The 115,343-nt window shown below is 40.8% G+C and carries 97 protein-coding genes and 1 pseudogene (2 of these 98 running past the window's edge); 13 read left to right on the forward strand and 85 right to left on the reverse strand.

Going from position 1 to position 115,343, the window contains the following annotated elements; genetic code table 11:
* The 5 genes from uvrA to RYX56_RS07665 all read right to left on the reverse strand — a co-directional run.
* Nucleotides 1–2,527: the 5' portion of an excinuclease ABC subunit UvrA gene (gene uvrA / locus RYX56_RS07645; protein ID WP_317121482.1), read on the reverse strand. It extends 347 nt beyond the left edge of the window; the window shows 2,527 of its 2,874 coding nt (coding positions 1–2,527); it begins with the start codon at nt 2,525–2,527; its stop codon lies off the left edge, out of view.
* 5 nt (nt 2,528–2,532) lie between these two features.
* Nucleotides 2,533–4,509, reverse strand: a complete 1,977-nt coding sequence (gene uvrB, locus RYX56_RS07650) for an excinuclease ABC subunit UvrB (protein ID WP_317121483.1) — start codon at nt 4,507–4,509, stop codon at nt 2,533–2,535.
* A 396-nt stretch (nt 4,510–4,905) separates the two neighbouring features.
* A complete protein-coding gene (locus tag RYX56_RS07655; RefSeq protein ID WP_317121484.1) occupies nt 4,906–5,130 on the reverse strand; it encodes a DUF2198 family protein in 225 nt (74 codons plus the stop codon).
* 34 nt (nt 5,131–5,164) lie between these two features.
* Nucleotides 5,165–6,355 (reverse strand): PDZ domain-containing protein, encoded by a 1,191-nt coding sequence (locus tag RYX56_RS07660; protein WP_317121485.1) that lies wholly within the window; start codon nt 6,353–6,355, stop codon nt 5,165–5,167.
* A gap of 168 nt (nt 6,356–6,523) precedes the next feature.
* Entirely contained in the window at nt 6,524–7,990 is a 1,467-nt protein-coding gene (locus RYX56_RS07665; RefSeq protein WP_317121486.1) for a S41 family peptidase, read from the reverse strand.
* Nucleotides 7,991–8,456: 466 nt separating this feature from the next.
* On the opposite strand from RYX56_RS07665, the gene RYX56_RS07670 reads away from it, so the two are divergent.
* A complete protein-coding gene (locus RYX56_RS07670) occupies nt 8,457–9,980 on the forward strand; it encodes an MFS transporter (RefSeq protein ID WP_317121487.1) in 1,524 nt (507 codons plus the stop codon).
* 120 nt (nt 9,981–10,100) lie between these two features.
* Here RYX56_RS07670 and nasC read toward each other — a convergent pair whose 3' ends face one another.
* From nasC to secA, 9 genes are all read right to left on the reverse strand, one after another.
* Nucleotides 10,101–12,236 (reverse strand): assimilatory nitrate reductase catalytic subunit NasC, encoded by a 2,136-nt coding sequence (nasC, locus tag RYX56_RS07675; RefSeq protein WP_317121488.1) that lies wholly within the window; start codon nt 12,234–12,236, stop codon nt 10,101–10,103.
* A gap of 53 nt (nt 12,237–12,289) precedes the next feature.
* On the reverse strand, nt 12,290–14,647 hold the full coding sequence (nirB, locus tag RYX56_RS07680; protein WP_317121489.1) for a nitrite reductase large subunit NirB: 2,358 nt from the start codon (nt 14,645–14,647) through the stop codon (nt 12,290–12,292).
* Nucleotides 14,648–14,921: 274 nt separating this feature from the next.
* Complete coding sequence (locus tag RYX56_RS07685; protein ID WP_317121490.1) at nt 14,922–16,328, reverse strand: murein hydrolase activator EnvC family protein; 1,407 nt, start codon at nt 16,326–16,328, stop codon at nt 14,922–14,924.
* A 71-nt stretch (nt 16,329–16,399) separates the two neighbouring features.
* Nucleotides 16,400–17,293: a permease-like cell division protein FtsX gene (ftsX, locus tag RYX56_RS07690; protein WP_317121491.1), complete on the reverse strand. Its 894-nt coding sequence runs from the start codon at nt 17,291–17,293 to the stop codon at nt 16,400–16,402.
* Entirely contained in the window at nt 17,283–17,969 is a 687-nt protein-coding gene (ftsE, locus tag RYX56_RS07695) for a cell division ATP-binding protein FtsE (protein ID WP_317121492.1), read from the reverse strand. Before ftsE ends, ftsX begins: the two co-directional genes overlap by 11 nt.
* A gap of 294 nt (nt 17,970–18,263) precedes the next feature.
* The gene (locus RYX56_RS07700; RefSeq protein ID WP_317121493.1) at nt 18,264–18,638 is read right to left on the reverse strand and encodes a c-type cytochrome; all 375 of its coding nucleotides are present in this window, start codon (nt 18,636–18,638) and stop codon (nt 18,264–18,266) included.
* Nucleotides 18,639–18,712: 74 nt separating this feature from the next.
* Nucleotides 18,713–19,585 (reverse strand): YitT family protein, encoded by an 873-nt coding sequence (locus RYX56_RS07705; RefSeq protein ID WP_317121494.1) that lies wholly within the window; start codon nt 19,583–19,585, stop codon nt 18,713–18,715.
* 359 nt (nt 19,586–19,944) lie between these two features.
* A protein-coding gene (gene prfB, locus RYX56_RS07710) for a peptide chain release factor 2 (RefSeq protein ID WP_317121495.1) occupies nt 19,945–21,049 on the reverse strand; the annotation gives its coding sequence in 2 pieces (ribosomal slippage) (nt 19,945–20,976 and nt 20,978–21,049; 1,104 coding nt in all).
* A 108-nt stretch (nt 21,050–21,157) separates the two neighbouring features.
* Complete coding sequence (gene secA, locus RYX56_RS07715) at nt 21,158–23,677, reverse strand: preprotein translocase subunit SecA (protein WP_317121496.1); 2,520 nt, start codon at nt 23,675–23,677, stop codon at nt 21,158–21,160.
* Nucleotides 23,678–23,934: 257 nt separating this feature from the next.
* Between secA and dcuS the strand changes: the two genes are divergently transcribed.
* The 4 genes from dcuS to RYX56_RS07735 all read left to right on the forward strand — a co-directional run bounded on the left by dcuS (nt 23,935) and on the right by RYX56_RS07735 (nt 29,015).
* Nucleotides 23,935–25,566, forward strand: coding sequence for a DcuS/MalK family sensor histidine kinase (gene dcuS, locus RYX56_RS07720; RefSeq protein WP_317121497.1), 1,632 nt, complete (start codon nt 23,935–23,937; stop codon nt 25,564–25,566).
* Nucleotides 25,544–26,272 (forward strand): response regulator, encoded by a 729-nt coding sequence (locus RYX56_RS07725; RefSeq protein ID WP_317121498.1) that lies wholly within the window; start codon nt 25,544–25,546, stop codon nt 26,270–26,272. The genes dcuS and RYX56_RS07725 overlap by 23 nt, the downstream gene beginning before the upstream one ends.
* Before the next feature lie 309 nt (nt 26,273–26,581).
* Nucleotides 26,582–28,243, forward strand: a complete 1,662-nt coding sequence (locus RYX56_RS07730) for an SLC13 family permease (protein ID WP_317121499.1) — start codon at nt 26,582–26,584, stop codon at nt 28,241–28,243.
* Between the two features lie 109 nt (nt 28,244–28,352).
* Nucleotides 28,353–29,015: a glycoside hydrolase domain-containing protein gene (locus RYX56_RS07735; RefSeq protein WP_317121500.1), complete on the forward strand. Its 663-nt coding sequence runs from the start codon at nt 28,353–28,355 to the stop codon at nt 29,013–29,015.
* A gap of 479 nt (nt 29,016–29,494) precedes the next feature.
* Here RYX56_RS07735 and hpf read toward each other — a convergent pair whose 3' ends face one another.
* Both hpf and cspD read right to left on the reverse strand, forming a co-directional pair.
* The gene (gene hpf, locus RYX56_RS07740; protein ID WP_047973919.1) at nt 29,495–30,052 is read right to left on the reverse strand and encodes a ribosome hibernation-promoting factor, HPF/YfiA family; all 558 of its coding nucleotides are present in this window, start codon (nt 30,050–30,052) and stop codon (nt 29,495–29,497) included.
* A gap of 368 nt (nt 30,053–30,420) precedes the next feature.
* Nucleotides 30,421–30,618 (reverse strand): cold-shock protein CspD, encoded by a 198-nt coding sequence (gene cspD / locus RYX56_RS07745; protein WP_034634086.1) that lies wholly within the window; start codon nt 30,616–30,618, stop codon nt 30,421–30,423.
* 366 nt (nt 30,619–30,984) lie between these two features.
* On the opposite strand from cspD, the gene RYX56_RS07750 reads away from it, so the two are divergent.
* Complete coding sequence (locus RYX56_RS07750; RefSeq protein ID WP_317121501.1) at nt 30,985–31,995, forward strand: DUF6612 family protein; 1,011 nt, start codon at nt 30,985–30,987, stop codon at nt 31,993–31,995.
* A 183-nt stretch (nt 31,996–32,178) separates the two neighbouring features.
* Here RYX56_RS07750 and RYX56_RS07755 read toward each other — a convergent pair whose 3' ends face one another.
* The 42 genes and pseudogenes from RYX56_RS07755 to RYX56_RS07955 all read right to left on the reverse strand — a co-directional run bounded on the left by RYX56_RS07755 (nt 32,179) and on the right by RYX56_RS07955 (nt 75,032).
* Nucleotides 32,179–33,237 (reverse strand): Gfo/Idh/MocA family protein, encoded by a 1,059-nt coding sequence (locus RYX56_RS07755; protein ID WP_317121502.1) that lies wholly within the window; start codon nt 33,235–33,237, stop codon nt 32,179–32,181.
* An 83-nt stretch (nt 33,238–33,320) separates the two neighbouring features.
* On the reverse strand, nt 33,321–33,482 hold the full coding sequence (gene sda / locus RYX56_RS26530; RefSeq protein WP_500660203.1) for a sporulation histidine kinase inhibitor Sda: 162 nt from the start codon (nt 33,480–33,482) through the stop codon (nt 33,321–33,323).
* Nucleotides 33,483–33,627: 145 nt separating this feature from the next.
* The gene (locus tag RYX56_RS07760; protein ID WP_317121503.1) at nt 33,628–34,539 is read right to left on the reverse strand and encodes an ROK family protein; all 912 of its coding nucleotides are present in this window, start codon (nt 34,537–34,539) and stop codon (nt 33,628–33,630) included.
* Between the two features lie 114 nt (nt 34,540–34,653).
* Nucleotides 34,654–35,949 carry an alpha-L-fucosidase gene (locus RYX56_RS07765; RefSeq protein WP_317121504.1) on the reverse strand — a complete coding sequence of 432 codons (1,296 nt, stop codon included), beginning with the start codon at nt 35,947–35,949 and terminating at the stop codon, nt 34,654–34,656.
* Between the two features lie 88 nt (nt 35,950–36,037).
* A complete protein-coding gene (locus RYX56_RS07770; protein ID WP_317121505.1) occupies nt 36,038–36,733 on the reverse strand; it encodes a copper homeostasis protein CutC in 696 nt (231 codons plus the stop codon).
* A complete protein-coding gene (locus tag RYX56_RS07775; RefSeq protein WP_317121506.1) occupies nt 36,723–38,111 on the reverse strand; it encodes a leucyl aminopeptidase family protein in 1,389 nt (462 codons plus the stop codon). The genes RYX56_RS07770 and RYX56_RS07775 overlap by 11 nt, the downstream gene beginning before the upstream one ends.
* Nucleotides 38,112–38,302: 191 nt before the next feature.
* On the reverse strand, nt 38,303–39,271 hold the full coding sequence (locus tag RYX56_RS07780; RefSeq protein ID WP_317121507.1) for an ABC transporter ATP-binding protein: 969 nt from the start codon (nt 39,269–39,271) through the stop codon (nt 38,303–38,305).
* Nucleotides 39,253–40,263: an ABC transporter ATP-binding protein gene (locus RYX56_RS07785; RefSeq protein WP_317121508.1), complete on the reverse strand. Its 1,011-nt coding sequence runs from the start codon at nt 40,261–40,263 to the stop codon at nt 39,253–39,255. The genes RYX56_RS07780 and RYX56_RS07785 overlap by 19 nt, the downstream gene beginning before the upstream one ends.
* Before the next feature lie 15 nt (nt 40,264–40,278).
* Nucleotides 40,279–41,166, reverse strand: a complete 888-nt coding sequence (locus RYX56_RS07790) for an ABC transporter permease (RefSeq protein WP_439108476.1) — start codon at nt 41,164–41,166, stop codon at nt 40,279–40,281.
* 33 nt (nt 41,167–41,199) lie between these two features.
* On the reverse strand, nt 41,200–42,123 hold the full coding sequence (locus tag RYX56_RS07795; protein WP_317121510.1) for an ABC transporter permease: 924 nt from the start codon (nt 42,121–42,123) through the stop codon (nt 41,200–41,202).
* Nucleotides 42,124–42,180: 57 nt separating this feature from the next.
* Nucleotides 42,181–43,752, reverse strand: coding sequence for a glutathione ABC transporter substrate-binding protein (locus RYX56_RS07800; RefSeq protein ID WP_439108477.1), 1,572 nt, complete (start codon nt 43,750–43,752; stop codon nt 42,181–42,183).
* Between the two features lie 30 nt (nt 43,753–43,782).
* A complete protein-coding gene (locus RYX56_RS07805; RefSeq protein WP_317121512.1) occupies nt 43,783–44,775 on the reverse strand; it encodes an asparaginase in 993 nt (330 codons plus the stop codon).
* Nucleotides 44,772–45,947 (reverse strand): ROK family transcriptional regulator, encoded by a 1,176-nt coding sequence (locus RYX56_RS07810; RefSeq protein WP_317121513.1) that lies wholly within the window; start codon nt 45,945–45,947, stop codon nt 44,772–44,774. The genes RYX56_RS07805 and RYX56_RS07810 overlap by 4 nt, the downstream gene beginning before the upstream one ends.
* 314 nt (nt 45,948–46,261) lie before the next feature.
* Entirely contained in the window at nt 46,262–47,680 is a 1,419-nt protein-coding gene (locus tag RYX56_RS07815; RefSeq protein ID WP_317121931.1) for an NAD-dependent succinate-semialdehyde dehydrogenase, read from the reverse strand.
* Nucleotides 47,681–47,700: 20 nt separating this feature from the next.
* Nucleotides 47,701–49,083, reverse strand: coding sequence for a hypothetical protein (locus tag RYX56_RS07820; RefSeq protein ID WP_317121514.1), 1,383 nt, complete (start codon nt 49,081–49,083; stop codon nt 47,701–47,703).
* Between the two features lie 19 nt (nt 49,084–49,102).
* The gene (locus RYX56_RS07825) at nt 49,103–50,251 is read right to left on the reverse strand and encodes an iron-containing alcohol dehydrogenase (RefSeq protein ID WP_317121515.1); all 1,149 of its coding nucleotides are present in this window, start codon (nt 50,249–50,251) and stop codon (nt 49,103–49,105) included.
* A 163-nt stretch (nt 50,252–50,414) separates the two neighbouring features.
* Nucleotides 50,415–52,022, reverse strand: a complete 1,608-nt coding sequence (locus RYX56_RS07830) for a sigma-54 interaction domain-containing protein (protein WP_317121516.1) — start codon at nt 52,020–52,022, stop codon at nt 50,415–50,417.
* Nucleotides 52,023–52,149: 127 nt separating this feature from the next.
* The gene (fliT, locus tag RYX56_RS07835) at nt 52,150–52,512 is read right to left on the reverse strand and encodes a flagellar protein FliT (protein WP_317121517.1); all 363 of its coding nucleotides are present in this window, start codon (nt 52,510–52,512) and stop codon (nt 52,150–52,152) included.
* On the reverse strand, nt 52,512–52,910 hold the full coding sequence (gene fliS, locus RYX56_RS07840; RefSeq protein WP_317121518.1) for a flagellar export chaperone FliS: 399 nt from the start codon (nt 52,908–52,910) through the stop codon (nt 52,512–52,514). The genes fliT and fliS overlap by 1 nt, the downstream gene beginning before the upstream one ends.
* An 80-nt stretch (nt 52,911–52,990) precedes the next feature.
* Entirely contained in the window at nt 52,991–53,344 is a 354-nt protein-coding gene (locus tag RYX56_RS07845; protein WP_317121519.1) for a flagellar protein FlaG, read from the reverse strand.
* Nucleotides 53,345–53,471: 127 nt separating this feature from the next.
* Nucleotides 53,472–53,798, reverse strand: a complete 327-nt coding sequence (gene nirD / locus RYX56_RS07850; protein WP_317121520.1) for a nitrite reductase small subunit NirD — start codon at nt 53,796–53,798, stop codon at nt 53,472–53,474.
* An 11-nt stretch (nt 53,799–53,809) separates the two neighbouring features.
* Nucleotides 53,810–56,233: a nitrite reductase large subunit NirB gene (nirB, locus tag RYX56_RS07855; protein ID WP_317121521.1), complete on the reverse strand. Its 2,424-nt coding sequence runs from the start codon at nt 56,231–56,233 to the stop codon at nt 53,810–53,812.
* 32 nt (nt 56,234–56,265) lie between these two features.
* A pseudogene (locus RYX56_RS07860) lies at nt 56,266–57,107 on the reverse strand (formate/nitrite transporter family protein).
* A 42-nt stretch (nt 57,108–57,149) separates the two neighbouring features.
* Nucleotides 57,150–58,637 carry a uroporphyrinogen-III C-methyltransferase gene (cobA, locus tag RYX56_RS07865; protein ID WP_317121522.1) on the reverse strand — a complete coding sequence of 496 codons (1,488 nt, stop codon included), beginning with the start codon at nt 58,635–58,637 and terminating at the stop codon, nt 57,150–57,152.
* Nucleotides 58,638–58,852: 215 nt separating this feature from the next.
* Nucleotides 58,853–60,703, reverse strand: coding sequence for a flagellar filament capping protein FliD (gene fliD, locus RYX56_RS07870; protein ID WP_317121523.1), 1,851 nt, complete (start codon nt 60,701–60,703; stop codon nt 58,853–58,855).
* A 73-nt stretch (nt 60,704–60,776) separates the two neighbouring features.
* Complete coding sequence (locus tag RYX56_RS07875) at nt 60,777–61,019, reverse strand: hypothetical protein (RefSeq protein WP_317121524.1); 243 nt, start codon at nt 61,017–61,019, stop codon at nt 60,777–60,779.
* 42 nt (nt 61,020–61,061) lie between these two features.
* The gene (locus tag RYX56_RS07880) at nt 61,062–61,262 is read right to left on the reverse strand and encodes a YjfB family protein (RefSeq protein WP_317121525.1); all 201 of its coding nucleotides are present in this window, start codon (nt 61,260–61,262) and stop codon (nt 61,062–61,064) included.
* A 231-nt stretch (nt 61,263–61,493) separates the two neighbouring features.
* Nucleotides 61,494–62,465, reverse strand: coding sequence for a flagellin N-terminal helical domain-containing protein (locus tag RYX56_RS07885; RefSeq protein ID WP_317121526.1), 972 nt, complete (start codon nt 62,463–62,465; stop codon nt 61,494–61,496).
* Between the two features lie 212 nt (nt 62,466–62,677).
* On the reverse strand, nt 62,678–63,301 hold the full coding sequence (locus RYX56_RS07890) for a LuxR C-terminal-related transcriptional regulator (protein ID WP_317121527.1): 624 nt from the start codon (nt 63,299–63,301) through the stop codon (nt 62,678–62,680).
* 173 nt (nt 63,302–63,474) lie between these two features.
* The gene (gene csrA, locus RYX56_RS07895; protein WP_317121528.1) at nt 63,475–63,702 is read right to left on the reverse strand and encodes a carbon storage regulator CsrA; all 228 of its coding nucleotides are present in this window, start codon (nt 63,700–63,702) and stop codon (nt 63,475–63,477) included.
* Entirely contained in the window at nt 63,703–64,146 is a 444-nt protein-coding gene (fliW, locus tag RYX56_RS07900) for a flagellar assembly protein FliW (RefSeq protein WP_317121932.1), read from the reverse strand.
* Nucleotides 64,147–64,675: 529 nt separating this feature from the next.
* Nucleotides 64,676–65,257, reverse strand: coding sequence for a DUF6470 family protein (locus RYX56_RS07905; protein WP_317121529.1), 582 nt, complete (start codon nt 65,255–65,257; stop codon nt 64,676–64,678).
* Nucleotides 65,258–65,277: 20 nt separating this feature from the next.
* The gene (gene flgL, locus RYX56_RS07910; protein ID WP_317121530.1) at nt 65,278–66,465 is read right to left on the reverse strand and encodes a flagellar hook-associated protein FlgL; all 1,188 of its coding nucleotides are present in this window, start codon (nt 66,463–66,465) and stop codon (nt 65,278–65,280) included.
* Between the two features lie 11 nt (nt 66,466–66,476).
* Complete coding sequence (gene flgK, locus RYX56_RS07915) at nt 66,477–68,291, reverse strand: flagellar hook-associated protein FlgK (protein ID WP_317121531.1); 1,815 nt, start codon at nt 68,289–68,291, stop codon at nt 66,477–66,479.
* An 18-nt stretch (nt 68,292–68,309) separates the two neighbouring features.
* The gene (locus tag RYX56_RS07920) at nt 68,310–68,807 is read right to left on the reverse strand and encodes a flagellar protein FlgN (protein WP_317121532.1); all 498 of its coding nucleotides are present in this window, start codon (nt 68,805–68,807) and stop codon (nt 68,310–68,312) included.
* A 21-nt stretch (nt 68,808–68,828) separates the two neighbouring features.
* Nucleotides 68,829–69,089, reverse strand: coding sequence for a flagellar biosynthesis anti-sigma factor FlgM (gene flgM / locus RYX56_RS07925; protein WP_317121533.1), 261 nt, complete (start codon nt 69,087–69,089; stop codon nt 68,829–68,831).
* 88 nt (nt 69,090–69,177) lie between these two features.
* Complete coding sequence (locus RYX56_RS07930) at nt 69,178–69,618, reverse strand: TIGR03826 family flagellar region protein (protein WP_317121534.1); 441 nt, start codon at nt 69,616–69,618, stop codon at nt 69,178–69,180.
* A gap of 51 nt (nt 69,619–69,669) precedes the next feature.
* Nucleotides 69,670–70,383, reverse strand: coding sequence for a ComF family protein (locus RYX56_RS07935; protein ID WP_317121535.1), 714 nt, complete (start codon nt 70,381–70,383; stop codon nt 69,670–69,672).
* Nucleotides 70,384–70,385: 2 nt separating this feature from the next.
* Complete coding sequence (locus tag RYX56_RS07940; RefSeq protein ID WP_317121536.1) at nt 70,386–71,732, reverse strand: ATP-dependent helicase ComFA; 1,347 nt, start codon at nt 71,730–71,732, stop codon at nt 70,386–70,388.
* Nucleotides 71,733–71,810: 78 nt separating this feature from the next.
* Complete coding sequence (locus RYX56_RS07945) at nt 71,811–72,665, reverse strand: DegV family protein (RefSeq protein ID WP_317121537.1); 855 nt, start codon at nt 72,663–72,665, stop codon at nt 71,811–71,813.
* Nucleotides 72,666–73,137: 472 nt separating this feature from the next.
* Nucleotides 73,138–73,839 carry a response regulator gene (locus RYX56_RS07950; protein WP_317121538.1) on the reverse strand — a complete coding sequence of 234 codons (702 nt, stop codon included), beginning with the start codon at nt 73,837–73,839 and terminating at the stop codon, nt 73,138–73,140.
* A 68-nt stretch (nt 73,840–73,907) separates the two neighbouring features.
* Nucleotides 73,908–75,032 (reverse strand): sensor histidine kinase, encoded by a 1,125-nt coding sequence (locus RYX56_RS07955; RefSeq protein WP_317121539.1) that lies wholly within the window; start codon nt 75,030–75,032, stop codon nt 73,908–73,910.
* Nucleotides 75,033–75,287: 255 nt separating this feature from the next.
* On the opposite strand from RYX56_RS07955, the gene RYX56_RS07960 reads away from it, so the two are divergent.
* Nucleotides 75,288–75,920: a YigZ family protein gene (locus RYX56_RS07960; protein WP_317121540.1), complete on the forward strand. Its 633-nt coding sequence runs from the start codon at nt 75,288–75,290 to the stop codon at nt 75,918–75,920.
* A 495-nt stretch (nt 75,921–76,415) separates the two neighbouring features.
* Here the strand turns inward: RYX56_RS07960 and pcp are convergent, their stop codons facing one another.
* The 12 genes from pcp to RYX56_RS08020 all read right to left on the reverse strand — a co-directional run bounded on the left by pcp (nt 76,416) and on the right by RYX56_RS08020 (nt 89,771).
* Nucleotides 76,416–77,015, reverse strand: a complete 600-nt coding sequence (gene pcp / locus RYX56_RS07965; protein WP_317121541.1) for a pyroglutamyl-peptidase I — start codon at nt 77,013–77,015, stop codon at nt 76,416–76,418.
* A 58-nt stretch (nt 77,016–77,073) separates the two neighbouring features.
* Nucleotides 77,074–77,526, reverse strand: a complete 453-nt coding sequence (locus tag RYX56_RS07970) for an Lrp/AsnC family transcriptional regulator (protein WP_317121542.1) — start codon at nt 77,524–77,526, stop codon at nt 77,074–77,076.
* 98 nt (nt 77,527–77,624) lie between these two features.
* Nucleotides 77,625–78,563: an oligopeptide ABC transporter permease gene (gene opp4C / locus RYX56_RS07975; protein ID WP_317121543.1), complete on the reverse strand. Its 939-nt coding sequence runs from the start codon at nt 78,561–78,563 to the stop codon at nt 77,625–77,627.
* 14 nt (nt 78,564–78,577) lie between these two features.
* Nucleotides 78,578–79,525: an ABC transporter permease gene (locus RYX56_RS07980; protein ID WP_317121544.1), complete on the reverse strand. Its 948-nt coding sequence runs from the start codon at nt 79,523–79,525 to the stop codon at nt 78,578–78,580.
* 84 nt (nt 79,526–79,609) lie between these two features.
* Complete coding sequence (locus tag RYX56_RS07985) at nt 79,610–81,283, reverse strand: peptide-binding protein (protein WP_317121545.1); 1,674 nt, start codon at nt 81,281–81,283, stop codon at nt 79,610–79,612.
* 149 nt (nt 81,284–81,432) lie between these two features.
* Nucleotides 81,433–82,449, reverse strand: a complete 1,017-nt coding sequence (locus RYX56_RS07990) for an ABC transporter ATP-binding protein (protein WP_317121546.1) — start codon at nt 82,447–82,449, stop codon at nt 81,433–81,435.
* A complete protein-coding gene (locus RYX56_RS07995) occupies nt 82,430–83,437 on the reverse strand; it encodes an ABC transporter ATP-binding protein (protein ID WP_317121547.1) in 1,008 nt (335 codons plus the stop codon). Before RYX56_RS07995 ends, RYX56_RS07990 begins: the two co-directional genes overlap by 20 nt.
* A gap of 657 nt (nt 83,438–84,094) precedes the next feature.
* The gene (locus tag RYX56_RS08000) at nt 84,095–85,009 is read right to left on the reverse strand and encodes an ABC transporter permease (protein ID WP_317121548.1); all 915 of its coding nucleotides are present in this window, start codon (nt 85,007–85,009) and stop codon (nt 84,095–84,097) included.
* A 12-nt stretch (nt 85,010–85,021) separates the two neighbouring features.
* On the reverse strand, nt 85,022–86,023 hold the full coding sequence (locus RYX56_RS08005; protein WP_317121549.1) for an ABC transporter permease: 1,002 nt from the start codon (nt 86,021–86,023) through the stop codon (nt 85,022–85,024).
* 70 nt (nt 86,024–86,093) lie between these two features.
* Nucleotides 86,094–87,764, reverse strand: coding sequence for an ABC transporter substrate-binding protein (locus RYX56_RS08010; RefSeq protein ID WP_317121550.1), 1,671 nt, complete (start codon nt 87,762–87,764; stop codon nt 86,094–86,096).
* Nucleotides 87,765–87,805: 41 nt separating this feature from the next.
* Entirely contained in the window at nt 87,806–88,786 is a 981-nt protein-coding gene (locus RYX56_RS08015) for an ABC transporter ATP-binding protein (RefSeq protein ID WP_317121551.1), read from the reverse strand.
* Complete coding sequence (locus RYX56_RS08020) at nt 88,779–89,771, reverse strand: ABC transporter ATP-binding protein (RefSeq protein WP_317121552.1); 993 nt, start codon at nt 89,769–89,771, stop codon at nt 88,779–88,781. The genes RYX56_RS08015 and RYX56_RS08020 overlap by 8 nt, the downstream gene beginning before the upstream one ends.
* Nucleotides 89,772–90,413: 642 nt before the next feature.
* Here RYX56_RS08020 and RYX56_RS08025 point away from each other — a divergent pair.
* Nucleotides 90,414–91,433: an LCP family glycopolymer transferase gene (locus tag RYX56_RS08025; protein WP_317121553.1), complete on the forward strand. Its 1,020-nt coding sequence runs from the start codon at nt 90,414–90,416 to the stop codon at nt 91,431–91,433.
* A gap of 53 nt (nt 91,434–91,486) precedes the next feature.
* On the opposite strand, the gene RYX56_RS08030 is transcribed toward RYX56_RS08025, so the two are convergent.
* Complete coding sequence (locus RYX56_RS08030; protein ID WP_317121554.1) at nt 91,487–92,545, reverse strand: glycosyltransferase family 4 protein; 1,059 nt, start codon at nt 92,543–92,545, stop codon at nt 91,487–91,489.
* Between the two features lie 358 nt (nt 92,546–92,903).
* On the opposite strand from RYX56_RS08030, the gene RYX56_RS08035 reads away from it, so the two are divergent.
* The gene (locus RYX56_RS08035; RefSeq protein ID WP_317121555.1) at nt 92,904–93,119 is read left to right on the forward strand and encodes a hypothetical protein; all 216 of its coding nucleotides are present in this window, start codon (nt 92,904–92,906) and stop codon (nt 93,117–93,119) included.
* A gap of 14 nt (nt 93,120–93,133) precedes the next feature.
* Nucleotides 93,134–94,489 (forward strand): SpoIID/LytB domain-containing protein, encoded by a 1,356-nt coding sequence (locus RYX56_RS08040; protein ID WP_317121556.1) that lies wholly within the window; start codon nt 93,134–93,136, stop codon nt 94,487–94,489.
* A gap of 50 nt (nt 94,490–94,539) precedes the next feature.
* Here RYX56_RS08040 and RYX56_RS08045 read toward each other — a convergent pair whose 3' ends face one another.
* The 10 genes from RYX56_RS08045 to RYX56_RS08090 all read right to left on the reverse strand — a co-directional run bounded on the left by RYX56_RS08045 (nt 94,540) and on the right by RYX56_RS08090 (nt 105,471).
* Nucleotides 94,540–95,301: an S-layer homology domain-containing protein gene (locus RYX56_RS08045; RefSeq protein ID WP_317121557.1), complete on the reverse strand. Its 762-nt coding sequence runs from the start codon at nt 95,299–95,301 to the stop codon at nt 94,540–94,542.
* 33 nt (nt 95,302–95,334) lie between these two features.
* Entirely contained in the window at nt 95,335–96,636 is a 1,302-nt protein-coding gene (locus RYX56_RS08050) for a UDP-glucose dehydrogenase family protein (RefSeq protein ID WP_317121558.1), read from the reverse strand.
* A 2-nt stretch (nt 96,637–96,638) separates the two neighbouring features.
* Nucleotides 96,639–98,165, reverse strand: coding sequence for a murein biosynthesis integral membrane protein MurJ (murJ, locus tag RYX56_RS08055; protein ID WP_317121559.1), 1,527 nt, complete (start codon nt 98,163–98,165; stop codon nt 96,639–96,641).
* A gap of 32 nt (nt 98,166–98,197) precedes the next feature.
* Nucleotides 98,198–98,683, reverse strand: coding sequence for a PssE/Cps14G family polysaccharide biosynthesis glycosyltransferase (gene pssE, locus RYX56_RS08060; protein WP_047973257.1), 486 nt, complete (start codon nt 98,681–98,683; stop codon nt 98,198–98,200).
* Nucleotides 98,680–99,159, reverse strand: coding sequence for a PssD/Cps14F family polysaccharide biosynthesis glycosyltransferase (pssD, locus tag RYX56_RS08065; protein WP_317121560.1), 480 nt, complete (start codon nt 99,157–99,159; stop codon nt 98,680–98,682). The genes pssE and pssD overlap by 4 nt, the downstream gene beginning before the upstream one ends.
* Nucleotides 99,160–99,163: 4 nt before the next feature.
* Nucleotides 99,164–100,267 (reverse strand): glycosyltransferase, encoded by a 1,104-nt coding sequence (locus tag RYX56_RS08070; RefSeq protein WP_317121561.1) that lies wholly within the window; start codon nt 100,265–100,267, stop codon nt 99,164–99,166.
* Nucleotides 100,264–101,607, reverse strand: coding sequence for an O-antigen ligase family protein (locus tag RYX56_RS08075; RefSeq protein WP_317121562.1), 1,344 nt, complete (start codon nt 101,605–101,607; stop codon nt 100,264–100,266). Before RYX56_RS08075 ends, RYX56_RS08070 begins: the two co-directional genes overlap by 4 nt.
* Nucleotides 101,608–101,629: 22 nt before the next feature.
* Nucleotides 101,630–102,766, reverse strand: coding sequence for a polysaccharide pyruvyl transferase family protein (locus tag RYX56_RS08080; protein WP_317121563.1), 1,137 nt, complete (start codon nt 102,764–102,766; stop codon nt 101,630–101,632).
* A 15-nt stretch (nt 102,767–102,781) separates the two neighbouring features.
* Nucleotides 102,782–103,666, reverse strand: coding sequence for a UTP--glucose-1-phosphate uridylyltransferase GalU (gene galU, locus RYX56_RS08085; protein WP_317121564.1), 885 nt, complete (start codon nt 103,664–103,666; stop codon nt 102,782–102,784).
* A 185-nt stretch (nt 103,667–103,851) separates the two neighbouring features.
* On the reverse strand, nt 103,852–105,471 hold the full coding sequence (locus tag RYX56_RS08090) for an N-acetylmuramoyl-L-alanine amidase (RefSeq protein ID WP_317121565.1): 1,620 nt from the start codon (nt 105,469–105,471) through the stop codon (nt 103,852–103,854).
* Between the two features lie 228 nt (nt 105,472–105,699).
* On the opposite strand from RYX56_RS08090, the gene RYX56_RS08095 reads away from it, so the two are divergent.
* Nucleotides 105,700–106,536 (forward strand): tetratricopeptide repeat protein, encoded by an 837-nt coding sequence (locus RYX56_RS08095; protein ID WP_317121566.1) that lies wholly within the window; start codon nt 105,700–105,702, stop codon nt 106,534–106,536.
* A gap of 69 nt (nt 106,537–106,605) precedes the next feature.
* Here RYX56_RS08095 and RYX56_RS08100 read toward each other — a convergent pair whose 3' ends face one another.
* Together RYX56_RS08100 and RYX56_RS08105 are read right to left on the reverse strand one after the other, a co-directional pair.
* Complete coding sequence (locus RYX56_RS08100) at nt 106,606–108,039, reverse strand: S-layer homology domain-containing protein (protein ID WP_317121567.1); 1,434 nt, start codon at nt 108,037–108,039, stop codon at nt 106,606–106,608.
* 221 nt (nt 108,040–108,260) lie between these two features.
* Nucleotides 108,261–109,106, reverse strand: a complete 846-nt coding sequence (locus RYX56_RS08105; protein ID WP_317121568.1) for a DUF6612 family protein — start codon at nt 109,104–109,106, stop codon at nt 108,261–108,263.
* Between the two features lie 299 nt (nt 109,107–109,405).
* Between RYX56_RS08105 and RYX56_RS08110 the strand changes: the two genes are divergently transcribed.
* Both RYX56_RS08110 and RYX56_RS08115 read left to right on the forward strand, forming a co-directional pair.
* The gene (locus RYX56_RS08110) at nt 109,406–110,416 is read left to right on the forward strand and encodes a C40 family peptidase (protein ID WP_317121569.1); all 1,011 of its coding nucleotides are present in this window, start codon (nt 109,406–109,408) and stop codon (nt 110,414–110,416) included.
* 186 nt (nt 110,417–110,602) lie between these two features.
* A complete protein-coding gene (locus tag RYX56_RS08115; RefSeq protein WP_317121570.1) occupies nt 110,603–112,510 on the forward strand; it encodes a S8 family peptidase in 1,908 nt (635 codons plus the stop codon).
* A 58-nt stretch (nt 112,511–112,568) separates the two neighbouring features.
* On the opposite strand, the gene RYX56_RS08120 is transcribed toward RYX56_RS08115, so the two are convergent.
* Nucleotides 112,569–114,638, reverse strand: coding sequence for a leucine-rich repeat domain-containing protein (locus RYX56_RS08120; RefSeq protein ID WP_317121571.1), 2,070 nt, complete (start codon nt 114,636–114,638; stop codon nt 112,569–112,571).
* 26 nt (nt 114,639–114,664) lie between these two features.
* Nucleotides 114,665–115,343: the end of a CotH kinase family protein gene (locus tag RYX56_RS08125; protein ID WP_317121572.1), read on the reverse strand. The gene runs 2,021 nt beyond the window's last position; the window shows 679 of its 2,700 coding nt (coding positions 2,022–2,700); its start codon lies beyond the right edge, outside the window; its stop codon occupies nt 114,665–114,667.

The following is a 115,343-nucleotide window of genomic DNA, read 5'->3' on the forward strand; positions in this document are numbered from 1 at the left end:
GGAGTTGCGAAGCAAGCTTCACTCGCTGTGCTTCCCCGCCTGATAGTGTTGTAGCGGGCTGACCAAGTCGAATATAGCCTAGACCGACATCGACAAGCGTTTGTACTTTCCGTTTGATCTTTGGAATGTTTGCAAAGAATTCCACACTCTCTTCCACCGTCATCTCAAGTACATCGGAAATCGTCTTCCCTTTGTATTGAATCTCGAGCGTTTCACGGTTATAGCGTTTCCCCTCACACACTTCACAAGGAACATACACATCCGGCAAGAAATGCATCTCGATCTTGATAATTCCGTCACCACGGCACGCCTCACAACGTCCACCTTTTACATTGAAGCTGAAACGTCCTTTTTTATAGCCCCGTACCTTGGCTTCATTCGTCATCGCAAATACATCACGAATATCATCAAATACTCCCGTATAGGTCGCTGGATTCGAGCGCGGAGTACGACCGATTGGCGATTGATCAATATCAATCACTTTATCAATCTCATCAATTCCAGCAATTTCTTTATGCATACCTGGCTTGTCTTTGGCACGATGCAGCTTCTGAGCAAGAGATTTATAAACAATCTCATTAATCAGCGTACTTTTACCGGAACCAGATACACCTGTTACTGCCATAAATAATCCTAATGGGAAAGTAACTGAAACATTTTTTAGGTTATTCTCAGTCGCTTTTTTCACCGTAAAGGAACGGCCATCCGACTCCCTTCTCTCAGATGGGAGTGGAATAAACTTTTGCCCTGAAAGGTATTGCCCCGTGAGAGATTCTTTGTTTTCCATAATCTCTTTTGGAGTTCCTTCAGCAATAATTTCACCACCATGTACGCCAGCCCCTGGCCCAATATCAATAATATAATCAGCAGCCAACATCGTATCTTCATCATGTTCGACCACAATTAAGGTGTTACCAAGATTGCGCATATGCTCAAGCGTCTCAATCAGACGATCATTATCGCGTTGATGGAGACCAATCGAAGGCTCATCTAAAATATAGAGCACACCCATTAACGACGAACCAATTTGAGTAGCAAGACGAATCCGCTGCGCTTCGCCACCAGATAGTGTACCCGCTGCCCGAGATAATGATAAATAATCAAGACCAACATTCATCAAGAAGCCAAGACGGTCATTAATCTCTTTTAAAATAAGACGCGCAATCGCATATTCCTTTTCCGTCAACTCTAGATCCTCAAAAAATAGCTTCGCATCTTTTACAGAAAGAGCAGAGATTTCTCCAATATGTCTATCATTGATCTTCACCGCAAGAGCTTCTTTCTTCAAACGATATCCTTTACAGCTCGGGCAATGCTTATGCGTCATATACCCTTCCATTTGCTCACGGATGTAATCAGAGCTCGTCTCATGATAACGACGCGAAATATTTTTAGCGACGCCTTCAAAGACAATCTCGTTTTCCCTTACTTGCCCGAATTCATTTTCATAACGGAAGTAAATCTTCTCTCGTCCACTCCCATGAAGAATTTTATCAAACAGTGCTTCTGGAATTTGTTCAACTGGCTGATCAAGATCAATTCCATAATGATCACTTACAGAAGCAAGAAGCTGCGGATAATATTGTGAGCTGGTAGGCTCCCAAGCCGCAATCGCATGATCTCGCAATGAACGAGTTCGATCCGGTACGACAAGATCAAGATCCACTTCAAGCTTTGAGCCTAATCCATCACAGCTGGGACACGCACCGTACGGACTATTAAATGAAAACATTCTTGGTTCAAGCTCAGAAATCGAGAATCCACATTCAGGACACGCATGATGTTGACTAAACAACAATTCTTCTTCGCCAATGACATCTACTAAGGCGCGACCATCAGCAAGCTGAAGGGCTGTTTCTAACGAATCGGCTAAACGAGAATGGATCCCCTCTTTAATCACAATTCGGTCAATAACGACTTCAATGCTGTGCTTTTTATTTTTCTCAAGCTCAATTTCATCGGCTACTTCTCTCATTTCTCCATTTACACGAACACGTACATAGCCTTGTTTTTTAATATCTTCAAGCACTTTCGCATGAGTCCCTTTACGTCCAGATACGAGTGGAGCAAGGATCTGCATTTTTGTACGCTCTGGATACTCAAGCAAACGATCGACCATTTGCTGAATCGTTTGCGAGGATATTTCAATGCCATGCTTTGGACAAACAGGTCTTCCTATACGCGCATAAAGAAGACGTAAATAGTCATGAATCTCCGTTACCGTCCCCACAGTAGAACGTGGGTTACGGCTTGTTGTTTTCTGATCAATTGAAATAGCGGGAGAAAGCCCCTCAATTGCATCAACATCAGGTTTATCCATTTGACCTAAAAATTGGCGAGCGTAGGCAGAAAGTGATTCTACATAACGTCTTTGCCCTTCCGCGTAGATGGTATCAAAGGCAAGTGATGACTTCCCTGAACCAGATAAGCCCGTTAATACGACGAGCTTGTCGCGTGGAATGGTCACATCGATGTTTTTTAAGTTATGTGACCGTGCTCCTTTAACGACGATTTCTTCTAATGCCATCCTGTTCACCCTTCCGCTTTTAGCTCTAATAATAAATCACGAAGCTCAGCCGCACGCTCAAAGTTCAATTCGCGAGCCGCATCCTTCATTTCTTTTTCCATTCGCTCAATCATAGCTTCTTTATCTTTCTTGCTTAATTTCGTTTTCGGTAAAGCCGTTGTTTCGCCTTCTTCATCCGTTACAACTGTCGCTTGGATAACATCTGGGATTTTCTTTTGAATCGTTTTAGGTGTTATGCCATGCTTTTTATTGTATTCCTCTTGAATGCTGCGGCGTCTTGTCGTCTCATCTATCGCAACTTGCATGGATTTTGTTACCTTATCAGCATACATAATGACATGACCATTTGAATTACGAGCAGCACGTCCCATTGTTTGAATAAGCGATCGCTCTGAGCGCAAGAAGCCTTCTTTATCGGCATCTAAAATGGTTACAAGTGACACTTCAGGAATATCGAGACCTTCTCGTAATAAGTTAATTCCAATGAGTACATCGAACGTTCCCATCCTCAATTGACGAATAATTTCAATCCGTTCAAGTGTTTTCACTTCTGAATGCAAGTAACGAACTTTAATGCCAAGCTCTTTTAAATAATCCGTTAAATCTTCTGACATTTTCTTCGTCAACGTCGTCACTAATACACGTTCATTTTTCTCGGCTCGATCATTGATCTCGCCAATTAAATCGTCAATTTGTCCTTCAATCGGACGAATATCAATCGTAGGGTCAAGTAAACCTGTCGGACGGATGATTTGTTCCACCATTTCCGGCGTATGTTCAAGCTCATACGGACCAGGCGTCGCTGAAACGTACACCCTTTGACCAATTTTCTCTTCAAACTCCTCAAATTTCAAAGGACGATTATCGAGTGCTGATGGCAAACGGAAGCCGTGATTAACGAGAACTTCTTTTCTAGCCCTGTCACCGTTATACATTCCCCGAACTTGCGGAAGTGTAACATGAGACTCATCGACAATTAATAAAAAGTCCTCCGGGAAGAAATCAATCAGCGTGTACGGGGTTGCACCCGCTCCACGTAATGTAAGATGGCGTGAGTAGTTCTCAATCCCTGAGCAAAAACCCATTTCAGCCATCATCTCTAAGTCATAACGTGTACGCTGCTCAAGACGTTGCGCTTCTAGAAGCTTTCCTTCTTCATGCATGTGTTTCAGCTGTTCCTCAAGCTCTATCTCAATATTAGCAATTGCTTTTTTCAATTTCGCTTCACGGGTAACGAAGTGGGATGCCGGGAAGATCGCGACATGATTGCGTTCACCTTTAATCTCACCGGTTAGCGCATCAACTTCTGTAATACGATCAATTTCGTCACCAAAAAACTCGACACGAATACACTGCTCGTCACGAGATGCCGGGAAAATCTCAACAACATCTCCACGCACTCGGAATGTACCACGTGTGAAATTGACATCATTTCGATCATACTGAATATCGACGAGATTACGAAGAAGACCGTTACGGTCCAATTCCATACCCGTACGAAGGGAGACAACTAAGTCACGGTATTCCTCAGGCGAACCTAAGCCGTAAATACAAGAGACACTGGCAATAATAATGACGTCATTTCTCTCAAATAGAGAACTAGTTGCCGAGTGTCTAAGTTTATCTATTTCTTCATTTATACTTGCATCTTTTTCAATATACGTATCGGAACTAGGGACGTAGGCTTCTGGTTGGTAATAATCATAGTAGCTGACAAAATACTCAACAGCATTATTTGGGAAGAACTCTTTAAACTCACTATAGAGCTGACCTGCAAGAGTTTTATTATGAGCAATAATGAGTGTAGGTTTATTTACTTCTTGTATGACATTCGACATGGTAAACGTCTTACCTGTACCGGTCGCGCCAAGCAATGTCTGATGCTTCTTACCTTCTTTTATCCCTGCTACAATCTCTTTGATAGCAGCGGGTTGATCGCCATCTGGCTTATAAGGCGAGTTAAGTTCAAACGTCTGATCCACCAAAAAACCTCCTAACGAACCTATGATCTCTTTGCTTCTAGTATATCACAATCAGCTAGGCTAAAAGCAAATAATAAGAACGTACGTCCCCATTTTTGTTTGCATATGGGAGGGGGGTGAGGAGGGAAAGGCTGTGCGGGAGAGGTGGTATGTGCGGAATCGGGGTGCTTATGTGCGCTATATTGCGTATATGAGCGCTTTTGGCCTGATATGTGTGAAATGCGCCCTTTTATGTGCGCTATTTTGTCTTTATGTGCGAACGCAACCATCGAGGTCCTTATATGTGCGAACGGCCACCCCACTCGCCGCACCCCTGTCGTCAGCACCAGCGCAGCTACCATCCCGCCACACAACCTTCCTCAAAACAAAAAAGAGTCGATCGCATCGACTCTTTCTCTACATTCCTGGACGTTTGATAAGTACTTTTTTTGCTACCCATATTCCGACTAGAAAAGAGGGAATCGCCAGCAGCAGCAACCACCATGGCTTGTCGTACACGCTCATAACCGAGAGGACGACCATCCACGTCACAACACTTGCTCCAATTAAACTAAAGGTTACTCTTGTTGTGATAACGATTAGTAAAAATGGAGTGATCAACGCTAATAAAATCTCTGACATGCTATTAGTAAGTCTCCTTTACTCGGACTAAAACCTATATAACTGAATCTTGTAATTGATAATCATGCTTAACTAATAATACACCGAGTTGATGATGTTGCCCATCATAGAGGGCACCTTGTGCAAATCGAACTTCCCCTGCATGATCGAGCACATCTAATTTACAAAAAGCAGCTGCATTAAGTTGGAGTGCTTCATAGAAGCTTTTTTCATCTTGAACCGTTTGCCCGTTTACTTTGACAATCGTCTCTCCGACTTCAAGCTTCATCTTCGTAGCAGGACTCCCTGGAATGATCCCTAAAATGACGCATCCTTTTTGCTTTGAATTATAAAAGGCTGGCTGAGATTCATCTCGTGATTTAGCGACCATCCATAATAATTCACGTGAGATAATCGCAATCGACGCCATAAGAACAGCAACAAACGGATACCAATAGCTCACAACAGCGAGCACCGCTAAAAGCAACCCGACTCCCACAACACGCATTCCCATCATCTTAATCGGTGCGCTAGGCAGACTTGAACGTACTTGTTGCTGAAAGCCGATTAATACCGGAAATAAAATCGGTTGAAAGCTTGTTTCTCCTAATGTAAATACAGGCCAAAATTCAAAGCTTGGAATAATGCCTTCCGGTACAAGGAAGAAAACAGGCACAATCCACATCCGTTTTGCCTCTTGGAACCCAACCCATTTTCCTCGTTTACTACGTTCAACACCTGGTGATGTATACACATCGCCATTGCGATAAATGAGAATTCCTTCTCCAATAACTAGTAATGCTAAAATAAGGGCGAATTGATAAAGAGGAAATTCACCAACAGCTGCCACACCTTCTGCTAGATAAGGAATATCACCAACAAAAGGAGCAAATGCAATCGCTAATAGGGCAAGTCCCATCACATAAGCTGGGGACATCCACCTCACATACGTGGTCAGTACCATCAGAATGGTGACCCCGATCATCAAGAACAGCAAAGGAATCGTAATCACAATACCAGCCCCTAATGTGGCGACTGAAATCAATAACCCGACTACAACTGCTGACCAAAACGGAATAACGAAATCAGCGATTCGATCCGTTACTCGTGTATGAAAAGCCACTCGTTCTTTTTGAACGCGGCGATGAGCTATTAAAAAAATAACGAATAAACCTATGTACAAAATGGGATTGGCAAAAAAACTACCAATAGTAAGTCCCAAGCTTTTCAGAATGTCTATTATCATACATCTAACGCCTCCAGAACTCTTTCTCTCTATTCTACCTTATATACACGAAAAAGAGATAACAGATCTGTGAGAAATTATGATTTTTGATAGTTTGTTAGATTTTAAGCGATCGCCATCAAAAAAAGAGACGCAAGAGCATTTCAATGCTTGCGTCTCGCTATCTTCTTATTGTTGTGCTTGTTTGATGATTAACTCAATCGCTGTTTGAAGCTGCTTGTCATTTGATTCTTCGCGAACTTCATCGACAATGATTTGTTGCAGGATACTAGCTGTTTCCTCGTCAATTTCACCTGTCACATTTAATCCTTCAGCTTGCTGGAAGGCACGAACAGCTTCCTCGGTTTGTTCATCAAAATACCCATCTGTACGTCCAGTCTCATACCCCAGTCCTTTAAGCATCGTTTGGGCACTTCTTGTTTGCTCATTCATCATATCAAGCGTTAATGTTTCATTTCCTGTTAATGGTGCAGAGTAGAAGTAGTCCGGCTGCATCACTTCAACCGTTGGCTCTACGCCTTCACCATTAATATCATTTCCAGCTGATGTCAGCCATCTGAATAATGAAAGCTTTAACTCACTTCCATCACCAAGTTGAATCGTTTGTTGAACCGTCCCTTTGCCGAACGTCGTCTCACCGACAACATCATAATCACCTGCTTCAATTAATGCCGCAGACAAGATTTCAGATGCCGAAGCACTCGAGCGATCCGTTAGGCCTACAATCGGATAAGGCTTTCTCTCATCAAGTGAGGACACATAGCGAACTCTCTCGCCTGTACGATCTTGGATTTGAACAATCGGCTCTCCACCAGGAATAATTAATTTCCCGATTTTCTCTACACTATCTAAGTAACCACCCGGATTCCCACGAACATCGATTAACAAGCCATCAATCCCTTGGGACTCTAATTCTTCAAGCCCTTCCTCAAAACGGTCTGCTGTGTCTGAAGAGAAAGAAGTAATATCGAGCAACCCAATCGTTTGGCCGTCACGTTCAATCGTACTGACACGAACCGTCTCAATCGGAATATCATCACGAATAACTGGAATCGTTAAAAATTCATTGGCACCAGCACGTTCGACTGTTAGAGTTACCGTCGTCCCTTTTTCACCACGGATTTTCAACACTGCTTCATAAAGTGATAATCCGTCAGTCGATTCTCCGTCAATTTCAATAATTTTATCGTTTGGTTGAAGGCCAGCATTCTCAGCTGGTGACTCACGGAATGGAGCGACAATTGTGACGGTACCATCCGTCATACTCACTTCAGCACCAATTCCTTCAAAGCTTGATCCAAGTGATTCGACGAATTGATTAGCTGTTTCTTGATCCATGTAAACGGAATAGGGATCATCGAGCGTATCAAGCATTCCTTCAATCGCCCCTTGGATGAGCGTTTCTTCATCTACTTCTTCTACATATTGCTCTTGAATAATCGCCAGTGTTTTGGCAATTTTCTCAAGAGACTCAACGTCTGTTACAACTTCTTCTTGATTAGGTTGATTTTCCGATTCTGAGGTTGAAGCCTGCTCATTGCCATCTAATGCAAATGAACCTGTAAATAAAAACACACTTCCTAATCCGATCGCTACTACAGCGACTAGTATGAGAAGCAATTTCTTGCTATTCATCCCTCACCACTCCCACTCGATTTCAAGCCTCAAGGGCCGATTCATTGTCTCGATGTTCAGCCAAGCCAAGCTTTTCAAAAAATTGTATGGTTGATAAGTGCAACAAAGGGCATTACACGCGCATGTGCAATGCCCTCATCTACACCCATCTTATGCTTAGCTTGTACGTAATATGTCGCGCGAATCTATTACTTCCATTTTAAACAAGGATGTTTCGTAAGTCAAAAGACGGTGGCTCTTAGACTATGAAAGATTGTCAAAACAATCTTGTAGAAACTCACTTTATCGCAAATCTTACTAGACGCCACCCTTAACAGCCCGAGCTCATCAGTACGTATTGTGCGCCCTTATAATGTAGGTCATAAGAAACCATGTAACATTACCTCCCTAGTTTTCAGACAATTACGAATTAATAGTGTATAAAAAAACTGTACCTTAAATTCCGATCTATAGGAGGACATGTTAAATGACTGTAACTGAAATCTTCAAATTTAAGAGTGAGCGAATTAAAGTGCTACATTTTACTTGGTTCGCATTCTTTATTTCTTTTTTTACTTGGTATAATATGGCCCCACTCGCGACAACCATGCTTGAAACAATGGATTGGTTAACTCCGCAACATATTGCTGCTTTAGGGATTTGTAATGTTGCATTAACCATTCCCGCACGCGTAATCATAGGAACCTTATTAGATAAATACGGACCAAGAAAGGTTTATTCGGCTCTACTCATCACGATGTCTTTCCCGGCAATTGTTTTTGCCTTTGGAGATAGTTGGGCACAATTAATGATCGCACGTTTAGTTTTAGGAAGCATCGGGGCTAGTTTTGTGATCGGGATTCGAATGGTAGCAGAGTGGTTCCCACCAAAAAGCATTGGTTTTGCCGAAGGAATTTATGGAGGCTGGGGTAATTTCGGGTCTGCTGTTGCCGCTATGCTCCTCCCTTGGTTTGCCTTAACCTTATTAGGTGGAGATAATGGGTGGAGATATGCTTTAGCGTTTACAGGTGTTAGTTGTTTTGTTTATGGGATTATTTATTACTTTAATGTCAAAGACACACCAGAAGGAAAAGAATTTATTAGACCTAAACGGACCGGAGCACTAGAAGTAAGTAGCTGGGGAGACTTAGCACAATTGATCTTTTGGACGATCCCCCTAGGCGGTGCTTTAGCTCTTAGTGCATGGAGATTAGCCGGCTTAGGCTTTATCACTTCTACTGCCCTTTATCTTGTTTACGCTGTTATTGGCCTCACCCTTGTGTATCAGATCTATATGATTTTAAAAGTGAATATCCCTATTTTGAAAAAAGGGGTGCCCGAGGATGACCAGTATAAGTTTAAGAATGTCGGCGCACTAAACAGCACCTATTTCGCTAACTTTGGGGCTGAGCTTGCGATTGTCTCTATGCTCCCTATGTTTTTTCAATTAACATTCTCACTTTCTGCCTCCCAAGCAGGGCTAATAGCCGCTTCGTTCGCATTTGTAAATCTATTAGCCAGACCATTAGGAGGAGTACTTTCAGATCGTATGGGTAGCAGGCGTAAGGTGATGCTTATCTATATGTTTGGTATCACACTTGGCCTTTTTGGAATGGGCTTTGTCGATTCTAACTGGCCATTACTACTAGCCGTTGCCATCACCGTTTTAACGTCGATGTTTATCCAAGGGGCAGAAGGTGCTACATTTGCCGTTATACCAATGATCAAAAAAAGAGTAACAGGACAAATTGCCGGAATGGCTGGCGCATATGGGAATGTCGGTGCGACGATTTACTTAACACTTTATACATTCGTAACACCACAGCAATTCTTCTTCATTCTTGCTACAGGAGCGCTTATAAGCTTTGTGATTTGTTACTTCACTTTAGAAGAACCTAAAAACTCCTTTAGTGAAGAATACTATATGTCTTCAGATGAGCTGAAAGTTGCTGAAGTTGAGGTTACGACTAACGATGTTGAAGAGAAACCTCTACAAAGAAAGGTTCTATAAACAAACCTTTACATAAAACCCGTTCCCCCAGCTATAGTTGGGAGAGCGGGTTTTATCATGTTCATAGGAAGTAACTTCATAGAAAATAGCCTGTTATCAACTAACAGGCTAACAATGATGTTATTCTACAGGACTTATTTTGACAGCACTCACCTTGAACCCGGGCATTTTGCAGGTTGGATCGAGCTTTTTTGAGATAAGTTGATTAACATTTTGGCTATCAGCCCAGTGGAACGGGACAAATACTGTATCCTTTCGTATCGCCTCAGAACGCTTACTTCTTACAACAATGCTTCCCCGTTCTGATTCTATTTTGACTAAGGTCTGATCTTTGATTTGATATTTTTCTGCTGTTGCTGGGTGGATTTCCATATAGGATTCGAACTCTCTTGCAGCGAGTGTCGAGCTCTTACGTGTTTGTACACCTGTAAGATAGTGAGACATGACCCTCCCTGTTGTTAAATATAATGGAAAGTCCTCGGTTGGTTTTTCTTTTTCTACCTCTGGTTTATTTGAGACAGCTACCATCTTTGCCTTGCCATTAAGATGGGCAAATTGATGTTCAAATAGTCGTGTTGTTCCACGATGATCTTCATCTGGGCACGGCCATAGTATACCTTCCTCTTGCCTTAGACGATCATACGTGATCCCTGAATAATCAGCCAACCCTCCACGAGTTGCCTCTCTTATTTCTTCAAAGATTTCTTCTGGAGAATTAAATGAAAAATATTCTCCTTTTTCAAGGGCTTTAGCCACCTCACAAAGAATTTCCCAGTCATGCTTCGCCTCACCCCATAACGGAAAGCTCGCCTCCCGTAATGTCACTCGCCCTTCGACATTTGTCATCGTACCAGGCGTTTCTAGATAAGAGGTAGCTGGTAGAATCAAATCAGCTAAACGAGCTGTTTCTGAAACAAATAGATCGACTGCTACAAAGAAATCTAATTTTTTTATCGCTTGCTTGACGAATGCTGCACTTGGATTTGAGACAACGGGGTTCGAACACATCAGAAATAACCCTTTTATCTCACCTTCATCCATCTTTTCAATCATTTCAAAAGCAGACACACCCTTATGAGGTAAATCCTCTTCACGAATGCCCCATACATCGGCAATATATCTCCTATGCTCTTGATTTTCGATGGAACGATAGCCTGGCAATTGATCTGATTTTTGCCCGTGTTCTCTTGCTCCTTGACCATTTCCTTGACCTGTTACGGCCCCGAACCCTGAGAACGGCTTGCCAATTTTCCCTGTGGCTAAAAGAATATTTAAGAAATTCCGAACAGCTATAGAACCATCCGTTTGTTGCTCCACTCCCCTTGCTGTAAAGATCATTCCGGATTCTTCTTTGCCAAAAACCGTCGCAGCTTTTACTATTTTTTCACTCGGAACACCTGTCAACTCTGCGATTTCCTCTAAGTCTAATGAGGCTACATACTCATTAACTTCAGAAAAACCATCAACTCTTCTTTCTAAAAAAGATTGATCGATTAATTCTTCCTCGATAATGACCTTTAATATTCCATTTGCTAAAGCTGCATCCATGCCTGGCTTCACTTTCAAATGTAAGTCTGCTAGTTTTGTCGTTGCTGTTTCCCTTGGATCAATCGCTATAATAAAGCAACCATTCTCTTTTGCTCGCTCAAAATAAGGCATAATAGTTGGCTGGCATTCGGCTATATTTGTTCCAGCTAAGATCATACACCTTGTCTGAGGAATTTCTTGAATACTATTGGTAAATCCACGATCCATCCCAAATGTTTGAGTTGCAGCTGATGCAGCTGATGACATGCATAAGCGACCATTGTAATCAATGTACCTCGTTTTAAGCGCCACACGGGCAAACTTTCCTAATAAATAGGCTTCTTCATTTGTAATCGTGGCACTGCCATAAACAGAAAGGGCATCATTACCATGCAAACTTTGGATTTCAGTGAATTTTTCTTTTATGAGTTGTAAAGCTTCATCCCATGAAATCTTTTGAAATTCACCATTCACTTTTAAGAGAGGGTGTTTAATCCGATCACCATGTATCGCATGCTGGTGTGCATGAAGTCCTTTTATACATATTCGCCCTTCAGAGGTGGGATTGTCCTTCGCTATAGTCTGATATCTTTTTCTAGTGACTGTTGATTGCTCAATCAGCTGCATCTTACATTGCATGCTGCAAAAAGGGCATTGGGTATCATAGATCTTTTCAGTTTGAGTTTCTTTTTGCTTCTTACGGAAATAGCGCAATAACATCTCGGTCATGAATACCATCCTTTATCAACAAAGTTAGAGAAAAGCACTCTATACTAACGCTTTTAAATCAGTTCTGCCACAATCTTTTTACGTTGTTTCATTTCCAATTCCAAATTTTCCGATAATTGTTTTCGTAACTCATCATCAAATAAAACCTCTCTTATATGAACTAGGCTCACTCGATCAATCCATTCCCATGAGCGTTCGCCGTACTTAGCCGTTTCACGATAATATTGAATGAAACCAATAACCATTTCGTACAATTTTTTATTTGTATCAGCCACGCACAACAACTGACCTGATCTCACACTGCGACCACTACTGCCCCCCACATACATTTCCCAGCCTTGATCGGTTTGAATGACACCAACATCCTTGGTTGTTGAACCTGCTCCATTATGTAGACAAGCAGATATACCCATTTTCAAACGGTAGGGAGTTACTACATAATCGGTTGTTTTCTCAATTTCCACGGCCAATTGAAGAGCTTGACGTTTATCGCATGTACAAATTGTCTCACCAATGCAAGTCTTTATATTTTGAACCGTATTTCCATATGTGCTGCTTAACGGCAAATCAATTTTTTCCCAAATGGCTTCAAGATCCTTCTGAGCTATTCCCATTAAAGTTAGTCTTTGTTCACTCGTTATGGCTACTTGCGGAATGTTGTATTGCTCGATGGCATCTGCAACTTTACGTAATTCTTCAGCACTCGTTAACCCTCCATACATCTGTGGTGTAATCGAGTAAGATCCATCACTTTGCATCGTCGCATTCATACGTTCATTAATAAATAAGGATGGTTGTTCTTTTTCATATTCAGGGTAGATCATTCCTAAATAGTATTGTATGGCCGAAAGACATGTTGAACATCCACCTTCCGTTAACCAACCAAGCTCGCTCATAACCTCATCTACTGATCTGAGATGACGAATTTGCAGTTCATTAACTAACTCTTCATCTGTTAAGGTTGTACATGAGCATAAGGTTACTTTTTCAATAACCTCATCGAAGTCCTCACTTTGAATGTACGTTAGTAACTCAGTAACAAGCGGCTTACACCCACCACAAGCACTTGAAGCTTTTGTACAGCTCTTAATTTCTTCTACTGTTGTTATATTATTAAGTTGACATGACTCCAAGATTGTACCTTTCGTGACGCCATTGCAATTACAAATGAGCTCTGTATGTTCCATAGAAGATACCTGCCAACTATTGTGATCACTCGTTTGCAATAGCAGCATTTTTTCCTCATCGGTCATTACTTTTTGTTTGGTGATCATATCAACTAAACGATTGCCGACTTTTGCATCCCCGTATAGGACTGCTCCTAGAATTTTGTCATCTTTTAAAACCAGTTTCTTATAAATATTTGCCTGTTCGTCGTAATGAGTAATGGTTTTTGTTGTTTCATCTCCAACGAAATCTCCTACAGAAAATACATCCACTCCCGAAATTTTTAACTGAGTCGATAAAGTAGAACCTTGATAACCTTGCGAATCGATACCACAAATATGCTTCGCTAATTCTCTGCCTTGTTCATATAAAGGCTTAACAAGGCCATAAACATTCCCTCTATGCTCAGCACACTCGCCAACTGCGTAGACATCAGGTACATTTGTTTGGAGGTAATCATTGACGATAATAGCACGATTTGTTTCAATCCTACTTCCCTTCATCAGTTTTATATTTGGCCTTACTCCAACTGCCATGATGATTGCTTCAGCTTTTACTTCTGTTCCGTCTTTAAAACGTAAGCCTTCAACAGAATCCCCACCGATTATTTCAGCTGATGCTTTTTCTAGCAGAAAGTTCACGCCCTGATTCTCAAGCTCCCGCTGTAGCATGATTGAAGCTGTTGGATCCAATTGTCTTTCCATAATATGTTTAGAAAGATGAACAACATCGACTTCCATTCCTAAATGAAGTAGTCCTCTAGCTGCTTCTAAACCTAATAACCCCCCACCAATGACAACTGCTTTTTTATGATGCTTAGACATGTCGATGATCTTCTCGCAATCTTCTATCGTACGAAAATTAATAACTCTTTTTTTATCATTTCCCGGTAGTGGTAAAACAAATGGATGTGAGCCCGTAGCCACAATGGCTTTATCATAAGATACTTCTCTATTTTGATCTGTACGTAGAAGCTTGTTATCTGGATCTATATATGTGACTGTCTCACCTGTATACAATGTAATGTTATTTTTCTCATACCAAGACCGATCATTTATCGTAATATCTTCTACCTTTGTTGACCCTTGTAAAACCGTTGATAAGAGAATTCGATTGTAATTATAATGGGGCTCACTTCCAAAGACTGTTATCTCAAATGCATTAGGCTGATGATTTAAGATTTCTTGAACGCAGTTGATTCCTGCCATCCCGTTTCCAATCACCACTAACCTTTGCTTTCTCATTATTGAAACCCTCCCGATCCTGAATTGCCCTATTTTTATTTAGCTATATTGAAGCAAACCATCTATTCTTCTCGATCATATATAGTTTCATTTTATCGAACATAGGAGGGTAAAATCTTCGTTTATGTCAGATCACTTGACACACTATTATGAAGTAACCGTCTAAACAAACGTTTAATTGAGACCTCTTCCATTTATTACTAGATGTAATGCACACAAAAAAAACACAACTTGTAAGTTTACAAGTTGTGCTTTTGGTATTTAAAGGTCATTCTTAACGTGGAATATATTTCATAGGGTCAACAGAGTTTGATTTCGCTCCGTTCCAGCCACCTTCATGTACTTCAAAGTGTAAATGTGGTCCAAATGAACGGCCAGTGTTACCCATCATACCTAGGCGTTGACCTTTTGACACACTTTGACCTGCACTTACTTCACGGTTCTCTAAGTGTGCATATAATGTAGTGATTTGCTTGCCATTAACCATATGCGAGATTAATACAGTGTTTCCATAACTTGAAGAATAGTAAGACTGAACAACTTGTCCATCTGCTACTGCGACAATTGGAACATCACCTGTACGACCATTTTTACCGATATCAATACCGTGGTGCATACGGCCACCAAATGATGAACGAGGTCCGTAAGTTGAGGTAATGGTACCCGTTGCCGGACGCATAAATCCAGAGTTCGTTACAGCAGGTGCACTATGTTGAGTGTTGCTGCTGGCATTTGAACTTGAATTTGATGAGTTTGAGTTTGAACTAGAGCTAGAATTCGAGCTAGAGCTTGAATCTGAACTTCTAGATGTTGTTTGTTGGGCTGCTGCTGCTTTTTTAGCTGCTTCAGCTGCTGCCGCTTCCTCTTGCTTGCGTTTCTCTTCTTCTTGACGCTTACGTTCTTGCTCTGCTTCGTATTCAGCAAGTTGCTGCTGTAGTGCTGCTTCTTGTTGTTTTAAGATTTCATTTTCATTATCTAAGTTTCCTAGATCCGTATGAAGCTCGCCTTCTTTTTGTTCAAGTTGACCAAGAAGACGGTCTTTTTCTTGACGTTGTTCTTCTAGTTGCGCACTTAGCTCTTCAAGCTCGATTAACTGTTGCTCTAAATTAGCAAGCTCTTCTTCCACTTGCTCTTTCGCATCTTCAAGAGCTAAGTGATCTTCCATATGTGCTTCTAAAATACTGCGGTCTTGTTGAGCAATAACCGTCAATGCACTGATACGATCAAGAAAATCACCAAAATCTTTTGAACCAAGAATCACTTCAAGGTAATCAATCGAACCACCTGATTGGTACATAGAACGAGCGCGATCCTTTAATAACTCATCGCGTTCAGCGATACGCTCTTCTAAAATCACAATCTCCTCTTGCAGTTGTTCAATATGCTCACGAGTCTCTTCAATCTCTGCACGCTTTTCACGTAGCTTTTGATTCGTTTCTGACATCTTTTCATCAATCTCTTGCATTTCAGCATTAACCTCTGCTAATTCACTTTCAATCTCAGCGATCTCTGCTTCTGTTTGGTTTGCTTTTTCTGAGTTTTGTTGTTGTTCACGTTGAACATCAGAGATCTGATTTTTAAGATCACTATTAGCATGAGCTACATCAGATGTACTAGTGAACCCAAATGAACTAAACGTAAGTATTGCAGCTGCTGCGACTAATCCGATTCTTCTCCTCATTCGACCTTGCTCCCCCTCATATGTAAGGTAGCAGCCATCGCTGCTACCATTTCATCTACATTCATATTCTACTAAACTTTTAAGAATTTACGTACTGACATCACGCTTCCCCACACACCAATAAAGGCTCCAATTCCAATTAGGAGCGCAGCAATTTGCCACAAGTATGGGAATGGCGGTAACAACGAAAAGAATAATGTTTCAAACTGTTGTCCAAATCTTGAGTAGAGGTAGGCATATCCAAATCCTAAAGCAAGGATCGGTATTAAGGAACCAACGATTCCAAGTAACATTCCTTCTACAAAAAATGGCCAGCGAATGAATCCATTTGTTGCCCCTACGAGTTTCATAATTTGAATTTCTCGTTTTCTAGCAATAATTGTAATTTTAATCGTGTTGGCAATTAAGAACATTGCCGTAAACATCATCCCAACAATAAGGATAATCCCGATTGTACGAGCTAATTCTGTAAAGGCGAAAAGTCGCTCAACAAATCCTTGTCCATAGTTGACGGATTCGACATACGGTAACTCTTCAACCTCACTTGCTACTGACTCTGTTAATTGAGGACTTGTTGCTCTGACGACGAACGCGTCATTTAATGGATTCTCTTCACGAATCGATTCGAACGCTCCACCTGCATCATTTAAACTATCAATTAACTGATCGAGTCCTTCATCTTTACTTAAAAAGGTCACACCTTCAACATTCTCGGTGGCCTCTATTTCCTCTTTTAGTTCTTCTTGCTGTTCAGGTGTTGCGGTAAGCTCAATATAGGCTCTGATCTCAACGTCATCTTCCACACTATCAGCAAAACTATTAGCATTTAAGATTAAGAGTAAGAAAGCCCCTACAACAAACAACATAACAGTAACGGCACTAATCGATGCAAATGTCATCCAGCCGTTCCGGCCGAGGTTCTTCGTTCCTTCTTTCACATGACGCCCGAGGGTTCTAAATTTCATAACCGTAGTCCCCCCTTGCCTGATCACGTACGACTCGTCCACTTTCAATCGCGATCACTCGTTTTTTGATCGTGTTTACGATGCCTTGGTTATGAGTTGCCATCACTACAGTTGTACCGCGCTGATTAATATCCTCTAAGATATCCATGATCTCCCATGCTGTATCAGGATCAAGATTCCCTGTAGGCTCATCTGCAATCAGCACATCTGGACGGTTGACAATCGCTCGAGCAATCGCTACACGCTGCTGCTCACCACCAGATAACTCATCCGGCAGCGCCCTTGCTTTATTTTTAAGATGAACGATATCAAGAACATCCATTACTTTCCGCTTAATAACAGCCGGATTCTCCTCGATAACTTCTAGGGCGAATGAGACGTTTTCATAGACTGTTAAACTTGAAAGAAGCTTGAAGTCTTGGAAAACAACCCCGATTCTTCGACGTAAAAGAGGAATATGTCTCTCTTTTATTTTCGAAAGATTCGTCTCATCAATAAGAATATCACCTTTTGTTGGACGTTCTTCTCGGTACATCATTTTAATGAATGTAGACTTACCAGCACCACTGGGTCCTACAACATAAACGAATTCACCTTTTTCAATTTTTATATTAATTCCATTAATGGCATGAACATTGTTTGGATACATCTTCCAAACATCTTTCATTTCGATCAACACTATCACTTCCTTGCGTTCAGTCTCTCATGGTGTCTATTAACCTTCATGATTCCTACGAACGCTGCTTTCTTAAGCAACTTAATACGACCTTTTGAAGTCTGTATTTTTTGTAGAATGCTCACCTAATCTGTCGGTTTGCTTACCCATTATACCATTATTTAAAACTTGTGCATGTTCATTTATGTTACATTTTCATTTCAATAGATCGAGTGAATGTAAAAAAACATGAGAAATTGGTCTCGTTTTCACAAAAAAAAGATCTACTCTCATGAGAGAATAGATCTTATCATTTTATTGCTCTGAAAGCCAAGCAGCAAGGTTAGCCGCATCATCATCTTCTAAGTTTTGAGCAGGCATTGAGCCTTGTCCATTATGAATGATGTCTTCAATTTCAGCTGCTGATAGGCCAGTTCCTTCTAGAGCTGGACCAGACATACCTTCAAGATCGCCGCCGTGACATGCGATACAGCTTTGCTCATATGTAGCGCGAGCTGAATCAGCATCGTAATCACCTGCTGTTGCATCCTCATCTGTTGCTCCTTCTTCACTCTCAGGAGCTTCATCCACTGCTGGAGATTCCTCATCAACTGGTGGAGCTGCCTCGTCACCGCCGCCACATGCTGTAAGAGTAACGACTAAACCAAGTGCTAGTAGAAATTTTTTCATGATGTATTCCTCCTTTTCAATTGGATAGTTATGGGGATATTCCCATCTACTTATTATAGCCGATTTATTACCCCTTACGCTCGTTTGAATCCTTCTCCTAGCACCTCAGTTGCGTTCGTAACAATAACAAATGCTTTTGGATCAACGGCTCGGACAATTTGTTTCAATTTTGTGACCTCCTGCTGGTTAACCACACACATTAACACAGGACGTTCAGCATCCGTATAGCCACCCTGTCCACTTAGCTTCGTAACGCCACGATCGACATCTTTTAAGATGCTTTGGCGAACTTCCTCTTGATGATCAGAGATAATAAGAGCTACCTTTGCATATCCTACCCCCATTTGCACTAAATCAATCGTCTTTCCTGTAACAAATAATGCAATTAAGGCATAAAGTGCTAATTCTAGACCAAAAACGACAGCTGACGTCGCGACAATCAGACCATCTATTGCAAACACACAGAGCCCGAGTGACACACCCGAATATTTATTAAAAATTTGTGCCGCTAAATCTGTTCCACCCGTGCTTGCATTTGCACGGAACACAGTCCCAAGACCAAGCCCTACACCGATTCCACCAAATAAAGCCCCAAGGAGTGGATCCTCAATGCCGACCGACCAATCTCTTGAAATGAAAACGATAAATGGTAAAAAGATTGTCCCGACTAACGTTTTCGCTCCATATTTAAAGCCACCAAGTAAAAACAGACCTAAAATAAATAACGGAATATTGAAAGCCCATAGTGTGTAGGCTGGCTCAAAACCGACCGTATAAGTCAAAATCGTACTAATCCCGCTGACGCCACCCGATGCAATTTTATTCGGTAGTAAAAATAAATTAAATGCTAATGCCACGATTGCTGAACCAATTAAAATATACGTATAATCAATCATTCCTTGCATTAAACGGCTGCGTGGCTCACGCCGTCTCTTCGTTTTCCCCATGCTTGTCACACTCACTTTTCTTCATAGTATGTCCTAAATCCTTCGGTAGTATAGCACCACGCCCCCACGCTGTAAATGCGATTGTGCTAATGCGGTAAAGGGCTTGTGCGGTTCTTTCTGGCTCTCCGCTCATATATCGATATGGGCTCTATTCCCCGCCTTATGTGCGAGCTGGGACCTGATATGGGCGCTATTCCTCTTTTATGAGCGCATTCGTCGCTCTTATGTGCGGATTTGGCTTTTTATGTGCGAATGCCCCACATATGAGCGAGTTGAAAGCTGATATGAGCGAAATCCCTGCCCCGCTCCGCACAAGCTCTACACCAAAAAAGACTGTTCCACAGAACAGTCTTCCCAGCTTACATCTTCAACGATGAACGGAGGTAGGCATTGATAAATCCTTCTAAATCTCCGTCCATGACGCCATTTGTGTTCCCAATTTCAAAGTTGGTACGGTGGTCTTTCACGAGACTATATGGGTGGAAGACGTAGGAGCGAATTTGGCTTCCCCAGCCGATATCCTTTTGCTCGCCACGAATCTCATCTAGCTCTTGTTGTTGCTTTTCGATCTCTAATTGATACAATTTAGCCTTTAACATTTTCATTGCTGATTCACGGTTTTTAATCTGTGAACGTTCGTTCTGACATGTTACGACCGTGTTTGTAGGTAAGTGAGTAATTCGGATGGCAGAGTCCGTTGTGTTGATATGCTGCCCGCCCGCACCGCTTGCTCGGTACGTATCAACTTTTAAATCCTCTGTACGAATGTCGATATCAACCGTATCATCAAGCTCCGGCATCACTTCACATGATACGAATGAGGTGTGTCTACGTCCTGATGAGTCAAATGGTGAAATACGAACAAGGCGATGTACTCCTTTTTCTGCTTTTAAATAGCCATAGGCATTATGGCCTTTGATGAGAAGGGTTACGCTCTTCACACCTGCCTCATCGCCTGCTAAATAGTCCATCGTCTCGACTTTAAAGCCGCGTTGTTCAGACCAGCGCGTATACATACGAAGAAGCATCGATGCCCAGTCTTGAGATTCCGTTCCACCAGCACCTGGATGCAACTCAAGAATTGCATTGTTTTTATCATATGGCTCACTTAAAAGAAGCTGGAGTTCGAACTCATTTAAACGCGTAGCTAAATCCTTTACGCCTGCCTCGAGTTCTTTCTCCAAACCCTCGTCAGCTTCTTCTTTTACAAGCTCATAAGAGACTTCAAGGTTCTCATACTCTTCTTCAAGCTCTAAGAAAACGTTGACTTGTTCTTTTAAGGCATTTGATTCGTTAATCACAGTTTGAGCTGATTCTTGATCATTCCAAAAGTCAGGGTCCGTCATAAATTCATCGAGCTCAGCCATACGTTCTTGCTTGGCTTCTAAGTCAAAGAGACCCCCTAAAGTCTTCTAATCGTTTTACCATTGACGCTAGTTCTTGCTTTACTTCTACTAATTCCATCTTCTCACCTCATCTAAATAATACCTTGCCATATTTTGGGTCAAAAAGGCTAAAAGGAGCCCGCAGGTTGCGGGACTCCACCTTGATAAAGCATATGCTAGGAAACGATTATTTTGCAGCCCCGCAGCAGTTTTTATATTTCTTACCACTTCCGCAAATGCACGCATCATTACGTCCGATTACTTCACCTTTACGGATTGGCTTTTTCTTTTTAGGCTCTTGTTTTGATGTATCTTGATGAACCGCTTTTCCTTCTGCCACCTTTTGACGCTCAAGGTTTTGTTGGACTTGCGCTTTCATGATGTACATCGACACTTCTTCTTCAATCGAAGCAATCATCGCTTCAAACATTTCGAATCCTTCAAAACGATATTCACGTAATGGATCATTTTGACCATACGCACGAAGGTGGATACCTTGACGCAGCTGATCCATTTGGTCGATATGGTTCATCCATTTGCGATCAACGGTACGAAGCATAATAACCTTCTCAAACTCACGCATATGTTCAGGAGTGAACTGCTCTTCTTTTTCGTTATAACGAGCAACCACTTTCTCCGTGATTAATTCAACCATTTCTTCAGGGTCTAAGCCTTTAATATTCTTTTCATCAAGCTCGCCTTCTTGCAGAAGGTTCGCATTCATGTAGTTGACAACTGCCATTAGATCCCAATCCTCTGGCACTTCACTCTCTGGTGTATGCAGGCGAACCGTACGATCGATCACATCTTTAATCATTGTCTCAACAATTTTACGTAAGTTGTCAGACTCAAGCACTTCCATACGTTGCTTGTAGATAATCTCACGTTGCTCGCGCATAACATCATCATATTGAAGAATTTGTTTACGAGCATCGAAGTTGTTTCCTTCCACTCGTTTTTGTGCCGTTTCAACAGCACGGGAAACGAGACGGCTCTCGATCGGTTGGTCTTCTTCCATACCAAGACGTTCCATCATCGAACGCATATTATCAGAACCGAAGCGACGCATTAATTCATCTTCCATTGAAAGGTAGAATTGCGATGAACCTGGATCTCCTTGACGACCAGCACGACCGCGTAACTGATTATCAATACGACGACTCTCATGACGCTCCGTACCAAGTACATGTAAGCCACCAAGCTCACGAACACCATCACCTAGCTTGATATCCGTACCACGGCCGGCCATGTTTGTTGCGATCGTTACCGCCCCTTGCTGACCTGCACCTTCAATAATATCAGCCTCACGCTCATGGTTTTTCGCATTTAGTACGTGGTGAGGTACGCGACGTTTGTTTAGTAATTTTGAAACTAGCTCTGATGTCTCAACACTTACTGTACCAACAAGCACTGGTTGTCCTTTTTTATGAAAAGCTTCAATCTCAGTGACAACCGCTTTAAACTTCGCTTCCATTGTCTTATAAATAAGATCAGGTCGATCCTCACGCGCGATTGGTTTATTTGTTGGAATAACCATAACGTCCATTCCGTAAATATTGCGGAATTCTTCTTCTTCCGTTTTTGCTGTACCGGTCATACCAGCAAGCTTTTGGTACATACGGAAGTAGTTCTGGAACGTAATCGAAGCTAGCGTCATGCTCTCACGTTGAATCTGCATGCCTTCTTTTGCTTCAATGGCTTGGTGTAGACCATCGCTATAGCGACGACCTTTCATTAGACGACCTGTAAATTGGTCAACAATGACTACTTCGCCATCTTCTACAACATAATCGCCGTCACGTTGCATCACGACATGTGCTTTTAATGATTGATTTAAATGGTGGTTTAATTGAACATGTTTTTGATCATATAAGTTTTCAATTCCAAAGGCGCGCTCTGCTTTTGAAACGCCTTCCTCTGTTAATTGAACGGCTTTTGTTTTTTCGTCGAACGTGTAATCTTCTTCTGCTTTCAACACACGGATAAACGAGTTTGCTTGTGTATAAAGTTGAGTAGAACGCTCAACAGAACCTGAAATGATTAATGGCGTTCTTGCTTCATCCACCAAGATCGAATCGACCTCATCGACAAGAGCAAAATTCAGTGGACGTTGCACCATCTGCTCTTTGTAAAGAACCATATTATCACGAAGATAATCAAAGCCAAGCTCGTTATTCGTGCTGTATGTAATATCTGCACGATACGCTTCTGCTTTCTCTTCTTTTGTTAACCCTGACTCATTTAAGCCAACGGTTAATCCAAGAAAACGATAAAGCTCACCCATCATTTCACAATCACGACGAGCTAAGTATTCATTGACTGTAACCACATGAACACCTTTGCCAGCTAACGCATTTAAATAAACAGGTAGGGTTCCAACTAATGTTTTACCTTCCCCTGTTTTCATTTCAGATATATTTCCTTGGTGCAAGGCAATACCACCTAATAGCTGCACGCGATAAGGAGTCATCCCTAGAACACGAGTAGACGCCTCTCGTACCGTAGCGAAGGCTTCTGGTAATAAATCATCTAATGTTTCGCCTTTTTCAAGACGCTCTTTATATTCTGCTGTTTTCTTTTGAAGACCGTCATCTGATAGCTTTTTCATATCATCGGCCAACGCATCAATTTGATCTACAATCTTCTCATTTTTCTTTACTTGACGCTGACTTGGATCACCGATAACTTTCTTAAGTAGTCCTAGCATTGAATTCGCCCTCTCTTCATTCAGCTCATACACACTTTTTCTATGAACGTGAAGCATTATCTCACTAATGCTAATTTTAACAGGTTAAATCTACCCTTACAAGGCAATTACCACCGTGCCGCCTAGAAGATGTCGACACCGTCCCACAGTCTTACACTTTTTGCGACATGACAGGTCTGACTTCAAAACTCTTTTCCTATTAAATAGCTGCATTTGGTATAGTAGAAGGAAATAGACACACGAATGAGGAAAGAACTATGGCCAAACCGTTCAATTATGTAAAAAAGAAGAAACCTTATCAATTAAAAACTCTGATTATTCTACTTGTTTCAATTGTTGTGATTATTGCGCTTCTGTTAACGGGTTTACTCGTTGGCTATGACTCTGCTCAACGGACCGAGAGAACGTTAGAAGAAAAAGCGAGAACGATCGCCGCTACGATTGGACAAACACCTGATGTGATCAACGGCCTCCGAAATGGTGACGACAGTGGTTCTGTGCAAGCCTTTACAAAGGAAGTTCAAGCCCTTACCGACGTGCACTATATCGTCGTCATGGATATGAATAGCATTCGGCTCTCTCACCCAAATGAAGCATTAATTGGACAACGTTTTATTGGGGATGATCAAGACCGTGCTTTGGAAGGGGAATCTTACACCTCGGTGGCAGTAGGTACATTAGGAGAATCGATGCGTGCGTTCGTGCCCGTCTATGATGGCGAAGAACAAATCGGAGTCGTATCAACTGGCATTCTAACCAGTCAAATTCGCGCAACGATCTTTGATAGTCAGAAATATATTTTATACGGACTCACCCTTGGCCTCGTTGTCGGCATGATCGGAGCCCTTCTTTTAGCGCAAAAAGTCAAAAATGCCTTAAATGGGCTTGAGCCAAGAGAAATTTCGCAACTGTTAAAAGAACGCGAAGCAATGCTCGCTTCTGTTCGAGAAGGCGTCATTGCGATTGATGATTCAGGAAAAATTGTCGTCGTAAACCGAGCAGCTTTAAGCATGTTTAATCGAGCCGGCCTAAGAGGAGACCCAATCGGGCAACATGTCGCATCCTTTATGCCTAACACACGCTTGCATGATGTACTCGTTCATGAAGAAATGAAGCTCGATCAACCAGAGAAGTTGAATCAAATGGAAATCGTCATCAACCATGTACCAGTCAAAACAGCTGGTAAACTTGTTGGGGCACTCGCAACATTCCGTGATAAAACCGAGCTCACTGTTATGCTCGAGCAATTATCAGGTGCTAAAACCTATGCTGAAACACTGCGTGGGCACACGCATGAGTTTATGAATAAGCTTCATGTCATTTCTGCAATGGTATACACCGAATCGTACGATGAGCTTCAATCCTATATCAACACAATCTCAGACTTTTATCAAAAGGATGTCGGCTGGATCTCAGACTATGTCAAAGACCCGGTGCTTGCAGGCTATCTTTTAAATAAGCTGAGTTTTCTTGAAGAACAAGGAGTTGAGATTGATTTAACAGGCGAGATGCCTTGGCCTTCGATTAAGCAGCCAGAAGTACTGGATTCCTTGATCACCGTCATTGGTAACTCACTCGACAATGCCTATGAAGCGATAAAAGACCAAGACGAACAAGAGCTTCAGATTGATCTCACCTACTCAGATGATAACAACCTAGAGTGGACCGTTATTGATAATGGACCAGGATTAGAAACTGACCACCCAGAAACATGGCTACAAAAAAAGAAATCAACCAAAAGTGGTGACCGTGGCTACGGAATGTATTTAATTCAAGAAGCAATTACCCGCACGCACGGTAAGTTAGAGATTGAATCAGAGAAAGGAGAAGGGATGACCTTTAAGGCAAGGATTCCCTATACCAACCATGATACGAGTACTTATTATTGAAGATGATCCGATGGTTGCGAAATTTAACGCCATCTTCGTTGAACGCATTCCTGAGTTTAAGCTTGTCGGTGTCGCCAGAGGCATCGACGAAGGCTGGACGTATTTAAAAGAAGAACCGATTGATCTGATTTTACTCGACGTCTATATGACGAATGAAAATGGACTCGACCTATTAATGGAGTTAAGACGCGTCAATCATCCCGTTGATGTGATCGTCGTCTCCTCAGCAAACGATCGTGGTTCGATTCAAACCGCCCTCCGCTTTGGAGCAGTTGATTATTTAATTAAGCCGTTTGAATTTGATCGCTTCCAAGATGCACTCTTGCGCTACAAGCAAACTTTTACTGACATGAAAAAAGAATCGATTCAACAAGAGGAAGTCGATCGTTTATTTTTAACGAAAGGAAACTCAAATAAAGACATCCCAAAAGCCGACCTCCCTCTACCAAAAGGGATTACCAAAGAAACCTATCTACGTGTGTTGAAGGAAATCAACAAGCATAATGACTGGTTTTCAACGAATGATTTGGTTGATTCAACCGGAATCTCAAGAGTATCGTTACGTAAATACCTGCAGTACTTAACCGATTCAGATATTTTACTGTTCGACGTTGATTACCAACGGACCGGACGACCTCTTCATCAATATAAACTCACTCACCCGGGGTACGATTACGTCATTGATATTTTAAATGAAGAGAAATAAGCTACCGAGCGTTTTCGGTAGCTTTTTAATGCTCTTTTGACTGAGCGCTCAATTGCTAGATTCAGGCGAACTCAGACGTTTTTCAGGCGAAATAACATTTAATCGGGCGAAATAGGCCATGATTCGGGCGAAACAAAGGATTATTCAGGCAAACACTAACAATATATGGAATCTACTTCTAAAAAGAACCCCTCTTCCGCTTTCTTTAGTTACAAAAGCCTGCATTAAAGTTACTAAAACTATACTATAAGACTCAAATGATTCAGAATATAAAGAAAGAAACCGCTTTCAGAGAGGGAGGCTTATAAGATGAAAACAACAGTGGCTAATGTTTGGAATGGTTTGTGGCACTCACATCGTCAAACGAAAAATCTACTTAATGTCTTTTCTTATCAAAAAGGATCCGCTGCCAAAGCAGCGAAGTCTAGTGCACATAGTGCGAGTCCTACAAACAACTCGACTTCACCACAAGATCAAGAACCTAAACAATCGTATTCAAAATCGCAGTTAATCGGTCTTATTTTAGGACCAGCCTTATTTCTATTAACCATTTTATTTTTCTCACCAGAAGGGCTAAGCTTTGAAGCAAGAGCCGTGCTTGCGATCACATTATGGGTGGCGACCTGGTGGATTACAGAAGCAATTCCTATTCCAGCAACATCGATTCTACCAATTTTCTTGCTACCGATAACCGGAGCACTTGACGGTGGAACAGTTACCTCCGCCTATGGTGACGATATTATCTTCTTGTTCTTAGGAGGTTTCTTCATTGCCACTGCAATGGAAAAATGGAATCTTCACAAACGGATGGCTCTTGCTATTATTGCGTTTATTGGGACAAGCACCCAACGCATTCTTCTCGGCTTCATGATCGCTACAGCCTTTTTATCAATGTGGGTATCAAACACAGCAGCTGTTATGATGATGGTACCGATGGGGCTTGCGATTACAGCTCAAGTTGCCGCAGCACTTAAAGGCAAACCAGAAGAACGTGATTTACCTAAATTTGAAAAAGCTCTTATTTTCGGGGTTGGATATGCCGGAACAATCGGGGGTCTTGGTACATTAATCGGGACACCTCCAAACATCATCTTAGCTGCACAAGCTCAGCAATTATTTGGTGTTGAAATCTCATTTGCAAGATGGATGATGGTCGGGGTTCCAGTCGTTATTCTTTTACTCTTTATTGCATGGATGTATCTTGGACGTATGGCATTTAAGATGAGCATTAAAGGACTTCCAGGGGGCAGAGATTTAATCCAGGGCGAACGCAGTAAGCTTGGAATTATTTCATTCGAAGAAAAAGCAGTTGCTGGAGTATTCTCCTTTGCTGCATTTATGTGGATCACCCGCGATTTCATCTGGGTTGATTTCGTTCCAGAAATACGCGATGGAATGATCGCTGTTTTTGCCGCTGTATTGCTATTCGTTATCCCTACACAGCGTAAATTCGGTTCCCGTATTTTAGAATGGAAAGATTCACGTGATATTCCGTGGGGCGTACTGCTCCTATTTGGTGGTGGTCTGGCGATCGCTGCTGGTTTTAGAGAAACAGGTTTATCTGACTGGATGGGTACACAGCTGACGGTACTTGATGGCTTACACTTAATCGTGATGATTGCCGCTGTAGCTCTATTCGTTCTTTTCTTAACAGAGATTACATCAAACACAGCTACAGCCACAATGATTATCCCAGTTGTAGCGTCATTAGCACTTGCGTTGAACATCCACCCATTTGCTTTAATGATTCCTTGTGCGATGGCGGCTAACTGTGCATTCATGCTTCCAGTTGGTACCCCTCCAAATGCGATCATTTTCGGTACCGGTAAATTGAAAATTGTAGAGATGGTGCGTGTTGGGTTCTTAATTAACCTAATTGCCGCTTTCCTAATTGTTCTTGCCGTGTATTTCATGGTTCCATTATTCTGGGGTATTGACCTTAACGTTGTACCATCAGAATTCAGTTTATAAGATAAATAGGAAATCGTCTTTTATAGGCGGTTTCCTATTTTTTTCGTTTAGACATCCTTCCAACTACACCCATCTTGCATATCGTGGCTATAAAGGAGGAGGTCATTACATGTATCGAAATCGACGCAGTATAAATTGGGGGGTAGATTCGGCCGCAGCTGTCACACAAGAGTTGTATGAGTGCGTAACCTCCTCGTACGGACAGCCGGATTTTTGGGGCCGCTACTTGACCACGATTGAAAATGTGAGTGACGGGCTGACACCGGAAGAAATACGCTATATCCGCGATCAAGGTATGAAAATTATGCCTATCTATAACAATTTCAGTGAAGCAGTCGGTGAACGTGCCGGTGGAGTCGCCGCACGTAATGCCATTTTCCAAGCAAGGCGTCTCGGCATTGGTGAAGGTAGCTTCGTGTTTGCTAATATTGAAAACTTCTTCAACGTCGATGCCGCTTGGATCACAGCCTGGGTAGACACCTTCTATATGAGCCCATACCGCCCCGGCTTCTACGGTGACCCAGTCGAAGGTGGCTTTAATGCAGCGTACTGCGAAGCAGCTGCAGCAAGTGAAAATGTCGGCCAGCAAGCGGTTATATTCAGTGCAGAGCCCAAGCCCGGAACGAGTCCGAAAAACCGCATCCCACGCTACAATCCAGCACGCCCGGATTGCGATGCCAATGTATGGGCGTGGCAATATGGCCGCGACTCGGAAGTATGTCCCATTGATACGGTGCTGATGGAGACGAGACTATATGAGGCGTTGGGGTAGAGCACCATCTTTTGCGAGGTGCTCGTTTATATGCGGAGCGAGGCGTCCAAATGCGGAGCGCACGGAGAGCGGCGTTCGCTCATATATGAGTCTAAATCGCTCATATCTGGTCCGTCCGCTCATAAATCGAGAATAGCGCTCATGTGGGGCGGGATTTCGCTCATATAACAGAGATTGCGCTCATATCAGGCTCTCATTCGCTCATATATCGGAAATTGCGCTCATTTCATATGCGGAGCGCACGGAGCGAGGCGATCGCTCATATATGAGTCTAAATCGCTCATATATGGTCCGTCCGCTCATAAATCGAGAATAGCGCTCATGTGTGGCGCGCTTCCACTCATATAACAGAGATTGCGCTCATATCCGGTCCCCCTTCGCTCATATATCAGAAATTGCGCTCATAACTACTCACCAAGCAGGCCCTACCAACAAACAAAAGGAGCACAGCATCTGCTGCACTCCTTTTAAGCATACTCTTAAGCTTCTGGCTCGATCAGACCGTACTTACCGTCTTTACGACGATAGACTACGCTTGTGTCGCCATTTACTGCATTTGAGAAGACGAAGAAGTTATGGCCTAGCATATCCATTTGCAAAATCGCTTCCTCGGCATCCATAGGTTTCAAGTTGAAGCGCTTTGTACGAACCACTTCAAGCTCGCCATCCTCTGGTTCTGGCTCTTCCTGCTCAAGAGGTTCTAACTCGTTCTTGAACATATATTTTAAGCTTCCTTCTTGTCGGAACTTACGATTTACTTTTGTTTTGTGCTTACGAATTTGTCGTTCAAGCTTTTCAATCACCTTATCAATTGCCGCGTACATATCAGTGTGGGTTTCTTCACCACGTAATAGTAGTTGAGGCATTGGAATGGTAACCTCGATAATGTGTTGGCTATTAAGCACTTGCATTTTTACATTTACATCTGCTACTGGTGTTGTGTCAAAATAGCGCTCTAGCTTACCAACCTTTTTCTCAACATAGTCGCGTAATGCTGGAGTTACTTCGATGTTTTCGCCACGAATATTGTAATTCATAAAGAACTCCTCCTTTTCTATGTACTTAATATTCTATATACCCTTCCGACATTCCTTCTTAAACCTTCAAAAAAATAAATAAATTGTGACAACTTTCTACAAAGTGGGTTTACAAACGATTATTTAATAGGAAGTTAGCGTCTGCCCACTCCCTATCTTATAGCTTCAAATCCCTTATTCTATCTAGAGTATTGCCTACCCCTATCCTTTCCCTTTCACCATGCTTCACTCATTCCAAAACTTCCTTCATTCGACATGGCTATTTTCGACTTTAATGATAAGTTATTTTAAAATAATAAAAACCCATCCCGAAACCGGAATGGGTTGTATCGTTCAGCTAAAGTTCATTTCCTACCCAGGAATGTGAATTAAAGCTTAACTACGTTTGCAGCTTGAGGTCCGCGAGCACCTTCAACAATTTCAAACTCAACGTCTTGACCTTCGTCTAAAGACTTGAATCCATCAGAATTGATGGCTGAGAAGTGTACGAATACGTCGTCTCCATCCTCACGCTCAATGAAACCAAAACCTTTTTCTGCATTAAACCATTTAACTTTTCCTTGCATGTTTTCACATTCCCTTCGTAACTTAATTCAGTGGAATAATTTCCACACTTTTACTATAGCAGCGCGAGATTTAGTTGTCAAACGCTTTCAACTATAAATTTACAGAAAATAAAGTAAATTCATAATCAATAATACTAAAATAGTTGTAAACGCTTGCTTTATTCTATTTACAACTAGGTACAATAGGGTAAAGGTCTCCTATAATCGTGCGTTTGACTATGTCCTTCCTCATACAAATGAGATGAGTAAAAAGAATGAATTTCCACCTCTCTTCCAATTGAGTAAAACTTTCTACTGTTCTCAACTGGTACTCTCTGGTAAAATAAGTAATGACATAGGCGAGCAATTTTAAAAGGGGATGAATCAATGAAGAGAATGAAATGGTTAGGTGCTGGGATTGTAGCTCTTCTGATCATGACTGGTTGTAATGAATCTTCGACAACTGAGGTAGAGGATCAAGAAGTAGAAGCTGCGGATGTTGAGGAAGAAGCGACCACAGAGGAAGTCGTAACAGAAGAAGCCGAAGAAGAGACGGAGCCTATTGATGAAGAGGTAGCCGAAGAAGAAAACTCTGAAGAACTAAGCATTGAAGATATCTTAACGAAGTCGATTGAAGCAATGAACGGTGTGGAAAGCTTCACGACTGAAATGGACGTGGACCAAGAAACAACGCTTGGTGAGGATGAAACATTTACAACTCAAATGAAGATGAAAATGGATGCGACCCAAAATCCACTTGCTTTCTACCAACAAACATCAATGCAAATGCCTGAGCTTGAAGAAGCGACGATGAATGCAGAAGTGTATTTCACTGAAGATGGTGCGTACATGAATGATGGCATGGAAGATGTGTGGTTTAAATATCCTGATGAGTTCACTCAAGATTTACTTGCCTTACAAGAAATGCAAATGAATCCAGAAGAGCAGCTTGAGCTGTTGAAGAGTTATACTGAGAACTTGACGATGACCGAAGAAGGAGATCACTACATCATTACGATTGAAGGTTCAGATCAATCAATCGATCAAATGGCGGATCAACTAAACATGATGCTTGGTGAAGGAATGGCTGATGGTCTAAGTGAATTAACAGCGATGATGGATATTACAAGAATGGATTACATGATCCACATTAATAAAGAGACGTTCTACCAAGAAGCGATCGACATGGCGATGGAGTTTTCAATGGAAGCAGAAGGTGAAACGATCTCAATGGTTCAACAATCAACAGGAACGTTTTCTAACTTTAACGAAATTGATAGTATTGAAGTTCCACAAGAAATCATCGACTCTGCTGAGGAGTTCAGCTTTGACTTTGAAGACTTCGAAGACTTTGATGAAACAGAGTTTGAATTAGAGGAAGAAGAAACGGATGAGTAAGTAACTCAAATAAAGTAATATTCATAACAATAAACAGCACATGTCTTGATCAGCAGGGATCAAGACATGTGCTGTTATTTTAATTTGAAGGATTCTCTATCCAGGGTGAATAACAACCCTCTTCCCCTAAAAGATAAACCTACTTACAAACCTTTTGCACAACATTAGGTTAGGAATCCACTTTTAAAATGTCACCATGCTTTTTTTTTCTGATGCTTCATAAATACCTGTTATCATCTTCATAATTTCAACACCGTCCTCAACAGGGGCAATTGATTCCGTTCCAGTTAAACAACATTCCACAAATGAATCTATTTCATTTTGAAATGCATTGGGGAAATTAAAAGATAAATGATCAATTTGGGGATGTATATTTAATATAGTATCATTTTCTTCACTCACCATTATTAACTCTGGTTCTAATTCAGCTCCACCCTTAGTCCCAAATAATTTCACTTGAATTTCATCCTTTTTAGCATGTAGCGTATAAGAAACATCTACCATTAAAGAAGCGCCATTCTCAAATGCGATAAGAGCATTTGCCATATCTTCAACGCTGTTATTTTCCTTTTCATACTCTGCCGCTTTATAGAAACATAAATTATCTACATTTCCTCGATGTCCAAGCTGATAGTAAGTGTTACCAGTTATAGACTTTACCTTTGGTCGCCCCATTAAATACCAACATAAGTCGATTAGATGAATACCAAGGTCAATTACTGGACCACCACCAGAACGCTCTTTATCCGCAAACCATCCACCTGGATTTCCTATACGGCGTAAACATGAAGCTTTAGCATAATAAACTTGGCCCAATGCTCCACTATCAATAAAAGATTTTAACACTTTAGTATTTGTAGCAAATCTCCTTACAAAACCAACCTGTAACGTTTTATTATACTTCATTGTAGCTTCCTGCACTTTCAACGCTTCTTCAACAGATATTGATAGCGGTTTCTCTACTAGCACGTGTTTACTGCTTTTTAAAGCATTAATAGAAATATCAGCATGAGTATTATTCCAAGTACATATACTTATAGCGTCAACATTAAGATCCTGATAAACTTCTTCCAAGGTTTTATAGATATGAGTTATTCCATATTTTTTTGCTTTTTCTTCTGCCCGTTTTCTTGAAGAACTATAAACGCCATATAAAACAGTATTGGGATTGTTTGCATAAGATTGGAAATGCATATCTGATATTGATCCAGTACCTATCACACATACTCGTAAGCGATTCAAAATAAGATCAGTCCTTCCTACTCCCTATCAACATGCATTGTAATAAGAAAGTACAACTCTTGAGCTTGTTATAATTTGATTAATCAAGTGTGGAGTCTACCCTTAAAATTGTATAAGAAGTTGTCGTCATACTGTTCCCTTTCTTCTATTTCCTCTTTAAGCAAAAATATAAAATATGGATCTAACCCATGGCTTAGAGCTTGATTATGAGCACATACCAGAGTTTCATAATCTAATTCTTGCATTACCTTTAACTCCTCACTTTCCAAATTCCTGATTTTTAGTTTCCAAAAATCTCCATTTAGAGAATCAAAATCCCTTTATACAAGAACCTAGTGCATAAAACGAGAGCCATAAAAATTGGCTATTCAACTAAAATATCAAACAATTTCATATACTTGACCAATGTCTATCTTCAATGAGATTAGTAGCGTTAATCTGATCTAAAACTAACTGGGCAGCTCCAAGCATACCAGCATTGCTTTTAAAGGTTGCCACTTTCACTTCTAGTGGGTTAAGCAGTAATGGTTTCAATTGTTCCCTAAGCTCTTCTATCCAATAATCAGCTGAATCAGAAACGCCACCTCCAAGTACTACAACTTCTATATCCAAAGCAGCTTGCAATGAACTAATACTAACTGCTAAATCAAATGTGTAGGAACGAATAATTTCCTTTGCCTGAGGAATGGAAGCTTTATACTTCATCAGTTCTTCAGGTGAATAAGAAAGACCGGCTTCATGAATACGACGCTGTAATGCTTTTCCTGATATATATTGTTCCTTACATCCTTTTCTCCCACAAGAGCATAAGATTCCACCTGGATACAATATCATATGCCCAAACTCTCCTACCCCTCCATTAGGTCCCGTTAAGATTCGTCCATTTATTATTACACCCCCGCCGACACCCGTGCCTAAAGTTAAAAGTAATGCTCGGCTAAAGTTTTTTGCCACCCCTAATTTCACTTCAGCCAATGCAGCTACATTCGCGTCATTATCAATCTCTACATTTAGATTAACAGCCGCTTCTAACCGGGCCTTTACCTCAGTACCACTCCATCCAGGAAGGTTGTCACTTGCATACAAAACTTTACCGTGTTTGGTGTCAATTAATCCAGCTGTTCCAATACCAATAGCTTCAACATCTTCGTTGGTTGACAACAAATGAATAATCTCTTTTTCCAACGTTTCGTATAAAGGAAATGAAGTTGGGATAGTGTGAGTCGTATAAACCTTACCCTCTCTGTCAACCACTCCCATGTTAATTTTTGTTCCTCCTATATCTATACCAAGTACCTTCACTTTATCACTCCACCTCCTTAGGCAGCACAGTTAGCCAATAGCAACCTCTTTGTGCTAAATAGTTTTCAAGGCTAACCTTCTAAGCTCGGTTGTTGTTTCATTTCGTGAATAAAATTAGTTTTTCAATTTCATTTCAATTACAGGGACTAATAAGTCAGGTTTAATTACAGGTAACTCAAGAACCGTTTCGTCTTTCTCTATAACAGGGACATCGTGATGAAAGATTTCAGATTCCTCGAATACCTTTACAGAAACTTCAGAATGATCGTGAAGGAAGCGTGCATATTCTACTTCTCTCCCAAAGTCTTTTAAATGAACGGTTCTAAAGGGCCACGAGAACAGATGAAGATAAATTGTGTCACCCTTCTGTGTAATTCTGCAATCCTGTGGAGGAGATAATTCACTTGCACCTGCTCCATGTATAGACTGCTTGTGATATTTCATCCATTCTGCTATTTTATCCATTACACTAGATGAGAGTTTATCAAAATCCCCTCTAGCAGTTAGACCGAAATTCATAAGGAAATTACCATCTTTTGCAACAGTATCAATAAGTAGCTTTAGGATCATTTCTGGAGATTTATGATGAAGGTTATTTGGATTATATGTCCATCTTTCATTAAATGTTTGACAAGCTTCCCATATCATCTTGTTTCCACTTGCATCATACAAAGGACTTGTTGGCTGATATTGCTCTGGGGTGTATACTCCTCGATTTAAACCCAGACGGTTATTAAGCAAAATATGGGGTTGGTTCTTTAGAATAAGTGCTTCTAGTTCTTCCCCCAACCAGTCTTCTGCTCCTTTACCTTTGGACCATCCCCAATCTCTATCATCATAAGAAAAGTCAAACCAAAAGTAATCAATCTTCCCGTAACTTGTTACTAGTTCTTCTACTTGATTATGCAAATACTGTTGATAAACAGCCATATTCCTCTTCTCTTGTTTCACCCTTTCCTCATCTCTTTGAGGATGTAATCCATCTATAGTAAAGTGTTCATGGTGCCAGTCAATTAAAGAATGATAAAAACCAATTTTCACATTTTCTTCTCGACAAGCATCGACAAATTCCTTTAGTACATCTTTTTGATGTGGCGAGTTCGTAATCTTGTAATCTGTGTATTTACTATCCCATAGCGCAAAACCTTCATGATGCTTTGTTGTGAGAACGATATATTTCATCCCGCATTCTTTAGCCTTCTTCACAATGCTTCTAGCATCATATAAGTCTGCAGAGAACTGAGATAGATAGTTTTCATAATTCTCTTTAGGGATTTTTTCTTGCGTCATTATCCATTCATCTTTTGCCTTCAAAGAATATAATCCCCAATGAATAAACAGCCCGAACCTATCGTATAAAAACCAAGATGGATCACCATAATTCTCTGGCCAGCTATATACATTATTCATATAATATCCCCCTAACAATTAACCTTGTGTTTTTTCCAATAGCTCACTAATAAATAAAATCTTTTTCTTCTTTATACATTTGAGAATGTTACTTTTCTCTACTTATATTTGTTATTTTATAGAATGTGTTTTTGTCAAACCCTTCTGCAAAAAGTCGATTCTTACGCAAGCCACTGCCGAAATGATATTCTTCTGCGCCAACACAAGCATGAATTTTTTCAAAGTTCTCCCCCGTAAGTCCTGCTCCTGGGATAATTACCGGCCCATTAAGTTCCAGCGATAATTCAACCAACTTTCTTAATCGATCTCTCCCTTTCCAGCAATTACTTTCACCACCAGAGGTTAGTATTCGTTGTATATTCTTCTTATAGGACACTAATATCTTGTACGCTTCTATCTGAGATGCAACATGATCAAAGGCACGATGAAAAGTTATATCCAATTCATCGTAATAATGAATAACCTCGTCTAATAACGACTCATCCACTGTGTAATCTTTATTAAGTGCACCTAGTACAATTCGATTTCCTCCAAGACTGAGTAACTCATAGATATCCTTAGAAATAGTGGCTTTATCAGCCTCTTCATAAAAAAAGTTCCGGCTATGAGGGCGTATCATAACTTGAACTGGAATAGATACACTTCTTACTACTCTTTTCATTGTGCTATAGGCAGGGGTTAAGCCACCTTCTTCTATGCTGGAAACTAATTCAAGCCTGTCAGCTCCCAACTCCTCCGCTTCCATTGCTTCTCTTTCATTTTGAACAATCACTTCAATTAACATCGCTAATCCTTTCACATTGAACTAATTCTGCCAATAATCTTACGCCAAAGCCAGATGCTCCTGCAGTATAGTAACATTCTTCTTTCCATGGACGAACAGTATTTGCCATATCAATGTGAATCCACCGACAATCATCTGAAACAAAGTTCTTAAGAAACATCGCAGCAGTAATCGCTCCTCCATATATGGACGCACTCATATTATTTAAATCAGCTGTATCACTTTTCAATAATGATTGATAATCTTCAACCAATGGCATGGGCCAAACATAATCGCCAGAACGAGCTCCTATTTCTTTTAGTTCCCACAGTCTATCTTCATCATCACAAAAAATCCCAGCTTTTTTCAACCCAAGGGCATGCCCAATACTTCCAGTAAGGGTTGCAATATCAATAATGTATTTTGCTTTAGCAGCTGTGGAATATAAAATGGCATCTGCTAGAATAAGTCTCCCCTCCGCATCTGTGTTTCCTACTTCTACAGTCAATCCGTTCCTGTAAGTAATTACATCAGAAGGGAGGTACGCTTCCTCTCCGGCTACATTTACTACAAGAGGAATGACGGCGAGGAGATTTCCTTTGTAATCAAGATCTGAAAGCAGTTGAATCGCTCCAGTGACTGCTGCAGCTCCGCCCATATCCATTTTCATTTCACCAATATCTCTTCCTGTTTTCACGTTCGTTCCGCCAGAATCAAAGGTGACTCCTTTACCAACTAATGCAATAGGGTCACCCGCTCCATTATTTAACCTTAATATAGCGACATATGGTGATCTACTGCTCCCTTTACCTACTACATGTACGGCGTGAAAACCAGCGTCTTCTAGACCATTTATATCTATTATTTCTACTTCCACCTTTGTATCTTCAAACATCTCTTTTAATCTCTTTACATAGATTTCCGGTGTCAGTTTATTCGCAGGTTCATTGCAAAAATCTCGAGCAGTATTTATCGCACGAGAACGAATAATTGCCATATCATTGCAAGTATCATAACTTTCACCCTTCATTTTGAGCTGCGACATTTGTTTATTTACATTTTTCTGCTTATATTTGTTAAAGTTGTACCCTGCTAAATACCAGCCTTCTAAAAAGCAAGTTACAACTTCCTTTTCGTTCATTTCTTTGGCTAGTTTTAACAAGCTCTGGAAATCCATATTGACTTCTTCTACATTCCATTTGTTTATTTGTCTACGAGTATGGCCGCCTAAATAGCGTATATCTTCCCTTGTAATTCTATCTTTTTTCGTGCCTAAATATAAATATGCTTCATTCTCTTTATGAACAAACAAAGTCTTCCCAAACAAAAAAATGTTTTCATTACGATATGATTTAGGGATTTCTGATAAAGAACCTACCAAAACGATTTGAACATTCACTAGATTAACCCCTTTAAAAGTAAACTTTAAAAACGAGATTCCATTAAAATATAGATTTTATCTAGATAAAAGGTCTTATAAACGGATACATTTAATAAAAAATCTATTTTACGAACTACGAACTGGTCTAAGAAACAAGTAAATCTATTATTTGAAATGTCCGCTTTTCATGGTATTCAACAAAATTCTGCTTAATATAAATGACATGCAACTGAATGTCCTTCACCCAAATTGACAGCTTGTGGCACTTTTTTCTTACAAACATCCATCACTACAGGGCATCTTGTATGAAATTTACAGCCACTAGGGGGGTTAGAAGCGCTTGGTATCTCACCACTAAGAAGAATTTTTTTTCTCTTCAATTTTGGATCCGGTTTAGGAATAGATGATAATAGAGACTTCGTATAAGGGTGCTTAGGGTCGTTAAATGTTTTACTTTTAGGAGCAACTTCTACTAAATTCCCTAAATACATTACACCCACCCGATCACTAATATGCTCAACGACACTTAAATCATGGGAGATAAATAAGTAAGTAAGTTTGTATTCATCCTGTAGATCCTTCATTAAATTTAGAATTTGTGATTGAATAGAAACATCTAAAGCAGATACTGCTTCATCTGCTATGATTAATTCCGGCTGTAAAATAAGTGCACGAGCTATACTAATCCTTTGTCTTTGTCCTCCACTAAACTCATGGGGGAATTTATTTAAGTGGAATTCATCTATTCCGCACTTTCCTAGTAATTCAATTACCCTCTCTAATTTTTCCTTACTAGACATTTTAGGAAAATGAATGGTTAATGGCTCCATGACGATATCTTTTACTCTCATTCTTGGACTTAGAGACGCAAAAGGATCTTGGAAAACCATTTGCATTTTTTGTCTGTATTTCTTCCATTTTTTCTCGGGCAGACCGAGGAGGTTTTTCCCATCAAAAAAAATTTCACCATTGTCAGCTTTTATCAGTCCATTTATTAGTCTCCCTGTTGTAGATTTGCCACATCCGGATTCACCAACTAATCCAAATGTTTCTCCTCTATTAATTGAGAAGGATATGTTGTCTACAGCTCTTACATAGCTTTTGGTTTTAAACCAACCTTTACTAAGAGGAAAATACTTTTGAACATCTTTCACATCAACTAATATCTCTCTTGACATACCGAAACCTCCTCTCCAAAATCCTCTATTTCTGTCTCTAACCAACACCTTGAAGCACGCCTACCCATTGAGAGCAAATCGGGTTCCTTCTCAAGACAAACTTCCATTACTTTTGAACATCTAGGTGCAAACTTACATCCATTTGGCATATCACTTGGATTAGGAACAGTTCCCCGAATGGAATTTAGTTTCTTTTGATTCGATCCAATTTTGGGGATTGATGCTATAAGGCCTTGGGTATATGGGTGCCTTGGGTTTTCAAATAACTCTTCCGTTGTAGCTTCTTCTACAATTCTACCTGCATACATAACGATAACCCGGTCACAAACTTCAGCGACTACTCCTAAATCATGAGTAATTAGTAATATCCCCATTTGAGTTTTCTCTTGAATTTCCTTTAACAAGTTCAAAATTTGAGCTTGTATTGTAACATCTAAAGCAGTGGTAGGCTCATCAGCAATCAGTAAGGAGGGGTTACAGGAAATCTGCATAGCAATCATGACCCTTTGTCGCATTCCACCGGAGAGCTGATGCGGATATTCCTCCATAATATCCTTGGCTCTTGGAATCCCTACTAATTCAAGCATCTTGATCCCGTGAGCTTTAGCCTCTCTCTTTGACATCTTCATATGTAGTGTGATGATTTCCATAAGTTGCTTACCTATTTTTAAAACAGGATTTAAAGAAGTCATTGGTTCCTGAAAGATCATTGCTAATTCCTTGCCCCGGTATTTCCTCATTTTCGATTCTGACTGTGCTAACAAATCAACCCCCTTATAGATAACCTCCCCGCTCATAATTTCTCCTGGAGTATCATGCAAGAGTCTCATAATTGATAGAGATGTTACGCTTTTCCCACTTCCAGACTCACCGACCAGTCCCACGATTTCACCTTCGTGAATCTCAAAATCTATTCCACTGATGATCATCTGAATGTGTTCTTCTTTTCTAAAACCCGTTTTTAAATTTTTTACTTCTAGCATTTTACTCATCCTTGGTCCATCTCCTTAACTTTTGGTTTTAGGGTCCAATACATCCCTCAAGCCATCACCTAAAAGATTAAATGCAAGCACGGTGAGGAAAATAATTAAACCTGGGAAGAAAACTAGATGGAAGGAAGATCCGATATAATCTCTTGACATACTCAACATCGCTCCCCAATCCGGAGAAGAAGGTTCTGCGCCAAGTCCTAGAAAGCTGAGGCTTGCTGCAGATAAAATAGCTGTCCCTACATTCATCGTAAAATAGATGATTATAATTGGAACCGTTTCCGGAAAGATGTGCTTAAATAAGATCCTTCTTTTACTAGCTCCAATAGACTTTGCAGATTCTACAAAAAGCATTTCTTTCACTTCCAGTGTTGCTCCTCTTACAATACGAGCGAATGAAGGGAGACTAAAAAACGCGATGGCTACAACTACATTCCTCAAGCCTGGACCTAAAATTGCTACAATTCCAATTGCCAATATCAAATCAGGAAAAGCAAATAACACATCACAAAATCTCATAATTGCTTTATCCACCCACTTTCCAAAGAAACCACTGACTAGTCCTAGTATGGTTCCAGCGGTAGCCCCGAGCAATACTGCTGAGACACTGACAGATAAGGAAATCTGAGCACCAGCAATGATCCTTGATAAAATATCTCTTCCATATTCATCTGTCCCAAAAAAATGATTAGAAGATGGAGATTCGAGTAGGTTTGAATAATTTGGTTCTGCAGGATCATATGGAGTTAGTAATGGGCCCACTGCTACTAACACGAGCAATAAAATAATGAAATACAAAGAAAGTAACGCCGGTTTCTTTTTTCTGAAAGATTTCCAGAAGTCATACCAACGGCCTCTTGATTTTCTATCAGTAACAACAGGCGTATGAGAAGTTTCCAACGGCATGTTCTTCATAGGTTGTTCACCTCCTATATTTAACTACTCATACCTAATTTTCGGATTGAAGAGACTGTATAAAATATCAACTAGTAAGTTGACTAAAATAAATTGAACGGAGAAAAATAAAATTAATGCTTGAATAACTGGATAATCACGGAAATGTATAGAATCAATTAGCAATCTCCCTAATCCTGGAAAACTAAATACTGTTTCCACGACAACAGACCCGCCAAGTAAAAATCCAAATTGAAGACCTGCCACAGTAATCACAGGGATTAAAGAATTCTTTAGCGCGTGGCTAAAAATAATCGTTCTTCCGCTGAGACCCTTTGCTCTTCCTGTACGAATATAATCTTGCTTTAATGTGTTAACTAATGAGGACCTTGTAAACCTCGCAATCATCGCCATGATACCTGCACCTAATGCAAAAGATGGTAATATGTAACTTTTCCACCCTGCGTCAGCTCCCCCTGTCGGAAAGAGTCCAAGGTGCACAGAAAACAATTGAATACAGACTAATCCAACCCAGAAGTTAGGTAAGGATATCCCTGAAACTGCGGTTAACATCCCTAAACGATCAGGCCATTTATCACGAAATACAGCTGAAACGACTCCTAATAAAATACCGATTATAAGTGCCCAAGTAATGCTTAGAAAAGTAAGTCCTAACGTTGGCATTATCCTATCTGCGATTAAACTACTAACAGGAGCTCCTGATTTAACAGAAAAACCTAAATCACCTGAAAGTAATGAACTTAAATAAGTTAAATATTGCTGCATTAACGGCTGATTTAAACCAAGAATTTCCCTTATTGCCTCAATCTCCTCTAATGTTGCTTCCTTACCAGCAATGAGCCGAGCTGGATCACCGGGAATTAAATGAATAAACATAAAAATAACAAAAGATACAACGAGCAAGAGAGGAATTAAAGCTACGATTCGTTTAATTAGGTATTTCCACATTGTAATCACACCTTTAATTAAAGGGTGAGGCTGATATGCTCAGCCCCCCTCATTTAATTATTTTAAATTAGCATTTGTAATGCTGATTGAACCGTCAGGAAGTACATATACTCCTTCGAGTTCTTTCTTGTGTCCAGATAAAATCGTGTCTGTTCCTAAGAAAATCCAGGGAGCATCTTTATAAACAGTACTTTGAATATTTGCGTAAATTTCTTGTTGTTCATTCTGATCTACTGTACTATTTGCTGCATCAATCCATTCAGACACTTCACTGTTATTATAATAAGCAGTGTTAGCACCGTTTGGCGGGAAGTATTCGCTGTGGAACAAAGAACGAGTGGCTCCATCCGCATCACCAGAAGATGGTGACCAGCTTACATACCACATTTGCAGTTTAGCTTCTTCTGGTGTGTCAGGAGTATATATTTCATCAGAAAGCGTTCCCTCTTCCATTGATTTAATTTCGACATCGATATCAATTTGAGCAAGTTGTTGTTTAATAAATTGCATCCCCGTACTAGTTTCTGAGCTTGTGTTACCCCAAATTTCTGCTTCAAACCCATTTTCATAACCAGCTTCAGCCATTAGTTCATTTGCCTTCTCTAGATCAAAAGCGTATGACTCCTGTTTAGAATAATATTGGGTTTGAGACGACATAGTAGAATCAAGATAATCACCGTATCCATTCTTTACAACTGCTAAAAATGCATCTTTATCAACGGCATAGTTCATTGCTTGACGAACTCTTTCATCGTTATAAGGTTCTTTAAATGTGTTAATAGACACATATCTTGCAATGGTAGAAGGAGTTTCTTCTATAATTACATCTTCACTTCCGTCAAACTCGCTCACGTTGTTTTGAGGTACAGGGTAAACAAAATCTGCTTCACCTGTTTTAAGCATCGCTGCACGAGCCCCATTTTCAGGTACTGGCCTGAATGTCACCTTCTCTATATTAATATCATTTGCTCCCCAGTAATCCATGTACTTAGTTACAGTTAACGAATCTCCTTGATTCCATACATCAAACATAAAACGGCCTGTTCCAACTGGATTTAACGCAAAGTTGCTTTCTGATTCCATGAACGCTTTTGGGCTTGCAATAGGGATCATGGCAAACTTATTCATCATCGCACCAAATGGCTGACTTAATGTGAATTTGATTTCATGCTCACCCAAAACTTCAATAGATTCTAAATATTGAAGATTACGAGCAGCTCTCAGTTCTTCCTCTATTACTCTTTCAAAGTTGGCTTTTACAGCCTCAGCATTAAATGGCTCTCCATCATGGAAAGTAACACCTTCTTTTAATGTAAAAACATATTCAAGCGCATCCTCGCTCACCTCATAATCCTCTGCTAACACTGGAACTACATCCATATTTTCATCAAAACCTACGAGTCCTTCATACATCGACCGAATACCAAAAATAGATACGGTATCTCCTGCATCATGCGGATCCAATGTAATAAAGTTCTGATCAATAGCAATGGTAATATCATTGCTCCTATCAGTTTCCACAACTCCATTTTCCCCCTCATTGTTTTCGTTGGAGACATTCCCTTCTACATTTTCATTTGAGCACCCTGAGGCAATTAGCAATAATACAATAAAGATAAACATAAACATCCCTAATTTTTTCCCCACATAAAATCCCCCTTATAATAAAATCTTTGTTTCTCCAACGATGTCACCGTCATCATTTAAGATATGTTTGGATCTAATTGATAAAAGATTGTCGATCGTTTCTCGATTTTTGTAACCTATTTTTTCTAATAATCTTGCGACGATGAGAGGCCAAAGTAATTCAGTGCCACTAAGTACTTTGATGGCGATACTTATCTTCTCTTCTTTTAATGCTAAGCAATAAACTCCTTGTGCACCCCCTTTAGCTACGATATTGTTATCCTTCAGCAAAGCAGTGCAAATAAAATTATGAGAAGCTACTATCTCTGGGTGTGCATTCATCGTGTTGGTTATATTAACAACTGCATTAGCTGTAGGAGTATCAATTATTAGATTTGGAACAGCAAATTTCAAATAGGAAGTTGCCATATTTTTTAGAGGGACAGCATGGACTGGAATTCCGCAACCATCAACCGCTGTAGCAAGTTTTTCTTTAGGTAATTCTGCAAGCTCAGCTACATATTGAAGGATTTCTTGTTGTAGTGGGTGTGCTATTTTTTCATAGCCTGATAATGGATACCCATTGTCTCTACAGTAAGCAAGAAATCCTAAATGCTTACCAGCACAATTATGTAAAAGCTTTCTCTTTGGCTTGTTTTCGCAAATGTACTTTATCTTTGGTTCCTCATTTAATGGATAGCTGTGTCCACAGACTAGAATTTCCTCTGGAAAGTTAAGTTTTGTAATAAGACTCTGTAAACTTTCTTGTTGATAGAGCTCTCCTCGCTGTGATGCAGTGAACAATGCAGCTTCCTTTTTCGTAAGTTGATAATCTCGGATAACATTAGAACTAAATACCGGTATAGCCTGCAACGGTTTCATCGCCGATCGATACAAGACCAACTGACTGGTATCACCTTGGGAGTAAACGATTCTTTTCTTTTCATCGACAATACATACTAATCCTTGGTGTGTATTCTCTAGAAGCCCTGCCCTAAATTCCTGTACCAATGTAGTATAAGTCATTTACTAAGCTCCCCTATCAGATCAATATCTTTAATAAATTTGTTTTGGACACTTTTTGCAGCTCCCATAACTACTCCTAAACTTCCTGTCTCAGTTATTCGCATTTCAAACGTACCTTTCGCAGTTGGCCAAACCATACTCTTGTACTTATCGAGTATGCGTTCTTTTATTGGATTGTAATTTTCTACAAGACTCCCGGCTAATACAACCACATCTGGATTAAAGGTACACACTATGTTATTTATAGTGACGGCTGTATAAGTAACTGCTTTATTAAGAATATTCTCTGCCCAACTTTCCCCATTTTCAGCTTCATCAACTAACTCTTGAATACTCATGAGTTTCTTTTTTTTCGACGCTTCAGCCAGCAAAAAAGATTCAGCAATGTACGTTTGCAGGCAACCAAAGTTACCACATGGACAATAGACTCCAAAAGGGTCGACAATTGTATGTCCTATTTCCCCAGAAAAATTCGCTTTCCCACGAAAAATTTCTCCTTTATTAATAAGGGCAGAGCCAACGCCACTCCCAAATCCAAGCATTACCATACTATCAATTGTCGGATCAGCAATCTGGCTATACTCTGAAAGCGCTTTTAATTTCAGTTCATTGTCAGCATAAACAGGTAAGTTAACTCTCTCTTGAAGTAAGCTGGATAAGTTTATGTTTTTCCATTCAAGTTGTGCAGATAATTCAACATAACCTAAATCATGAGAAATAACACCCGGCAACCCAATACAAATTCCTGCAATCCGACTTTCTTCTAAAGATTTAACCTCGATAATCTGTTTAATTTCTTCTCCGATGAAATGAATAGTTTTCATTGGATCTCTATTTTCATGTTTGTATGATTTCTGCATTAGGAGTTCTCCTACAAAATTCATTACTCCAATTCGAATAAGCTCCTTATCTATCTCTACACCAAACGAAAAGACGGCATTTTCATTTGGAATAAAGTAGTTCGCTTTCCTCCCAACCCCTCTATTAGTGGTATTGATCTCTTTAATGAGATCCATTTCTAACAGGGAAGCTACAATTCTTGATGCAGAAGTCGGACTCATATCAGTTTGTTTTGCTATATTGGCCCTCGATATCGGACCCTCATTTAAAATCAGGCTTAAAACTAAATGATGATTTTCTTTTTTCAAAAAATCTTGGTTTTTTATTTTCATGACATCACCTTTACTAACACCTTGTTATTAATTATCCATTAAAACACTAATTTTTTTTGATTTTTTAGTGGATTTCTTTTATTTATTAATTATATTCTCCAGTGGTGTTATTAATAATATATTCCATCAAGCAAGCTAAGTCAAACAATTTTTAGAATATTTAATCTAATTAGAGTGGTTTTTTATTTCTCTGTTTGATTCCACAAAAAAGCATAAGCACCTATAGTCATTGTTTCTAGAAACATGAAAAACCCGAATAGAGGACACTTTTGAAAAGTATCCTTTACTCGGGTCGTCGCCTTACTCGCTCCCCATTAAAGCCCTAGAGAAACATACTTAATTTCCAAATAATCGTCTAGGCCGTAATGACCTCCCTCTCGTCCGATGCCACTTTGTTTAAAACCACCAAATGGCGCTTGCGGAGTTGATGGCAGACCGTCATTCAACCCGATGATTCCATACTCAAGCGCTTCAGTCATACGGATGCCACGTGTGATGTTTTCGGTAAACACATAAGCAGCCAGTCCATATATTGAATCATTGGCACGCTTGATGACTTCTTCTTCTGTTTTAAAAGTAGTCACAGGTGCAAGTGGACCAAATGTTTCATCGGTCATGCAGATCATTTCATCGTTCACTTGAGATAAGACCGTTGGCTCCATAAAGAGCTGACCTACGAGATTACCTCCTACCTCGATTTTAGCTCCTTGTTTAACTGCATCTTCAATATGCTTTTGGACCTTTTCAACAGCAGCTTTATCAATAAGAGGCCCGATATCGATCCCTTCTTCTAGTCCATTTCCTATGCGTAGCTCTCTTACTTTAGCCACTAGCTTCTGGATAAATGGCTCGTGAATTGATTCATGAACATAGATTCGATTCGAGCAGACGCATGTTTGACCTGCATTTCGAAACTTCGACCCAATGACTCCTTCGACGGCTTTATCTAGATCCGCATCTTTAAGGACGATCACAGGGGCATGTCCTCCGAGCTCCATCGACACTTTCTTCACCGTGTCTGCTGCTCCTTTTAGTAACGTTTTACCAACCTCCGTTGACCCGGTAAACGTTAGCTTGCGAATTCGATCATCCTCTAACCACACCTTACCGATTGCCCTTGAATTACCCGTCACAAGATTGATGACTCCTTTAGGAATTCCAGCTTCTGAAGCAAGTTCGACCATCTTAATCGCGGTAAGAGGTGTTAAATTAGCCGGCTTTAAAACAACAGTACATCCAGCCGCTAATGCTGGCCCCACTTTTCTTGTAATCATCGCAGCTGGAAAGTTCCATGGCGTGATCGCGGCGACCACTCCGACCGGTTGCTTATGAACAAACAATCGCTTGTTTCGCTGGGTTGCTGGAATCGTTTCACCGTAAATACGCTTGGCCTCCTCTGCATACCAAGCGAAGAATCCATTTGCATAATTCATTTCTCCTAAGGCTTCCTTAAAGGGCTTCCCTTGTTCACGAGTCATCACTTTAGCAATTTCTTCTTTATTTTGATCGATCAAATCATGCCATTTTCTAATCAGCTCCGCACGTTCGTAAGCTGAATAATGTGACCATTCTTGAAACGCGTCAAAAGCTGCATCTGCTGCTTCCCTCGCCTCCGACTCTCCTCCATTTGAAACCGTTGCGATCACTTCTGCTGTAGCTGGATTCGTCACTTCAATCGCTTCTGATTCATGACCTACCCACTCACCGTTGATAAAATGCTGATAGTGTTTCATCATACCCACTCCTCTATTTATCATTGAGCTTTTTTCGTACGCTCATATTCAAATTCTTCTTTTTCGTCATCACCTTTAAAGAAATCTTTTCCGTAGACAACTAGACAAAGAATGATTCCTACTGCGAAGGCCCATGTTGCACCTTTCGTGGCAAGAACGGCACCTATAATACCTGCAACCCCTAAATCACGTTGACTTCTTGCTTGCATAATTCCTACGCGAACACTTACATACCCTTGAATAAGAAGGGTTAAAGCCAGAGCAACCCCAAGAATTGGTTCGACTAAACTAACGACCGGTAACAATAAAAGTCCTGTATTCGTTCCCCAGCGGAATGAACCAGATCCACCAAAAATAGAATGCATGGCTTTCTTTCCGTCTTTGTACCGTTCGATGACCACGACTTGCATCGCTGCCCATAACGGTCCGCACATCACAATGTCCGGTCCAAAGATTCCCATCGTCGCATTACGACCACCAAAAATTAAATGAGCACGGTTCGGGTCGTAATCGATTTTTTCATCTTTTCGAATCTCATCTGCTTCACTAACAAGTGCTTTACTTTGCAATACATCACCAAATAACACGATATACGTAGCGAGTACAGTCGGAATTGAAGAGATAAACATCATCAATGGCGGAAAACCTAACCCAAATACAGTAAACTCCGTGAACAAAGTGGCAAAATCAGGGTTACTGAATCCCCACTGAATTTGCGGCCAAGATGCTTCACCCGCTAACGGCGCAATAAAGATCGCTAATAAGATAATCGGGAAAATCCCTAAGTTAGCAAGAACACGCCATACGCCACCCCTTGCTTTCAGCTTGGCGAAATGTTTGGAGAAAATAAGATAAAAAGCTACTACACAAGTAATACTGATCGTGATCGGAAATAACTCGAAGCGTCCTCCCACTTCAAAAATAGAAATGACCGCTGCAAAACCTGCTCCTAAAATGACACCTGCTTTTAAAGCATTCGGAACTAATTTCACGACTTTACTAGCTAGTCCTGTCACGCCGAGGAATATCGAGAATATCCCTAAGGTCAATTGAAAGGCGATCAATGCATAGATCCTCTCATCACCTTCAGGAAATTGCGTTACAAATAAAATCATCAATGGAATCGCTGGTGTAATCCAGCCTGGTACGACAGGATCCCCAAGTAAATGATGCGTTAAATACAATAATCCATTTAAAATAACGACTGCTAATGCCACTTCAAATGGCATTCCTAAGTATTGAACCATTAATGGAATCGCAGCTAAATCGACCGCACACATGAGTAAGCCTTGGAAGTAATCAGGCAACTCAAATCTGTAATGAAGAAAAGGCAACCTTAATTTAAACGGACCAAGCGGCGTATAAGGTGTTTCTTCACCATCTTTTCTTTTCTTCCATAACATCTCTATCCCCCCTTACCTTTTAATACGCAGATTGATAGATCAACTCAATGTCCTTAACCGAGAACAATCGAGGATTATTTTTTAAGAGGCGATCAATTTTACTTGCATCTTCCGCCATCGATGGAATGTCGTCTTCTGGCACGTCGAATGAACGTAATCCACTTGGGATATTAACAGCCTCACACAAAGTCTTCATCGCACTAACTGCTACGTCAGCAGCTTGTCTATCTGAAAGCTCTCTTACATTTTCACCTAAGGCAATCGCAATATCTCTAAATCGTTCGAGACATCCAATTTTGTTCCATTCCATCACATATGGGAGCAAAAGAGCATTGCTTACTCCATGAGGGATGTTGTATCTCCCACCAAGAGGATATGCTAGAGCATGAACCGCTCCTACTCCTGCATTTCCAAACGCCATCCCTGCCATTAAACTCGCCGTTGCCATATTTTCTCGTGCTTTCATATGGTTCGGGTTGGCATAAGCTTTTGGTAGATTCTCCGTTATAAGCTTCATTGCTCCAATGGCCAAGGAATCGGTGATCGGAGAAGCATTAACCGAAATATAAGCCTCAATCGCATGAACAAGCGCATCGACCCCACTCGCAGCCGTCACAGATGGCGGCATCGTAAGCGTCATTTCAGGAGCCACAATCGCTACATCTGGCAACATGTAGTCGCTTACAATTCCTTTTTTTAATTGGGCTTGTTTATCAGAAAGAATGGCAATATTCGTCACTTCTGAACCTGTGCCAGCTGTTGTCGGGATCGCAATGATCGGATACCCTTTTTCCGGAACAAGATCGGTCCCAAACAGTTCTTCAATTTCCCCGTCGTAGTTGGCAAATACAGAAACACTCTTCCCTATATCAAGAGCACTTCCTCCCCCAACGGCAATGACTCCATCATGATTTCCCTTTTTAAAAATAGATGTACATTCTTCCACGAGCATAATCTCAGGTTCAGGCTTTACTCCACTATATATATCACTTGTAAGGCCTTTTAATTTAGATTGAACTGTTTCAACGACGCCTATCTCGACTAGGATTTGATCCGTTACAATTAATGGATTTTTCATCTCTAACCTTTGTACTTCTTCTAGTAATCTTTCAGTTGACCCTTCACCTGTAATCAACTTATTCGCACTTTTAAATGTTGAGATATTCAATGCATACGCCTCCTTCTTGCTTTTGTTAAATGCAAGAGACGTGCCAACGTTTAAAATATTTAGAAAATAAAGATCAGAGAAGTGCATTCACGATAAAGGAGTATTTTTCCAGCTGTATTTTTTGAGTAGAATACTAATCAAAATAAAGAAATTGATTAAAATTCTACTCGTCACGTTCCCACTTTTTCATCTTTTGAACGATCGTTGACTGACTCACTTGTAACACTTCGGCTGCTTTTCGAGTCGTTTTATATTTCTTCAATGCTCTCATAATTAACTCTCGTTCCAGTTTCGATATCGCCGTTTTTAAAGGGAGAATCTCTTCAGTATCCAGGTGGTCCTTATAGGAAGTACGACATTCTTCAGGAATATGCTGCACGTCAATAACAGGATCTTTTGTTGTCACGACTAGCCGTTCCACTACATTGATTAATTCACGAATATTCCCCGGCCAACGGTATTCTGATAACGTATCCAATGCCTCAAGCGAGAATTGCTTGTCATAGCCATATTTTTCGTTGCATTTTTCTAAATAGTAATCGATAAGTGGAATAATCTCTTTTCTTCTATGGCGTAAGGAAGAAATCGTCAAAGGTACCACACTTAATCGATAATACAAGTCCTCTCTAAACGTCCCCTGAGCCACCATCTCTTTTAAATTTTTGTGAGATGCGGCAATCACCCTGACATCAACATGCTTTACCTCGGTTGACCCAACAGGAATAAATTTATTTTCTTCGACGACTTTTAATAATTTCACTTGCAGTTCAAGCGGTAAGTCACCTATTTCATCTAAAAAGAGCGTTCCTTCATGAGCTAATTCCATTAATCCTTTTTTCCCTTTTGCAGAAGCCCCCGTAAATGCCCCGGCCACATAGCCAAAAAGCTCTGCTTCAATTAATGCTGCAGGAAGGGCTCCACAATTCAGTTCAAAAAAAGGCTGCTTTACTCTGTTGCTCTTTTCATGAATAAACTTGGCAATTAACGTCTTACCTACACCCGTTTCCCCTTGGATCAAGACTTTCACATCTGTTTTAGCGATACGTTCTGCTAGCTCATAGATCTCAAACGTTTCTTCACTAATAATCGATGAATGCAGAATCTCATGATACATATCACTGTTCATATCTTTTGCACTTTGGCGAAGTGACTTTACCTGCTGCAATTCTTCGATCTCATGCTTTAAGCGCAATAGTTCTGTAATATCTCGAACACTATTAATCACGTATAACACTTGTTGATCTTCTGCAAAGATGGGGGTCCCTGAGACAATGATTTTCCGCTCATTTTTAATCGTTTGCATTCTCGTGATCGGACGCTTCTCTTTTAACACTTCAATAGAGACAGACTTTGAAATGAATCCTGCTTTTTCAAGGTCTTCCATATGGTAGCCAACCACTTCTTGTGCTTTGATCCCTGTAATCCGTTCATACGCCCGATTAACAGCTACTGTCACGCCATCTTGATTCGTGATGTAGACACCGTCATAGAGGGAATGAATAATTTCTTCAAAGACATGGCTTTGAATGAGCTTGGAATAGTCATTTTCTTCGATCGTCTTAGGAAGTGGCTGCAATTCGATTAAGTCCTTCCGGTCAATTAAACGTTCAATTGAATGGTCAATCCCCTTTTGTTGAATCGCTTCATTTAACGCACTCAAAGTAAGCAATCCGATGACCTCTCCATCGTCATTTCGAACCTCCAAGTACTCATTTCCTTCAGACGAAAAAAGGGCAATCGCCTCTTCTATCGAGTCAGACATTTTCAACATAAACCATCACTTCCTTCAACATTCCTTTTTCATAGTATAACCTAGCCAATCATAAACGAAAGGAAGATATCACCAACAGTACGCAAACCAAAAAAGCGCAAGTCCCTATCAGGAACCTGCGCTCACCTTACACCCCTCGCTTATCAAAAAACACACCATCAGCGGTGGGGCCGTCGTAAGGATTTTCATATCTTCTTCCTGTCTGCTTCTTCACTTTCAGCTCGGAAAGATTGGCTTGAATGTCACTACGAATTACCGAAAGCCGCACGTTCAGCTTCTCGTTTAATTTCACCAGTTCATCTCCAAGCTTCTTCTCACTCTCCGTTAGAGAGGTCCGCTCGATTTTCATAATAAGCGCCTCGCGACTAGCAAGCTGCTTATCAATGCGTGCGATAAATTGATCACGGGCATCATCGTCTTCCGGAAGAGGCTCTAAGGCAAACTGATAGAGTGAACTTGTCGCCACGTAAAGCTCTTTGACTACAGACATTACGCTTGTCCACCAGCACCGTGACGCTGCTTACGATCAAGCATAATCACTTCTTTCCATGTGTCACGGAACTCAACAACAAGCTCTTCTGCTTCTGTTAGCGCCTTTGGATCATTTTTCACATTCGCTTCTACTAGACGATTTAAAATGTAATCATACATCCGCATCATGTTCTGACCGACTTCATTGTCCGTTTTCAAAGTAACCATTAACTCACGGATAATATTTTGAGCTTTTGTTGAATTAAGATTGCGCTTTTCCAAATTATTCTCTTCCATTGCCGCACGTGTAAATTTGATAAATTTCAAGCATCCATTATATAACATCAATGTTAACTCCCCTGGGGAAGCTGTTTTCATTGCATTTTGTTTGTAAGCTGACTGCATATTTGTCGCCATCTAACGTCACCCTTTCCAATCGATATCCTTATGGTGATGATACATTGTTTATATCGGCTAGATTTTGGCAGAGTTAAGAATTAAATTCGCTCATCGACAATTAATCCGGCATGCTTGAGCATCGAGGCTACCATATCTAGAAACTGTTCAGGTGGGATTTCCTTTACGACTTCTTCCGTTTCAAGATCGACCACTTGCACATAAAGGCGATCCAAGTCCTCATGAACATTGAACTTCACTGAGGTTAAACTCGACTTTAACAGCTCATTCATGCTCTCTACCTGGTCATCAAGTAACTCCTTTGAGTGATATTGCTTTCGCTCTTCTCGTACGTTCTCAATCCCCTTTTGGATGAGATCACTCGGTTTTTTTTCGGATGTCGTTTTTTTCGACCAGTCTGGAATTTGTGATGTAGCTGAACTTTGAATTTCCATACGGCACCTCCGCGGCAGACGCTTTTTTCTTTATTATCGGTCTGATTGCCACACTATTTAAGCAAGAAGATCCCTTCAAACGAAAAAAGAAGCTGCTCAAATGAGTCAGCTTCCTTTTACAATCCCTTTAGTCGATAAAAATAAAGACGTTCTCACCCTCCGTTTCGACGTCATATCTTTTCACACAACCATGGTCCGGGGCTTGAACGAGTCCATCGCGCACATTAATTTTTCTGTCATGGAGCGGACAAAAGACGTGCTCGCCACTGACAATGCCTTCTGATAAAGGGCCGCCTTTATGAGGACATTTATTTTCGACCGCGTGGATACTCTGATCTTCTTGTTTAAAGAGGGCGATTTCAATTCCGTCTACTTGCACTCGTCTTCCAATCCCCACTGATAAATCATTGCTTTTTGCTACTAGCACCTTATTCACACTGTTTACTGTACTCATTTTACCCCTCCTTAGACCAACGTCACTTGTTTTTTCTCGTATTCTTTTTGCTTATCTTTGTTTTCAATAATTTCTTTCCAAGGGTCCTTCCCTGTTGCTAGGGCGACTTCTAATCGTTCAATTAACTCCCTGCGACCTTCCGTATCTTCAAGCACGACTTCCTTCATATGATCGAGACCAACTCGCTCGACGAAATGAGACGTCCGCTCTAAGTACCTCGCATGCTCACGGTAATATTGAAGAAAGGCGCTGATCGTATCAATGATTTCTTCCTTTGTTTTCACTTTGCAGAATAAGTCGCCACCTCGAAGATCAACTCCACCATTTCCCCCAACATACAGCTCCCATGCCCCTTCGACACCAACTACACCAAAGTCCTTAATTCCTGACTCGGCACAATTTCGGGGACAAGCAGAGACAGCCATCTTCACTTTATGAGGGGTATTGATGTATTCAAATTTCTTCTCAAGCTCGATTCCAAGTCCGATTGAATCCTGTGTACCAAAGCGACAGAACTGCTCACCGACACAGGTTTTGACGGTACGAAGAGCTTTCGCATAAGCTGAACCTGATCTCATCCCTAAATCATCCCATACCTTAGGAAGATCTTCTTTTTCGACCCCAAACATATCGATTCGTTGTCCACCAGTCACTTTCAGCAAAGGGATACTATACTTATCCGCAACATCAGCAATTTTACGAAGCTGCTCAGCGTTGGTGACGCCACCATACATTCGAGGTACGACTGAAAACGTTCCATTGTGATTGATGTTGGCATGAACGCGCTCGTTGACAAAACGAGAAGACGGATCATCGGCATTTTTAATCGGATCAACCATTTGTAAATAGTAATTTATGGCCGGCCGACACTTCGAACAACCTTCGTCTGACTCCCAGCCGAGTACATTCATCACCTCTCGAGGATGCGACAAGCCAAGCTCGCGAATCTCAGCCACGACTTCCTCATGCGTATACTCCGTACAACCACACATCGCCTCTTTTGCGTTACCCACTTCTTCACCTGTTGTGAGAGCTAGGAGATCTGCAACAAGTGGTTTACAGCCCCCGCAAGACCTTCCTGCATTCGTACATAGCTTCACTTGGTCCACTGTGGTTAATCCTTGGTCTGAAATCGCCGAACAGATCTCTCCTTTTGAGACCCCATTACAGCCACAAATCGTTTCCCCATCAGCCATCGCCACGACTGGACTCACTTTGGATTCTGATCCACTCTCAGAAGGTAAGATCGCCACTTTACTCATTTGAGAAATATCTTCCCCGCTTCTCATCATATTCAGTAAGCGAGGAGAGTCTCCCGTATCGCCAAAAAGGACGGCCCCGACGACTTTGTTATCTTGAACGACCACTTTTTTATACAGGCCTTCAAATTCATCATGAACGCGAATCGCTTTTGTTTTCTCATTATCTTGAAACATGCCTGCTGAGAACACATCGACACCCGACACCTTTAGCTGCGTATACACAATCGAACCTTGATAACCAGGCTCAGATGTTTTTTCCGTTGAGCAAATATGTGCCGCTAACACTTTCCCTTGTTCATAAAGGGGAGCAACCAATCCGTAGGCGATCCCTCTATGCTCTGCACATTCGCCTACTGCATACACATTCTCAGCACTTGTCTCCATGTAGTCATTGACGACAATTGCTCGCTCCGTTTTCAAACCACTCTTCTTTCCAAGCTCAATATTCGGTTTAATCCCAACTGCCATGACGACAAGATCGGTATCAATGCTCGTTCCGTCTGTAAAACGAACCTCTTCCACTCGCTTCTCACCAAGAATTTTTTCCGTATTTTTCTTCAGGTGAAATGTCATTCCTTGAGCCTCTAGTTCTTCTTGTAGCATTTTCCCAGCTGGCTCATCAAGCTGCCTCTCCATTAAAAAGTCACTAATATGAATCACATCAACATGCATGTTTAAATTGAGGAGGCCACGTGCTGCTTCAAGTCCCAGAAGACCACCACCGATGACGACTGCCTTCTTATAATTCTTAGACGTTTCAATCATCGTCTCGCAATCTTTGATATTACGAAACGCAATGACGCCTTCTTTGTCAGCACCAGGTAAAGGTAGCATGAACGGATTCGACCCTGTCGCAAAAATCAATTTATCATAGGTACAGGCTAGACCGCTTTGACTGTAGACGACTTGCTTTTTCGTATCGACTTTGATGATGGGGTCACCAGTATGCAACGTAATATTGTGCTCTGCATACCACTCATATGAATTTAGAACGATATCATCAACAGTAGAATCCCCTTGCAGAACCGAAGATAGCATAATCCGGTTGTAATTCGGATGCGGTTCTTCTCCAAAAACTGTCATACTGAAGCGTTCAGGATCTTTCTTCAGAATCTCTTCTAACGTTCGAACTCCTGCCATACCATTCCCAATAAGCACTAGTTTCTCTCGCAAGTAAAACCTCTCCTTTTTAATAGATGATCTCTTTATTTAATTGAAGCTAACTTCTCATTCACAACGACTTCTTGTTCCTCTACTTTGCTTGCCGCTTTTTCCTTTGCCTTTTGCGGGCTAAGCAACCAATATAGGCATCCTACAAATACAGCCCCTCCGACAATGTTACCAAGCGTGACCGGGATCAAATTATGGAATAAACCAGCTACCGTTATTGTTTCAGGATGCGGATGAACAAGCGCCAGTCCCAACAGCGTCATATTCGCAATGCTATGCTCATAGCCTGAAGCAATAAAGGCAAAGAGCATCCAAAAGATCAAAATTAATTTTGCCACATCATTTTTTGTCCTTAATGCCGTCCAAATCGCTAAACAGACTAACCAATTACATAAAATGCCGCGAAAGAACAGTTCACTCGTACTTAACTCATCTTATCTGCAGCAGAAGTCATCAAAAGATGATCCATTCCGACGCCAGAGAAAATACCAGATGCCAAAATTAAAAGACATAGCCCTGCAGCTCCTATGAAATTTCCTAGATAACACCAAAACCAATTGGAGAGTGTATCACGCCACGTCGTTAACCCCGATAAGGTACTGACGGTGTAGACCATATTGTTTCCAGTAAACAACTCCGCTCCAGCAAAGATTACGAGTGTAAGAGCGACACCAAAGGATAATCCCATCACAAGGGAGGTCACCGGCATCGACATTTCAGCTAACGGCGCTCCTACAGACATAATCAACACAATCCCAAGCCCCACATAAGCACCAGCTAAAGAGGCAGAGATCAAATAACGAAAACGACTCGCATCCAGTTGTTTCTTTTTTGAAAGAGCCATTCCATTCAATGCATCCAATGTATCTTTAAACATATTTGAAATCCTTTCTAAACACTGTGCTAGCTTAATAGGTTACTAGTTAACAGCTTCTGCCAACACAACCGGTTCAACCAGCGCCCCCAACACATCATCAATTGTGCTAGTCTCCGCTAATACAACATCCGCTTCAATCCGACTCGCTCGCAGTATGTGACTCGCTTCTCTTCCTTGACAAATGATATGCAGTTGACCCGTAAGCTCTGTTACGTTCATTCCGCTTAAGCGAAGAAACGTAACTAGTTTCCTAGCTTCCAAACGACTCGCAACAAACAATGTATCTACATGCTTCTCTTCTATTAGACGAGCTAATGATGCTTGTTCTTTTTGAGCGACCATTTGTTCAGAAGAGAGCCACACATCAGCCAATCCCCGTTTAGAAAAGGATAGACTTTCAATCTCCGCTTCCCCACCTATGAAAAGTGGCTTCTTCCATTCCCGCTCCTCACCACACCTCTCGGCGATATAACCTGAGGCTTCTAACGCTTGTTGCGTTTCCCAATTACCTGCGTAAAATGTTGCTCGTACGGCGCGGAGATCAAACCGATTTGCCCCCACGACTTTCAAGAAAGTTTGAACTGCTTGAGGTGAAAGAAAGATAATCTCTTCATAGATCTCCACCGTTTCTAGATTCCGAGCCATCTCAAGCTCTTTATTAGTTGAAAATTCAGTTATTTTAGGGTGTGAGTAGACATCTGCCCCCTTCGCTCTAAGTTCTTTCGCCATGTCTTTCTCCGCATCCGTTGTGGCTGGAAATAAGATCCCTTTTCCTTGGAGCAGCCTGTCTTCAAACCATTTCAACTTCGGTCGTAGCTTGACGACATCGCCGACAACGATAATCGATGGGTTTTGCACGTTCCCTTCCGCAAGATTAGCAATCGTAGCCAATGTACCTTCGATTGTTTGTTGCTTGCTGTACGTTCCCCACTGTGTCACCATCACAGCTGTTTTGGGGTCTTTTCCGTTCTTCACTAATTCATCAGCAATCGTTCGAATATGCTTAACGCCCATATAAAAGACGACGGTATCAACACTTTCGGCTAGTGACTGCCAATTCACATCCGGCTTCCCGTCACTCGTTTTCGTATGACCTGTCACAACAGCAAATGATCTAGAATGCGCGCGGTGTGTAATCGGAACTCCTGCATACATCGTTGCAGCAATCCCTGCTGTAATGCCTGGTACAATTTCGTAGGAGATCTGATGCTCTGCTAACAGCTCGGCCTCTTCTCCAACTCGACCGAAGACACCGGGGTCCCCACCTTTTAAGCGCACAACCGTCTTGCCTTTTTTGGCATGAATTAATAGCTCCTTCTGGATGTCTTCCTGTCGTAATGTATGCTTGCATGGTTGCTTCCCACAATAGATCAGTTTCGCATCTTCTTTGGCTTCCGTTAGCAAGAAAGGATTCACTAAGCGATCATAAACGACCACATCCGCTTCTCGTAAAGCCCTTCTTCCCTTGACAGTGATTAACTCCGCATCACCCGGGCCAGCACCGATAAAATAAACGATTCCTTTTTTCATGTCACTCACCTCTCTTATGAGTCTCACTATAAATGATCTTTGTGTCGAATTGGTCATATATGTAAGGAGATCTAACATGGAAATTCCCTCTTGTTTTTAGGCTGAAATAAGTTTTCCCTTTTCTAGCAAGGTTTAGAGTATATCCATTTATACCCACTAGGGATACCATTTTTTCCACAGCAAAAAAAGCCCCGTCAAAAGACAGAGCTCTACGTTTATTGTCCACCATATAATTGTGCAAATAACGATTCTGCTTGGGAATTCGCTTGGTGCATTGCTTTTTCCATTGCTGTAAATTGACGCCAGTAACGATCTTCGACTTGCTGAAGGCGACGTTCAAAGTTTGAGATACGATCATTAATCGATTCAATTTGCCGACCTAACGTAAACTGATGGTTCGCAACTTTACCACCCATTCCCCCGGCACGCGTTGAAATGTTATCAATGCCACTCGTTAATGTTTCCCGCATCCGACGAATGATCCCTTTTTCACCTGATGTCGCTCCATCAGAATTAAAAACCGCCGCAACACCTGCAGGATCGGCTTCAATCGCTTGGCGTAATCGATCCTCATTAATTTCAAGCTTTCCACGATCATTGTAGTCACGTGATGTCGTAATCCCTATTGCCGATAATTGATTGTAATCAGAACCTAGATTATTCGAGACCATTCCGTAAATATCAGAACGCATACGATCCATCACACTTTGGATCATTTGATCATTACGCAGCATCCCGCTTTGCGCACGCTCATCCCAACGCTCCGCTTCTTTATCAGAAATCGCTTCACGCTCTTCATCACTCAACGGCTTATAATCACGATAACGCTCTTCACCTAATTTCCCATTTACAAAGTCGAGCAGCTCATTATAATCATCTACAAATCCTTTGATCGTATCGAACACTTTATCAGTGTTCGTACTAACATTCAGAGAAACTTGCTCGGCACCGGTTGTTGTCCCTTTTAACGTAATCGTCACACCATCAATCGTGAACGTATTCGTTTGACGTTCGGTCTTCATGCCATTGATTGTAAACTCGGCATTCTGAGCCACTTGACGGTTAGCACTTGTTTCATCAAGCTTGAGCGCATTCGTAAAGAAAGCACCCTCAAACTTCATTTCAGCACCGGCTTCTTCTTTATTGTTAATCCCCGTTTCTTTTCTCGTCATCGATACTTGGTCCCCATGAGAATCATAAAAGGCACTAACCCCGACTTTGGATCGATTAATCTGTTGAAACACTTGGCTGAGCGTATCTGTTCCTTTAATCACGAAGGTATCTTTGATTTCCTTTCCATCACGATCAAACGTCGTAATCGAAGAGGTCGTGTACACATCATTTTCTCCACCCTCTTGGATGTAGGTAACAGAAACTTGCGCACCACTTGGAACCGTGACGCCATCAGCAAACGTCAGCTTCCCACCATTGCCATCTTGTTCAACAAGCACTTCATTGGCCGATAATGCTCTCGTCCCACCGCCCTCAATTTGAAGATCCTCTGCCGTTACAGTTTTGTATTCTTTCCCATTTACTTTTACAACCGTGTCCTCAGCGGCTTTCAGATTCTCCACTCCAGCAGCAAATGAAACCGTGTTTGTAGGTGAAGCAACACGTACGATTTGCGTTTTCGCCACGCCAGATTTCCAGTCCTCTTCTGTTAGTCCATTAAACGGTTGATCCTTCAATGCTTGGTTCGTCTGAATTTTCGACTCACCTGAAATCGCAGCCGTACTATAATTGGACTCCGCACGCGCAAGCTTATTAACCTCGGTCAAACGCAGCGACACATTCCCAGCGCTTGAACTCGCCGTAGCGGACACTAAGCTACTATTCGAACTCGTTACTTGTTTCGCACTCAAGTTTTGACTCGTTAAAATAAATTGATCGACCATTTTATTACGAAATTCATTGAACTTCAAATTCACTTCACGGTAAGCATCCATCTGCCACTCGACCACTTGACGCTGCTTGACCATATTATCAACCGGCATACGCTCTGCCCGCATAAGATCCCGCATGATTTGCTCGGTATCCATACCTGAGGCTAAACCACCCATTCTCATCTACACTTCACTCCCTAACCCTGCACATTGTTACTTGTTATATCGGTTATGTACGTACACTTGTTAAGTATCTTTAATGGATCATTTGCGGTGCGAGTTGCTTTTGAAGCTTAATTACTTCAGACTGCAATAATTGAAAACGCTCATTCATCGCTTCTTTTTCAAAAGAAGAAAGCTCATTACGGAGTATCTCCTCAGCGATGACCCTCATCTCGATCAATTTCTCTTCGATCTCCTCTAACAAACGAGCTCGCTGCTTCCCCTGTTCTAATTGCTGTTTGAGAAAATCTATATGCTCTTGAATCTCCTTTTCCACAGCTCTTCCCCCTTAAAAAAAGAGCAACCCCCGAGGTTACTCTTACCATTTCACATCAATGCTACTACCAAGATGAGGTTGTGCAGCATGTTGAATCGCTGTCGCATCCGCTGAACTCATCAATTTCTGAAGAGCCTCGCCTTGCTGCTCAGCATTCCCCATCGCTTTTTTCATCACAGCCATCGATGCCTGCTGCTGAACCTGCCCTTGGTTCATTGCCATTGAAAGAAGTGCGATATCCATGTTTAAAACCTCCTATCTAATTACGAAACTAAATATGTAGAAAACGCGTGGGTAAACTGTTTTTCTGCTTTCTTTAAATGCGGAATAAGCCCGAACTGCAAAAGCTCTTTCAAGCTAGCCGAGCCTTTTATACAGATTTACATTGTCTAAAGATAAGAAAGTCAATTATTGCTATGTAGTAGAGAAAGAGACCCTAGCAAAACTAGAGCCTCCCTTAAATTAAATATTAAATTATCCAAGTAACTGTAATACAGCTTGTGGTGCTTGGTTAGCTTGTGCAAGCATTGCTTGAGAAGCTTGTGAAAGAATGTTGTTCTTTGTCATTTCCATTACTTCACGAGCCATATCTACGTCACGGATACGTGATTCTGCAGCTTGTAGGTTTTCAGAAGAAGTATTTAAGTTATTGATAGTGTGCTCTAAACGATTTTGATTTGCACCAAGCTCAGAACGTTGAGCAGAAACCGCTTCGATTGCATTGTTGATAACTTTAATCGATGCAGCCGCTTCAGCATGATTAGCAACACTTAAAGATGCTCCTGTTGGAGTTGCATTTGTTCCATCCGTAACTGCTTCTGATGCAGCAAACTTGGCATCCTCAACATTAGCAGTTGTGCCATTAAGTGCTGTAATAGAAGCTCCCGCTGTATCAGCATCGCCATCTGCTGCACCCTGTAATCCTAAAGAGACTGCATCCATCTTTTGAATGTTGATAGTCATAGATTGACCTTGGTTAGCGCCCACTTGGAAAGTTGCTGTGAAAGCTGTACCCGGGTCTTCAGTTCCGTCACCTTTCAGTACACTTTGAGTGTTAAACTCAGTTGTATTAGAAATACGGTTAATTTCAGAAGTTAATTGATTCATCTCTTTTTGAATTTCATTACGATCAACATCTACATTCGTATCATTCGCTGCTTGAGTAGCTAGCTCACGCATACGTTGAAGAATGCTGTGCGTTTCTTGAAGAGCACCTTCAGCAGTTTGAATCATAGAAATTCCATCTTGAGAGTTACGGCTTGCTTGGTCTAAACCTTTTACTTGCGCACGCATTTTCTCCGAGATTGCTAGACCCGCTGCATCGTCACCTGCACGGTTGATACGAAGACCTGATGCTAATTTCTCCATTGAGTTTGCTGCTGCACCTTGGTTAGTACCCATTTGACGGTAAGTGTTTAAAGCTGAAATATTATTGTTAATAATCATTATAAAATTCCTCCTTGAAATGTTTCCGCCCACGTCCTTGTGGTTGGATGTTGGATTTGAGCCGTAGGACTTCGTTATCGGCCGCTAACTAGGTCCTCGTGCTTACAACTTTTATATCGGTTGGTTTGGTCAATGTTTCAATCGTTTTTGTAAATTTTTTTATTTTTTTATCTGACATAAGAAAAACGCCTGGTCCACAGACCAGGCGTCCCTTACATTCCTCTATTCTTTTTTACGAAATATGTAATGATTTCGACTTTTGAGCTTACATTGAGCTTTCGTTTAATTTTGACAATATTGTTGTTGATCGTATGTATCGAGTTGAAGGTGAGCTCGGCAATTTGCTCGGCAGTTTTCCCTCTTAGCAGATGACATATAATGTCTTTTTCCGTCTGGTTAAACTGCGTATAGCCTTCAAGGCAGACGGTTAAATCGGTTGATTTAGGTGGTTTTGTATGTTTCGCCACTGTTTGGAGAATCTCTTTTTGAAACGGTAGATCTAAGTAGGGGTAGTGCTTGAGTGCTGAGTGAACCGATTGTTTAAACTGTTCATTTTCAATCGCGATGATACTTGCTTGTTCATAATTTAGTATTTCTTTTGCTAGTCTTTGATTTTGTTTACTTATAACCCATATATACTTCCTACATTGACTGCTATACTTCTTAGAATCTTGTTTTAATCGTTTGAATACATCATCAACCTCTTCTATTTGATCGATGACATAAAAACTTAGTTCGGATTGATTCGGCTCCTCGACATCTTCTTTAATTTTTGGCGGCAAGGAAGTATCAGTCGTAATAAAGGTGATGGATTCTTTCGTTGATGAAACTGACATATGATCCTCACTCCTTTTTTGACTCTTTCTTCTATTCGATAATTATATTCGACATCCTTGTCAAATTTTGTACTTTTTTCTTAGATTTACGAAAAGGTAATCAAGACCCATGAAATAAGATTTATAAAAATGAAAAAATCTCTCATTTATACATGAGAGATTGGCTAATAGTCTTATGACCTTTTCTGAATAAACCCTCTTAATCCATCCAGTGAAATTTCTTTTGCTGCTTCGTTGTTTTCTTGTTGAATGGCTAAGTAGACTTCTTTTCGATGAATTTCGATATGTTTAGGGGCGTCTATACCGATTTTGATTTGATCTCCGTCGATTGAGAGGACTTTAATTTCAATATCATCGCCAATTTGAATTGCTTCTTTTAGCTTACGTGTCAGGACAAGCATTTACACCTCTCCTTTCACGACTGGCTTGAAGATGGCATGCTTTGTTTCATACTCACTGTTGCTTAAGAGAAGTTGCTTTCCTTTTTGCTTGGTTGCATTAATGATGACTGGGGCTTGAAGGTTGGCCGTTGTTTCTTGGAACGGCTCGTGGACCGTCAACATGATGAATGTCGCCACTTCTTCCTCTGACGTAATCTCTAGCTGCTCAATCGTCGCATCTGGTAGCTTCACTTGATAGTCTGGTACAAATTGAAACGGATTGATGACGATAAAAGCTACCTCAACTGTAGTCGTTGATTGCAGAACGTAGAAAGGCGTGCCCTCTTCAAAAGGAAGAAGCACGAAGGTTTGCTCACTCTCAAAGGCGGGAATTCCTTTTTCAAAATGGATGATTCTCTCCTTCTCTACTTCCATTGTACCTGTATATTTCGTTTCAAATTTCACCATTGCTCACACCTTTTGTCGATTTCTTTCCCTTATTTTAGCATGATTTCTATCTTTCTCGAGCAAAGCCTACAAACCTTAACAAAATAAATTAAAATTCTTTCAAAATAAGGAGGGAATTTACAAATTTTCATAGAATATTTCAATATACCTAAGAAAATAGTTCTATTTCCTTAGGTTGTCCTTTCCCCATGCGACTGATTTCTTATCTGGGCCTCCAGATGAGCCGTCTACCTCTTCGCTTCTATTACTCCCTACATATCTTCCCTTTTCTTATGTAAATCCTTATGAAAACATCATAAGCCTGACCTGCCACTAGATTCCTTTGTGTGTTACATGGCATTCTTCTCTTTTTTTCATAGCATTTAACTTGAACTGTAGGTCGATGAGTTTGGAGTAGATAGGTGTGAAGTGGGAAACGTCGCCCCCGTTTACAGGCGTGGAGACTTTATTCGAGATTCCATGACGTGGATAAGGGATTCGAGCCTGAGAAAAGGTTGCAACTCCGCGTTGCAACCTTTTCTGTTCCTTATAGCCCGCGGTTGATTGATGCTCCGACTGCTTGAAAGGATATGCTATTTTTTTGACGAAGGTAGGTATCGGTTTGCCATTTGGGCATTTGGATATCTGGTTCTCTTCTATTAATACTAATATCAGCAACATGTCTCGGGACATTGAAACTGATTTGACTTGGTTGAAAATGAATCTTTGTCTGGTCCATTGAGCGAGGCATGTTGACGACGTGCAGCTGTGACGGTGACGACTGAGTATTGGACTTAGCAAGCCGCGCAAAAGCACCAAAGCCATTTTCAATTTTCATCATCTGATCGCCCTCTTGGCGTTTCTTTGTCATATGTTCAGCCACTTTAGCAGTGGAGCTTGAATAAAAGTCATTTGCTAAACGTAGTGCTGTTTTCAAGTTTGCATCTGCAAATGCTTCTGTCTGATCGATAAACAGCTCTGAAGCTTTAGTACTGATCTCAATGATTCCAGTATGGGTCTGACGAATTTGCAAATCTGCTTGATGCTGCTTAATATGAGGGTGTGGTCGATTCGATTTTAACCCAACATATGCATTCGTTGATTGAATATCTAAGTGGAGCGCTCTCATTCACAAACACCCTCCTAATTTTAACGTAAGAAATCGAGTAGCGATGGTTGAATCAAACGCGCTCCCACAGCAAGTGCCGCACGGTGAATGCTCTCTTGAGTGGTAAGGTCGATGATGACTTTCTCAAGATCGACATCTTCATTATCAGACATGATTCGTTTTGCAAAAACATCCTGTTCCATTAGTCGGTTCTCAATCATTTCGACTCGGTTAATACGAGCGCCAAGTTCAGCTCGCTCTGATACCAAATGATCAATGTGCCCAAACATGTCATCTATATACCCAGTAAGATCGCCTCCGTCAAGAGCTGAGTTTTCTAGAGCCTTTTCTAACCTGATAATATCTCCAAACAGGGCCGTACTGAACACCTTTGAAGCATCAATATTGACAGGAATTGTGACGCCTTTCATTAATTCAATCTCTACCTTTTGAGTATTAGCTGAAACCGAATTTCGATTTGAAATAACAACATCCTCTTGACGTAGGGTTTGCGTTATTGGCTCGTTACTATCTTTTGCAGGATTAGGTGAAGAAAAAGTGACATTCCCCTCTGCACTGACATGCAATTGAATTGCTTTTTGATCGAAATCATCATCATCTATTGAAACACTTTCCATTTGTTTAACATCCTGAAAAATTAATGCACCCTCTTTTTCCCCAACATGTCTAAAGGTTTGTCCAGCGTAGGTTAAGTTAAAAGAGTCAATATGATCAACCGCTGCCCCTTCATCAAACAGTTGAGTGTGGTCTTGGTCCATCTCACTGGTATTAATAACGGGTGCCTTTGTGGTATTGGTTCCATTAAATATATATTTATTGCTATTTTTTGTATTAGCAAGCGACTCTAAATGCTCGCGCAATTGCTTAATTTCTTTTGCAATATTTTCACGCTGTGTTGACTCATAGGTGTCATTAGACGCTTGTGTAGCTAGCTCACGAATCCTTTGAACTGTCTGAGTTGCTTCATCTAATGCAGAATCAGCAGCATCCATCCACCCATAAACCTCTCTTAGATTACGTTGAAACTGTTGTACTTCATTTACTTGTGAACGATACCGCATCCCTTTCATAGCGACTACGGGGTCTTGAGATGCCTTTGTAATCCGTTTTCCTGTAGAAAGTTGATCTTGTAGATTAGCTAATCGATTGTATCCTTGATTGATGTGCTTCAACGAATTAGTTGAGAGCATCATTTGTGTCACGCGCATGAACATCCCCCCTATCTTCCGACGACGCCCATGCCGTTTATAATGCGGTCGAGCATTTCGTCTACCATTGTAATATTACGAGCCGCCGCATTGTAGGCATGCTGATATTGAATCATCATTGTCATTTCTTCATCAAGCGAAACATTACTTACAGCCTGTCTATTAAATTCTACATTTGCTCGCAGCCCCTCAGAACTCCCAAGCATACGCCCCGCTTCTTGGGTTTTTACAGCCATCTCACCAATAACACTTTGGTAGAAGCTCATTATAGTAGCCGTTTGTGTCTGTTCTCCTGAGCTGAAGGATAGCAATATATCCTTCATGTTAGAAAGACGAAGTGCATTAGAGCCATCGCCAGCGAATGCTTTGTCCATGTTAAGCTTAAAGCTAGTTGCAGGATCATCAGGGGTACTTAACTTCCCGTCAAAATTTTCACTGAGAAGCTCTCTAATCGCCTCATAATCTCTTTTCTCAACAGGTTGGTTCAAAAGGTGCGTATATAGTTGGCGGGCACTGTAGCTCTCTCCCTCATACTCAATACTATTATCATCTCTTAGAGCATCCACGTTCACACTAGCTGCAGCAATATTGTCTACACTATTTTTAATAGTTTGGGAAACTTTAATCATTGCAGCCGCATCCCCATTGTTCATGCCACTAAAGAAATCTTCTCCCAGCGAAACTTCCCCATTAATATTTGGTAATGTAAACCCTATTTTATGGATCGAGTTCACTTCATTGGCAAAATTCTTGGCCATTTCATTTAAATTAGCAAGCATCTCTGGATAGAGACCTTTTCCACCCTCATAACCAAACGCCTCAACTAAGGCTTTTAATTCCCCTTTAGGTAAAACAGAGTAATCTAATTCATACTTAATGTCTTCATCTTGAAGATTCTCTAGCTTCACGTCATTTTTAACAAGATCGGCCCCTACCAAGTGGAACTTTTCAAAGGTTCCTTGAGCATCTAACTTCATCTCTTTATGGAACAACAGAAGAGCGTCTCCATTTAATGCATCCACCAATTTAAGGGGCTCTACTTCACCCTCTTCATTTACTGCTGAAAGAAGTCCGTTCGGTCCTTTTAAATAAACCGTTACAGCTCCTTCAGCCACGTCATTAGGTTTGCCGCTACTTTTCTCTCGTTTCACTTCAATATCTAGCACATTTGAAAGCTGATCTAAGATTCGATCCTGTTCATCATAAAGATCATTTGGCACATAACCATGTGGTTCAGCCGAGCGAATTTGTTTATTAACATTATTTAGTTGATCTAATAATGAGTTAACCCCTTTGATTGTCACATCTATTTCCGCTTTATAATCATTTTTCACTGTTGAAAGAGAGCTATGTAAGTAGTTAAACGTGTTGGCAATTTCTTCTGCACGACTTCTTGCCACAACGCGAGCACCTGTATCTTCTGGGTCACCGCTTAAATCCTGCATTGAACCCCAGAACTGATCAATTAAAGAAGCTAGTCCATGCTCTGATGGCTCATTCAAAATACCTTCCATTCTTGTAAGCGACTCATACTTCGTGCCATAATACCCTACTTTGTTATTTTCATTTCTAAATTGCACATCTAAAAAATGCTCACGTACACGTTGAATAGAACCAGCTTTCACACCAGTTCCAAGGTGGCCAGGTAGCATGGGACGATTCATCCCTACATTTGGATAAGGCTCAGTCTGCGAAAAATTAACGCGTTGACGCGTATAACCTGGCGTATTGGCATTTGCAATATTATGACCAGTCGTACTCAAGGCATATTGCTGCGTCATCATTGCCCGTCTTGCCGTTTCCAGTCCATGAAAAGTTGATTTCATCGTTGTTCCTCCAACTACTTAAGCTTTCGAATCAAAAACAGAGCGGCTGAACAGCTCTGTTTGTTCGTTTTTTTGATGAGGCTGCGTGTAGTGCACATCTTCTGCTTGTGGCACCATTAAATCAAGGGAGAGGTTAACAAAACGCAAGGATTCTTCAAGCAACTCACGATTCTGTTCATTTTGTTCCTTTAGCTGATCTACCTCTTTGAGGAGGGCTCGTTGCAGCTTTTTTAGCACGACTGTTTCGTCATGACTTACTAATGGCAGCATCGAGGCAATCGTCACGTCTTCTTCGCCCTCTCCCTTTTCAATCATAAACGCCCGCGCTTCCTTCACTCGCTTCGCATCAGCTTGCTGAGCGGCGCGAATGAGTCTTGCTTCTTCCTTAATGATCTGGCCGAGAGTCGAGACATCATTGGCTTTGACCGCTTCCACTTTGAGCGACGCTTGCTTATTCAATTCTTGATGAAGCTTCAACAGCTCCGCTAGTTCTTGGATCACCATTTTTGCTGACATCTCTCTCACCTTTCACATTCCTTAGTTATTGTTCCAGAAGTCATACATCTTCTGTGCCACTGCCTCTTTATCTACGCGGTATTCACCAGACTCAATCTGCTTTTTCAGTGCTTCTACTTTTTCTTGACGTGCCTTTTCAAGCGGGTTGCCTTTTTGCATTTCAAGCGCTTGTGAGGAGATTTCAAGCTTATCTACCTTCTTCGCCTCAGGCAATTTCTCTGATTGCTCCACCTGCTTACGGTAAGGGTTTTGCTGGATGGACTGGTATGGATTAATCTTCATGGTCATCCCTCCTTTATTCGATCTGAATTAAAAACGCACCGATTTGCTCTTGTAGCTTATATCGGCACGCCTATTATAATTGTTAATACTAATTATCGATGCGATCATTAAGAGAATGGTACGTCTTATTTTTCGCATTTTCTTCTGCTTTAATATTCTCTTCAGTTCGTTGTTGGAACTCTTTTTCTTTCGCTATCTTCTCTAGGCCACCCGTGATATTTCCTTTACACGAAGCACATATACGACCTTCTTGTATCAACTTCCCACACGATTCACATGGATAACCCATATTCGGAAAATGAGTCACAAGAATGCGCCCTTCTTTGACAAATTGGTGGATTTGCTCAAGGGGTACGTCCGTCTTTTCATGGACTTCTCGGATGGAAGCCATTCGATTTTGTTTACGACGCATAAAACGAGAGACCTTATCGTAATTGTCCTCCTGTTCTTTATAGCAGGGGTTACATATTGGACGGAGTGCCTTCACAAATAAAGCCCCGCATTTCGGGCAATTGGCCACGTTTTTCATATCCGCCTCTCCTCTCTATTATATCCTACACAGCAAAGCTTGTCTGTTTGACTACCTACAAAGCGTGAGTGACTCAACATGTGTTGCACCGTGCTCAATCAAGGTCTGAGCCGCTTGCCTCACCGTTGTTCCTGTAGTATATACATCGTCAATCAAGACAATTTTTTGAAGAGCTCTAATGGAGTTTTGACCTATTTCGACAAAAAAAGGTGAATGCGTCACTTGCTGAATCCGAGCCGAACGATTCTTCTTGCTCTGCTGCTCACCTGTTGTGCGGCCAAGAGCGACAACTGGGGCGAGCCATTCTGAGGTCATTAGCTTAACTTGATTAAAGCCCCGCGCCTTGAGACGTTCCTCACTTAAAGGCATGAGCACAGGTGAGTATGCTTGGAAATGAGAATGATAGGCCTGCTTCATTTTCATTGAAAAATAACGACCAATCTCCGCATCACCTTGAAATTTGTATAAGGAAAGGCAATCTTTCATCCTCTCGTTGTAGGCGTAGACGGAGAGGTTTCGTTTCAGTAGCTGACTAGCTGTAGGGTGCTGTTGCCATCTCTCACAATCCAAACAAAGCTCACTATCTCTTTGTGATCTCCATTTTTGCTCAAGAACCCTCGCACAACTCATGCACTGCTGCTCCCCACTTAACAACTCGAATCCACTCTCACACCGCTCACAGACGAGTTCCCCTTCTTCTTGAAGAAAGATCCTCCTCCAAGTAGGCTTCACCATCATTTGTTCATGACAAAGTAAACACCTCATCCCTACACCTCCCGTTTGTTCATCCAGTTAATTTGACCACGTGCCCTAAGCATCGCGTCCGTTCGGCCATAATGAAAGAAGGTCACATCTCCAGTTGGGGCATCGGCACTTCTGCCGACCCGTCCAGCTATTTGCACAAGTGCTGCTTCCGTAAAGACATCATCCTCTGCTCCCAGCACCGCCACATCGACATGCGGGATTGTCACGCCGCGTTCGAGTATCGTTGTCGTTACCAACAAGGAATACTCATTATTGCGAAATGCATCTAGTTTATTGTGACGATCCGTGTCAGCTGCATGGACGGCTTCGTGCTTTATTGCTAAAGATTGGAGAATGGTTGAGCATTCGTGAAGAAGCTGAACAGAGGGGACAAACAGAAGGGTCGGTTTAGCGGTCAGTTGGCGGTCTGATAGCCATTTTAAGAGGACAGAAGGAAGCTTGTTCTTTTTGAGTCTGGCCCGCCAATTGCCACACCAATGGAAGTTCGGCACAGGAAGAGGAAAGCCGTGATACCGCCTTGGGATGTATATGGTCGTGAGATCTTTCTGCTTTTTCAAATTGGCGGTTGGCGTCGCAGTGAGGTAGATTAACGCAGAATGAGATTTTCTTGCTTGGGTGATCGCATATTGCAGGCTTTTATCGTAGCTAAACGGAAACGCATCCACTTCATCAATAATGACCACATCAAAGCTTTCATAAAAGCGCATCACTTGGTGAGTGGTCGCGATCACAAATGGCGCTTGGGTGTGATGGTCTTTGCTGCCGCCATACAGACTAGCGATAGTCACAGTCGGAAAAGCCTTGCGAAACCTCGGCGTCAACTCTTTTACCACATCGACGCGTGGTGTTGCCAGTAAGACTCGCTCTCCTCTTTCAAGTGCTGCCGAAATGCCTTCAAATAACATTTCTGTTTTCCCGGCCCCGCACACTGCCCAGAGAAGGATGGAACGTTTCTGCTGAATCGTGCTGATGACGGCTAGAGAAGCTTTTTGCTGAGCCGGTGAGAGTTTCCCCTCCCAATTTAGTGGGGATTCAAGTGTTGGGTAGGTGGTGTGGTTGGAGGTAGGGACTTGATATAGAGGCTTACATTCTTGCGTTTTCCCGAGTCCGATACAATGGCGGCAATAGAGGCAGTTCTTTTGACACGTCGCACAAAAGTGGCTAGCGAATAAGCTGCGGTCAGCGTTTCCACAACGGATACATAATGGGAGAGACTTTTTAAAGAGGATACTAGGAGATTTGTTGATGAGCCCTTTTTCGATGAGTGGATCGAGCTCAGCATCAGGGTATGGAATTTCTGTACGGAGAAGTCGTTTGCCGGAGAGGAAGGCGAGTAAGTCAGTGGACATGGGGATCACCTCGGGGAATTAGTTGATTTAAAAAAGCATGAAGCAACGAGTGGGGTGCTGCTTCATGCTAGACGTTTATTATTGCGAGACTTTGTACCAGCCAACACCTAAGCTACCTTCGCCTAAATGCGTTCCGATAACCGGTCCAAAATGACTGATGCCGACATTCACATTATCAAATTTCGATTGAATGTCATTGGCAATCGTTTCAGCTGATTGTAAGCGATTGGCATGAATCACGGTCACTTCATACGCCCCGCCTGTTGTTACATCTTCTTCTAATAGCTGACAAATACGGGCAACTGCTTTTTTCTCGGTCCGGACTTTTTCAAATGGGACAATGCTACCTTCTACAAAATGAAGAATCGGCTTGATCTTGAGTAGGTTCCCGACAACAAGCTGAGCTGCATTCATACGTCCTCCGCGGTGAAGATGTTGAAGGCTATCTACCATGAAGTACGCTTTTTGGCTTGTCTTAATTTCGTTTAAACGAGTAAGAATCGCCGCTGCATCTGCACCTTCTTTTGCCATTTTAGCAGCTTCTAGTACGTAGAAGCCTTGAGGTGAACAGCTAATCTCTGAATCAAAGCCTGCTACATTTATTCCTTCTACCATACTAGCGGCACTCATCGCCGATTGATATGTGCCACTAATCTTGCTTGATAGATGAATCGTGACAATCTCTTCATAGCCTTGTGCTTTTAACTTTTCAAATGTCTCAACAAAATGACCAATGGCTGGTTGTGACGTCGTTGGTAGTTTTTCAGTTTCTTTTAATAGTTTATAAAACTCGCTAGTGGTTAGATCCACTTCTTCTTGATAAGAATCTTCACCAATAACAACATTTAACGGTACCATTTCAATCGACAGCTCGTCCCGAACGTCCGGTGCGAGATAGGCGGTACTATCTGTTACGATCGCTACTTTATTCATATCTATAGATCCTCACTTTACTTTCCCACTTTGGGAAGATTCGTTTTTATTTTCTAGGCAGCAAGCTCATATCTCCTGACACCTGATCTGACGTATTCTCTCATCTATTAATGTACCTTTTAATGTAGGAACATTCAAGGGACTTGTTAGGAGGATTTAGAGGTTGGATGGGATTAGAGTGCGTGCGTAGTTGGCGATATGTGCGCTATTTTGACTTTATGTGCGAATGGCGTCGGTATATGTGCGGTATATTGTGTTTATGTGCGGGTGGGGACAACTTATGTGCGCTATTTGGGACTTTATGTGCGAGCAGGGTTGTTTTATGTGCGAGGCGGCTGTTTATGAGCGAAACGTGAGCTCCATATCCACCGTAACCGCACGACTGAGCGCTCAATCCATCTGCTTGTCGCTCCTCTCTCCAACCAAAAACAAGAGATACCCACTTACCCGGTACCTCTTGTCCACATTCGAATTAACGAACGATTACATATCCTTTTTTAATCGCTTCAACAACCGCTTGCGTACGGTCATTCACGCTCATCTTTTGTAGGATGTTACTTACGTGGTTTTTAACCGTTTTTTCACTGATATAAAGTGATTCACCGATTGCACGGTTACTTTGACCATCCGTCATTAATTGAAGAACCTCACACTCACGACGCGTTAAAATATGAAGTGGTTTGCGGTATTCGACTTCGCGGAATCCGATTGACTCTTCATACTTATCATCTTCTGTTGCTAGACGACGGTATTCTTTAATCAAGTTATGCGTTACTTTCGGGTGAATGTATGATCCACCTGAAGCTACAACTTTCACTGCTTCGATAAGTGCTCCAGCATCCATTTCCTTAAGCAGGTAACCTGATGCCCCTGTTTTCAGTACATGAGTAACATATGTTTCATCATCATGAATAGAAAGAATTAGAACTCTGACATTCGGATACGTTTTAACAAGCTCACGCGTTGCTTCAACACCGTTTACTTTCGGCATGTTAATATCCATTAAAATGACGTCTGGGCGATGTTCTTCAACAAGTCCCATTGCTTCTGAACCATCTTCTCCATCTGCCACAATTTCAAATCCTGGTTCCATTGCTAGAATTCTCTTTACGCCTTCACGAAATAATTGATGATCATCAATTAATACGATACTGATTTTCTTTTCCTCATTCATCGCTATCACCTCTCCGTTTACACGGTTATTATCCTTACCAATTTCTAAGTCGATTAATCAATTCATTGCTACGTCAAAGGTACTTCGATGGAGATAATTGTCCCGATATCCTTTTTCGACTGAATTGTCAGTTCACCTTTAAGCATGTTGACCCTCTCCCTCATACCCATGAGGCCAAAAGAGCCTTCTTTTAACTTTGTCGTATCAAACCCAACGCCATCATCTTTTATGATCATTATAACCTTTGTTGGCTTGATTTCAATTTTCACTTGTATTTCTGTAGGCTTGGCATGCTTATAGGCATTTTGTACCCCTTCTTGAATCAGTCGAAACAACGCGACTTCATATTCTTCTGGAATACGTTGATCTCGCCCAAAATGCTTGAACCTTACAGCTATACGATTATGTTCTTCAAAATTCGCTAAATACTTCGATAAAGTAGGCACTAAACCTAAATCATCAAGTGCCATCGGTCTCAAATCGTAAATAATCCTTCTTACTTCCGCAAGTGAACTTTTTACCATTTTTCTGAGGTCGCGAATCTCTTTTAGCGCTTCATCAATGCCTTGATCTTGATAAATTCGTTCTATTATCTCAGACCGAAGCAGAACATTCGCCATCATTTGAGCTGGTCCGTCATGAATTTCCCGGGAAAGCTTTTTCCGTTCTTCTTCTTGAGCTTCGATTATTTTCAGCCCAAACTTTTGCTTTTCCCTTGCATCTTCAATCACTTCACCAACTTGGCGCAAGTCACTAGATAAAAAGTTATATACAACCGCCATTTGACTGGCTAATTGTTCAGCACGCTCGATCGTTTCATTTAACTTAATCAGCCTTCGTTCGATATGGTCACGACGCTCTCGAAGCTTAATTTCTTCCTGTTGCAATACGGCTAGCTGTACTTGATAATCATTTGCTTGTTCATAGGCCGTTTTCACTTCTTCATGACTATAACGATCGAACGCTTTACTTACCTCTACTAAACGACTTCTTGAAAACTTGGCATGTAAATGGGTGCGATCTGTTTTTTCAATGACGCCAGCTACCTTCATTCGGACATCCTGTAATTCCTTTTGCAGAGTCTGATATTCTCGTCTTGATTGCTCACCAATCTCGAAAATTTGTTCTCTGCTTTGTCCGACTGTATCTAACGTTTGATCAATAATCTTATCTAACACATTTTTGTCAGTCAAGGCTCTCACCAACCTCCACCGCCTTTTTTGGGCGCTAACTGGTGCAGAAAATCAACCTTGTCCATTTGCTTCAAGATAAAGTTTCCGCTATCCTTATCTTACAACAATCAGACTATAAAAGCGTTACTTTTTCCTAGCGTCCTTTGTCTCATCTCTATTAACGTAGTGGATGACATAACTATAGTAACAAACCTTTATTACATACGCATAACGCTCATTTGTAAAACTATGAAAAAAAGAGGAGGAGTATAGGACATGTTACCAACCTATCAAACGGTAAAAGGGCGCGGAGATCATGAAATCATCATTCAAAAGTCTCGCTTCATATCCTACTTTTCACGTGCGACCACTGAAGAAGAAGCACAAGCCTTTATAGAAGAAATCAAAAAGAAACATCGCGACGCTAACCATAATTGCTCGGCTTACTTAATCGGGGAACAAGATAATATCCAAAAAGCCAATGATGACGGCGAACCGAGCGGCACAGCAGGCGTACCTATGCTTGAAGTATTAAAGAAACGCCAGCTAAAGGATACGGTTGTCGTTGTCACTCGTTACTTTGGTGGCATCAAATTAGGTGCGGGTGGCTTAATTCGGGCATACGGAGGAGCCGTAAGCGAGGGCTTAAATGCCGTAGGAGTCGTCGAACGGAAATTGATGCAAGTCATGCACGCCCACCTTGACTACCACTGGCTTGGAAAAGTTGAAAATGAGTTAAGACAATCAATCTATCAACTAAAACAAATTGAGTATCTTGATCAAGTAGATGTCCAAACTTATGTCGCCTCAGATGAGCTGGACGCATTTGAAGAATGGATGACCAATTTAACGAATGGCCAAGCGAAGATTGAGCGCGGCGAAGAAGTTTATTTGGAGACGGATTTATAACGAGGAAAGCCCCGCGCTGAATTTTGGTGGAGGGGCTTTTGTGGTGGGGGTGCGTAGAAGTGCGGGTTCGGGTTCGGTTCGCTCATAAAACGGTATTTCGCACATATCAGAGTGGGGTTCGCACATATCTTTCGTATGGCGCACATATATCACGGATTGTGCTCATATCAGTCCGAATGTCGCTCATATATCTATAGAATCGCTCATAACACGCCTGATTTCGCACATAAGCCTCATAACTAGAGCCCCGCTCACCGGCGGGGCTCCCTCGGGCGCGCTTTCGCTCATAAAACAGCAATACGCTTAAATATCAACGCGTTCGCTCATATTTTCCCTATCGCGCACATATATCTCAGATCGCGCTCATATCACGCCGAATGTCGCTCATATAACCGTAAAACCGCTCATAACACGCCTAATTTCGCACATAAGCCCTCCTGCAAATGCCCACATATGCCGCCTGCGCCCGTCCTCACCAGCATCCCTGCCAACCTCCTACATCGCCTCAATCATCAATCGCACAGCGCGTAGCATCTCGTCCTCGCTCATACTTGCGAGTCCTGGTTTGACAATAGCCATCTGGCTGCTTGCTGGTACGTGGACAAAGCCGGCTGGCACATTTAATTGATTTTCTTCTATATAGTGAAGCGTTTGATACATGATGTTGTTGCACACATACGTGCCTGCCGTATTCGAGATGGCAGCGGGGATGCCCGCCTCTCTTAGTATGTCAACATATTTGCGTATTGGTAGAGTGGAGAAATACGCTGCTGACCCGTCTTTGATAATCGGTTCATCCTGTTTCCTCACTCCGTCATTATCCGTGTCACCGTCACTACAGTTGATCGCCACTCGCTCGGGCGTGATGCGGTTACGTCCTGCAGCAAGCCCAAGCATCATTACTGCATCCGGCTGATGCTCCTTCATCTTCGCTACCACTACTTCCGCTGCTTCGCTAAATGTCACAGGTAACACAACGCTCTTCACGACATATTCGCCAATCATCTCGCTATCTAACGTGTCCGCTAGTAATCTCGTAGGGTTGTCAGCATGATCTAGAAACGGCTCGAATCCTGTTAGTAATAGTTTCTTCATTTTACATGTCTCCTCATAGGTAAAAGAGGCAGAAACCAATGTCTCTCCCTCCGAAATTTTATTTTGTAATATAGGAAAATGAATCTTTGTATTGCTTCAGTTCAATGTTGACATCAGCTGAAATAATGCCTTCTATTTTAGCTAATTCTTTGTTTACAAAATGAACGAGATCATCGTTATTTTTAAAGTAAGCTTGCATAATTAAGTCGTGTTGACCGGAGAATGCGCCTACAAACCGGACTTCCGAGAAGCGGTTCAGCTCTGTTGCTATGCTCTCTTGATAGCCAAGTTTCGTAGTTATCCCAATGATGACCTGAACGTTCAACCCGATTTTGTTTGGGTTCATATGAATGATGAATTCAAACACATTATCTTTTAGCATTCTGTTAATCCGCGTACGGACGGTTCCTTCACTTACATTTAGTGATTTTGCTATCTCAGTATAAGATTTCTTACCATCTTCCTGTAGGTAGCTAAGGATCGTGAAATCGATCTCATCAACCTTTGACATATCATCACTCATTTCTAAAAAAGTCTCTTCTACCGTCTTTCCATGAGTAACTTTGTTCAATAAAAGGACAGAGAATCAATCTCTGCCCTTTTTAATTTCTATTTTTCGATCACTCGTGGGTCAAGCGCATCACGCAAGCCATCACCAATGAAGTTAAAGCATAGTACGGTAATTAAAATCAATAGACCTGGGAATGTTGGGTACCACCAAGCGTTACGGAAGATCGTAATACTTTGTGAGTCCGTCAACATGTTGCCCCATGAGGCATTTGGCGGTTGAACACCTAGACCAAAGAAGCTCAGTGCTGATTCAGCTAGGATGAATCCACCTACTGCAAGAGTTGCTGCTACGATTACCGGACCAAGGGCGTTCGGTAAAATTTGCGAGAAGATAATACGTGTATTAGACATCCCGATCGTCCGAGAAGCAAGGACGAATTCACGCTTTTTCAGTGTTAAGAATTCTCCACGTACAACACGCGCTGTACCTGTCCAACTGAGCAGGGCAAATACTAGAATCAAAATGTTGATGCTCGGTTGTAAGATCGCAACAAGTGTAATCAGTAAGAAGATATTCGGGAAAGCAAGGATCACATCAACTAATCGCATTAAGAATGCATCAACGAGTCCACCGAAATATCCAGCAACGGCCCCGATCACAGAACCAATAGCCACGGCTCCAAGCATAGAAGCAAAGCCTACATATAAGGAAACTTGTCCACCATATAACATACGGCTAAATAAATCACGACCTAAATGGTCTGTACCAAGCCAGAAATCAGAACTTGGTGGCGCTAGACGATTACGTAAATCTTGAAAAGCTGGGTCATGCGGTGCGATGATCGGTGCTAATAAACAAGCACTTGTAATTATCGTGAGCATCACTAGACCAAACACAGCGAGTTTATTTTGAAAAAACTTAGCGATAATGATTGATAGGAGTGAGCGACGTTCTCCGATCAGTTGCTTGTCCTCAACCGGGGGTTTACTACCTTCAGGTATATTCGGTTGAAATACTTGTTGTGAATTTGTTTCCATGAAGTCTCCCCTCCTTAATACTCAATCCGCGGATCAAGTACTGCATAAAGAATATCCGCAATTAAGTTTCCAATGACTGTTAGTAGCGCGCCGAACATTGTGATTGCCATGATTACCGGATAATCACGTTGGAACGTAGCATCGATAAACAATTTACCAATACCAGGCCATCCAAAGACTGATTCAACGATCGCCGAACCACCGATCATCGTTGGAAGCATTAGACCAAACATCGTGATAACTGGGATTAACCCATTACGAAGACCATGCTTGTAAATAACACGGCGTTCTCTGAACCCTTTTGCACGTGCTGTACGAATATAGTCCTGGTTCACAACTTCTAACATACTTGAACGTGTATAACGTGTGAGTCCTGCCATATCAGCCGTTGCAAGAACAAATGCAGGTAAAATTAAATGTTTCAAGCGATCAAGAAGACTAAAGTCTGCACCAATTGTGGCAACCCCTCCAACCGGTGTCCATCCTAGTTGGACAGAGAAAATCATGATCAACATAATTCCGAGCCAAAAGTTCGGGGTGGCTAGTCCAATAAACGACCCAAAGGTCACTCCGTAATCGGTTAAAGAATACTGCCTAGTAGCTGAAATAACCCCAAATGGTATCGCTATTATGGCTGCTAAAAATAACGAGGACGCCATTAGTAGCAAGGTATTTGGAAGACGATCTAAAATCATTTCCGTTACAGGCATCTTACGTGAATAGGATACACCAAAGTCACCTTGTGCGACATTTCCTATCCAACGTACATATTGCACAGGAATCGGATCATTTAACCCTAGTCGTTCAATTTGAGCCTCTCGTACTTCTGCTGAAATTTCTGGATCAAGATTTAATATGGCAGGCTTACCTGGTGCTGCATACATGATTGCAAATGATATAATGGAGATTCCAATTAAAATTGGGATCATCATGATCAGTCGTCTAATGATGTAACTAGTCATAATTTCATTCCTCACAATCCCTCAAGGTAGTTTTATAGAGTAGGAAGGGGAGGGAAAATCCCCTTCCCCCGACTACTTGAAGGCTTATTCTGTTACGTACCACTCATTAACCTTGTAACTGTTTGTACGCGGATGATGAGTGAAGCCTTGTAAACGGTTGTTAAGAAGTATATGTTGTTCTGGATAGAATAGGAACGTGTATGGTTGCTCTTCAGCAACAACTTGGAAGATTTCAGAAATTGCTTCTGCACGCTCATCTTGATCAACAATTTTCTTGTTGGCATCAGACAATTCATCAACAAGCTCATTATTGTAAGAGATACTGTTTAAGCCAGCTTGGTTTTCACGCGAATGCCAAATTGCTGATGGATCTGGGTCAAGACCTAATGCCCATGCAAGGACTACTGCATCAAAATCACGGTTAGGAGGATTTGTTTGCTCTAAGAATGCACCCCACTCCATTTGACGAGCTTCAACTTCGATACCGATATCACCAAGCATTTGTTGAACAATTACACCAATGTCACGACGAACAACGTTACCATCATTAGAAAGGATCTCAAAAGAGAAACGCTCTCCATCTTTTTCTAAGATGCCATCAGCACCAGGCTCCCAACCAGCTTCAGCTAAAAGTTCTTTAGCACCCTCTGGATCAAAATCGAACTCAGGAGCTGAATCAGGATATGCCCAACTAAGTGGAGAAGCTGGTGCATGTGCCACTTCTGCACGACCTTCCATGATTTCATCAACAATCAATTGACGATCAATGGCCATTGTTAGTGCTTGACGTACTTTAGGGTCTTGGAATAACGGACGCTCATTGTTCCAACCAATGTAGTCATAACGTAATGCTAGAGTTGAAGAAATACGACCGTGGTCATATGTTTCTGCAGTTGCATACTCAGTTGCTGGAAGAATCATATGATCTGTTTCACCAGTTTCAAAAAGTAATAGCTCAGCATTTGTATCTGAAGCTACGCGGAAGGTTACTTTATCAAGATATGGACCTTCTGCAAAATAATCTTCATGAGCTACAAGCTCAATATATTGCCCATCAACATATTCAACAAATTCAAATGGACCTGCACCAATTGGAGCGTTACGGTTATATTCCATATGCTCTTCAAGATCAGCTACAGCTACATCTTCAAGAATATGCTTTGGAAGAATTCCATAAGTAGTACGTGTGTTAAATGTAGCATCTACATCAGAAAGGATAAACTTAACTGTATAGTCATCTACAACTTCAACACTCTCAAGGTACTCAAAATCACCAGCGCGAGGACCTGTGTAATCAGGGTTAATAAAAAGATCATATGTGAACTTTATATCTTCAGCAGTTAACTCTTCACCATCATGGAAAAGAACACCTTCATGAATAGTATACGTATGCTCTAACCCATCTTCTGAAACCTCAGGTAAATCTGTAGCTAGAGATGGCGTAAGATTCAATTCAGGATCTGCCTCAATAAGCTGTGCATGAATCATATCAGCAACATCACTACTAGCTGTATCTTGAATGAAAACCGGGTTAAATGTAACCGGCTCACCCGACGTACTTAAAACGATTTCTCCCCCTTGTTGTGGCTCACCTGTTGCAGCTTCTTCACCTTCAGCTTCTTCTTCACCTTCAGCTGGCTCTTCAACGTCTGGATCTTCTTCTGTTGATGCAGGCTCATCTGAACCGCCACAAGCAGCAAGAACAAGCATAAGCGCCATAACCATACCTAGAAGCACTAATAAACTTTTCTTTGTCATCGTGTTTCCCCCTAAACCTTTTTAAATTATTTTGTCTTGCAGTCTTGCAAACATCCTACTGCCCTATATTTAGCCTTAGTATGTAGGCAACACCTCCCTTAATAATGAAAATTCCGAAAATAATCCTAGAGAGGAGAACCTCCCCGAACTTATTTATACAAATGACAAGCAACGAAGTGATCTTTTTTCACTTCTTTATACTCAGGTGCCACTTGCTTACACTCATCCATCGCCATCGGACAACGTGTATGGAACACACATCCTGTTGGCGGGTTCGAAGGACTTGGTATTTCACCTGTTAAAATCACTCGCTCGCGTTTTACTTCTGTAGGATGCGAACGCGGTACAGCAGATAATAGAGCTTGTGTGTAAGGATGCAATGGATCTACATATAGATCCTTCTTCCCTGCAACCTCCATCATCTTTCCAAGGTACATAACCCCGATTCGATCAGAAATATGTTTAACGACCCCTAGATCATGGGCAATAAATAAGTAAGTTAATCCAAACTCTTCTTGTAAGTCTTTAAATAAGTTCAATACTTGTGACTGAACCGATACATCAAGTGCAGATACCGGCTCATCCCCAATGATTAGCTTCGGATTTAATGTAAGAGCTCTGGCAATCCCGATACGCTGACGTTGTCCACCTGAGAATTCATGCGGGTAACGATTGGCATAATCTGGGTTCAACCCAACCTTCTCCATCAGATCTTCCACGTATTCCTGTCTTGCTTTTCCTTTATACATCCCGTGAACACTTAGCGGTTCACTTAAGATCGTTTGCACGGTCTTACGTGGGTTTAAAGAAGAGAACGGATCTTGGAACACCATTTGGATGTCCTTGCGAAACGGATGCAACTCTCTCTCTTTCATAGTTGAAATATCTTTTCCGTCAAAAATGATCTGCCCGTCTGTTGGCTCATACAAGCGCATCAACGTACGACCTGTTGTCGACTTTCCGCAGCCTGATTCACCTACAAGACCGAATGTTTCTCCTTTTCGGACGAAGAAGCTAATATCATCAACAGCTTTCACTTGACCAACTGTTCGTTGAAACATCCCTTTTTTAATCGGGAAATGCTTTTTCAGACCATTGACTTCAAGTAAAATATCATTGTCCTTTGTTGCTCCAACGTCCTTACGATCAGTTAGTTGTGTGCTCATTGTTGTTTACTCCTTCCTCAAACAAGAAACATCTCACTTTACGTCCAGGTTCAACTTGAAGTAGCTCAGGCTGCTCATTAACGCAGCGCGCCATCGCATGCGGACATCGTGTGACAAAACGACAACCTGATGGGAAATTATCTGGTGTCGGAACATTTCCTGCAATCGATGTTAGACGGTCTTTTTCATCATCTACATGCGGTACGGACTCCATCAATCCATTTGTATAAGGATGTAGTGGCTTATCAAACAAAGGAACGACATTCGCTTCTTCTACAATTTGACCGGCATACATGACGACTACGCGATCAGCAAGTTCTGCTACAACGCCTAGGTCATGTGTGATTAAAATGATCGATGAGTTGAACTTCTCACTCAACCCGCGCATCAAATCAAGAATTTGTGCTTGTACGGTTACATCGAGTGCCGTTGTTGGCTCATCAGCGATCAATAGTTTCGGATCACAGCTCATTGCCATCGCAATCATGACACGCTGTCTCATCCCACCTGATAAGCGATGCGGATAGTCACGAAGAATTTCATCTACTCGAGAGAAACCAACTAACTCAAGCATTTCACGAGCTCTTTCGTGGGCTTGTTTCTTTGAGAGCTTCTTGTGGTAGATGAGCGTTTCCGTAATCTGATCTCCGATTGTAAATACCGGATTCAATGAGGTCATCGGCTCTTGGAAGATCATTCCGATATCATTTCCACGAACCTTATACATCTTGTCTTCCCCTTGTTTGAGAAGATCCTCACCGTTTAATAGGATTTCCCCACCAACCGTTTTACCACCAGGAGATGGCACAAGTCGCATAAGAGATAATGTTGTCATACTCTTACCTGAACCTGACTCTCCTACAATGGCTAATGTTTCCCCTTGTTTTACTTCAAAGGACACATCATCTACAACAGGAAGCTCTTTTCCTTTTTTAAAGAAATAGGTTTTTAGATTTTTAACCTCTAGCAATGGCTTGTTTTCCACCATGACATCTACACCTCTTTATCCATAGAAGACTTCTTTCCAATTATGAATTGACGAGAAAGAGAATGATTTTATTTCCCAGGTAAGCATTTGAAAATTCAGACTATTAACACCGAATGAATAGCCATTCAATCCACCGCAAATGTTAAACAATCGCCTCTATGCCAGTGTCTCAGTTGGGATTATCAAATTTTCTCATATTTTTCTGCAAATTTAGTAAATTGGACTAACGCCATTATATGTCAGGATCTTAAAGAATGCAATATTCAATCTTTTTAAAATAGTTTTTCTTTGTGATAAATTCTTACAATTTATTTAATCTAAATTTAATAAAACATTGTCCTTATGCGTTTTATCCGAGTTCGAATTCGAATTGTGTAAAATTAAAAGCAAATCGTTACGAATTTATAAATGAGCTTATCGTCCCAAAAAGTGGTTAATTAAGCTTATTACTATACAAGTATAATGGTAAGCGTTTACATTTTGACTGATACACGTGCTAGAATCATCAATTTATCTACCCACAATATTTCATTAAGCCAAAATTGCTTTATTACATTACAAATTTGTCTCCTTTCACCCCAAAAATTCCGAGTTTCTTCTATATATAAACGCGTCACCATACTAAAAAGCCCCTCCACATCGGAGGAGCCACTTTATTTAACTCTTCATCTTCGGATCGAGTGCATCACGCAACCCGTCTCCAATCATATTAAATCCAAGTACGACTAGCATAATCGAGAAGCCGGGAAATAATACCGTCCATGGTGCCGATTGAATGAACTGCCTAGAATCAGATAGCATTTTCCCCCACTCCGGCATCGGTGCTTGAGCTCCAAGCCCGAGAAAACCGAGTGCAGCGGCCTCAAGAATCGCTGTACCAAAACCTAATGTTGCCTGCACAATAATTGGCGCAATACTATTTGGAAGGATGTGATGCAGGATGATACGGCCATTTTTCATCCCCTGTGCCTTCGCTGCCATAATGAATTCTTCTTCACGCAAGCTGATTACTTTCGAGCGTACGAGCCGTCCAAAGATCGGGATGTTTACGATCGCAATCGCTATCAAAGCATTTTGCAAAGACGGTCCTAGAATCGCCACAATCGCAATGGCTAATAAAATACTCGGGAAAGCGAGCATAATATCGAAAATACGAGAGATTAACATATCAATCCCACGTCCGTAATAGCCTGCAATCAAACCGAGAGTCGTTCCGAAGATTAACGCCCCCGTCACCGCAAAGAATCCCACTTGCAGGGAAAGCCTTGCCCCGTAGACGATACGCGTGAAAATATCTCGTCCAAAATCATCTGTACCGAACCAATGCTCCATCGAAGGAGATTGAAGCCGATTAGTTGGATTGGTCTCCGAATAGGTGCTACTTGTTAAGAGCGGTGCGAAAATCGCTATCAGAATAAAACTAATGATAATAAAGAGTCCGACAATCGCCAGCTTATTTTTCTTCAGCTGTCTAAATGCTTCCTTCCAAGGAGAGACCGCTACATATTGATCCTCTGGAGGGGGTGAATTGGGGCTTGGTGTCATCATTGGCTTTGCATGTTCTGTTTTCATCCGAGTCCCTCCTTAGTATTTGATCCGCGGGTCAATATAGGAATAAAGCAAATCGACAAACAAGTTAATCATCACAAAAATGGTGGCGACGATTAGAATACCTGATTGAATAACCGGATAATCACGGTAATTAATCGCCTCAAAAATATAACGGCCTATGCCTGGCCAACTAAAAATTGTCTCCGTTAAGATTGCCCCACCTAAGAGGTTACCAGTTTGCAGACCGACTACCGTTAAGACGGGAATCGCTGCATTTTTTAAGGCATGCTTATAAATGACGACACCTTGTCCTGAACCTTTTGCATTGACGGTTCGAATATAATCAGAGCGAAGCACCTCAAGCATACTCGAACGGGTCATTCTTGCAATAATTGCCATCGGGATTGTCCCAAGTGCAATCCCCGGAAGAATTAAATGTTTAATCGATTCCCATGTCTTGTCGAATTGTCCACTCATAATCGTATCGAGCACATAGAGATTCGTGGTCGAAATAATCGGATCACGCGGATTATCTCGTCCAAATGCCGGCAGCCAGCCAAGCTCTTGAGCAAAAATCCATTGCTCCATTAAAGCAAGCCAGAAGATCGGCATCGACACCCCAACAAGCGCAATCAACATACTCAAGTAATCAAACCAGGAATTTTGTTTCCACGCACTGACAATACCCGCGTTGACACCGATAATAATGGCAAAAATCATTGCAAAAACTGTCAACTCAATCGTCGCTGCTAAGTATGGCCAAATCTCTTCCATAATCGGTTTATTTGTGCGAAGAGATGTTCCTAAATCTCCTGTTGCTAAATCCTTCATATACAACCCGTACTGCACCCAATAAGGTTCATTCAATCCAAGCCTTTCTTCTAGGTCGGCAATGGCTTGTGGGGATGCTTGTTCACCCAAAATCGTTTGTGCGGGGTTTCCAGGAATTAAGTGAATGATTGAAAACGTCACGATTGTCATCCCAATTAATACAGGAAGCAACAAGAGTAAACGTCGCATCGTATATGCCAGCATGATGTCACCTCGCTACTATTTACATTCTAAAAGAAAGGGGAGTAGAGACGTCTCTACTCCCCTCTTGTGCTTAGTTCGTTAATTCAACTTCATCTAATGTTTCACTTGTTGATGGATGCGGAATAAAATTCGATACATTCGAGCTACCAGCTAAAGTTGGGATCGAATGTACGAGTGGAACCATTGGTGCATCCTCATGAATGAGCTCCTGCACCTCTTCATACAGCGCTGCACGCACATCGAAATCAACCTCAGTTTTCGCTTGAACTAATAGATCATTTACTTCTTCATTGCTGTAGAATGAACGGTTACCACCAGGGATGGCATCACCGTGCAGTAGGTTCGAGAAGAAGTAATCAGGGTCACCATTTACCCCAGACCAACCAAGCATGAACACATCATGCATGCCTTGCTCTGTTTCTTCAAGGTATGTCGCCCACTCTTTTGTCAGGATGTTCGCTGTAATACCAACGTCCGCTAAGTTTGCTTGGATGGCTTCTGCTGCACGCTGTGGATCTGGCATGTACGGACGAGCTACTGGCATCGTCCAAAGGTCAAATGTAAATCCTTCTTCTACTCCTGCCTCAGCTAAAAGCTCCTTCGCAAGCTCAGGATCATAGCTATACTCGTCAATCGCATCATTGTAACCAAGGTATCCTGGTGGAATCGTATTTTTCGCTGTTTCAGCAAGACCACCGTAAAGAATCGCAATTAAGCCTTCTTTATCAATCGCGTGGTTAAAGGCACGACGAACATCTGGATTATCGAACGGTTCTTTTTCAACATGGAAGCCTAAGTAGCCAATATTATTTGTGGTACGTTCAAATACTTGTAAACTATCATCGCCATCAATTTGAGCGACATCATCTGGATTCAACCCATCCATAATATCGATCTGACCAGAACGAAGTGCCGTCAGACGAGCTGAGTTATCCGGAATCACTTGGAAGATGACACGGTCAAGCTTCGGTAATCCCTCTTTCCAGTAGTCTTCATTTTTCTCAAGAATAATCGAATCATCACGAGACCAGCTGACAAATTTAAATGGACCTGTTCCAACTGGATTTTCGTTAATTGCACTACCATGCTCTTCAAATGCTAGAGGAGACGTAATCGCAAAGTAACTCATCCCCATGTTTTGTAGGAATGAACCAAGTGGTTGATTCAACACAAACTCAATTTCATGATCGCCAAGTACATTAATTTCTTCAATGACGTGACCATCATCACCTTTAAATCCACCAAATTGCGTACCATATACACTGTAGTTGTAGCCATCATCTGTAAATGCATATTCATGCTCAGGATCAGCCCAACGCTCGAAGTTTAATTTAACAGCTTCAGCGTTAAAGTCCGTGCCATCATGGAAGGTCACCCCTTCTTCAAGATGGAAGACAAAGCGTAATCCAGAATCATCTACTTCCCATTCATGAGCAAGTCCTGGGCCAAGATCAAATGAATCACGATCAAATTCGATCAATGTCTCGTAAATTTGTTTGGTAACACGAGACGATTCACCATCTGTTACACTCGCATAATCAAGACTGACTGAATCCCCGCCACGCGCAAAGACTAATGTTTGGTCCTCAGCAGGCTCTGCTTGTTCTGTTCCTTCTGCCTCTTCGCCCTCTTCAGCACCTTCACTTTGTTCTGGTGCAGATGAGTCACTGCTGCTACATGCTGATAAAAATAGCACAAGCGCAAGCATAAGCATCATCAAAAATGATAATCGATGTTTCATCCATCATTTCCCCCTGTCTTTTCTTTGTTTTTCTCTATCATTCATGTAGTCGCATCATTATAAAGATGGCACGCTACAAAATGATTGTTTCCAACGTCTTGCAATGGTGGACGGTCTGTTTTGCAAATGTCCATACACTCCGGACATCGCGTGTGGAACGTACACCCATTAGGCGGATTCGACGGACTCGGTACATCCCCTTGTAAAATAACGCGATCCGCTTTCGCATCAGGGTCAGGTACCGGAACAGCTGAGAGCAGTGCTTTCGTGTAAGGGTGCTTCGGCTCATCATAGAGCGCATCTTTTTCTGAGAGCTCGACCATTCGGCCAAGATACATCACCCCAACACGATCACTTATATGCTTAACGACACTAAGGTCATGAGCAATAAAGACATACGTAAGCTTAAATTCATCCTTTAAATCTTCCATCAAGTTAAGAATTTGCGACTGCACAGACACATCGAGTGCTGACACCGGTTCATCACAAATGACAAGCTTCGGATTGACCGCAAGCGCACGAGCAATCCCAATCCGCTGCCGTTGTCCCCCACTAAATTGATGCGGATAACGATTGGCGTGATACGAACTCAACCCAACCACTTCAAGCAATTCAGCGACTTTTTTTCTTCGCTCCTCCTTTGTCCCCATCCCATGCACCAATAACGGCTCACTAATAATGCGTTCAATTGTATGACGAGGATTGAGAGAAGCATACGGATCCTGGAAAATGATCTGCATATCTCGCCGCAGCTTACGCATTTCTTCATCTGAGAGCTTGGTCACATCTCGCCCTTCAAATTTCACTTCACCTTCAGTCGGCTCAATGAGACGAAGAATCGATTTTCCCGTGGTCGATTTGCCGCAGCCCGACTCCCCAACAATCCCTAGAATCTCCCCTTCATACACCGTAAAGCTGACATCATCAACCGCCTTCACTTCTGCTACTTTCTTACTTAAAAAGCCGCCCCTTACATCAAAATATTTCTTTAACCCATTTACTTCTAAAAGTGCTTTAGCCAACGTTCTCGCTCCCTTCTGTGTCATAGAGGAAGCAACGCACCTGGTGCCCCGTCGCATCTTCTAGTAGAGTCGGGTCCTCTGTGATACAGCGTCCGAACGCCGATTCACATCTGGCCGCGAACCTACAGCCCTGCTTAATACTGCCTGGCTTTGGCACACTTCCTGGAATTGAATAGAGACGTTGCTCTTTCTCATGGATTTTGGGCAAGGACTTAATCAAGCCTCTCGTATACGGATGCTTCGGTTCTTTTAAGATCGCTCGAACCGGCCCCTCCTCGACTACTTTTCCGGCATACATCACGACAACACGATCACAAATCTCCGCCACGACTCCTAAGTCATGCGTAATCATCATGATCGCCGTTCCTTGTTCTTTATTTAACTTGCGCATCAAATCAAGAATTTGGGCTTGAATCGTCACATCGAGAGCCGTCGTGGGCTCATCTGCAATTAGAACTTCTGGATCACAGCTCATCGCCATCGCAATCATCACACGCTGACGCATCCCACCAGAGAGCTGATGTGGATACTCATTGACAATCTCATCAGCACGTGGAATCCCAACGATCTTCAGCATGTCAACAGCTTTCGCTTTCGCTGCCTTCTTTGAGAGCTTCTGATGGTTTCGAATCGCCTCCATCAATTGATTACCAATCGTAAATAACGGATTCAGCGAGGTCATCGGCTCCTGGAAAATCATCGCAATCTCATTACCCCGAATCTTCTTCATCCGACGCTTGCTCACCGCCGCTAGATTCTCCTCTTTAAAGAGAATCTCACCCCCGACAATTTTACCCGGTGGATTCGGTACAAGATTCATCACAGACAACGAGGTCACACTCTTACCACAGCCTGATTCGCCAACGATGCCGACGACCTCCCCTTTATGTATTTTCATGCTCACATCATCAACAGCCGGAATCTCTCCGCTATCGGTAAAAAAGTGAGTCCGAACGTTTTTTAACTCCAGTACAACCTCAGACATCCTGCGGCCTCCTCTATGTAGAGTACGTAATTTATGAAAGTTTAATAGAATAGAATATGTATATTGGATTCTAGGTGAAAGGTGGTATACGCTTATGTGCGACTTGAGGCATCTTATGTGCGCACGAAGTAGTGATATGAGCGGTATGTTTGATTTGTGTGCGAGCTTGGTGAGTTTATGGGCGATATTTACGATATATGAGCGAACGCTAATGTTTACCCTCATATATGTGCAAACGCTACTTACTCTGCGTACGTGGTGAAAACAACAAGCGCCAAACACCTACTCCAATCGAAAGATATTCATCCATAACAATATGTACACACCACAAAAACATATCCTATAAATAGAATTAATAATTTTCAGAAGATTATATATACTCTAAAATATACAAGTTTATACGTTTTATCAAGTACTTTTTATCTATTTCTCACTAAAATCGTCTGCTAAATTACGACAGACTACCTAGTCGGCTTGTATTTCTCTCGCATACAACCATTCGCTCCGCCATAATTTATTCATCTAATATGAATACTTTCTAACAGATTCTTCTTTACGCCCTAATTATTTTTCGCTATGATATGATAGATATGGACAAAATTTTTAAGAATGATTTGATTTTATATAAAGTGAGGTATTGCGATGGCGCAATCAAGGTTAAGACGACGTAAAAGCCGTAACAGTCGAATGAAACGTGGATTAAAGATATTTGTATTTATAGGACTATTCTCTTTTCTAATAGCAGGAGCAGCGGTTACTTATTTTGCTTTCCAGCTTGCAAATGCCACTTCAAGTGCTCAACAAGAGCTTGAACGTGGAGAAAAATCCGATCGTCGTACTGAAGCTGTAAATCCGACAAAGGATAATATCTCGATATTATTCCTCGGTGTAGATGATAGAGATGGGAGCTTGGTTGGTAGAACTGATGCTATGTTACTCGCAACATTTAATAGATCAGATTCAAGCATAAAAATTCTTAGTATTCCAAGGGATTCACTAGTAACCATCCCTGGTCGTGCTAACCGTGACAAGATTAATCATGCACATGCTTTTGGCGGCCTAGATTTAACTGTGGACACAGTGGAAGAACTTTTAGACATCCCTATTGACTATTATTTGAAACTAAATTTCAATGCATTCATAGAAATTGTTGATGCATTCGGTGGTGTGGAAATTGATGTACCTTTCACTTTTTCAGAGCAGGATAGTTTCGGTAATCACGGTGCAGTCACATTAAATGAAGGTACCCACGTTTTAAATGGTGAAGAAGCTCTTGCTTATACGCGAATGCGAAAGAACGATCCTCGTGGTGATATCGGACGAGGAGAGCGCCAACAAGATGTCATTCAAGCGCTCATCAAGAAAGCCGCTACATTTTCATCGATTTCAAATTATGATGACGTATTTAATAGTATTGGAAACCATATGACAACTAATTTGAGCTTTGGTAACATGATAGCATTACACAATTATGCTAACTCAATCGAAAGTATGGAAAACCTTAATTTTGAGGGAAATGATACGCGTCTAAATGGAATTTATTATTACGAACTAGATGAGGTTTCGAGACAAACGATATCAAGAGTTTTGAGAATTCATTTAGGGCTAGAAGCAACAACTACAGAAATGACCGAAACGACAGATACTACTGAAACTCCATAACAACAAAAAAGCTAAGAGAACAGATCATGTTCTCTTAGCTTTTTATTTATTATTCAGTAGTTCCTTTTAGTAGCACTAGTGAATCGTCTAACAAAATTAATCATTGGACGATAGGTTGAACTTACAAGACCTATCTTCTCAGCGATTAACTCAATCACAACTAATATTACAGCCATAATAATGAATGTAACCCATAATGTCGACATCGTAAGCATAACGGCCGCAAGTCCAAAGAAAGCACTCATTGCATAGATGACTAACACTGTTTGACGATGTGAAAACCCTACTCTTAGTAAACAATGATGCAAATGAGATTTATCAGGTGCAGACAATGGCTTTTTATTTACAATCCGACGAATAATAGCGAAAAACGTATCTGAAATTGGTACAGCTAAAATAATGACCGGGATTAACAATGAGAATAATGTAATATTTTTAAACCCGAGTAGTGAGATAACCGAAATCATAAATCCTAAAAATAATGCTCCAGTGTCTCCCATAAATATTTTAGCTGGATTAAAGTTATGATAAAGAAAACCTAGCGTACTACCCAATAAAATCACACCAAGTGCAGCTACGAAAAGGTCTCCACCTAGAATGGCTAAAGAAGTAATTGTAATAAGGACGATAGAAGAAACTCCTGCAGCTAACCCATCTAAACCATCAATTAAGTTAATTGCATTCGTAATTCCGATTATCCAAAGTAATGTTAAGGGAATACTAAACCAACCAAGCTCAATACGAGCATCAAAAGGTAAATTTATGAATTCAACCTGAACCCCACCATAGATAACAATACCTGCTGCAAGTAATTGTCCAAATAATTTCCACTTAGCAGATAGTTCAATCATGTCATCTAAAAATCCAGTTAAAATGATAATAAAACTTCCAATTAAAATGGGCATCATATAGGTACTATCTGGCTGTAGAACAATAAATCCAATCAAAAATCCAATATAAATGGCTAATCCACCTAGTCTTGCCATCAATTTTTGATGAACCTTACGGTGATTTGGTTTATCTGTTGCACCAATCTTTATTGCGAATCTTCGCACGAGTGGTGTTATTAATAATGTAACGATAAAACATATTGCTAACGTTAACCAGAGCATGTGAAACCTCCTTAGTCATACCTTCCCCTATTTATAAGGAACTTATTTAGATTTGTGAAAATTAACAGCTCTGTTTTTTCTACAAATCAATCATGTTATTTATTAAATCTAGCAAAAAACATCGAGATAACTCGAATAAAATATCTACTTCTTGAACATACAAGAAGGATTATACCACAAACAAATATTATACATAGATATTATTTTAAGTTTCATCATTAATACATAATTATTTTAGTAGGTAACCTCCAAAAAAAAAATAATTAAATACTATATTCCCTTAAAAATAAACTTTGAATCTAAAAAAACTTAGAATTATGTCGATAATTAAGATATAAGAATGAGGAGGTTAGACAATATGAAAAAAAAATTAGCTCTAATTACTTTTATTGCATTATTATCAAGCGCTTTAATCTTCCAATCATCCACTTTAGCAAACTCGCAACCAGTGCTTGCAAGTGTAGATTGGGTGATCAATCAAATTAAACCTATTAACGACCGTGTGACCGAACTTGAAAAAAAAGTTCAACAACTTGAACAGCAAGTCGAACAACTTAAAGCGAACCAAAAATGATAGGCGGGTGCAAAATGAAAGCAAAATTATCTTTATTACTTGTTTCCTTTTTATTACTTTTTTTAATTCCTACCTACTCACATGCCCAGGAAGTTGTAGATTATCCAACACCAATGAAGGTTAAACTTGTACCCACGATTAATTTCAATGTAACTCCGACAGGCAATTACCGATTGTTTAACGTCGATAATCAAAAAGAAATTCTTTTTTCAGGTGAGATTCAATTTCGACACACACCTAACCAAGTCACTGTTCGCATAGGCGGAAGGGATTTTACATCTACTCGAGGTTTTGAACTTCAAGAATTAAATTCAGAAACAGAAAACTTTGTTTCAATTACCTCTGTACAACAGGGGACAAGCTTCCAAGCAACTCAATATCGCGGTTCATTAAAAGTGGAGCGAGGACAGGATCGTCTTACCCTTTTTAATATTCTTGATATTGAAGAGTACTTACTAGGAGTAATCCCTAAGGAAATGCCTGCCTTATGGCATCAAGAAGCATTGAAAGCCCAATCAGTGGCCGCAAGAAATTATGCTTTTAAGCAAATGGCTTCAAGTGGCTTTGTAGTGGATACAACTGCTAATCAAGTATATGGCGGGAAAACTGGGGAGCACCCAAATAGTAACCAAGCAGTCCGAGCAACAAAAGGAGTATATGCGACACATAACGGGGTTATTATTGATGCTTACTTTCACTCAAGCTCTGGAGGACACACGGAGAACAGTGAAAATGTTTGGCGGAATCCAGTACCATACATAAGAGCAGTTGCAGACCCGTACGATCGACACTCAGCCAACGCCAATAATTCATGGAGCACTCACATTGATCGCGCCACGATGGAACAAAGAATTTTTGGACCTGGTGTACGCTTGATTGATCTAGAAGTAACAGAGCGAACCGCACAAGCTGGTAGTGTTCAAAAATTGATCGCTACAGGCCTCAATACGACTACTGGAGCTGTCGTGACTTCGAGCTTGCCAAAGAATAATGGAACAGGTGACTCGATACGTTCTGCCTTCGGTCCATCATTACGAAGCATTAACTTCACTGTAGATAAGCCGCAAGTTGCTGTACAAGTTAAGACTGCAAGTGGCGGAACACAAAATCTTGATTATACCTATGGAGCTAAAATCCAATCTGAGAATGGTCAACACTCAACAGTTAACACGAATGAGTTAACCGTTCAAATGGCTTCCCAAACGATAAAACACCCTACATCCCCTAACAGTTTTACATTTAACGGTAGTGGATGGGGTCACCGTCTAGGGATGAGCCAATGGGGAGCAAGAGGTATGGCTGATGCAGGGAAAACATACGATGAAATTCTAAGACACTACTACACTGGAATTGAAATTGTACAACGTTAATAAGAAGCGAGCCCCACTAGAATAAGTGGGGCTCGCTTTTTTTATTACTTTTATGGTCTGAACGGCTCATGGATTGCACGAGCTAAAAATAAAGAAAATTGAGTACGTGTGGTCGTTTCGTTCGGACGAAACGCTTTATCAACTTCGGTTGTAATACGATTATGTGCGATTGTATTAATCTCCTTGAAGTTTGGATAGTCGCTCGTAATATCAGTGAAACGATACGTTTGATTAGGAACTTCTAAATCAAATGCACGATCTAATAGAACAGCCATTTGGGATCTTCTTAACCCTTCGCCTGGTAACAGCTTTCCATCCCTACCAGTCATCAAGCCATGATACTCGGCAATACGTAGGGATTCATAGGCATCATGTTGAGGTGAAACATCTGTAGCTTTTAATTGATAACTACTCGGAGCCGATAATCCTAGTTCGCGCACTAACATAGTAGCTGTTTGAGCTCTAGTAATCGTTTGATTTGGACGAAAACTTCCATCCGAATACCCTCTAATTACTCCTCGGTTTGTAAGAAATGAGATCTCATCTAGAGCAAAGTAATCAGAACGAAGATCCGTAAACACTACAGGTGAAGGCGTAGGTTCACTTGGCTTACTTTGAAGCTCTTTAATATCTTGTTCTAATTTTTGCATTCTTTCATCAACCGTGTTCACCCGACTTGCCGTTTCCCCCGTCTTGGCTTCAGTCCATTCAGCACTTGCTACAACTTCTTCTTTAGACGCATCGACACTTTGACAACCTACAACCCCAAGTAACATACAACAAACAACTGCGTACCCTTTAAACCCTCGCATGTTTCCTCCCCCATACCTCTTTAAAAATAGTAATTATACTTGCCTTCCAACCCCATGATAGATAAATCCAGCTTCTTTCATTTGGTTCGGATCAAATACATTACGTCCATCAATTACTACCGGACGACGAACCTGCTCTTTTATCGCCGCTGGACTTAGTTGTTTAAACTCGTCCCACTCTGTAACCAGTATAACGACATCCGCATCTTGCAACGTTTCAGTTACATTTTTCGCATAATTAATTTTATCGCCAATTAACTCCTGCGTACGCTCGATTGCAATTGGATCATATGCAACGACTTCCATACCAAGCTCAGTCACTTCTTCAATGATTTTTAAAGAAGGAGCATCTCTCATGTCATCAGTGTTGGGTTTAAAAGCTAAGCCTAATAAAGCTACTTTTAGACCTTTTGTATCTTCACCAAAAATCCCATTCAATTGATGAATGACACGTTGATATTGACGGTCATTAATATCCTTTACTGCATAAAGCAACTGAGGTTCATATGCCTTTTCTTCAGCTAAATGAATAAGTGCTTTCGTATCTTTAGGAAAACATGAGCCTCCATACCCTAACCCTGCTTGCAGAAATTTTGGCCCAATACGATCATCTAAGCCCATTCCTTTAGCTACATCTACGACATCAGCACCATAGGCATCACAAATATTGGCGATTTCATTAATAAATGAGATTTTCGTTGCTAGGAAGGCATTAGAAGCATATTTAATCATTTCTGAACTGCGCACGTCTGTTAACAAAATTTGATCCGTTAACGGCTTGTGAAGTTCGATTAATGTCTTACGTGCACGTTCGCACTCAGTCCCAATGATGACGCGATCAGGGTTGAATGTATCTGACACCGCTGACCCCTCACGTAAAAATTCTGGAACTGAGCATACTGATACATCAGCAGTGTTGTTTTTCTCTAAAATGATACGCTTCACTTCTTCAGCCGTTCCTATTGGTACAGTTGATTTGTTTACGACAACTTTAAAGTCCGAACCAATTGCTTGTCCCACCTCTTCAGCCACAGTATATACATAAGACATATTTGCAGCTCCTGATTCAGATGAAGGTGTACCAACCGCAATAATGACCACTTCAGACTTTTTAACGGCATCTTCTAAATCCGTAGTAAATGAGAGACGGCCTTCAGCTTGGTTCTTTTGCACAAGCTCTTTTAAACCAGGTTCATAAATTGGAATATCTCCACCTTTAAGCATATTTACTTTCTCTTCTATTTTATCGACACAAATCACTTCATTTCCAAGCTCCGAAAAGCAAGTTCCTGAAACTAATCCTACATATCCTGTTCCGACTACTGTGATTTTCATCTTTACTTCACTTTCCTTTTCTTTATCTTATTCTTCAGAAGCTCGATTTCAGGTAAGCGTAGCAACCATGCAAGGCCTACAAAAACTAGGATTGTGAGCGTAAACGCAGCTATTAATGAAAGTAGAGCTAGCTCTGAAGGGATAATAAATTTGACGCCTAATTGAACCAAAATCACACCAGTAAATAAAATCAAAAAAGAAATAAATGTTTTGCCAAATTTCTTTCCAGTTAATTTTAAGTGTAAGACAAATTTTGATGCGATCAACAGTAAGACAAAGTTCATTAATGCTGCAATCGTTGTGGCTGCAGCTAATCCCATTGCCCCATATTGATCGATTAATACGATCGCTAAAACGACGTTAATTCCAATTACAGAAATAATACTTAATGTAACTGGTAGAATCGATTTCTCTCTAGCATAGAAGAAACGTGTAATATATAAGTTAGCTGAGTGAGCTAACATTGAAAGCACTAGCACTTGAAATAAAGGGGCAGTCATTAACGTTGATTCACGGGTAAATTGTCCATACTCGAACACAACCGTGAAGATCTCCTCCGCATAGAAAAAGGCAAAAATGGTTGAAGGAACAATAAGCAACGTCATTAACCGTAAGCCCTTTTGAAAGATCGATTCAATTTCATCATTTTCATTTGCAGCTACTTTTTTAGCTAATAACGGGTAAATAACAGTTGTAACAGCCGTCATTAATACACTTTGCGGCAATTGAACAATCTTCGACGAATAGTTTAAAGCAGCAATCGCCCCATCTTGTAGTTGAGAGGCAAAAATCCGGTGAATAAGGAAGTATAGCTGTAATGTTGCTCCTCCTAATAGTATTGGCAATCCTAACCTGATTAATTTCTTCATTTCATCAGAAGAACCGAAACTAAACCGGAATTTAACGAATTTTTCTTTTCTAATCAAGTAGACCAGCATAACCACCATTAAGATTGCACTGATTGTAGCACCCCAGGCATGGCTGAATGGACCAATAATCGGGAAAAGTGCTAAAGCAATAATGACAAAACTAGCGTTCATCAAAAATGTCGATGCAGTCGCTAGTTTAAAGCGTTGGTTAACATTAAGGACACCTGTTAACCACATTGCTAATACTAAGAAGAATGTAGAAGGCGCCATAATAACAAACAAGTCACTTGTTAATTGCAACTCACTTCCTTCTAATCCTCTAAACACCAATGATATAACATTCTTTGAAAAGAACATTAATATAAACGTAAATCCCACTAACACAACCGTTAGCCAAGAAAATACACTTTGAAGAAACTTCTCCCTATGAAGAGGATCTCCTATCTTACTATAAACTGAAATAAATGCCGTAGTGATCGCGCCTCCCACGACAATATAAAAAAAGTTTGGTAATGTATAGGCCGTTATTACACTATCGGCAATATAGGAAGTACCGAACTGAAAACCAATAACGATCTCCCTAAAAAAGCCAATAAACCTGGAACCTAAATTAATGACAGCAACGGCGCCTATAACAGCTAATAGTGACTTTCCTTTCATTCCATTCCCTACTTTCCACTTGCGACCATTACCTAGGCTTTCGTCTCTATAAACTCAGAAATAAGCTTCACAATATGATCTCGCCCACTTTTATAAGGCTTAGGTGTAAACCCTTCTACTTCTCTTGTAATAAGGTTCTCCAAGTCACCTACATTATCAGAGCCTAAAATATGTCCTGCATGTGTAAACTGTTCTACAATTTCCACTTGATGATCATCATTATGTTCATTAAACTCAGCACGTCTTGCAAGCGCAATGACCTTCTTCCCTTTTTTCACACCTGTAATAATCGATCCGGTGCCTGCATGAGTAATTATAAGAGAAGCTTCTTCAAAGTTTTGGTCCATTTCATCATAACTCATGAAAGGAATTAGCTTCATTGACTGCGATTCATAAGGAGTATGACCTAACTGTACAACAATCTTCTCAGTGATGACTCCCGATTGTTGGAGTCGCTCTACTTCTTCTAATAAACGTGTAAATGGCAGCTCATGCGTACCTAATACGACAAAAATCAATAGATAGACCCCCCGTAAACTGCTTTTGGATATACCTTTTTCATTGTTTCCCACTGCACGATGAACATATCAGAAATAGGATAAACCATTCTTCCCGATAAAGTAGGAGTAGTTGTTTTTGCAAAGCTTTCAATAAAGATTACCTTTTTTCCAAATAGCTTCGCGATATAACACATTGGGACCGCAGTATGAGCACCTGTCGTTACTACTACATCTGGTCGTTCTTTGAGAAAGATATAAAAAGACTTTATACAATTAAAGGAAAATTTAAAAAGATAGCTAAATAAGTAATTTCTTGCACCATATACTAATAAAGAGGTAGGGTGATCTTTTTTTAGCTCTTCCGTAATACTCGATTTTTCCGTAACAATATGATAATCGTATGTTTCAAAAAGCGGCTTCAATTGTAAAAGCTGTGTTAAATGCCCTCCAATTGAAGAGATAAACATAACTTTCTTTCGTTTTGGTTTTGCCACGATTTTATTCTCCTCTACGTTGATATAGCTCAATTAGCTTTTCAATGATTTTTTCTTGATCATACTCATCTGCACGCGAAAAACCAGCCTCAACATATCGCTTGGCCAGATCTTTTTGATCAAGAATATCTTCTATTCCTTTTTCTAGCGAACGTGCATTTTGTGGTTCAACTAAAGAACCATGTTCCCCTTGAAGAAGGTACTCTAAACCTCCGACTCTGCTACCTAAAACTGGTGTCCCACAAGACATTGCTTCTAATGCAACTAGACCAAAGCCCTCTAAGTGAGAAGGGAGAACAAATACATCCGCTGCAGACATCCAAGTAGCTGCTTTTGCCTGCGAGACAGCTGGATGCATAACGACATCTTCTAAGTTATTTTCATTGATATAGTCTATTAATACTTCTTTAAACTCTAGCTTTTTTTCGTTACCTATTAAACAAAGAGTTAAAGTAGGATCTTTCTCCTTTAATTCTTTATAAGCTTCTAGCAGCTCTAATAATCCTTTTTCTTTGATAAGATTGCCAATAAACACAATAGCCCGCTTGTCTGCAGGAATTCCTACCTTTTGTTTGGCCTCCAATTGATCAATCGGTTTAAAGACCTCTCGATTCACTCCCATATTGAGAATGGTCATTTTACTTGAGGGCACTTCGTACTCTTGACTAATCTGTTCATAGAGCTTCTCCCCAACTGCAATCACTTCATCTGCTTCATTTAAAATATTGGCTGTGTGTGCTCTTGTTCGTTCATTTTTCTTAGCCATTCTCTCAATGTCGCCTCCATGAGAGGTTACAACAAGCTTCGTCTTAAACATTTTTTTGAACAATAAAGCTAGCACTCCTGTTGGGAATATATAGTGAGCATGGACGACATCATATCTACGGCCTTTAGTGATTAAGGTTAAAAGCGTTTGAATCATCCACTTGCTATATTTCATTAGTACCCTTGGTTTAGCCATACTTGGATCTTGAACGGCTATAACATCCACTTCGACCCCTTTTGAACGCAGGGCTTCTACTTGATTCTTAACGAAAATCCCGAACGTCGCTTGACGAGGTCCGGGATACATATTACTTAATACGAGTACACGCAACTTTTTATTCATTGCCAGTCTCCTTTTTTATACCAGTTGACTCCTATACCTAAGAACAACCATAACCATAATGCAATTTGATGATTTTCCCATGCTGTTGACAATAAACCCATCACCACAAAAGCAATCGCAAATGTCACAACAAATAAACTCACCCATTTTTCCATTAAAATATCTGTTTGTTCGGAGAAAACCGTCATTGTCTTGATTACTTTAAATAGAAAATAACCTAAAAGTAAGACACCAATTACACCGTACTCTACAATAACGTATAACGCATTGTTATCTACCGTTCTCATCGTACTTGGAAGACCTTCATCTAAAAATTGATGGAAGGGGGAGTTAAACACAAATGCTGCATTACTACCAAACATTCCTGGTCCGACACCTGTAATGGGATTCAATAAAAAGACATCTAACCCACTCATTATAATGAGGAAGCGATAGTTTTTAGATAAATCTAGCGTATACAGATTACGTTGTGCAAAACCATCTAAGAAAAAGAGGGCTGCAGCATAACCTACTACGAAAACGACAACAAGTGCCGCTGAACTTACAAGTAAGATTCGGAATGCTTTGTTTTTCCTGAAGATGATTCCAATCAATCCAAGGCACCCAATGAGTGCTAAGAAAGCTTGTCGTGAAAACGTTAAGGCAATGGCCGTTAATATCACTGCCCCAATAATGAGATAGATCATTTTGGACTTTGTTGATAGATTTCCTTTGTAGACGAAGACATACAATAGGACAAGAAGTAATACAGCCACTAAGAAACCAGCTAATGTGTTACTAGAATCCATCATCCCAAATGCCCTTACTTCTTCTCCTATCTCAATGCTTCTTCGTTCCTCAATATTACGTAAAGGTAATGGTACAAGGAAAGCAATCTGAAGAAAACCAATAATTGATTGAACAATCCCTATCCCTAAAATGAGATAAAACACTTTTTTGACCCATTCAGTAGGAATCTCGATTGCTAATAAAATATAGAATAAGATCAAATATTGAAAAATTGCTCTTAACCCAAATATCCCTTGTGCAAAGGGGACATTATTAATAAACATGCTAAATAAAGCAAAACTAAAAAATAGTAGCAAACTAAAGTTTAAAGGGTTTTTCAATTTCTGAAGTAGGTTTTTCCGACCTATTGTTGGATGAATCACGACAATAAAAGCCATTATGATTAAAAGTAATTCCCCCGTATAAGAGATACCCATTCTAACAATTGAAGGAAGAAAACCAGCCCAGATTTTTGTGAATTGCAGCTCAATCGCAGTCCAAATGATTAATAGCATGGTCGCTATCAACAACATCCGATTGGCACGTTCGGCAGGTAAATATTTCGCTATCATCAAATTCACACCATTCATTATTCTAATTCAGCTTGAATTGCTCAGTACCTTTAAAAGCTTCAGCCTTCAATTGGGTAGATACTGACACAAATCGCTTTTGTACGTTAGTCCAGTTTTGCTCCATATCTTTAAATGCATCTACGATGGTAGTTGTTTCTGTTGTCACATTCTCAATCGGTACACCATACATATCCATTTCCATTAATTGCATGAAATCAAGCACTTTATGGTGATAGCCAACCCCAATGACTGGAGTTTCGGCCACGACAGATAAGATCAGTGAATGCAAACGGGTTCCGATTATCAAGTCTTGTTCTGCACTAATACGTACAATATCTTTTGGATGCAGATTGTCTTCAATAATAGTAGTTGAACCTTCATTTTTCATTTCTGCCAGAATATCTTTTGTTACTTGGACATCTTCTGGGAACTTTGTTGAATAGAAGGTGATTTCTACATTTTTTTCTGTTATTAATCGGTCTAATTGTGCCGCCATACCTTTTACATAAGTATGATACTTGTCCACATCTGGGGTAGGCCAGTACTGTTGGCTAAAATAAGGAACGGCTGTAACACCGACCTTTTTTATTACCTGTGTTGGTTTATGTGTTTGCTCAGCTGGGACTGAGAAAGCAGGATCCCCAATCACATGAACCTCTTTATTAGCTCCAATTTTCTCTAGTAATGCTTTTGAGTCTCCGTCACGAACAGATACGGACTCTGCTAGATTGACTAGTTTTTTGATAAAGAAACGACCCGTACTAGTTTTAATTGGGCCTGCCCCTACTCCGTATACAACCACTTGACAGCCCGCTCTCTTTCCCGTCATACCTAATACACTGTAGAGAGGAGCATCTCGCTTGTACATATCCATCAGTAGACCACCGCCACCGACAATCAAAAGGTCTAACCCCTTCATCACCTTATAACTTTCCTTCACCGTTTTAATACCAGATTTCAAAATGCTTCCTTCCTTATATAAAAGAGGGACTGATGTCATCTGATATCTTTCCGTCGTGTTGCTTGGCTGGTTACTAAAAATAACAATATCCTCTTGACGAACGCCTACATGCTCAGTCAACTGATGTAAAATCCCTGTTAGGATTGCTTCGTCACCATTATTATTGTGACCGTAATTACCTATAATACCTACTCTCATTGTATACGTCCTTTTCTACTTTTTAGCAAAGCGGCTTGCTGCAAGTTCTTTTATATATTCTTCCATATCTTCTTTTAAATCGTCACGCTCAAGCGCAAACTCAATCGTCGTCTTAATGAATCCAAATTTCTCCCCTACATCGTAGCGAGTTCCGTTAAATTCATAAGCTAATAACCTTCTCTGTTCACTTAGCGTTTGCAGGGCGTCCGTTAACTGAATTTCAGCTCCACTTCCAGGCTCAGTTTTTGCTAAGATGTCAAAAATATCTGGAGTTAAGATATAACGACCCATAATAGCTATATTACTTGGAGCATCCTCAATTTTTGGTTTCTCCACTAGTCGTTTGACGTCGTGAACGCCTTCTTCTCGCATATCACAATCAACAATCCCATAACGTTCAACTTCTTCATTAGATACTTCTTGCACACCAATAATTGGGCTCTCATATTGATCATAAAGTTCCATCATTTGTTGCAAGCATGGCTTCCCATCATTTTTAACAATGTCATCACCAAGAAGAACAGCAAACGGCTCATTCCCAATAAATTTACGTGCACAATAGACAGCATGTCCCAAACCAGCAGGCACTTTCTGTCTAATATAGTGAATATCTAATAAGTCTGTGCTTTGTTGAACAGAAATTAATAGATCCGACTTATTTTTGCGTCTCAATTCTTCTTCTAATTCAACCATTTTATCAAAGTGGTCTTCTATTGCTCTTTTACCCCTACCAGTAATAATTAAAATATCCTCTATTCCTGAGGCAACGGCTTCTTCTACAATATATTGAATCGTCGGTTTATCAACGATAGGTAACATTTCTTTAGGCTGGGCTTTTGTCGCTGGCAGAAATCTTGTACCAAGGCCCGCAGCCGGTATAATCGCCTTTTTTACTTTCATGAGGGTATCCTCCCAGTATTTATGTTTTAATCAACCACTACATTATACAATAGTCAACCCATCTGTGCAGGGGAAACTTTCTTGACATTCTCTCATACTATTTGATAAATGAAACAAAGTCATTCACTACCATGAATAAAGAAAAAGAAGACCTGCTTAGTTGGCAGACCTCCTTATCTTTAATGCTAGTTATTATAGTAATCCTCAATACCTTTTAATACAGCATTTGCTGCTTTGTTGTAGAAGTCCGGCTGCTTCATTTTATTAGCATCATTGGTATTTGTGATAAAGCCAACTTCAATAAGAACTGCAGGCATTCTTGATTGGCGGATAACTACAAACCCTGCTTCCTTCACTCCACGATTATTCATTCCTAAATCGCTCGCTAAATACTTGTTAATTGATTCCGCAAGCTTCTTACTATCGGCACTTGAATGAGTACTGTTCCAATATGACTCTACACCGTTTGCTGAGGATGATGAGAATGCATTTGCATGAATGGAAACAAATAGATCAGCATTTCGATCATTTGCCATTTTAGCACGCTCTTCTAGAGGAATAAATGTATCATTTGTCCGTGTTAGAAAAGGATTTGCACCTCTATTGTTTAATAACTTTTCAAGCTCTCTACCAATTCCTAAGGTAATATCTGTTTCTCTTAATCCATTTGCTACTGCACCTGGATCTGTTCCACCATGCCCAGGATCAATAGCAATAACACGGTTCGTAAGTCCATTAGATCCTGGTGTGCTGATGTTTAAATAATCAGCATGCACATAAGCCCACTTGCCGTTAAATAAGATCAATGCCCAATTACCTTCATAACCGTAGATGGAAACGGTTTGACCTTGAGTAAGGCGGCCAATTGTATTGGAGGTTGTATTTGCACTTTCTCTAACATTTAAAGAAGAAGCAGTTACTTGAGCTTCAGCAATAACTTCTGGATTAGATGTACCTCCATCAGAGCCACTACCAGAAACTTTTTCTATGAAGTCACTATGAACATATCCCCATCCAGAACCATGTTTTATTTGATACCAATTGCCGCTTTGACCATAAATATCAACAGTCGCCCCTCGTGTTAATGAACCGATAACGGTGCCACTCGTTGAAGGTTGTGATCGAATATTTAACGTCGAACTTGATGTTACTACACGACCTTCAAATTGAACCGTGTCCCCGTCACTTGAGGATAATCTAAAGCTAGGTTCAGCAGAACGAGTTACATAAGCAGCAAATTCAGCTCTTGTCGTTGCCCGGTTCGGTTCAAATTTACCACCGGTTTCAACAATATGATTTCTCTCTAAAGAAGAAATTTCTTGAACAGCCCAAAATCCATTACTAATATCTGTAAAACTACTAGTTGATTGACCTGCTAGATTAAAAGAACGTGAAAGAACAACAGCCATTTGCGCTTTACTAATATGTTCATTCGGGTAAAAACGTCCGTCTCTCCCCGTAAAAATCCCTAAAGCAGCAGCTTGTTCGATTGAACCAGAAGCCCAAAATGTTGTAGGAACATCTGGAAAAGTTGCTTGACTAACATTGCGCTCTCCAACCCCTAAAATATTGGTCATGATTACGGCTGCTTGCGCCCTAGTGAGAGAGTTATTAGGCTTAAACGTATTATCTTCATAGCCCGATATAACATTTTTACCTCTTAAAAAATGAATCTCTTTATTGGCCCAGTGACTAGTTGAAACATCATTGAATTGTGTGGTTTGTGCGAATCCTTTTCCCTCTACTCCTAGTAAAGGAAACACAAGTAAAAACGCAAATAAAACCCATGTTACTTTCTTCAGCACTACGGAAATACCTCCTTGGTTTATGTATAGACATAGAATAACATTCCTTCATTTCCAAAACGATGAAATTATGAAAATTATCAAAAATAGTCTATTTTTATCGATTTTTGTGTGAAAGTTGACACATCAAATATAAAAATAAAATAACCCTCTTCCTTCTTCTCCTCTTTTCATTTCCTTTAATATCGGCTAAACTAAGTTCATTGTTAATAATAAAGGTGGTCCATCATGAAAAAGTTCATATATTTGATTTCATTATCCACATTACTAATCATGTTAGTCGGCTGTTCTACTATGCGAATGGAACAAAAAGTAGCAGAGAACAACCGTGTTGATGGTGAGTTGTACGGGTATGAAGATGAGTCTTTTACTTATCAAAACAGTGTGCTTCAACGATTAGCAGACAGATTTAGACTTGAGGAGTTAACCTCAGAAAATGTAAACAGTATTATGCAAGATGAAATTCAAGCTGGATACTATAATGAAGTACTAATATACCTAAACTACCTCACAGAAAATAACGAACAGGAAGCAGCTTTATACACAGAACGTTATTATGAAGCTTTAGCTACTCATGTTCAGCAAGTAGAAGATCCATCACCGCAATTATTAGAAGACGCTATTCAAACCGCTCGTGTACAATACCAAAACGACCCGAGTAATCAGCGTACTGTGGTTCACTACGCAAACTTGCTGTTGTATACCGATGACCGTCAACAAGAAGGACAAGACATTTTATTCGAATTAAAAGAGCATCTCGCAAGTAGTGACGAAGAGTACAACCCTTCAACTATCCACGCACTTGCACAAGCTTACTTCTTAAATGAACAATACGAAGAAAGTGTTGATTATTACTTAATGCTTTCAGCTCTAGACCCTGATAATGCCTACCATTATTACAATATTAGTTATGTGTATGAGCAGATGGGCGATCAAGAGTCAGCTAATAGATACTTAACTAAAGCCTATGCACCTACAAATGATTTCTTAAAAACGTATGGTACTGAAGCTTTCGGTTTCTATAGCAGTCTTTTTGAATCTGCAACTCCTTCTGATACGGAATAGAGAGTATTCAACACAACAAAAAGCCAATGGACTCTAATTAGAATCCATTGGCTTTTATTTTATTTTATTTTATTTTTTTAATAGATCATCTACTCTATTTAAGAAAACAGCAAACTGCCCACGTCTCACAGCTTCATTCGGTCTAAATGCTTCACCTTCAACAGCTGTTACATTATTATAAGCAATTCTGTTAATATTCTCATAACCATTAAAAGTTGGTCCTATATCTGTAAAGACCACATTCCTTGTTGGCTCCTCAAAACGATCACCGTAAATTCGATTTAAAACAGTAGCCATTTGAGAACGTCTAAAAGAGTCTCGTGGTCTTATTGTCCCGTCTTCATAAGGGGTTAATAATCCATGAGCCTCAGCAATAATGATTGCTGAATGGTTTTCGTGGTCAGTTGAACGCGGTTGATAATTTTCTGGTAAGGTCAAGCCTAACTCGTTAACAAAGATAACAGCAGCATGTCTTCTTTGTAGCGGCTTATTGATACCAAAACTCCCATCTGAATATCCATTCACAGAACCTCTCATTCGTAACAATGCCACAGCTTCTCTCATTTCATAGTTCGTTTCAGGAATATCAGAGAAAACAGATGGATTGCCAGCTCTTAAGTAAGAGGATGCGACATAGCCTGTATCACCTGTATCAAGTCTTTCTACTTTATAAAAAACAAAATGGTTAGCTCTTACATTGTCATGATAAGGACCATTTATAATCCTCATAGGGGTTATATGGTGAACAGGAGTAGCTTGTGAAGTTGTATCTGGTTGAACTCTTACGTTAATTCTCCCTCTAGAAGGATTAAATGAATAAACCTCCTCACCAATTTCAAACATTTGAGTAGATGGCGTCATCACTCTATCAGGAACTTCAACATTCAATTGATCATTTTCGAAGTATAAGATATTACTATTATCACGGTACGTTACAGGGAAACTTTTGGGCGGATATGTGTGTAGTAAACCTTCAGTTCTTATCGATTGATAGATTCGGCCTTGGTAAGTATTGGTACTCATTAAGGGATCGTTTCGTACTTCTAATCCATTGTAAGCCAAAATAGCAAAATACCAACTTTCTAATTTTGTTAAATCATTCCCATTATTAATGAATGGCGTGCGAATCCCTTGGTACCTAAGCTTCTCTTTAAGAATTTGAATGCCTATCTCGATGTTGTAAGCCATATCACTTTCTAGTCGCTTGGCATCAATTCCTTTGCTTGTCATTTCTTCTGCACTCATTGTCACTTGCATGATTCCAATTCCACCGTCATTATTCAAGTTCCGCACAGCGTTTCCATTGTCATCAAATTGGCGCATTCCCGTTTCTCGATAAGCAATCGCTTTAACAATTTCTGGCGGAACATCATGTTTTAAAGCTAAATCAGTCAATAAGGCTTTCCTTTCTGCATATGAACCATTATCTGATGCGGATACAACCGTCGCAAAACCAAAAAAGATGAGAAACATGAACACTACACTTGCTTTTAATACTCTCAAAATACCATCCCCTAATGTATGATCAAAATATGGATATCTATACCAAATCACCTATAATCCTACCAAATTCTTATCATAATCACAAGATTAATAGGACATTTAGCCGTTTTCTATTCTCTTACTATCGACATATTTGTGAATGGCAGCGGGATCGAAAAAAGGGGGGCATTAGCTTCAAATAAAAGAGCAACCCAAGTGGGTTGCTCTTATTGTTTGGATCATTATTCCTCGTTTTTTAATTCGTCGAAATCAATTGGTTCATTATGCTGATCGAAGCGTAAGAGCAGTGATTCATCAATCACACGATACTCCCCTTCAATGTATACAAGATAACGAAACCTTGTTTGGAGGCGATGTACATCATATGTCTCTTTATCTACAAAAACCGTCATATCAATACGTTCAATTTCAACTGTCTCCATTACATCATCTAAGTTGACACTTGAACGGTTGACAAGTCCCATTTGTTCGATATGAGTTTGAACAAGAGGCTTGTATTGTTCATCTGCACCACGAAAAGAAATTTCATACACATCAATCTTCTCTACTTCGACCTCTTCCGTTTCTGCATCTACCTCTTCCCCATTTTCACCTTCTGTTGATTCATCTTCCTGCTCTTGAAAAGGAGAAATAGCCGTTTCTTTCATTAGAAATTGATCTTGATATGGTTCAAACCATTCAAGCATTAATGAGGGATGCTCTAACAGAGTATCCTGAAATTCCGTTCGATCATACTCTTCCCATTCAGCTTCTTGTTGATTTTGTCGAACTAACCACTCTGAATCATTTACGTAAGATTCCAATTGGAGTGCTTCGTTAAGGTTCAATAAATTCATTTCCATTGATCCGTAAAACTCAAGAGGTTCATATACCACTGCGCCATTCATTTGACCTCTAAAGGAATCTTGCTGAGCTCGCATTGTTTGGTTACGTTGAAACTTCACTGACTCTAATTGATCGGTTACTTCTATTGCTTGTTCATATATCTCTGAAGTAGGAGGATGATCATCACAGCCTACTAACAAAAAGGATATACTGAGTGCCATTACTAACCCTAAGCGTTTCATTGTATCTTCTCCTAGCATGTGGATTCACCACGTAATCGTCAAATTCGACTATTCTATTGTACAAATCGACGCTCTTCAACACAAGCTAAGATTCTTCTTAATGTATTCTCTAATTTATTGCAACCATAATTAACCACTACTTTTGATGGAATAATAAGCGAGTTGTTACAGAACTGTAATCTCCTATTCTCATAATCTATGCTAGACTTAGCACTATGAAAAATATGTAGAAATAATATAATAATCTAAAAATTTAATAGAATTATACATAATGAAGAGAAATGGAGTGTTAATAAAATATGAATAAGAAGCTAGTAGCTTTATGTATGAGCCTTGTCATGCTGATAACACTCATACCAGTAGAACAAGCATCTGCCTCGTCTACAGCAGATAAAATTGTAAGCATTGCAAAAGAATACACAGGAACACCTTATCGTTACGGGGGTACGACGCCAAGCGGTTTTGATTGCTCAGGATACATTCAATATGTATTTAATAAAGAAGATATCAGCTTGCCACGAACAACCTCTCAACAGGCTCGTGTCGGTACCTCTGTAAACAAGTCTCAATTACAAAAAGGTGACTTAGTCTTCTTTGACATTAACGGAAGCGGTATTTCTCACGCTGGGATCTATATCGGAAACGACAACTTTATTCACGCGTCCTCTTCAAGAGGTGTATCAGTGGCCTCTGTTAATGATCCACACTACTGGAAAGACCGTTATCACAGTGCTCGTCGAGTGATCGAGCCAGAAGTTACCAAAGAAGCATTAGAGGAATTACCTGCAGGACAATATCATGATGTTCGTTCTAACTTTTGGGCACGTACGGAAATTAAACGAGTAGGTGAACAAGGGTATATTACAGGCTATGAAGGAAGTATTTTCAAGCCAAACAACGATGTAACGCGTGCACAAGTTGCGATTATTTTATCTCGTACTCTTGATTTAAAACCAACCGGTAACACGGGTGACTTTAATGATGTGAATAAAAACTTCCACGCCTATGATGAAGTAATGGCTGTAGCAGATGCTGGTTTATTTAACGGCAATTCTTCTGGAAACTTTAACCCGAATGAGCCGTTTACACGCGAACATTTAGCGGTTGTTTTCAGTCGTGCATTTGATCTACCAAATGCGTCTCAAGAGACGGCATTTAAAGATGTTGACCCTTCACGTCAATCATATAGTTCTATCCAGCGTCTAGCTGCAAGTGGAATTACAACGGGTTATGAAGATCAAACGTTCCGTCCGGGCAATACGACAACACGCGCACAATTAGCTGTATTCTTAGATAACGCTATTAATTAAATGGTTTACTAGAAGAGCGATGGACAATCAGTCCGTCGCCCTTTTTGTATCTTGTTACTATCAATACCCGCTCTTTTGATAAATAAACCCCTTTATTTTTGTAAGTTAAGTTCCATATTCAGTAAGGCTCTTATATAATGAAACTAGCAGATTTTTTCACTTATTTACGAGAAAGTTGGTGAAGTGTTGAATAGCACTTTGAAGCATACTATTATTCTCTTTCTATTTTCATTCTTCTTCTTTCCTTCTATAGGGTTAGCAGAGACTGAGCCGTATATTGTTACCTTTGAAGAGGAGGCAGATATTGAAACTCTTCGCGAATATGACCTTACGATCCTTGAGGAATTTTCATTGTTTCCTGGGGCGGTTATTGAAGCCGATTCTGAGGAATATTCAATCATTAAAGACCTTCCTATCATTCATGAAATTGAAAAGGATCAAACCTTTAAGGTAGAAGCAATGTCTACTGTAAATTGGGGGATTGATCATCTCTTTATTCCTACTGCTTGGGCTTCTGGTTACACAGGAAAGGATGTAAAGGTAGCCGTAATTGATAGTGGAATCTCTCCTCACCCAGCACTTAAAGTCGTTAAAGGTAAATCAATGGTTGATTATACAACGTCTTACTCAGATGATAACGGGCATGGAACTCATAGTGCCGGTATCATCTCTGCTAGAACAAATAATCAAACAGTCGGGGTTGCTCATGGAGTTCAGCTATATGCCGTTAAAGCATTAGATCAAGAGGGGAATGGCCGCTTAATTGACACGATTCGCGGTATTGAGTGGGCAGTAGATGAAGGGGTTGAGTTGATTAACCTTAGCCTTGGTACGCTTCAACCTTCTACTGCTCTTAAAACAGCGGTTGACAGTGCCTATGAAAACGGGGTTCTCATAGTAGCGGCAGCAGGCAATAAGAAACAGAATTTTTCAGAACCTAAGCCGGTCGAATTTCCTGCAAGGTATGGCAGCGTCATCGCTGTATCAGCGATTGATTCACGGAATCGACTTGCTAATTTTTCAGCAACCGGACCAGAAATAGAGTTCACTGCACCTGGAGTGTCTATCTACAGTACTCATTTAAACAACAGTTATCGTCATATGAACGGCACCTCAATGGCTACACCATTTGTAACCGGGATTTTAGCCCTTTATAAAGAGGCGTATCCAGATAAAAAAGCAAGTGAAATTCGCTCACTCGCCCAGCAATCTGCCAAGTCATTATCAGGGTCCAGTCGTAGTGAGCAATTTGGTTACGGTCTTATACAACCACCAACACTTATAGCACCGGAAGGTCTAAATAGCACGGTGACAAAACGACATGATAACAGCTCTGCTTCAGTATCTCTATCTTGGACTTACCCCGAGAAAGACCGCATTAAGTCTTATCGGATTTATCGAGATGCTAAGCTTATAGCAACAGTACCTACGTTGAACTTTGAAGAGCAACTAGAAGCAGGAACGTACGAGTATTCAGTTGCCGCTATTGACTCCAACGGAATCGAATCACCTAAGAGCAGTATATCAACTCTTAAGATAGAAAGATTAGCTTCAGAACAAACTTTCTATGACGTAAAAAAAGACTTTTGGGCTTATCCGAATATTACGTTCTTGTCGTCTAAAAATATTATTACAGGCTATCGAGATGGTAGCTTCGATCCCAACGCCTCTGTAAGACGTGGACAGGCAGTGACGATGATTGCACGTGCCCTAGAATGGGAGTTTGAGTCAATCGATACTTCTTTTAAAGATGTAAAATCTGACTACTTTGCATCAGGAGCGATTCAAGAAGCCGTAGATAAAGGAATTATTAATGGATTCTCAGATGGTACATTTCGCCCTAACGCTCCTATCTCTCGTGCGCAAATGGCAGCAATAGTCGGGAAGGCTTTCATGATTGAAGGTTCTTCTATTGCCGCATATCAAGACATCTCAGAAAATACTACTGGATACAGGCAAATTAACAGACTAACTGAAATGAAAATTATTAAGGGGTATGAAGGAGGTCTTTATAAACCTAATCAACCCTTAACAAGAGCTCAATTTAGTGTGATTCTCTCACGCATTCTTGACGAAGAGTTTCGACTCCCATAAGTAAACAAAGCGAGAGCAACCATCTGTGGTCGCTCTCGCTTTGTTAGTAATTGTTTAATTAAAAAAGAGTGTTTAACTCATCTAAAATATAATCTGATCTATTTTGAATGAAATTCTCTCTTTCAGCATATTCTTGCTCCCATTCTAACTGATCTGCTGGGGGGAGTTCGGACTTAATAGCATTTTGCCACTCATCTAGTAATGATTGCTGCTGCGTTTCATCATAGATCGTTTCGAGATAAGACATATACATCTTTACAAAAGACTCGCGATGACCTTCATCCTCCATTAAGAGGTTAAAGATTCTAATTGCTAAGATATTTTGATACGCCTCATCATTTAACCATGCTTCTAAAACATCTTCTTCTGGATTAAATGACATATATGCTTGGTCATTTAACCACCTCCACCCTTTTTCAGGAGAGTACCATAGACGGCTTTCACTCAAGTCTTTTTTTCCATAGTAAGCTTGATGGATCATAAAATGAAAGAAGTTCTCAACATCCAGTACTTCTTCAATCGAGTTGATTTGTGGTTCGTTGTCTAAGATAGAGATCAGTTGTTTTAGCGCTTGGCCCTCTCCCTCAAGTAGAGTTCCATTTCCTTCAACAATTTCAATTTCCCTTTTATCACCTTCTACTATAGAAGCTAAGTAAGCTGAGTTGTAGCCAGCAGTTGTTAAAAACAGCCCCCATTTTTCTCCATTCATGTACACATTTACAGCCTCAATTGGGGAGGATTCTAACCCTTGAGAAGCTCCTGATACAATATATAGAGCTCTACTCATCATTGATTCCTCTGACAACATTGTATTGTGATGAATAATGATTGGACGTTGATGAGACGGGTCATATGCTTGGAAAAGCTCAAATTGGAATGAGGATACCCCGTACTCTCGGTCACTTAATAGCATAAGCGATGGATATTCATAGTTTGTTTTATCTCTGTTATACACACGGATGCCTGCTGATTGGGAGAAGCTAGGCTCCTCCCCTTCACCAGGCTTAAAATAATCTAAAGCCACTTCCCGTTCCCAGTCAAGACCTTTCATCGTACGATTCTCATTAGCAAGAATTCCTCTTTCTTCTCCGTAGAGGTGCGCGGGATTCATCACTAAAGAAAGTGTGGGATGGACTGACGCTGTATTTTCATCAAAATAATACGTTCGTGTTAACGTTTCCCCGACGTCTCCATTAGGCAAGAAAAGCTTAGCTCGAATGACCGTATCCTCTGAAATTGTTACAGGTGAGCGATACGCTTCTGATGAAGTAGTCGGTTCACTTCCGTCTAAAGTATAACGAATTAACCCCTCGCGTTGACTCGATAGGCTTAAATCAAAGGCGCCTTCCACAAAGCCACTATCCTGAGATGCTATTACTCGAAGGGTAGGATCAGTAAAGTCAATATCATTTACACGATGGTAGAGACCATCCAATACTGGGTCATTCTCATATGGGTTCCCCTCTACATATAAACGATCCTGTAATAATGGTAAGTTCTCCAACGCTTTAAAGCTTTCAATCTGATTATTTCTTACATTCAAATCCTTTAAGTTTGCGAATGTTTCTAGAGGTGATAACTCTTCAATTTGATTATCACGCAAGTTAAGTATTTCAAGGTACTCTAAATCAGAAAGCGGACTTAAATCTACAATCTGATTATCACGTACATTTAGATCAACCAAAGATGTTAGTTGTTCAACCCCTTCTAGAGAAACAAGTAAATTATCTTCTACATTTAACTCACGTAATTGTGTAAGTTGTGGCAACTGTGATAAATCGCTTATACGGTTATTTTGTGCATTTAATCTTTGTAATTGAGGTGTGTATTTTAATGGCGTCAAATCTGAAATAGAGTTATCTCGTATATTAAGTTGACGTAAATTCGGGAAATAATGCAAGTCCTCTAAATTTTCTACCCCACGTCCACGCAAAGATAAAGCGGTCATGCTAGCTAAATCCTGTTCACGTATAGGACGATCTAGTTGGAGCTCAGCTTGAACAGCCAGCTCCAATTGATTATCTGCAAATTCTACTCTCGTATCAGTGGTCAGTGAATAGGCAACTAACCAACCAATTGATACCACTACAGCCAAACCAATGGCCGCGACCCACGATTTTCTCTTCATTCGTGATGTCCTCCTTATGTTCCTTCTCACTCTGTTACTTCAACCTCGACAACCTGAATGATGTCCTCACCTTGTTTTCTAGTTAACAAGGACTTTCCAGGAGCAATTGCTACTGCTTCTACTGCATCGGCATCTGCTATTTCCATAACTGTCTCATCGCTTGTTAACCATGCACCTTGTCCAATTGAATAGGTGTCTCCAACTTCTAATGTAACGCGTTCTTTTTCGTAATGCTCGATTTGAACATCAATACTTCCGAGCTCCTGTCCTGAATCACTAATAAGGTAAAGCACTGTTTCTCCCTCATCCATGAATCTAACAGTGTTGGTACCTTCCTCTATGCTCGCAATTCCTTCATCATCAGCTCTTAGTTCTATTTTTTCATTTTGGTAAGTAAGTTGCATCGGTGTATTCGTTAACCACTTGAGTTCGCGATCCCCGGCAGCACCTTCAACATCCAATGACTTCCCGTTCACTTCGATCTGTTCCCGTAAGGATGCACTTATATTTAACGTTGCTACCCCATCGCGATCAAAGAATTGAGCAAATTGAGCTAGAATATAAGCAGGACGCTCTTCTGCAAATTGCCTCATTCCATTCACATTACCATTCCAACGCTCGATCGATTCAGGTTTTTCCCAACGTTCAATATGCTTAGGCATCTCTGGCTCAATTACTTGCGCCATTTCTTCTAACATTGGTATC

The organism is Alkalihalophilus lindianensis (assembly GCF_032843265.1).
In the GTDB taxonomy this organism is placed as follows: domain Bacteria; phylum Bacillota; class Bacilli; order Bacillales; family Bacillaceae_D; genus Alkalihalophilus; species Alkalihalophilus lindianensis.

Coding starts and splice junctions, on each gene's coding strand:
- RYX56_RS07815 (WP_317121931.1), bottom strand. CDS start 47,680: ATGAAACACTATCAGCATTTTATCAACGGTGAGTGGGTAGGTCATGAA.
- ftsX (WP_317121491.1), bottom strand. CDS start 17,293: ATGAAATTTAGAACCCTCGGGCGTCATGTGAAAGAAGGAACGAAGAAC.
- RYX56_RS07765 (WP_317121504.1), bottom strand. CDS start 35,949: ATGAATAATGTATATAGCTGGCCAGAGAATTATGGTGATCCATCTTGG.
- RYX56_RS08070 (WP_317121561.1), bottom strand. CDS start 100,267: ATGAATAAAAAGTTGCGTGTACTCGTATTAAGTAATATGTATCCCGGA.
- RYX56_RS07670 (WP_317121487.1), top strand. CDS start 8,457: ATGACTGTAACTGAAATCTTCAAATTTAAGAGTGAGCGAATTAAAGTG.
- RYX56_RS08105 (WP_317121568.1), bottom strand. CDS start 109,106: ATGAAACGCTTAGGGTTAGTAATGGCACTCAGTATATCCTTTTTGTTA.
- RYX56_RS08020 (WP_317121552.1), bottom strand. CDS start 89,771: ATGTCTGAGGTTGTACTGGAGTTAAAAAACGTTCGGACTCACTTTTTT.
- cobA (WP_317121522.1), bottom strand. CDS start 58,637: ATGAAAAAAGGAATCGTTTATTTTATCGGTGCTGGCCCGGGTGATGCG.
- RYX56_RS07905 (WP_317121529.1), bottom strand. CDS start 65,257: ATGAGAGCGCTCCACTTAGATATTCAATCAACGAATGCATATGTTGGG.
- RYX56_RS07845 (WP_317121519.1), bottom strand. CDS start 53,344: ATGGAAATTCAAAGTTCAGCTACATCACAAATTCCAGACTGGTCGAAA.
- RYX56_RS07700 (WP_317121493.1), bottom strand. CDS start 18,638: ATGAAAAAATTTCTACTAGCACTTGGTTTAGTCGTTACTCTTACAGCA.
- RYX56_RS07920 (WP_317121532.1), bottom strand. CDS start 68,807: ATGTCAGCAAAAATGGTGATCCAAGAACTAGCGGAGCTGTTGAAGCTT.
- RYX56_RS08045 (WP_317121557.1), bottom strand. CDS start 95,301: ATGCGAGGGTTTAAAGGGTACGCAGTTGTTTGTTGTATGTTACTTGGG.
- RYX56_RS07945 (WP_317121537.1), bottom strand. CDS start 72,665: ATGAATAAAGTAGCGATCGTAACAGATAGTACCGCCTATCTCGCACCG.
- galU (WP_317121564.1), bottom strand. CDS start 103,666: ATGAAAGTAAAAAAGGCGATTATACCGGCTGCGGGCCTTGGTACAAGA.
- RYX56_RS07985 (WP_317121545.1), bottom strand. CDS start 81,283: ATGACAAAGAAAAGTTTATTAGTGCTTCTAGGTATGGTTATGGCGCTT.
- RYX56_RS08075 (WP_317121562.1), bottom strand. CDS start 101,607: ATGATAGCGAAATATTTACCTGCCGAACGTGCCAATCGGATGTTGTTG.
- cspD (WP_034634086.1), bottom strand. CDS start 30,618: ATGCAAGGAAAAGTTAAATGGTTTAATGCAGAAAAAGGTTTTGGTTTC.
- RYX56_RS07730 (WP_317121499.1), top strand. CDS start 26,582: ATGAAAACAACAGTGGCTAATGTTTGGAATGGTTTGTGGCACTCACAT.
- fliT (WP_317121517.1), bottom strand. CDS start 52,512: ATGTCTGTAGTCAAAGAGCTTTACGTGGCGACAAGTTCACTCTATCAG.
- RYX56_RS07805 (WP_317121512.1), bottom strand. CDS start 44,775: ATGACTTATACTACATTGGTACAGGAATTTAGGGCAGGGCTTCTAGAG.
- RYX56_RS07885 (WP_317121526.1), bottom strand. CDS start 62,465: ATGATTATTAACAATAATATTTCAGCTTTAAACACTTACCGTCAAATG.
- fliS (WP_317121518.1), bottom strand. CDS start 52,910: ATGGCGACAAATATGCAGTCAGCTTACAAACAAAATGCAATGAAAACA.
- RYX56_RS07665 (WP_317121486.1), bottom strand. CDS start 7,990: ATGAATAGCAAGAAATTGCTTCTCATACTAGTCGCTGTAGTAGCGATC.
- csrA (WP_317121528.1), bottom strand. CDS start 63,702: ATGCTTGTCCTGACACGTAAGCTAAAAGAAGCAATTCAAATTGGCGAT.
- nirD (WP_317121520.1), bottom strand. CDS start 53,798: ATGAGTACAGTAAACAGTGTGAATAAGGTGCTAGTAGCAAAAAGCAAT.
- RYX56_RS07735 (WP_317121500.1), top strand. CDS start 28,353: ATGTATCGAAATCGACGCAGTATAAATTGGGGGGTAGATTCGGCCGCA.
- RYX56_RS08005 (WP_317121549.1), bottom strand. CDS start 86,023: ATGCTGGCATATACGATGCGACGTTTACTCTTGTTGCTTCCTGTATTA.
- RYX56_RS07970 (WP_317121542.1), bottom strand. CDS start 77,526: ATGTCAAAGGTTGATGAGATCGATTTCACGATCCTTAGCTACCTACAG.
- RYX56_RS07660 (WP_317121485.1), bottom strand. CDS start 6,355: ATGATAATAGACATTCTGAAAAGCTTGGGACTTACTATTGGTAGTTTT.
- flgK (WP_317121531.1), bottom strand. CDS start 68,291: ATGAAATCAACTTTTCATGGACTGGAAACGGCAAGACGGGCAATGATG.
- secA (WP_317121496.1), bottom strand. CDS start 23,677: ATGCTAGGACTACTTAAGAAAGTTATCGGTGATCCAAGTCAGCGTCAA.
- RYX56_RS07795 (WP_317121510.1), bottom strand. CDS start 42,123: ATGTGGAAATACCTAATTAAACGAATCGTAGCTTTAATTCCTCTCTTG.
- RYX56_RS07890 (WP_317121527.1), bottom strand. CDS start 63,301: ATGTCAGTTTCATCAACGAAAGAATCCATCACCTTTATTACGACTGAT.
- nasC (WP_317121488.1), bottom strand. CDS start 12,236: ATGACCGAGATGTTATTGCGCTATTTCCGTAAGAAGCAAAAAGAAACT.
- RYX56_RS07770 (WP_317121505.1), bottom strand. CDS start 36,733: ATGTTAATTGAAGTGATTGTTCAAAATGAAAGAGAAGCAATGGAAGCG.
- RYX56_RS07655 (WP_317121484.1), bottom strand. CDS start 5,130: ATGTCAGAGATTTTATTAGCGTTGATCACTCCATTTTTACTAATCGTT.
- RYX56_RS08010 (WP_317121550.1), bottom strand. CDS start 87,764: ATGAAACATCGATTATCATTTTTGATGATGCTTATGCTTGCGCTTGTG.
- murJ (WP_317121559.1), bottom strand. CDS start 98,165: ATGAAAGGAAAGTCACTATTAGCTGTTATAGGCGCCGTTGCTGTCATT.
- RYX56_RS08095 (WP_317121566.1), top strand. CDS start 105,700: ATGAAAAAGTTCATATATTTGATTTCATTATCCACATTACTAATCATG.
- RYX56_RS07820 (WP_317121514.1), bottom strand. CDS start 49,083: ATGTTATGGAAGAAAAGAAAAGATGGTGAAGAAACACCTTATACGCCG.
- RYX56_RS07725 (WP_317121498.1), top strand. CDS start 25,544: ATGATACGAGTACTTATTATTGAAGATGATCCGATGGTTGCGAAATTT.
- RYX56_RS07950 (WP_317121538.1), bottom strand. CDS start 73,839: ATGAATGAGGAAAAGAAAATCAGTATCGTATTAATTGATGATCATCAA.
- RYX56_RS08040 (WP_317121556.1), top strand. CDS start 93,134: ATGAAAGCAAAATTATCTTTATTACTTGTTTCCTTTTTATTACTTTTT.
- RYX56_RS07995 (WP_317121547.1), bottom strand. CDS start 83,437: ATGGTGGAAAACAAGCCATTGCTAGAGGTTAAAAATCTAAAAACCTAT.
- RYX56_RS07780 (WP_317121507.1), bottom strand. CDS start 39,271: ATGTCAAGAGAGATATTAGTTGATGTGAAAGATGTTCAAAAGTATTTT.
- RYX56_RS07960 (WP_317121540.1), top strand. CDS start 75,288: ATGTTACCAACCTATCAAACGGTAAAAGGGCGCGGAGATCATGAAATC.
- RYX56_RS08000 (WP_317121548.1), bottom strand. CDS start 85,009: ATGAAAACAGAACATGCAAAGCCAATGATGACACCAAGCCCCAATTCA.
- nirB (WP_317121489.1), bottom strand. CDS start 14,647: ATGAGAAAGCAAAGGTTAGTGGTGATTGGAAACGGGATGGCAGGAATC.
- RYX56_RS07785 (WP_317121508.1), bottom strand. CDS start 40,263: ATGAGTAAAATGCTAGAAGTAAAAAATTTAAAAACGGGTTTTAGAAAA.
- RYX56_RS07790 (WP_439108476.1), bottom strand. CDS start 41,166: ATGCCGTTGGAAACTTCTCATACGCCTGTTGTTACTGATAGAAAATCA.
- RYX56_RS07800 (WP_439108477.1), bottom strand. CDS start 43,752: ATGTTTATGTTTATCTTTATTGTATTATTGCTAATTGCCTCAGGGTGC.
- RYX56_RS07935 (WP_317121535.1), bottom strand. CDS start 70,383: ATGAGGTGTTTACTTTGTCATGAACAAATGATGGTGAAGCCTACTTGG.
- fliD (WP_317121523.1), bottom strand. CDS start 60,703: ATGAGAATGGGTGGTTTAGCCTCAGGTATGGATACCGAGCAAATCATG.
- flgL (WP_317121530.1), bottom strand. CDS start 66,465: ATGCGCGTGACACAAATGATGCTCTCAACTAATTCGTTGAAGCACATC.
- pcp (WP_317121541.1), bottom strand. CDS start 77,015: ATGAAGAAACTATTACTAACAGGATTCGAGCCGTTTCTAGATCATGCT.
- RYX56_RS08080 (WP_317121563.1), bottom strand. CDS start 102,766: ATGAGAGTAGGTATTATAGGTAATTACGGTCACAATAATAATGGTGAC.
- RYX56_RS07750 (WP_317121501.1), top strand. CDS start 30,985: ATGAAGAGAATGAAATGGTTAGGTGCTGGGATTGTAGCTCTTCTGATC.
- sda (WP_500660203.1), bottom strand. CDS start 33,482: ATGCAAGAATTAGATTATGAAACTCTGGTATGTGCTCATAATCAAGCT.
- RYX56_RS08035 (WP_317121555.1), top strand. CDS start 92,904: ATGAAAAAAAAATTAGCTCTAATTACTTTTATTGCATTATTATCAAGC.
- RYX56_RS07980 (WP_317121544.1), bottom strand. CDS start 79,525: ATGACTAGTTACATCATTAGACGACTGATCATGATGATCCCAATTTTA.
- RYX56_RS07705 (WP_317121494.1), bottom strand. CDS start 19,585: ATGGGGAAAACGAAGAGACGGCGTGAGCCACGCAGCCGTTTAATGCAA.
- hpf (WP_047973919.1), bottom strand. CDS start 30,052: ATGAATTACAATATTCGTGGCGAAAACATCGAAGTAACTCCAGCATTA.
- RYX56_RS07685 (WP_317121490.1), bottom strand. CDS start 16,328: ATGAGGAGAAGAATCGGATTAGTCGCAGCAGCTGCAATACTTACGTTT.
- RYX56_RS07830 (WP_317121516.1), bottom strand. CDS start 52,022: ATGTTGAAAATGTCTGACTCGATAGAAGAGGCGATTGCCCTTTTTTCG.
- RYX56_RS08030 (WP_317121554.1), bottom strand. CDS start 92,545: ATGCTCTGGTTAACGTTAGCAATATGTTTTATCGTTACATTATTAATA.
- flgM (WP_317121533.1), bottom strand. CDS start 69,089: ATGAAGATTAATCCATACCAGTCCATCCAGCAAAACCCTTACCGTAAG.
- RYX56_RS07810 (WP_317121513.1), bottom strand. CDS start 45,947: ATGAAAATAAAAAACCAAGATTTTTTGAAAAAAGAAAATCATCATTTA.
- RYX56_RS08120 (WP_317121571.1), bottom strand. CDS start 114,638: ATGAAGAGAAAATCGTGGGTCGCGGCCATTGGTTTGGCTGTAGTGGTA.
- RYX56_RS08025 (WP_317121553.1), top strand. CDS start 90,414: ATGGCGCAATCAAGGTTAAGACGACGTAAAAGCCGTAACAGTCGAATG.
- RYX56_RS07880 (WP_317121525.1), bottom strand. CDS start 61,262: ATGGATATCGCACTTCTTTCAATGGCAATGAACCAAGGGCAGGTTCAG.
- RYX56_RS08050 (WP_317121558.1), bottom strand. CDS start 96,636: ATGAAAATCACAGTAGTCGGAACAGGATATGTAGGATTAGTTTCAGGA.
- RYX56_RS07940 (WP_317121536.1), bottom strand. CDS start 71,732: ATGTCCACTGACTTACTCGCCTTCCTCTCCGGCAAACGACTTCTCCGT.
- opp4C (WP_317121543.1), bottom strand. CDS start 78,563: ATGGAAACAAATTCACAACAAGTATTTCAACCGAATATACCTGAAGGT.
- RYX56_RS07930 (WP_317121534.1), bottom strand. CDS start 69,618: ATGAAAAACGTGGCCAATTGCCCGAAATGCGGGGCTTTATTTGTGAAG.
- dcuS (WP_317121497.1), top strand. CDS start 23,935: ATGGCCAAACCGTTCAATTATGTAAAAAAGAAGAAACCTTATCAATTA.
- RYX56_RS08110 (WP_317121569.1), top strand. CDS start 109,406: ATGAATAAGAAGCTAGTAGCTTTATGTATGAGCCTTGTCATGCTGATA.
- RYX56_RS07990 (WP_317121546.1), bottom strand. CDS start 82,449: ATGAGCACACAACTAACTGATCGTAAGGACGTTGGAGCAACAAAGGAC.